This is a genomic window from Abyssibacter profundi (genome assembly GCF_003151135.1).
In the GTDB taxonomy this organism is placed as follows: Bacteria; Pseudomonadota; Gammaproteobacteria; order Nevskiales; family OUC007; genus Abyssibacter; species Abyssibacter profundi.
In genome coordinates this window covers 114,200-229,542 of the sequence record NZ_QEQK01000006.1, presented here as the reverse complement: position 1 = coordinate 229,542, position 115,343 = coordinate 114,200, and the positions used below count along the sequence as shown (strand labels likewise).

Annotated in this window: 99 protein-coding genes and 4 tRNA genes (2 of these 103 running past the window's edge); 45 read left to right on the top strand and 58 right to left on the bottom strand. The window is 63.6% G+C overall.

The window, feature by feature from the left end:
* The 5 genes from DEH80_RS08715 to DEH80_RS08695 form a co-directional block, all read left to right on the top strand.
* Positions 1 to 382 carry the final stretch of an outer membrane lipoprotein-sorting protein gene (locus DEH80_RS08715; protein ID WP_109720104.1) on the top strand. It extends 437 nt beyond the left edge of the window, so the window shows 382 of its 819 coding nt (coding positions 438-819); the start codon falls outside the window, past its left edge; its stop codon occupies positions 380 to 382.
* A 176-nt stretch (positions 383 to 558) separates the two neighbouring features.
* Positions 559 to 1,095: a heme NO-binding domain-containing protein gene (locus DEH80_RS08710; RefSeq protein ID WP_109720103.1), complete on the top strand. Its 537-nt coding sequence runs from the start codon at positions 559 to 561 to the stop codon at positions 1,093 to 1,095.
* The gene (locus tag DEH80_RS08705) at positions 1,083 to 2,432 is read left to right on the top strand and encodes a response regulator (protein ID WP_109720102.1); all 1,350 of its coding nucleotides are present in this window, start codon (positions 1,083 to 1,085) and stop codon (positions 2,430 to 2,432) included. Before DEH80_RS08710 ends, DEH80_RS08705 begins: the two co-directional genes overlap by 13 nt.
* Positions 2,429 to 2,770 carry an Hpt domain-containing protein gene (locus tag DEH80_RS08700; RefSeq protein ID WP_165831382.1) on the top strand — a complete coding sequence of 114 codons (342 nt, stop codon included), beginning with the start codon at positions 2,429 to 2,431 and terminating at the stop codon, positions 2,768 to 2,770. Before DEH80_RS08705 ends, DEH80_RS08700 begins: the two co-directional genes overlap by 4 nt.
* Positions 2,771 to 2,995: 225 nt before the next feature.
* Positions 2,996 to 3,406: a hypothetical protein gene (locus DEH80_RS08695; RefSeq protein WP_109720100.1), complete on the top strand. Its 411-nt coding sequence runs from the start codon at positions 2,996 to 2,998 to the stop codon at positions 3,404 to 3,406.
* Here DEH80_RS08695 and DEH80_RS08690 read toward each other — a convergent pair.
* Complete coding sequence (locus DEH80_RS08690; RefSeq protein ID WP_109720099.1) at positions 3,403 to 4,239, bottom strand: alpha/beta fold hydrolase; 837 nt, start codon at positions 4,237 to 4,239, stop codon at positions 3,403 to 3,405. The two genes, DEH80_RS08695 and DEH80_RS08690, sit on opposite strands and share 4 nt — an antisense overlap.
* Before the next feature lie 30 nt (positions 4,240 to 4,269).
* Positions 4,270 to 4,887, bottom strand: a complete 618-nt coding sequence (locus tag DEH80_RS08685) for a TetR/AcrR family transcriptional regulator (RefSeq protein ID WP_109720098.1) — start codon at positions 4,885 to 4,887, stop codon at positions 4,270 to 4,272.
* 102 nt (positions 4,888 to 4,989) lie between these two features.
* Between DEH80_RS08685 and DEH80_RS08680 the strand changes: the two genes are divergently transcribed.
* The 4 genes from DEH80_RS08680 to DEH80_RS08665 are packed head-to-tail and all read left to right on the top strand — an operon-like array spanning position 4,990 to position 10,906.
* Positions 4,990 to 6,078 carry an efflux RND transporter periplasmic adaptor subunit gene (locus tag DEH80_RS08680; protein ID WP_109720097.1) on the top strand — a complete coding sequence of 363 codons (1,089 nt, stop codon included), beginning with the start codon at positions 4,990 to 4,992 and terminating at the stop codon, positions 6,076 to 6,078.
* Between the two features lie 13 nt (positions 6,079 to 6,091).
* Positions 6,092 to 9,139, top strand: a complete 3,048-nt coding sequence (locus tag DEH80_RS08675; protein ID WP_109720096.1) for an efflux RND transporter permease subunit — start codon at positions 6,092 to 6,094, stop codon at positions 9,137 to 9,139.
* On the top strand, positions 9,132 to 10,421 hold the full coding sequence (locus tag DEH80_RS08670; RefSeq protein WP_109720095.1) for a TolC family protein: 1,290 nt from the start codon (positions 9,132 to 9,134) through the stop codon (positions 10,419 to 10,421). The genes DEH80_RS08675 and DEH80_RS08670 overlap by 8 nt, the downstream gene beginning before the upstream one ends.
* Positions 10,418 to 10,906 carry a GNAT family N-acetyltransferase gene (locus DEH80_RS08665; RefSeq protein WP_109720094.1) on the top strand — a complete coding sequence of 163 codons (489 nt, stop codon included), beginning with the start codon at positions 10,418 to 10,420 and terminating at the stop codon, positions 10,904 to 10,906. Before DEH80_RS08670 ends, DEH80_RS08665 begins: the two co-directional genes overlap by 4 nt.
* Here DEH80_RS08665 and DEH80_RS08660 read toward each other — a convergent pair.
* From DEH80_RS08660 to DEH80_RS08650, 3 genes are all read right to left on the bottom strand, one after another.
* The gene (locus DEH80_RS08660; protein ID WP_165831381.1) at positions 10,903 to 11,334 is read right to left on the bottom strand and encodes a nuclear transport factor 2 family protein; all 432 of its coding nucleotides are present in this window, start codon (positions 11,332 to 11,334) and stop codon (positions 10,903 to 10,905) included. The two genes, DEH80_RS08665 and DEH80_RS08660, sit on opposite strands and share 4 nt — an antisense overlap.
* A gap of 95 nt (positions 11,335 to 11,429) precedes the next feature.
* Complete coding sequence (locus DEH80_RS08655) at positions 11,430 to 12,929, bottom strand: serine hydrolase domain-containing protein (protein ID WP_109720092.1); 1,500 nt, start codon at positions 12,927 to 12,929, stop codon at positions 11,430 to 11,432.
* Between the two features lie 345 nt (positions 12,930 to 13,274).
* The gene (locus DEH80_RS08650) at positions 13,275 to 13,826 is read right to left on the bottom strand and encodes a DUF411 domain-containing protein (RefSeq protein WP_109720118.1); all 552 of its coding nucleotides are present in this window, start codon (positions 13,824 to 13,826) and stop codon (positions 13,275 to 13,277) included.
* Between the two features lie 316 nt (positions 13,827 to 14,142).
* Between DEH80_RS08650 and DEH80_RS08645 the strand changes: the two genes are divergently transcribed.
* On the top strand, positions 14,143 to 15,543 hold the full coding sequence (locus DEH80_RS08645) for an alpha/beta hydrolase (RefSeq protein WP_133249180.1): 1,401 nt from the start codon (positions 14,143 to 14,145) through the stop codon (positions 15,541 to 15,543).
* A gap of 44 nt (positions 15,544 to 15,587) precedes the next feature.
* Here the strand turns inward: DEH80_RS08645 and DEH80_RS08640 are convergent, their stop codons facing one another.
* Genes DEH80_RS08640 through DEH80_RS08630 form a run of 4 tightly spaced genes read right to left on the bottom strand, consistent with a single transcriptional unit; the run spans position 15,588 to position 21,777 of the window.
* Positions 15,588 to 16,508 (bottom strand): sulfotransferase family protein, encoded by a 921-nt coding sequence (locus tag DEH80_RS08640; protein WP_165831380.1) that lies wholly within the window; start codon positions 16,506 to 16,508, stop codon positions 15,588 to 15,590.
* On the bottom strand, positions 16,505 to 18,073 hold the full coding sequence (locus tag DEH80_RS17325) for a hypothetical protein (protein ID WP_165831379.1): 1,569 nt from the start codon (positions 18,071 to 18,073) through the stop codon (positions 16,505 to 16,507). Before DEH80_RS17325 ends, DEH80_RS08640 begins: the two co-directional genes overlap by 4 nt.
* A 4-nt stretch (positions 18,074 to 18,077) precedes the next feature.
* A complete protein-coding gene (locus DEH80_RS08635) occupies positions 18,078 to 20,423 on the bottom strand; it encodes an RND family efflux transporter (protein WP_109720089.1) in 2,346 nt (781 codons plus the stop codon).
* Position 20,424: 1 nt separating this feature from the next.
* Positions 20,425 to 21,777 carry a TolC family protein gene (locus DEH80_RS08630; protein WP_165831378.1) on the bottom strand — a complete coding sequence of 451 codons (1,353 nt, stop codon included), beginning with the start codon at positions 21,775 to 21,777 and terminating at the stop codon, positions 20,425 to 20,427.
* A 249-nt stretch (positions 21,778 to 22,026) separates the two neighbouring features.
* Here DEH80_RS08630 and DEH80_RS08625 point away from each other — a divergent pair, with 249 nt between their 5' ends.
* Genes DEH80_RS08625 through DEH80_RS08600 form a run of 6 tightly spaced genes read left to right on the top strand, consistent with a single transcriptional unit; the run spans position 22,027 to position 28,906 of the window.
* Positions 22,027 to 22,317, top strand: a complete 291-nt coding sequence (locus DEH80_RS08625; RefSeq protein WP_133249179.1) for an STAS domain-containing protein — start codon at positions 22,027 to 22,029, stop codon at positions 22,315 to 22,317.
* On the top strand, positions 22,314 to 24,359 hold the full coding sequence (locus DEH80_RS08620; RefSeq protein ID WP_109720086.1) for a chemotaxis protein CheA: 2,046 nt from the start codon (positions 22,314 to 22,316) through the stop codon (positions 24,357 to 24,359). The genes DEH80_RS08625 and DEH80_RS08620 overlap by 4 nt, the downstream gene beginning before the upstream one ends.
* A gap of 45 nt (positions 24,360 to 24,404) precedes the next feature.
* On the top strand, positions 24,405 to 26,342 hold the full coding sequence (locus DEH80_RS08615; protein WP_165831377.1) for a HAMP domain-containing methyl-accepting chemotaxis protein: 1,938 nt from the start codon (positions 24,405 to 24,407) through the stop codon (positions 26,340 to 26,342).
* 47 nt (positions 26,343 to 26,389) lie between these two features.
* Positions 26,390 to 26,920 (top strand): chemotaxis protein CheW, encoded by a 531-nt coding sequence (locus DEH80_RS08610; protein WP_109720085.1) that lies wholly within the window; start codon positions 26,390 to 26,392, stop codon positions 26,918 to 26,920.
* 4 nt (positions 26,921 to 26,924) lie between these two features.
* Entirely contained in the window at positions 26,925 to 27,800 is an 876-nt protein-coding gene (locus tag DEH80_RS08605) for a CheR family methyltransferase (protein WP_165831376.1), read from the top strand.
* Complete coding sequence (locus DEH80_RS08600) at positions 27,797 to 28,906, top strand: protein-glutamate methylesterase/protein-glutamine glutaminase (protein WP_109720083.1); 1,110 nt, start codon at positions 27,797 to 27,799, stop codon at positions 28,904 to 28,906. Before DEH80_RS08605 ends, DEH80_RS08600 begins: the two co-directional genes overlap by 4 nt.
* Before the next feature lie 74 nt (positions 28,907 to 28,980).
* On the opposite strand, the gene DEH80_RS08595 is transcribed toward DEH80_RS08600, so the two are convergent.
* A complete protein-coding gene (locus DEH80_RS08595) occupies positions 28,981 to 32,310 on the bottom strand; it encodes an InlB B-repeat-containing protein (protein WP_109720082.1) in 3,330 nt (1,109 codons plus the stop codon).
* Positions 32,311 to 32,420: 110 nt separating this feature from the next.
* Positions 32,421 to 33,092, bottom strand: coding sequence for a LuxR C-terminal-related transcriptional regulator (locus tag DEH80_RS08590; protein WP_165831375.1), 672 nt, complete (start codon positions 33,090 to 33,092; stop codon positions 32,421 to 32,423).
* Between the two features lie 261 nt (positions 33,093 to 33,353).
* Here DEH80_RS08590 and DEH80_RS08585 point away from each other — a divergent pair, with 261 nt between their 5' ends.
* Together DEH80_RS08585 and DEH80_RS08580 are read left to right on the top strand one after the other, a co-directional pair.
* On the top strand, positions 33,354 to 33,680 hold the full coding sequence (locus tag DEH80_RS08585) for a PilZ domain-containing protein (protein WP_109720080.1): 327 nt from the start codon (positions 33,354 to 33,356) through the stop codon (positions 33,678 to 33,680).
* Between the two features lie 22 nt (positions 33,681 to 33,702).
* Positions 33,703 to 34,173 (top strand): hypothetical protein, encoded by a 471-nt coding sequence (locus tag DEH80_RS08580; RefSeq protein WP_109720079.1) that lies wholly within the window; start codon positions 33,703 to 33,705, stop codon positions 34,171 to 34,173.
* 67 nt (positions 34,174 to 34,240) lie between these two features.
* Here DEH80_RS08580 and DEH80_RS08575 read toward each other — a convergent pair whose 3' ends face one another.
* Entirely contained in the window at positions 34,241 to 34,927 is a 687-nt protein-coding gene (locus DEH80_RS08575; protein WP_109720078.1) for a LuxR C-terminal-related transcriptional regulator, read from the bottom strand.
* A 384-nt stretch (positions 34,928 to 35,311) separates the two neighbouring features.
* Between DEH80_RS08575 and DEH80_RS08570 the strand changes: the two genes are divergently transcribed.
* A tRNA-Ala gene (locus DEH80_RS08570) sits at positions 35,312 to 35,387 on the top strand.
* A gap of 101 nt (positions 35,388 to 35,488) precedes the next feature.
* Here the strand turns inward: DEH80_RS08570 and DEH80_RS08565 are convergent.
* A complete protein-coding gene (locus tag DEH80_RS08565) occupies positions 35,489 to 38,506 on the bottom strand; it encodes an EAL domain-containing protein (RefSeq protein ID WP_109720077.1) in 3,018 nt (1,005 codons plus the stop codon).
* Between the two features lie 113 nt (positions 38,507 to 38,619).
* Complete coding sequence (locus tag DEH80_RS08560; protein ID WP_109720076.1) at positions 38,620 to 39,039, bottom strand: secondary thiamine-phosphate synthase enzyme YjbQ; 420 nt, start codon at positions 39,037 to 39,039, stop codon at positions 38,620 to 38,622.
* A gap of 144 nt (positions 39,040 to 39,183) precedes the next feature.
* On the opposite strand from DEH80_RS08560, the gene DEH80_RS08555 reads away from it, so the two are divergent.
* Together DEH80_RS08555 and DEH80_RS08550 are read left to right on the top strand one after the other, a co-directional pair.
* Positions 39,184 to 41,346, top strand: coding sequence for a Slp family lipoprotein (locus DEH80_RS08555; RefSeq protein WP_133249178.1), 2,163 nt, complete (start codon positions 39,184 to 39,186; stop codon positions 41,344 to 41,346).
* Positions 41,347 to 41,451: 105 nt separating this feature from the next.
* Complete coding sequence (locus DEH80_RS08550) at positions 41,452 to 43,440, top strand: acyltransferase family protein (RefSeq protein ID WP_207774540.1); 1,989 nt, start codon at positions 41,452 to 41,454, stop codon at positions 43,438 to 43,440.
* A 19-nt stretch (positions 43,441 to 43,459) separates the two neighbouring features.
* Here DEH80_RS08550 and DEH80_RS08545 read toward each other — a convergent pair whose 3' ends face one another.
* The 3 genes from DEH80_RS08545 to DEH80_RS08535 form a co-directional block, all read right to left on the bottom strand.
* A complete protein-coding gene (locus tag DEH80_RS08545; protein ID WP_109720074.1) occupies positions 43,460 to 44,368 on the bottom strand; it encodes a sulfotransferase domain-containing protein in 909 nt (302 codons plus the stop codon).
* Between the two features lie 156 nt (positions 44,369 to 44,524).
* The gene (locus tag DEH80_RS08540; RefSeq protein WP_165831374.1) at positions 44,525 to 45,577 is read right to left on the bottom strand and encodes a glycosyltransferase family 2 protein; all 1,053 of its coding nucleotides are present in this window, start codon (positions 45,575 to 45,577) and stop codon (positions 44,525 to 44,527) included.
* Entirely contained in the window at positions 45,574 to 47,118 is a 1,545-nt protein-coding gene (locus DEH80_RS08535; RefSeq protein WP_109720072.1) for an alkaline phosphatase family protein, read from the bottom strand. The genes DEH80_RS08540 and DEH80_RS08535 overlap by 4 nt, the downstream gene beginning before the upstream one ends.
* 243 nt (positions 47,119 to 47,361) lie before the next feature.
* Here DEH80_RS08535 and DEH80_RS08530 point away from each other — a divergent pair, with 243 nt between their 5' ends.
* Entirely contained in the window at positions 47,362 to 48,459 is a 1,098-nt protein-coding gene (locus tag DEH80_RS08530; protein WP_207774539.1) for a TRAP transporter substrate-binding protein, read from the top strand.
* On the opposite strand, the gene DEH80_RS08525 is transcribed toward DEH80_RS08530, so the two are convergent.
* The 5 genes from DEH80_RS08525 to DEH80_RS08505 all read right to left on the bottom strand — a co-directional run bounded on the left by DEH80_RS08525 (position 48,456) and on the right by DEH80_RS08505 (position 54,710).
* Entirely contained in the window at positions 48,456 to 49,814 is a 1,359-nt protein-coding gene (locus DEH80_RS08525; RefSeq protein ID WP_109720070.1) for a TRAP transporter large permease, read from the bottom strand. The genes DEH80_RS08530 and DEH80_RS08525 overlap by 4 nt on opposite strands.
* The gene (locus DEH80_RS08520) at positions 49,811 to 50,344 is read right to left on the bottom strand and encodes a TRAP transporter small permease subunit (protein ID WP_109720069.1); all 534 of its coding nucleotides are present in this window, start codon (positions 50,342 to 50,344) and stop codon (positions 49,811 to 49,813) included. Before DEH80_RS08520 ends, DEH80_RS08525 begins: the two co-directional genes overlap by 4 nt.
* Complete coding sequence (locus DEH80_RS08515; RefSeq protein ID WP_109720068.1) at positions 50,341 to 52,050, bottom strand: response regulator; 1,710 nt, start codon at positions 52,048 to 52,050, stop codon at positions 50,341 to 50,343. Before DEH80_RS08515 ends, DEH80_RS08520 begins: the two co-directional genes overlap by 4 nt.
* Before the next feature lie 96 nt (positions 52,051 to 52,146).
* Positions 52,147 to 53,331 (bottom strand): hypothetical protein, encoded by a 1,185-nt coding sequence (locus DEH80_RS08510; RefSeq protein ID WP_133249176.1) that lies wholly within the window; start codon positions 53,329 to 53,331, stop codon positions 52,147 to 52,149.
* Between the two features lie 2 nt (positions 53,332 to 53,333).
* Complete coding sequence (locus DEH80_RS08505) at positions 53,334 to 54,710, bottom strand: undecaprenyl-phosphate glucose phosphotransferase (RefSeq protein WP_109720066.1); 1,377 nt, start codon at positions 54,708 to 54,710, stop codon at positions 53,334 to 53,336.
* A gap of 195 nt (positions 54,711 to 54,905) precedes the next feature.
* On the opposite strand from DEH80_RS08505, the gene DEH80_RS08500 reads away from it, so the two are divergent.
* Entirely contained in the window at positions 54,906 to 56,327 is a 1,422-nt protein-coding gene (locus tag DEH80_RS08500; protein WP_109720065.1) for a GumC family protein, read from the top strand.
* 27 nt (positions 56,328 to 56,354) lie between these two features.
* Complete coding sequence (locus tag DEH80_RS08495) at positions 56,355 to 57,698, top strand: O-antigen ligase family protein (RefSeq protein WP_109720064.1); 1,344 nt, start codon at positions 56,355 to 56,357, stop codon at positions 57,696 to 57,698.
* Here the strand turns inward: DEH80_RS08495 and DEH80_RS08490 are convergent.
* The gene (locus DEH80_RS08490) at positions 57,695 to 58,744 is read right to left on the bottom strand and encodes a glycosyltransferase family protein (RefSeq protein ID WP_109720063.1); all 1,050 of its coding nucleotides are present in this window, start codon (positions 58,742 to 58,744) and stop codon (positions 57,695 to 57,697) included. The two genes, DEH80_RS08495 and DEH80_RS08490, sit on opposite strands and share 4 nt — an antisense overlap.
* A 160-nt stretch (positions 58,745 to 58,904) precedes the next feature.
* Here DEH80_RS08490 and DEH80_RS08485 point away from each other — a divergent pair, with 160 nt between their 5' ends.
* The gene (locus tag DEH80_RS08485; RefSeq protein WP_109720062.1) at positions 58,905 to 60,176 is read left to right on the top strand and encodes a lipopolysaccharide biosynthesis protein; all 1,272 of its coding nucleotides are present in this window, start codon (positions 58,905 to 58,907) and stop codon (positions 60,174 to 60,176) included.
* A 1-nt stretch (position 60,177) separates the two neighbouring features.
* Here DEH80_RS08485 and DEH80_RS08480 read toward each other — a convergent pair whose 3' ends face one another.
* From DEH80_RS08480 to DEH80_RS17570, 4 genes are read right to left on the bottom strand one after another with little or no spacing between them, the layout of a single operon-like run.
* Positions 60,178 to 60,993 carry a WecB/TagA/CpsF family glycosyltransferase gene (locus DEH80_RS08480; protein WP_133249175.1) on the bottom strand — a complete coding sequence of 272 codons (816 nt, stop codon included), beginning with the start codon at positions 60,991 to 60,993 and terminating at the stop codon, positions 60,178 to 60,180.
* Between the two features lies 1 nt (position 60,994).
* On the bottom strand, positions 60,995 to 61,960 hold the full coding sequence (locus DEH80_RS08475) for a glycosyltransferase family 2 protein (RefSeq protein WP_109720060.1): 966 nt from the start codon (positions 61,958 to 61,960) through the stop codon (positions 60,995 to 60,997).
* Positions 61,914 to 62,930, bottom strand: coding sequence for a P-loop NTPase family protein (locus DEH80_RS08470; RefSeq protein ID WP_109720059.1), 1,017 nt, complete (start codon positions 62,928 to 62,930; stop codon positions 61,914 to 61,916). Before DEH80_RS08470 ends, DEH80_RS08475 begins: the two co-directional genes overlap by 47 nt.
* Positions 62,931 to 62,979: 49 nt before the next feature.
* Positions 62,980 to 64,380, bottom strand: coding sequence for an SLBB domain-containing protein (locus DEH80_RS17570; RefSeq protein WP_243412777.1), 1,401 nt, complete (start codon positions 64,378 to 64,380; stop codon positions 62,980 to 62,982).
* A gap of 247 nt (positions 64,381 to 64,627) precedes the next feature.
* Here DEH80_RS17570 and DEH80_RS08460 point away from each other — a divergent pair, with 247 nt between their 5' ends.
* Together DEH80_RS08460 and clpB are read left to right on the top strand one after the other, a co-directional pair.
* A complete protein-coding gene (locus DEH80_RS08460) occupies positions 64,628 to 65,053 on the top strand; it encodes an Hsp20/alpha crystallin family protein (RefSeq protein ID WP_109720058.1) in 426 nt (141 codons plus the stop codon).
* 81 nt (positions 65,054 to 65,134) lie between these two features.
* A complete protein-coding gene (clpB, locus tag DEH80_RS08455; RefSeq protein WP_109720057.1) occupies positions 65,135 to 67,729 on the top strand; it encodes an ATP-dependent chaperone ClpB in 2,595 nt (864 codons plus the stop codon).
* 27 nt (positions 67,730 to 67,756) lie between these two features.
* Here the strand turns inward: clpB and DEH80_RS08450 are convergent, their stop codons facing one another.
* Both DEH80_RS08450 and DEH80_RS08445 read right to left on the bottom strand, forming a co-directional pair.
* Positions 67,757 to 68,437 (bottom strand): class I SAM-dependent methyltransferase, encoded by a 681-nt coding sequence (locus DEH80_RS08450; protein ID WP_109720056.1) that lies wholly within the window; start codon positions 68,435 to 68,437, stop codon positions 67,757 to 67,759.
* Between the two features lie 59 nt (positions 68,438 to 68,496).
* Entirely contained in the window at positions 68,497 to 69,480 is a 984-nt protein-coding gene (locus tag DEH80_RS08445; protein WP_109720055.1) for a response regulator transcription factor, read from the bottom strand.
* An 85-nt stretch (positions 69,481 to 69,565) separates the two neighbouring features.
* Here DEH80_RS08445 and DEH80_RS08440 point away from each other — a divergent pair, with 85 nt between their 5' ends.
* Entirely contained in the window at positions 69,566 to 69,979 is a 414-nt protein-coding gene (locus DEH80_RS08440) for a TlpA family protein disulfide reductase (protein WP_165831373.1), read from the top strand.
* Positions 69,980 to 70,078: 99 nt separating this feature from the next.
* Here the strand turns inward: DEH80_RS08440 and DEH80_RS08435 are convergent, their stop codons facing one another.
* From DEH80_RS08435 to DEH80_RS08425, 3 genes are read right to left on the bottom strand one after another with little or no spacing between them, the layout of a single operon-like run.
* A complete protein-coding gene (locus DEH80_RS08435) occupies positions 70,079 to 71,590 on the bottom strand; it encodes a ShlB/FhaC/HecB family hemolysin secretion/activation protein (RefSeq protein WP_109720053.1) in 1,512 nt (503 codons plus the stop codon).
* Positions 71,591 to 71,646: 56 nt separating this feature from the next.
* Positions 71,647 to 71,922, bottom strand: a complete 276-nt coding sequence (locus tag DEH80_RS08430; protein WP_133249174.1) for a hypothetical protein — start codon at positions 71,920 to 71,922, stop codon at positions 71,647 to 71,649.
* An 11-nt stretch (positions 71,923 to 71,933) separates the two neighbouring features.
* Positions 71,934 to 73,568 (bottom strand): beta strand repeat-containing protein, encoded by a 1,635-nt coding sequence (locus tag DEH80_RS08425; RefSeq protein ID WP_165831372.1) that lies wholly within the window; start codon positions 73,566 to 73,568, stop codon positions 71,934 to 71,936.
* 127 nt (positions 73,569 to 73,695) lie between these two features.
* Between DEH80_RS08425 and DEH80_RS17320 the strand changes: the two genes are divergently transcribed.
* Positions 73,696 to 74,580 (top strand): helix-turn-helix transcriptional regulator, encoded by an 885-nt coding sequence (locus tag DEH80_RS17320; protein WP_165831371.1) that lies wholly within the window; start codon positions 73,696 to 73,698, stop codon positions 74,578 to 74,580.
* A 15-nt stretch (positions 74,581 to 74,595) separates the two neighbouring features.
* On the opposite strand, the gene DEH80_RS17565 is transcribed toward DEH80_RS17320, so the two are convergent.
* The 3 genes from DEH80_RS17565 to DEH80_RS08405 are packed head-to-tail and all read right to left on the bottom strand — an operon-like array spanning position 74,596 to position 76,899.
* Entirely contained in the window at positions 74,596 to 75,054 is a 459-nt protein-coding gene (locus tag DEH80_RS17565; RefSeq protein ID WP_279323121.1) for a DUF4124 domain-containing protein, read from the bottom strand.
* A 10-nt stretch (positions 75,055 to 75,064) separates the two neighbouring features.
* Positions 75,065 to 75,493 (bottom strand): response regulator, encoded by a 429-nt coding sequence (locus DEH80_RS08410; RefSeq protein WP_109720048.1) that lies wholly within the window; start codon positions 75,491 to 75,493, stop codon positions 75,065 to 75,067.
* The gene (locus DEH80_RS08405; protein WP_109720047.1) at positions 75,490 to 76,899 is read right to left on the bottom strand and encodes an ATP-binding protein; all 1,410 of its coding nucleotides are present in this window, start codon (positions 76,897 to 76,899) and stop codon (positions 75,490 to 75,492) included. The genes DEH80_RS08410 and DEH80_RS08405 overlap by 4 nt, the downstream gene beginning before the upstream one ends.
* 117 nt (positions 76,900 to 77,016) lie before the next feature.
* Between DEH80_RS08405 and DEH80_RS08400 the strand changes: the two genes are divergently transcribed.
* Positions 77,017 to 77,685 carry an SDR family oxidoreductase gene (locus DEH80_RS08400; protein WP_109720046.1) on the top strand — a complete coding sequence of 223 codons (669 nt, stop codon included), beginning with the start codon at positions 77,017 to 77,019 and terminating at the stop codon, positions 77,683 to 77,685.
* Between the two features lie 25 nt (positions 77,686 to 77,710).
* Positions 77,711 to 78,109 carry a YbaN family protein gene (locus tag DEH80_RS08395; protein WP_109720045.1) on the top strand — a complete coding sequence of 133 codons (399 nt, stop codon included), beginning with the start codon at positions 77,711 to 77,713 and terminating at the stop codon, positions 78,107 to 78,109.
* A gap of 34 nt (positions 78,110 to 78,143) precedes the next feature.
* Here DEH80_RS08395 and DEH80_RS08390 read toward each other — a convergent pair whose 3' ends face one another.
* From DEH80_RS08390 to DEH80_RS08315, 16 genes are all read right to left on the bottom strand, one after another.
* Entirely contained in the window at positions 78,144 to 79,409 is a 1,266-nt protein-coding gene (locus DEH80_RS08390; RefSeq protein WP_207774538.1) for a YncE family protein, read from the bottom strand.
* A gap of 71 nt (positions 79,410 to 79,480) precedes the next feature.
* Entirely contained in the window at positions 79,481 to 80,935 is a 1,455-nt protein-coding gene (locus DEH80_RS08385; protein WP_109720044.1) for an oligosaccharide flippase family protein, read from the bottom strand.
* Positions 80,936 to 81,013: 78 nt separating this feature from the next.
* Positions 81,014 to 82,249 carry a hypothetical protein gene (locus DEH80_RS08380; protein ID WP_109720043.1) on the bottom strand — a complete coding sequence of 412 codons (1,236 nt, stop codon included), beginning with the start codon at positions 82,247 to 82,249 and terminating at the stop codon, positions 81,014 to 81,016.
* Positions 82,250 to 82,451: 202 nt separating this feature from the next.
* Positions 82,452 to 82,527 (bottom strand) — tRNA-Lys (locus tag DEH80_RS08375).
* Between the two features lie 6 nt (positions 82,528 to 82,533).
* Positions 82,534 to 82,609: transfer RNA gene (locus DEH80_RS08370), tRNA-His, on the bottom strand.
* A 47-nt stretch (positions 82,610 to 82,656) separates the two neighbouring features.
* Complete coding sequence (locus tag DEH80_RS08365; protein WP_109720042.1) at positions 82,657 to 84,582, bottom strand: acetoacetate--CoA ligase; 1,926 nt, start codon at positions 84,580 to 84,582, stop codon at positions 82,657 to 82,659.
* Complete coding sequence (maiA, locus tag DEH80_RS08360) at positions 84,579 to 85,217, bottom strand: maleylacetoacetate isomerase (RefSeq protein ID WP_109720041.1); 639 nt, start codon at positions 85,215 to 85,217, stop codon at positions 84,579 to 84,581. The genes DEH80_RS08365 and maiA overlap by 4 nt, the downstream gene beginning before the upstream one ends.
* A complete protein-coding gene (locus DEH80_RS08355; RefSeq protein WP_109720040.1) occupies positions 85,217 to 86,233 on the bottom strand; it encodes a fumarylacetoacetate hydrolase family protein in 1,017 nt (338 codons plus the stop codon). Before DEH80_RS08355 ends, maiA begins: the two co-directional genes overlap by 1 nt.
* A 33-nt stretch (positions 86,234 to 86,266) precedes the next feature.
* The gene (locus DEH80_RS08350) at positions 86,267 to 87,415 is read right to left on the bottom strand and encodes a homogentisate 1,2-dioxygenase (protein WP_109720039.1); all 1,149 of its coding nucleotides are present in this window, start codon (positions 87,413 to 87,415) and stop codon (positions 86,267 to 86,269) included.
* Positions 87,416 to 87,421: 6 nt separating this feature from the next.
* Positions 87,422 to 88,531 (bottom strand): 4-hydroxyphenylpyruvate dioxygenase, encoded by a 1,110-nt coding sequence (gene hppD / locus DEH80_RS08345; protein ID WP_369122172.1) that lies wholly within the window; start codon positions 88,529 to 88,531, stop codon positions 87,422 to 87,424.
* A 51-nt stretch (positions 88,532 to 88,582) separates the two neighbouring features.
* Positions 88,583 to 89,377, bottom strand: a complete 795-nt coding sequence (gene phhA / locus DEH80_RS08340) for a phenylalanine 4-monooxygenase (protein WP_109720037.1) — start codon at positions 89,375 to 89,377, stop codon at positions 88,583 to 88,585.
* Positions 89,378 to 89,535: 158 nt separating this feature from the next.
* Entirely contained in the window at positions 89,536 to 90,471 is a 936-nt protein-coding gene (gene lipP1 / locus DEH80_RS08335; protein WP_207774537.1) for a LipP1 family hormone-sensitive lipase, read from the bottom strand.
* Between the two features lie 81 nt (positions 90,472 to 90,552).
* Positions 90,553 to 90,960, bottom strand: coding sequence for a DUF6691 family protein (locus DEH80_RS08330; protein WP_109720036.1), 408 nt, complete (start codon positions 90,958 to 90,960; stop codon positions 90,553 to 90,555).
* The gene (locus DEH80_RS08325) at positions 90,957 to 91,346 is read right to left on the bottom strand and encodes a YeeE/YedE family protein (protein WP_243412775.1); all 390 of its coding nucleotides are present in this window, start codon (positions 91,344 to 91,346) and stop codon (positions 90,957 to 90,959) included. Before DEH80_RS08325 ends, DEH80_RS08330 begins: the two co-directional genes overlap by 4 nt.
* Positions 91,347 to 91,381: 35 nt before the next feature.
* Positions 91,382 to 92,086: an MBL fold metallo-hydrolase gene (locus DEH80_RS08320; RefSeq protein ID WP_109720034.1), complete on the bottom strand. Its 705-nt coding sequence runs from the start codon at positions 92,084 to 92,086 to the stop codon at positions 91,382 to 91,384.
* On the bottom strand, positions 92,083 to 92,922 hold the full coding sequence (locus DEH80_RS08315) for a sulfite exporter TauE/SafE family protein (protein ID WP_109720033.1): 840 nt from the start codon (positions 92,920 to 92,922) through the stop codon (positions 92,083 to 92,085). Before DEH80_RS08315 ends, DEH80_RS08320 begins: the two co-directional genes overlap by 4 nt.
* Before the next feature lie 66 nt (positions 92,923 to 92,988).
* Here DEH80_RS08315 and DEH80_RS08310 point away from each other — a divergent pair, with 66 nt between their 5' ends.
* Positions 92,989 to 93,264, top strand: coding sequence for a metal-sensing transcriptional repressor (locus DEH80_RS08310; RefSeq protein WP_109720112.1), 276 nt, complete (start codon positions 92,989 to 92,991; stop codon positions 93,262 to 93,264).
* A gap of 13 nt (positions 93,265 to 93,277) precedes the next feature.
* Here DEH80_RS08310 and prpR read toward each other — a convergent pair whose 3' ends face one another.
* Positions 93,278 to 94,885 carry a propionate catabolism operon regulatory protein PrpR gene (gene prpR, locus DEH80_RS08305; RefSeq protein ID WP_109720032.1) on the bottom strand — a complete coding sequence of 536 codons (1,608 nt, stop codon included), beginning with the start codon at positions 94,883 to 94,885 and terminating at the stop codon, positions 93,278 to 93,280.
* A 223-nt stretch (positions 94,886 to 95,108) separates the two neighbouring features.
* Between prpR and prpB the strand changes: the two genes are divergently transcribed.
* From prpB to DEH80_RS08280, 5 genes are all read left to right on the top strand, one after another.
* Entirely contained in the window at positions 95,109 to 95,999 is an 891-nt protein-coding gene (gene prpB / locus DEH80_RS08300; RefSeq protein ID WP_109720031.1) for a methylisocitrate lyase, read from the top strand.
* Between the two features lie 51 nt (positions 96,000 to 96,050).
* Complete coding sequence (prpC, locus tag DEH80_RS08295; RefSeq protein ID WP_109720030.1) at positions 96,051 to 97,211, top strand: bifunctional 2-methylcitrate synthase/citrate synthase; 1,161 nt, start codon at positions 96,051 to 96,053, stop codon at positions 97,209 to 97,211.
* Positions 97,212 to 97,321: 110 nt separating this feature from the next.
* Positions 97,322 to 99,925, top strand: coding sequence for a Fe/S-dependent 2-methylisocitrate dehydratase AcnD (acnD, locus tag DEH80_RS08290; RefSeq protein WP_109720029.1), 2,604 nt, complete (start codon positions 97,322 to 97,324; stop codon positions 99,923 to 99,925).
* Between the two features lie 3 nt (positions 99,926 to 99,928).
* The gene (gene prpF / locus DEH80_RS08285) at positions 99,929 to 101,113 is read left to right on the top strand and encodes a 2-methylaconitate cis-trans isomerase PrpF (protein ID WP_109720028.1); all 1,185 of its coding nucleotides are present in this window, start codon (positions 99,929 to 99,931) and stop codon (positions 101,111 to 101,113) included.
* A gap of 88 nt (positions 101,114 to 101,201) precedes the next feature.
* Positions 101,202 to 102,653: a bifunctional 2-methylcitrate dehydratase/aconitate hydratase gene (locus tag DEH80_RS08280; protein WP_109720027.1), complete on the top strand. Its 1,452-nt coding sequence runs from the start codon at positions 101,202 to 101,204 to the stop codon at positions 102,651 to 102,653.
* A gap of 21 nt (positions 102,654 to 102,674) precedes the next feature.
* Here DEH80_RS08280 and DEH80_RS08275 read toward each other — a convergent pair whose 3' ends face one another.
* Positions 102,675 to 102,890: a hypothetical protein gene (locus DEH80_RS08275; RefSeq protein WP_109720026.1), complete on the bottom strand. Its 216-nt coding sequence runs from the start codon at positions 102,888 to 102,890 to the stop codon at positions 102,675 to 102,677.
* Between the two features lie 188 nt (positions 102,891 to 103,078).
* Between DEH80_RS08275 and DEH80_RS08270 the strand changes: the two genes are divergently transcribed.
* The 6 genes from DEH80_RS08270 to DEH80_RS08245 all read left to right on the top strand — a co-directional run bounded on the left by DEH80_RS08270 (position 103,079) and on the right by DEH80_RS08245 (position 107,462).
* Positions 103,079 to 103,459, top strand: coding sequence for a hypothetical protein (locus tag DEH80_RS08270; RefSeq protein WP_109720025.1), 381 nt, complete (start codon positions 103,079 to 103,081; stop codon positions 103,457 to 103,459).
* A 155-nt stretch (positions 103,460 to 103,614) separates the two neighbouring features.
* The gene (locus DEH80_RS08265) at positions 103,615 to 104,547 is read left to right on the top strand and encodes a GGDEF domain-containing response regulator (RefSeq protein ID WP_109720024.1); all 933 of its coding nucleotides are present in this window, start codon (positions 103,615 to 103,617) and stop codon (positions 104,545 to 104,547) included.
* Complete coding sequence (locus DEH80_RS08260) at positions 104,540 to 106,498, top strand: sensor histidine kinase (RefSeq protein WP_165831370.1); 1,959 nt, start codon at positions 104,540 to 104,542, stop codon at positions 106,496 to 106,498. The genes DEH80_RS08265 and DEH80_RS08260 overlap by 8 nt, the downstream gene beginning before the upstream one ends.
* Positions 106,495 to 106,914, top strand: coding sequence for a response regulator (locus tag DEH80_RS08255; RefSeq protein ID WP_109720022.1), 420 nt, complete (start codon positions 106,495 to 106,497; stop codon positions 106,912 to 106,914). Before DEH80_RS08260 ends, DEH80_RS08255 begins: the two co-directional genes overlap by 4 nt.
* 50 nt (positions 106,915 to 106,964) lie before the next feature.
* Positions 106,965 to 107,041 (top strand) — tRNA-Arg (locus tag DEH80_RS08250).
* Positions 107,042 to 107,267: 226 nt separating this feature from the next.
* A complete protein-coding gene (locus DEH80_RS08245) occupies positions 107,268 to 107,462 on the top strand; it encodes a thiolase C-terminal domain-containing protein (RefSeq protein ID WP_207774536.1) in 195 nt (64 codons plus the stop codon).
* Between the two features lie 37 nt (positions 107,463 to 107,499).
* Here DEH80_RS08245 and DEH80_RS08240 read toward each other — a convergent pair whose 3' ends face one another.
* Entirely contained in the window at positions 107,500 to 108,039 is a 540-nt protein-coding gene (locus DEH80_RS08240) for a DUF4334 domain-containing protein (protein WP_165831369.1), read from the bottom strand.
* Between the two features lie 26 nt (positions 108,040 to 108,065).
* The gene (locus tag DEH80_RS08235) at positions 108,066 to 109,268 is read right to left on the bottom strand and encodes an FG-GAP repeat domain-containing protein (protein ID WP_165831368.1); all 1,203 of its coding nucleotides are present in this window, start codon (positions 109,266 to 109,268) and stop codon (positions 108,066 to 108,068) included.
* Positions 109,269 to 109,501: 233 nt separating this feature from the next.
* Between DEH80_RS08235 and DEH80_RS17435 the strand changes: the two genes are divergently transcribed.
* Positions 109,502 to 110,197, top strand: a complete 696-nt coding sequence (locus DEH80_RS17435) for a TetR/AcrR family transcriptional regulator (protein ID WP_207774535.1) — start codon at positions 109,502 to 109,504, stop codon at positions 110,195 to 110,197.
* Positions 110,198 to 110,307: 110 nt separating this feature from the next.
* The gene (locus tag DEH80_RS08225; protein WP_165831367.1) at positions 110,308 to 111,828 is read left to right on the top strand and encodes an alpha/beta hydrolase family protein; all 1,521 of its coding nucleotides are present in this window, start codon (positions 110,308 to 110,310) and stop codon (positions 111,826 to 111,828) included.
* Here the strand turns inward: DEH80_RS08225 and DEH80_RS08220 are convergent.
* The 3 genes from DEH80_RS08220 to DEH80_RS08210 all read right to left on the bottom strand — a co-directional run.
* Complete coding sequence (locus tag DEH80_RS08220; protein WP_109720019.1) at positions 111,818 to 112,936, bottom strand: DUF5938 domain-containing protein; 1,119 nt, start codon at positions 112,934 to 112,936, stop codon at positions 111,818 to 111,820. The two genes, DEH80_RS08225 and DEH80_RS08220, sit on opposite strands and share 11 nt — an antisense overlap.
* A gap of 166 nt (positions 112,937 to 113,102) precedes the next feature.
* Entirely contained in the window at positions 113,103 to 113,885 is a 783-nt protein-coding gene (locus DEH80_RS08215) for an alpha/beta hydrolase (RefSeq protein ID WP_109720018.1), read from the bottom strand.
* A protein-coding gene (locus tag DEH80_RS08210) for a flavin-containing monooxygenase (RefSeq protein ID WP_109720017.1) crosses the window boundary here: on the bottom strand, positions 113,875 to 115,343 show its 3' portion. It continues 25 nt past the right edge of the window; only the last 1,469 of its 1,494 coding nucleotides appear in the window; its start codon lies off the right edge, out of view; it ends in the stop codon at positions 113,875 to 113,877. The genes DEH80_RS08215 and DEH80_RS08210 overlap by 11 nt, the downstream gene beginning before the upstream one ends.

The window sequence follows — 115,343 nt, the reverse complement described above, 5'->3', positions numbered from 1 at the left end:
CGGATTAATTCCAAAGGCCGTGGTTGCTCGCGGTGAAGATGTGGTGGAAGCGGGTCGACGGCTCTACGTGCTGGAAATGCATCCGGCACATGGTCGTGCCAGCACCTACTCCCGTTTGGTGGGACGCATTGATGCCAACACCTGCCTGCCCGTGCAGCTTGACCTGTATGGGCCGGAAGGCCGACTGAGCAAACAGCTCAAAGCAGACCTCAACCACCGATCGGTGGAGGACGGTCGGCTGGTCGTCCATCAATGGACCATCCGCAATGTCGCGACGCCGAATCGCTACACGCGAGTCTATCTGGGCGATGTGCGCTTTGACGTCAATGCGCTCCGCCCGGCACGCCTGGACCTGCGAGGCCTGCGCCAATGGGGCTCCTAGATGTGGAGGTTTCACATTTCAATCGCACGTAAGACGATACAGTGACGCACTCGGTCGGGGCCGCCGCACCAGGACTTCACCTTCAGTTCCAGTAGCGTGACGAATCGGGACGGCTGCGGGTTGTCGGCACCTGTGGTCCGAGGGCATGCAATCGGCTGCTTCACCAAGGGATCCAGATGAAAGGTGTCGTCTTCACAGAATTGGTCGAAATGGTTGAGTCGGTGTTCTCTCCCGATATTGCCGACCAGATGATCGAAAACGCCAACTTGCCATCGGGCGGCGCATACACCGCCGTTGGCACCTATGATCACGCGGAAATCGTGTCACTGGTCGTCGCGCTGTCCGAATTGACGGGCATGAGCCCCGAAGAGTTACAGCAGGTCTACGGACGCCACCTCTTCAGTCGATTCGTTGTCCTCTATCCGCATCTGGTCAACCGCTTCGATAGCGGGCTGGACTTGCTCGAGGATGTCGAACGCGTGGTTCACGCGGAAGTGCTAAAGCTGTACCCCGACGCCCAGCTACCGCGCTTTCAGTCCAAGCGATTGGGGCCGGGCGAGCTTGAGATGGTCTACCGCTCCCCTCGCCAGATGTCGACGCTGGCCCACGGCCTCATCGAGGGCTGCCTGGAACACTTCGAACAAGTCGCGGACATTGAGCGCAGGCCTCAAGCGGATGATGCCGTGGCATTTCACATCCGATGCCAGAGCTAGCGGACCCATCACGCCTAGCCCGGCGCGCCGAACGTGAGCGGCAAGCCCGCAAACTTGCCGAGTCGCTGCTCGAGGACAAGAGCCACGAGCTTTACGCAGCCAACCAGGCGCTAAGAGCACAAACCGAGCGCCTGGACCAACTGGTCGAGGCTCGGACCCGAGAACTGCAGGCCGCATTGGAGCGGGCCGAGGCTGCTTCACGTGCGCAGCGGGAATTTCTTGCGACTGTCAGCCATGAGATTCGCACGCCGCTGCAGGCCTTGTTGGGCATCTCCGAACTGCTGCGGTCGAGCCCACTCGGTGAAGAGCAACGGGAATGGGCGCGACTGCTTCACAGTGGTGGGCTCAATCTGAAACAGCTGGTGGACGACATCCTGGACCTCGCCAAGGTCGAGGCCGGCCAGCTCACCCTGGAGCCCCGGCCGGCCAGCCTGCCCAAGGAACTCAATGCCACGCTTGCCTTGTTCCGGCAGCGGGCCACTGACAAGCATCTGGCGCTGGAAGCCGATATCGCTGATGACCTGGACCCGGTCCGTGTCGACATCGATACGCATCGCCTGCGTCAGATCATTTCCAACCTTCTGAGCAACGCGGTGAAATTCACCGACCGGGGGCACGTCAGGTTGTCGGCCTCGGTCACCCACCGCAGCCAGGACCACCTCCACGTGGCGTTCAAAGTCATCGACACCGGCATTGGCATGGATGCCGCAGCCCAGGCGAGGCTTTTTCAACCCTTTATCCAAGTCGACGGCTCGGCCACGCGTCGCGCAACCGGGACCGGCCTGGGCCTGTCAATCTCGGCGCAGCTCCTGCACCTGATGGGGAGTGAACTGAAGGTCACGTCTAGCCTGAACAACGGAAGTTGCTTTCACTTCGAGCTCACTCTGCCGTGGCGGCCCGTCAAGCGCACACCCGACACCGGCCCTGAGGCAGACGACCACGCCAATGCCTTTCAGACGCTCAGCCGGGTGCTTGTGGTCGAGGATCAGCCCGTCAACGTGCTGATCCTCAAGCGTGTGCTCGAACAGTTCGAACTGCAGGTCGAAGTCGCCGACAACGGGCTGATGGGCGTGAACATGGCATGCGCTCAACCATTCGACATCATCATGATGGACGTTCAACTTCCCGAGCTTGATGGCACCGAGGCCACCCGAATGATTCGTGAACGCTGCCCCTCACCCCAACCCTATATCGTGGCGCTCACCGCCAACGCCTTCGACACGGATCGCCAGCGCTGCACCGAGGCTGGCATGGACGATTTTGTGGCCAAGCCCTTTTCGCGCGCCGACATCCAGCAGGCTTTGAGCCGCGCCGCCGCCCAGCGAGCCAACCATTGAACCAACAACCCGCCTGCGATCTGGTCGCGCTGCAAGAGCTGCTAGGCGATGCCAGCGTGGTCCAGGAAATCTGCAGGCTGTTTCTGAGCTCATCGAGCGAGGCTCGAGCCGGCATGGAACACCACGCCCAAACGGGGGATGATCGAGCCTTCGCACGAGAGGCCCACAAGCTCAAAGGCATTTGCGGCAACGTGCAGGCCATCCGCCTGCGCGGCATCTGTGAAGAGTTGGAGCTGTCCAGCGAGTCACTGCCCTCGCGCTGGACCCGGTTGCAGCCGGCACTCGACCGGGAACTCACGCTGGTGCGGGGGTTGATCAAGTCCACCGTCGGCAACTAGGCGCTCAACGTCGCACCGGGCGATGGTCGACACCGTTCGCGACGTGGTGGCCTGCCCAGGCCTTCGCCACGCATTTGGGAATGCACGGATTGACTGGCGCCGCCAAGTTACAGCGTGAAAACAGGCTCCGTCTTGATGCTGCGAGTCAATCAGCGCCTCTTTCACGAGTCCTTTACATTGAGCGCGGTAGCTTTACCGCAACTTCACGGACGGCGGAAACAGGGCTTGGACAATCATGCCAAGGTAGGCGAATCCACCGAGCGGCGTGGCGAGCACGCCCCCGAATTCATCCTGGTGGCCGAAGCAGCCATCTTGCGCGCGTTTCGAGAGCGGCTGTTCTCCAAGCATGCGCCGCTGTCAGCCGTCGATCTATTACGCCGGGTTGCCCTGCGTGTGCCGCTACGGCAATCGGACCTGGAAACGGCACTGGATCATCTCATTGCGGCCCATGCAATCGAACCGGTGGGCGATACGGATGACGACCGCGTGCAACTCACCGATGCCGGCCGCGACCGCGTCTCCAAATTGGGATTCGGCATCCGACCCAACCGTAACGACTGGCGAGCGCTTGCCCAGTGCATGCGCCAGGTCGAGATGCGCCTAGGCGCAAACGTCGAGCAGATGGCTGCGCGCTAAGCCAGAAATTCCAGCACGGCCTTGCTAAGCCGAGCGGGCTGCTCCAACGGAATCCAGTGGCCACCCGGCCATTGTTCATACCGCCATTGACCACGGACCCAACGCGCTGAGCTGCGCATCTGCGACGCCACCAGAAACCGATCGCCCGTGCTGTAGATGCCCAGGGTGTCACAGGACACCGGCGGTTGCGTGCGAAACAACACATCGAACAACGACGCCCGGTAAATGCTGACCGCAGCCGTCAAACGCGCTGGCTCGGCACGCATTCGCTGCATGACGGTGTCCATATCAGGGTGGCTGGCAAACACCCGCCGCAGACTGAATCGGCCCTCCCCCAACAACAACCGTTCGGACAGGCCGGGCAGCTGGAAGAACAAGGTGTACCAGCCGATCTGCTTCTGGCGGAACTCGGCCCGTGCATAGGCTGTGGGATGACCCACCGATATCGGGACCAGCCGTCTCACCCGGTCCGGGTGATGGCCCGCGATCAGCCAGGCCAGCGCGGCGCCCCAGTCGTGGCCGACGACATCGGCCTGCCGAATGTTCAGTGCCGCGAGCAACGCCGCATGATCGTCTGCGATCAGCCGGGCGTGATAGTCGCGGGACCGTGTCCCCAGCTGCGAGGCGCCGCAACCCAGGGTGTCCGGCGCAAGACAGCGGTAGCCGGCGCTGTGTAGCCGCTCGATGACCGGAAGCCACATCGCAGCCTCATCGGGAAACCCATGCAACAGCAACACGACCGGGCGATCAGGCTGATCAGGCGCTGAGTCCAGATAGGACAGCTGAAAACCGCGATGTTCGAAACGCTGACGCTGCACCACGCCGTCTTCCATCACTGCCTCCCTGGCCACCGCCTAAACGGTTTACGGCGCTGGACGTAATCCGTCCAGCAAAATGTCCATTTGCGCCTGAAATCCAGACTGCCAGTCTTCACCGACCAGCCCATCCACCTTGCTGAACTTGCCAGCTGCCAGCAAGGCGCTGAAGCCATGACAAACCGACCAGACATGCGCGGCGATGGGATGGGCGGGCGCCGGCCGGATCTCCCCCACCCGCTGCAATACTTCAATGCTCTGCAAGAGCACTGAAAACGCTGCCTGAGCCGCTTCGTCCAGCGCCGGGTATGCCGATGGATCGGCAATACTGGTGCCGAACATCAGCTGGTAATAAGCCGGCTGCGCCTGTGCAAATTGCACGTAGCAAATGCCCATCTCGCAGAACGAGTCGAGGGTCATCAAATGCACGCCGCCGGGAGATGCTGAACGCAACGCCATCTCAAACTCGCGGAACCCTCTTGTGGCCAGCTCGGCCAGCATCGCCTCCTTGCTCTCGAAGTGGCGATAAGGGGCCGTGGCCGACAATCCCGCAGCGCGGGCGACCGCACGCAGGCTGAGCGATTCCACGCTGCCTTGCAGCAACAAGTTCAACGCCTGATCCAGGCAGCGCTGGCGGGTGGAATCCGTGCCCTGAGCATCTTTCATGCGGCGCAATGTAGCACAGAAGTTTACACCGCACCCTCACATGTTTGCAGTGCTTACTTAAAGGCGTATAGTGCTCACACCCTCCGCCGCCGGAAGTCCCTGATGGCCCGCCCCACCCTTGCAGTCTCCCATCCGTTGTTTCCCCGCCTGGTCGCCGTTCTCACGCTGAGCCTGGCCGGCTGTGGATCGCCGGCTCCGGTTGATTCCTCACCAGCAGCATCCGTGGAACGGGTCCGCATCGCGACTGTCACGGTTGCTCCCAACGCCAGCCAGCTTGCGTTTCCGGGCACCACACAGGCCAGCGACGGCGGTGATCTGGCCTTTCAGACCGCGGGCCGGCTCGCCAGCCGACTCGACATCGGACAAAGCTTTGCCCGCGGTGAGACCCTGGCCACGCTGGACAACCCTCGCCTGCAACCGACGGTCGATGCCGCCAGACAGCGCGTGGAACAGCTTCGCCAGCAACGCCTGCAGGCGGAACGCGATCTGACACGTGTCCAGGCACTGCGTGATCAAAATGCCGCCACCCTTGAGGAGATGGAGCAGGTCCGCTCTGCGCTGGCCGCGCTCAAGGCCGGCGAAGCCGCAGCGCGCGCGCAGCAACTCGAGGCCGAACAACTCCTTGCTGAAGCGCAGCTGACGGCCCCGTTCGCCGGCACCGTCACCCGCAGCTATGCAGACCCCGGTGAGTTCATCCCTGCCGGCACACCCGTGCTGGCGGCTGCGGGCACGGGGCCGCAGTTGGAAGTTGAAATCGTGTTACCGGAATCGCTGATCATGGCGCGGCAGCTGGGTGAATTGATTCCAGTCCACTTCCCTCTGCTGGATCAGACCGTCAATGGGCGCATCGTGGAGGTGGCCACAGCGGCCGCTGGCGCGGGGCGTCTGTTTCCGATGGTCGTCAGTGTGCCGGGCGCATCGCTACGCGCCGGATTAACGGCAGAGGTCATCATCCCGGTGGCCCGGGACCACGAACTCACGGTCCCGCTGCGTGCTGTGATCGATCCCGGCAGCCACGAACCGCACGTCTACCGACTCACCGACGGTCGCGCCGAGCGCGTCCGGGTTCGGGTGGGCGACCTGCTTGGAGAACGCATCGTGGTCAGCGGCGACCTGCAGGCCGGTGACTCGGTCATCACCGCCGGGCTGACACGACTGGTCGACGGTCAGACCGTCAACGTCCTGCGCTAGAGAGGCCGACGTCATGCATCGTTTTGCTGCCCTGGTGCTGGAACAACAACGCCTTATTCTTACCGTCGCCGTACTGCTTGCAGTCAGTGGCGCGCTGGCGTTTAGCACCATGAACCGCCAGGAAGATCCGTTTTTCCCAAACCGGGCCGGACTGATCACCGTGCCCTTCCCGGGTGCCGACCCCGAGCGCATCGAACGCCTGGTGGTCCGACACCTCGAGGAAGAGATTCAACAGGTCGAATCGGTGAATACGGTGAGATCGACCACGCGAACCAACGTGGCGCTAATCACCGTGGAACTCCGGGACGCCATCTACGACACGCAAAGCGCCTGGGAGCGAGTCCGACAGGCCATGGATCGCGCCGCCCTCAAATTTCCGCCGGAGGCCGCCGCCCCCACGCTGGATGACGAGCTGATCGCCACCTCCACCGTGGTGCTGGCCGTAACAGGCGACGATGATCCGATGGTGTTGGCCGACGCCGCCGAACTCATCCGCCACCGGCTGCTGGCCTTGCCCAATATCCAGTCCATTGACCTGATCGGCGACCCCGGCGAGCAGCTCACCATCGCAATTGACGAGGCGACGGCCTGGCGTATGGGTCTGTCTCCAGGCTCGCTCGCCAGCCAGATGGGCGCGAGCAACCAGATCATTCCGGGCGGTACGCTGCGGGTCGACGACACCACGGTCGTGCTCCGGCCGCAAAGCGAATTTCTGTCGCTGGAGGAGATCCGCAATACGCCTATTCGCCTGCCCGGTGGCGACCTGCTGCCGCTCGGCAGTTTTGCGCGCGTCTGGCGCGGTCCGGCCGAGCCAGCGCAAAGCCAGTTTTACTTCAACGGCCAGCGTGCCGTTGGCGTTGACATCGTCACCGTTCCAGACGCGACGAATCAGGTCCGTTTCGGCGAACAGCTCCGAACGCTGTTGGACGAACTCACGCCGCGGCTACAGGACGCCAACCCCGCCTTTGCCAACCTGCGAGTCGACGAGGTGTTCTTTCAGCCGGATCGTGTGCATCAGCGGCTTCGTGACCTGAGCACCGACCTTGCGCTGGCGATGGTCATCATTCTCGTGGTGCTGTTCAGCTTCATGGGTCTGCGACTGAGTCTGGTCGTTTCGGTGGTGCTACCGCTGGTCACGGCCGTCACCGTCGCCATCTACGCCATGAACGGCCAGGTGCTGCACCAAATCGCGGTCATCGGCTTGATCATTGCGCTGGGCATCCTGATCGACAATGCCATTGTCATCGTGGAGAACATCCAGTGGCGGCTGAATCAGGGGGCGACACGCCAGGAGGCCGCGGCCCAATCCGTGCGCGAGTTGATCGGCCCGTTGGGTGCCGCCACCGGCACCACGCTCGCCGCTTTTGTGCCCATGCTGCTGGCCAAGGGCGGCACCGGAGATTTCACCCGCGCCATTCCCGTGACCATCATGACCGCGCTGGCGATGAGCTACCTCGCCGCCATGACTGTCACGCCCATTATCGCCGCCCGATTTCTCCGGCCTCGCAGCACCGTTTTGACACGTGGGCAGTGGCCCGAAGCCATGGGGCGCCTGGCGGGTGGCCTGGCCACCCGCCGACCAGGCCGGGTGTTCCTGTTCGGTGCGCTACTCGTCGGTTTGTCGTTCTTCATGGCGCGCTGGGTCGATGCGCAGTTCTTTCCGAATGCCGATCGCAATCAGATCGTCGTGGATTTCACCCTGCCCGAGGGCACCGCACTGCCCCACACGCTCAGCATTGCCACGGTGCTGGAAGAGGCCTTGCGCGCCGACCCCGACGTGCAGGCAGTGCACGGCTTCGTCGGCGACAGCGGCCCGCGGTTTTATTACAACGTTCCCAATGCCTCTCGCGACCCGCGCCGGGGGCGGCTGGTGGTCGAGACCTCGGGTCTGGATGGCAATCTGCGCGTCATCGAACGCATCCGGGCATTCGCCCTGGCCAGGCTGCCGGAAGTCGAACTCATCGCCAAGCAGCTGGCCCAGGGACCGCCGATTAACGCACCCATCGAGGTCCGGGTGTTCCATCCCGACCCCAAGCCTCTGGCCGTCGCCACGCAGCAGGTCTACGCCGCGATCAAATCCATTCCTGGCGTGGTCGACGCCCGCCACGACCTGGGGCTCGGTGTTCCCAGCGTCAGCTTCGAGATTCTCAGCGCCGTCGCCTCGGACTACGGCCTGAGCCGCGCCGATGTTGCCCAGGCGCTGCTGGGCCGGTCGACCGGTCTAACCGTCGGCTCGTACCGTGCCGGTGATGAGCCGGTGCCGATCCGGCTACGGTCCGCCGACGGCGAGCGCTACCCCCTGGCGCAGCTGGCCGGAGTCAATGTCTACTCTCCGGCCGCCGGCCCGATTCCCCTCAGCGCGCTGGTGCAAAGCCATGTGCAGTGGCAGCCGGCCGCTATCCGGCATCGTGACGGACGCCGCCTGGCCACGGTGTCGTCCGAACTGGACCCGGCGTTCGTGTACACCGAGGTGCTCGATGCACTCCGCCCCAAGCTGGCTAAGCTGAACCTGCCCGCCGGCGTGGAAATCGCCTACGGCGGCGAAAGCGAAACCAGTGGGGAGGCCAATGCCGCGCTGCTAACAACTGCACCATTCGGCCTGATGCTGCTGCTGTTCTTCCTGCTGTTGCAGTTCAACAGCTTCAAGCGGGTGGCCATCGTCATGATGACGGTGCCGCTGGCCGCCGTGGGGGTTATCCCGGGGCTGGTTCTCACCGATTCGCCGTTCGGGTTTCAGCCCCTGCTGGGCATCATCGCCCTGGTCGGCATCGTGGTGAACAACGCCATCGTGCTCATCGATGTCATCGATCAGCAACTGGATCGTGGTGAACCGCTTGCAGCCGCCGTCCGAGCCGCGGTCGAGCGACGCACACGTCCGATTCTGCTGACCACCGCAACAACCATTGCTGGCCTGCTGCCGCTGGCATTCTCCGGCACCAGGCTGTGGCCACCCATGGCCTGGGCCATCATCTCGGGCCTGGCCGCCTCGGCGTTTCTGACGCTGTTCGTCGTCCCTGCCACCTGCTCGCTTTGGCTGAAATCGGAGGCCGCCCATGCGTAGTTCCGCTCTCCTGCTTGCCAGCCTGCTGGCAGGCGCATCCAGCCCCCTCGCCGTCGCCGCGCCGACGAGCCTGACCGCCACCATGCAGGCGGCGGCCGAAAACACGAGGGTCCAGGCTGCACGCTGGCGTGCCCAGGCCGCAGACGCCACGGCCAGGGCCGCCTGGCGAGGCAGCTGGGCCCCCAGCCTGGACTTACAGGCCCAGGCCGCGCACCGCGACCAACTCTCCACGATCGACACGCCGGCGGGCGCGTTCACACTGGGCGACCGCGACGTTTACGAGGCCACGCTCAGCCTGCGCCAGCCCCTGCTGGACCTGTCGAATCAGGCCTATGGCGCACCGGCGTCCCAGCGTGTGGCCCAGGCACAGCACCAGCAGGTCCTGCGCCAACAACGGGTGCAAGCTGCCGCGGCGGCCCGCCGCTACCTGGACTGGCTAGCACTGGAGGCCCAGCGGCAAGCCATCCTGGCGCTGCAGGACAGCCTGCAACTGCGCGCGGCGCGGGTCCGCAACCAGTCCGCCGCAGGCCGAGCGCTGCAGGCCGATGTCCTCGATATCGATGTCGCCGTCACGGAAGCTCGCCAGCAACTGGTTGAAATCGAAGCCAATCAAACCGTGCTGCAGCAGGACCTGATACGGCTAGCCGGCCGCCCGATCCAGCCGCAGGATGCCCGCCCGCCCGACCACGCCGCAGGGCCCATCCCGACGCCTGATTGGGCCAAGGTCTTCGCACAGCGCCGCGACCTGCAGGCCCTGCGCCTGCAACGCGAGGGCCAACACCTGCTGGCCAATGCCGAGCGCGCCAGTGCCTGGCCGACGCTGGGCGCGGCGGTCAGCGTCATTCGCAGCCAGGGCAACCCGTTCACCCCGGAGGAGGACGTTCGCGTCGGCCTCAACCTACAGTGGCAGCCCTTTACCAGCGGCCGGATCCAGGCACAGCGCCAGGCCGCCGAGTCACAACGCAGCGCCCTGGACGCAGACATCGGACAACTGCAGGCCGCGATCCGGGTTGAGGTGGCCGAGGCCCAGGCGTCGATCCGCACGGCCATCAGCCTGGCGGAACTGGCGCAATCGGGTGTCACCGCCAGCGAGGCCAGTCGCCAGGTCCGCGTCGCCCGTTACGAGGCCGGTCGGGCGACCGTCGATGAAGTCCTCGACGCCGAAGCCGCCTACGCCCGGCAGCGCGCACAGGCTGCTACCGCCGGGTACCGTTTGCTCACTGCCCTCATCGCCTATCGACTGGCCACGGGCGCATCGCTGTTCGAAGATCTCAGCTTATGAACCTAATCGTGAATCAAGCGGACTACCGCGACCCCATCCATGCCCAGGCCATTCGCGATCTGCTGGCGGCCTATGCCGCAGACCCCATGGGTGGCGGCAAGACGTTGGCAGCCGACGTGCTGGACCGTGTGGTTCCGGAGCTGGCCAAACGACAAGACGCGTTCACGCTGCTGGCCTGGGTCGATGGTGAGGCCGTTGGCTTTAGCAACTGCTTCGAGGGCTTTTCCACGTTCGCCGCCCGCCCGGTCGTGAATATCCATGACCTTGCCGTACGGCCAGACCATCGAGGCCGCGGCATCAGCCAGGCCCTGCTGGCCGCGATTGAGCAGGAAGCGCGAGCGCGCGGCGCCTGTAAGCTCACGCTGGAAGTGCTAAGCCACAACCACGTCGCCCAGGCCGCCTATACGCGCTGGGGATTCAAGGGTTACGCGCTCGACCCCAGCGCGGGGCATGCGCTGTTCTGGGAGAAACCGCTCACCGGCTAAGGAATTCGCGTCGCCTGCCAGGTCACGGCCTTCCAGCCGTCCTGCTGGAGGCGGAACACGCCGGTATTGAAGTACTCGCCGATCCGTTCCCCGCCCTGATCAGCCGTCAGGCGAAACGTGATAACAGCGGCGCCCTCGAGGAGCTGAATTTGCACCGACTCGGCGGCATACCGAACCGCCGCAGGTGGCGAATCGGCATTGTCCGCAGGCGGGTCAAAGCCGGCCAGAATCTCCGCCTTGCCAAAGCGCTGGCCCGAGGAGCTGGTGTAGACCAGACCCTCGGCCCAAAACGTTTCGTGCATGACGCGTTGGTCGGCCGCCGCAAGAATGCGGTCAAGCAAGTCCGCCAGCACCTCGCGCTCGCCGCCCAGCGCAGCAGGCGCGTGAAGGGCCCCGATCACCGCAACCGCCGCCAACCACTGCTTCACGACACGCTCTCCCATTAAACGCACAGCCTAACGCAGCGACAGGGCACCCACCCGACCGCGACAGATGCCGGATGGATGCCCACAGGCGTGCTCGGCTAGCGAACCTCGCCGAACTCCAGGTAACGCCCCACGGCGGTCAGCACGGCTTCCCACTCCTTGGGCGCGATGCTGTCCACGGGGTCGTTACCAAAGCGCACACCCACCATGTTGAGCGACGGACCCACGCTGACGCGCTGGTGGCCGTAGCCAGCGGCGGTGTAGTTGCCCGAATCGACACCGCCCCAATGCGGCCACATGTAGCCACGCGGGCCGCCGCCATTGGCCTTGTCGTAGTTGTGCGACGCCTCGACCCAGGCTTCGGGCACGATTTGCCGTCCGTCCAGGCTGCGCCCACCGTTGCGGAACAGCTCGCCGAATCGCAGCATGTCGCGCGGCGTGGCCATCAGGCCCATCGATGCAAAGGTGTTGCCCAGGCGGTCGACCATCACCAGTGCGTCATCCCGCATGCCGGCTGGCTGCCAGATCTTCTCAGACAGAATTTCGGCATAGGGGCGCGCATACACGCGCTCCAACAGCCAGGCCAGCATCTGGGCATCGCCGCTGTTGTAGCGATAAAAATCACCCGGCTCCGAGACCCGCGTCAGGCGCAGCAGGTACTCATCGCGTGTCATGCCGTACAGGCCATTGCTGTGAAAGTCAGCCCCCATCAGCACCAGCTGCTCGGGCTGATGGACGGGCACGTCCACCCAATACGTGCCCGATTCCATCTGCAGCAAATCCTCGATGCTCACGCCTTCCCAAACCGTATCCGCGGCCTCGGGGATGTAACGCTTGATGGGATCGTGGATCGAATCGACCAGCCCTTCGGCCACAGCAATCCCGACCAGCGCCGTAGTCACGGACTTGGTCACCGACCACATATGCGCCCGCGTCTTGGGGTTGTAACCGTTCTGGTAGTCCTCGTAGATGAACTGCCCGTTGTGCATGAAGGCAATGGCATTGGTCTGCCCGCTCTCCATGTACTGCTCCAGCGTGCGGGTGCGGCCATTGACCTCGTAGGTCAGCTGGCTCAGATCAACCTGCGCCTCGGGCAACGCTGCAGCCGCCGGGTTCGCACGAACCACCTGCGTCGGCAGAATCACGATCACCGTCGTGGCATCGACCGGCAGCAGCAAAATCGCGTACTCCCCATCCATGCTGTCCTCGATCACCCGCACCGGCTGACCACCGCTGAGCAGCAGGTCTGCGCGGGCCTGTAACAGGTCCACCAGCGGTCCAACGGCGGGCGCGAATTCGTTGGGCGTTGGGTAGTAACGCCCCACATGCATGGCCAGCACATCCCCCAGACCATCGGGCAGCGTGGCCAATGCAGTCAGCACTTGTTCGGGGTCGTTCGGCAGCGAGTACAGGCCGGCGCGTTCCACCATGTGCACCAGCTCTTCGAGCAGGATGACGCCCTCATCTGGCGCCTCGGCACTGGTGTCATCCGGAGCTTGTGATGCCGCGGCTGTATCTTCTTCGGTACCGCCGCAAGCGGCCAGCAGGACGACGGACAGCAATGCACCCAGCAGCGGGCGCCCAATGGACAGGCTCATGATGGTCTCCTCGGTTAACGGTCCGCTGTGTCCGCGGACTCCGATCGCGCTACCCCCCAGGTCGGCCGCGATGACAGCGGGCGGCCACTTGGAAGCCAGGACTGTTTAACCAAAAATTAACACGCAGGGCGGCGGGCAGCGCGTCGTAAATTCGCCCCAAGCGTGGTTTAAGGCGCGGGGCTCGCTTTGCAAATCAACGCTGGATACCGGGTCCACCCGGCGATCAAAGCCCGCAAATCGAACAAACGGCACAGCCGATCGCCGCGGGTGCCAGACTGCTATCCACAGGCAGTGTCGATCTCGAGACGCTGAGAATAAGCACCGGCCCGATGGCAATTGGTCGCTTCAGTGGCCGCCGTGATCCGAATGGCCGGCATGCGATTCGTCAGTGGCGCCGACCCGTTCCCTGTGCTGGGCGAAGACCTGCCGCTGCTCACCCTGGAATGCGATCACCTCATAGGGGTCCACCCGGTCGCCCATTTCCATACCGGGGGAGCCAATCGGCATGCCAGGAACGGCCAGACCCTGCACGGCAGGCCGCTCGGCCAGCAGGCGCTGGATGTCCTGCGCCGGAACATGGCCCTCAACCACGTAATCCCCGATCGTCGCCGTGTGGCACGACCGCAGATCACCCGGCACGCCCAGCGACCCCTTGAGCGGGTTCATCTGTGGCTCATCCACGACCTCGACCGTCAGGCCATTGGCCCGCAAGTGATCCACCCAGGCAACACAGCAGCCGCAGGTGGGCGACTTGTACACCGTCATCACCGGCAACGCCGCCTGCGCCTCGGCCGCACGGTCGTCGCCACCACCACAGCCCCCCAGCCCGGCCACCACGAGCAGTGCGGCCATCCAAGCCAGTTGCGGTCGCCGGCTGGCAATGCGTTGGATCAGCATCAGAAGCATCTACTAGAAGGGTCGGACCGATAGTGTATTCGAGGTCTTCGGGGCCGTGATACGCAACAGGGCGGCCGCGGAGCACTGTGAGCGCCGGGACTTCGAGGGGACTCATCCGCCTGTGTTCCCATCGCCGGTGCTCTAACGCAGCCTCAGCCCCCCTGCCCCAACCACCTGACGAAAGGCGTGACATCGTCTGTTGACTCCGTGGTGGAGCCGCTAATACATTCGTATCAAATGACAGAGCCAATGAGCTGGCGCGCTTTTCTGCGCAAACAAAGCCAGCCGCCCAACCGAAGACCCGAGGAGACACGACATGCGATTCATACGACGACTCTTGTTGCTGCTGGCCCCCAGCTTGTTCCTTTCCGGCTGTGGCGGCGGCTCGAGTGATGCCACGGCACCGGGGGTGGAGGCGGGTGCGCTATCTGACAGCCTGCCCATTGTTTTTGTGCATGGGGCGGCCGGTTCGGCAGCACAGATTCAAGCCCAATCCATGCGTTACGTCGCCAACGGTGTGCCACCGGAGAAGATCCACACCTTTGAATATGATGCGGGTGTCGAGGGCATCGCAATGGCAGCGGGCGGGCAGCTGTTGCTACCGCTCTATGAGTTCATCCAGGATGTCACCGCGCAACATGACGTCGATCAGGTGTACCTGATCGGCCATTCCCTGGGCACGATCGTGTCAACCGAGTATCTCTCATCGGGTTTCGCCACCACGCCGCTGCCCGTGCCCGCCCCGGCGAATCTGGTCGCCGGTTTTGTCAGCATTGATGGCGCAGTCAGTCCGGTTTGCCCGGGCCTGGTGCCCTGTATCGGCATTTTCGATGGCCAAAGCAACGTCGGCATGGGGCAGAACAACACCTATATCGAGAATCAGGCCCATGTTGAGGTCGCGACCTCGCCCGAATCCTTCGAAGCCCAGTACGCATTCTTTTACGGCGAGCGGCCAGCCATCGTAGACATCGAACTGCAGGGGCTCGAGGTTTCGGTCTCAGGCCGCACGGTGACATTCCCGCAGAACACAGGCCGCCCCGACGCCGAGCTGGCCATCTGGCCAATCGATTCGGCCACCGGTCATCGTATGGCCGACACGCCGACGGCAACCATGGTTCCCGACGCAGACGGGTTCTGGGGGCCGGTGACGCTGCGCACCGACACGCACTATGAGTTCCTGCTAACCGCCAGCGATTCGGTGCCACATCACTTCTACATGCCGCGGTTTGTTCGCGACACCGAGCATGTGCGTTTGCTGTCCGGCCCGAATGACAGCGACACCCGCAGCAACACCAATCTTGGCGACGCCCACGCAGCGGTCGTCATTTCGCGCATGCGCGAATGGTTTGGAGACCATGCCACCGCCGGTAATGACATCGTCGAGATCAGCACGCGCAGCCCATCTGTCGGCGACCAGCCCGTGGTCAATGCCATCACGCCTGAAGTTGGCAACGACACCATCGGTATTCACATCCATGATGACGCCGCGACCCCGCAACAAACCACGCTCGAGCCGTTGCCGTATTTCCCGGATCAAGCCTTCCAGACGGGCGTAGACGTCTACATGCCGGCGGCCGAGCCGCCCGACGGCACGATCACGATGCGACTCATTCCCCGTGGGCGCAGCGAGTTCTCACAGACGATCAACTTCCCCAACTGGGCCTCCAGCGGTCACCGCGTCAGCATCAACTTCAACGATTTCGACCGCATGGAATGAGCGCGGCGGGGTTCGGGTTGACGTGACCAGGCCAGCGGCCTGAGTCACCGATACCCGAACGCCCTCGCCTGCTCCAGCACCTCTGGCACGAAGCCCGTCAGGTCGTCCCGCCACGGCAGTGGGCCCTCCAGCGACTGGGGTTTGGACTGCTGCGGCCGGAAGACTGGGTTTTCCAGAAACTTGGGGTCTGAGCCGTAGGGGGCTGACGGCGGGCCGATGCAAGCGAAGATGGACCGCTCGGGGTGGAGCATGGCGTCCAGGGCCTCGGCATCGTCTCGCATGCCCGCCCAGCGGACGATCTCCGTCAGATGGCGCTCGGGATCGGCCAGCACGTCCTCGCCGCGCACACGCATGATCTGCTCGGCCGGCACATCGGATAACGCCCGCAGGATGTTCTGATGAATCTGCAGCCAAGCGATTTGCGGGTCGAAGGTCGGTGGATCGGTCGAGTGATCCTTGAGATCGGCTGCCACGCTGTCCTCGCGGTGACCGATCATGTTCACCAGCGAGCTGCACTGGCCGCGCGGGTGCCGTAGCAAATGCAAATACCGCGCGTGGGGAGCTGCCTGCTTCAAGCGGCGCAGGAAGCCTGGCCGCCAAACGGTGGCAATGCTTTTTTCCACCAGCACCTGCGGTGCGACCTTGCGGGCCAGCAACTGGAACATGGCGGCTGTAGATAGGTGGCGACGTTCAGCCAGCCAGCCCTTGGCTTGATCCACACTGGCATCGGTTTGCTCGCCAAAGTACAGCTGGGCCACGGAGCGCAGCAGTCCGTCCTGCAAATTCCCGGGCGACAAGGCGAAGAACTTGAGCAACTGGTCCATGTGGTCGGTCATGAACAGTTGTAGCTCGGGCAGCCCAGCCGACTGCGGATGGGCACCGAGCATGGCCGAGGTCAGCGACGAAAACGACCGGGGCGGCGACAACACCACCAGCGGGGGTGGAAAATCCAACGCCGTGCTCACGGCCCCGCCTCGCCCGGATCGGCACCACGCCACACCTCGCAGCCTCCGCGGGGATTGTGGACATACTCCCACTGGCCGTTGCGTTGGATGGCACGGTCCGGCGCCAGGACATTGGCCGTGGCGATGAACACGCCATAAGGCGTGGACAGAATCTGACGTACACCCCAGTTGCACTCGTTATCAAAGCCGTTGCGGGTCATGCAGTCCCAGTGGACACCGTCCTCGGACGACCACACATCGCAGCCCCCCATATTGCGGACGAACCAGTCCACACCCATGCGGGCAATTTTCTTCTGGGCGACCTCGCTCCATTGATGGATTGGGCAATACGGCAGCAACTGGGCCCAGCTGAATGTGCCCACATACAACCGGCCGGCATGCACGCCCATGCGCCAGACGTAGCCGTTGAAGAATTTGTTGAATCCGGGTCGGTAGCCCGAGATGGGATAGCGGGCACCCTGGGGAGTAATCCGCGACTCCCCCATCACCAACTCCCAGGAGTCATCCGGATGCAGCCGGATCAGCTCGGCTGCGGCCGGCCCGATGTTGAGCTTGCGGTGATAGCCCCCGTTAACGATGCCCGAGCCGACATAAAGCGCGCCCTTGAACTCACAGAGGCTGACAGCCACTTCGTTCAGCGGGCCGCGCCCCGCCCCGTGCGACAGCACGCGCCGCCAGTCGTAGGGCGGATCACCCTCGGCGCGGGTTTTCCAGATCTCGAAGCCATTGCGGGCGTTCACCGTGCCGGCATACAGATGGTTGTTGAATGCCGCCATCTCGAACACCGTGAGATTGGCCGGGTCACCAAAGCCCTGGCTGGAGACCGCACGCCACTGCCCGGTGCGCGGGTCTGAACTTTCGAAGATGGCCGGTCGGCCACCCACGCATTCCTGCGACTGCCGATCGCCCGTGGTGGAGCCGGTCGGGGATGTATAAAGCTTGCCGTTGAAGATTTGCATGGTGCGAAACGAGCGCACATTGTCGCCCCAGTTCGGGCCAGGCAGCTCTTCGAAATGCACGCCGTCGGCGGTGCGCATCACCGTTGGACGCGGTGCCTTGCGCGGGGCCCAGGTGGCGATATACAGCACGGGTTCATCGTCGCTATCGCCCTGGAATACCGCCATGCCGCGATACCCGATAAAGCGCGGCACGTCGCGACCGTCATCGGCGCGAACCCAGGGCGCGCGATAGGCCAGCGTCCAGCCGTCATCCGCTGCAGGGTCGTAGCACCAGATTTCGGCGCGCCGGTCCAGATCGTAGATATCCTCCGGCGGCGTGACCGGCCAGGGGTCCAGCGGTGGCAGCGGGTCGTTATGCGCCAGCATCTGGAACGTCGCCCGTGTGGTGCCGACGTACAGCTTGCCCTTGAACCAGGCCATGCTGTGTGGGTAGTTGTTGTAGCCGTCGCCGAAGCCATTCTCGCTGACCAGTTTGAAATGCTCTCCAGCCAGCGCATGGGGCTCAGGCTGGTCCAACGACAAGGGCTCGGCGCCTGGCGGCCAAACCGGCGTGGGCAGAATGAGGTCGGGATCCAGTGGTGGCGTCAGCATTTGATTTGCGCCCATGGCCCTAGGGAATCCAGCTCCAGACCTCAACCATGAAGAAACGGGCGAGCCCCCGGGTGAACGCCAGACCCGCGGGCTGGGTCTGACCCTGCACCCGAGCGTGGCCTGTCATCTCCGGACGCAGGCGGCCGTCGGCATTTTCGATGGCCATTTGCACACGCACCACCCGGCCGTAATCGCCGGTCTCGGCATTGGGTGCGATGCCGGCCACCGTGCCGGTGAAGCTCACCCCCGGATAGGCCCAGGCCTTGGCCGAAGCCTCGGCACCTAGCGTCACATCACCGATGTCGTTCTCCGGAATGCGGATCTCGGCCAATACCTGGCCGGTCTCCTCGATACTCAGCAGGCGATCGCCACGCGCCAGATAAGTGCCGCGTGCGAATCGCAGGTCCTCCGACACCACCCGACCCGCACGGGGCGCCCGCAGCTCGGTGTAGGCCAGTTGCTGGCGGGCATAATCCAGCTGTGCCTGCTCGGCCGCGATGGCCGCCTCCAGGGCCGCCAGTTCCTCGGAGGTGATGCCGGCGCGAACCACGGCCAGCGCATTCGTGGCCTCAGCCAGGCGCTCGCGGTCCAGGGCGGCCTGGGCTTCGGCCTGGCTGGCGGCCTGACCGGTGGCCGCACCGCGCTGGTAAGCCGCAGCCAGGCGGTCGGCCTCGCGTTGACTGGATTGGAAACGTCGCTCTGCCGTCGCCACCCGCTGTTCGGCCAGGGCGATCTCCTCGGGTTCGGCGCCCCGCTCCGCCAATGCTCGCTCCGCGTTCAGCCGGGCCAGCCTTGCCTCGCTGGTGGCGACCCTCGCCCGCTCTTCATCGGCGGACAGCCGGGCCAACAGCTGCCCCTGCTCCACCTGGTCGCCCTCGGCCACCAGCACTTCGCGCACTTCGCCGGCGATGAGAGCGCGCACATCGGAGCGATCATTGGGCAGCACCGTGAAATCTCCGGTGGGCTCGTATGTATAGGGAATCAGTGCCAGCACGAGCAGCACGGCGCCGCCGATCCCCCAGCGCATCCACGTCCCCCGACGCGTTCGCTTTCGACGGGCCGCCAGTTCCGGATTCCGGGCTTCCATTTCCTGTGCAAGCTGATTGCGCGCTTTCGATCGTTTCATTGGATTCCACATGACAACCCCGCAGGCAACGAGGAATAGAACAACACCCAGCCCGGCCCACTCCCGCGCCAGCCAGACCCCGATCAGGTGAAACAACACCCAGGCCACGATGGCCAGCCACAGCACCACCGCCAGGGCGTAAACCCGAATCGCCAGCGTCGACACGCCTTTGGGCTTAAGCCGCCGCCAGATCCGACCACGGCCGAAGATGGCCGCGATGGCGATGTCGCGTAGATCCGGCGTATCCAGCTGGGTGGCGAGCAACTGATAACCCTCATGCCGCGACATCGGGTTGAGACGTAGCAAGCAAACCCAGGCCGACAGCACGCCCACACCGGCGAAGAGCAGCGGCAGATCCGATGCCCCACCCCGGCTGACTAGCCAGCCCAGGCTGGCCAGTACGAACAGCGACGCCATCGCCACCAGCGATGACGCGAGAATGGCCAGCCGGTCCGGATGGTCATAACGCTGATCCTGGTTGCTCAGCACCGGTGACACATCGGCGTAGAAGCGCGGCAGCAGCCGGAACATAAAGGTGATGCCAAACGCCGGCAGACGCCCCATCCGCCGCTGGTACTCGGCCGCCCGCGCCAGCTGCCCCAATAAATTCACGGAGAAAAACCCCAACACCGCGACCTGCAACAGCGCCAGCGGCCCGACCAGACGCTGCAGATCCAGCCAGACATCGATGCGGTTGCGCATGAGCCCCAAGGCCAGCAACCCGAGCACCCCGGCCAGCAAGCCCATGCGCCACCGGGCGTGCATGGGCCAATTCAGCAGACGGCCCGCCCACAACAGCGAGCGCGTGGACAGATGCCAGTGAATATCCGGTGTACGCGCCTCCCGCAGTGCGTGTTGTCGCGCCAGCCGCGAACGCGCCAGAGGCTCGGCCTCGCGGTGGGCCCGTTCGGCATTCCATTCATCCGGCGCGGCCGGTCCGGCGTCGTTGGCCGCCGCCCCCCAGTGCCCATCACCTGACTCCAGCAGGCCGGCCCGGTCCAGTTCGGCGAGCAGACGCTGGGCTCTTGGGCGGTCGACCGTCAGACCCTGCTCGTGAGCGGCCTCGACCGCAGCCGCCAGGCTCCGGGTGCCATCGAACAGACTGACCAGCCGGTACTCCATTTCATCGAAGCGGAAGACGCGCCCATCGGCGGAGCTGGTCAGCAGGATGATCTCGGCGTAGCGCGTCGCGATACGCGACTGACTGCGATACACCAACTGTGGATGGGTCGCCGCCATGCTAGTCGCTAAGCAGCCGGTTAACCGCCATCAAATCGTCCACCCCCAAGGTGCCGGCCGCGGCCTGTAATCGGAGGCTGTTGAGCAGGTAGGCATGAATGGCCCGTGACAGCGCGCGCTCGGCATCAAAGCGTTCGCGCAGCGACTGCACCAGGTCCACGGCTGTTCGGGTGCCGGCAAAGACTCCACCCTCGGTGGCCTCGACCGCGTCGTAGGTTGCGCCCCGGGCCGCCTGCAGGGCCTCGATCTGAGCCTGCCCCAGTTCCAGCGCCGAGTAGGCTCGCAGGGCATCGAACTCGGCCTGGCGCAGCGCCCGTGCCTGACGGGCCAGGGCCTGTTGGTAGCGCGCCATCGCGGCCGAGGTCCGCGCCCGAGCTTCTCCGCCATCAAACAGCGACAGACGCAGCTCCAGCCCAATCAGGTCTTCGGAATCCTCCCGCGCGCCGGTGACACCGCCGGAGTTGTCGAGGTACTCACGCTGGGCAATCAAATCCACCGTCGGCCATCGTGCCGCCCGCTGCACATCCACCTGGCGGCCTGCCACTTCGGATTCCAGCCGGGCCGCAACCAGCATCGGATTGCTGCTGCGGGCCTGCTCCACCCAGTCCTGCTGGTTGGCCGGCTCGACCGGGGGCAGTGCTCGTGACAGTGGGACACGGGCCAGCCCCGTCGCCAGCTGGCCGGTGAGCAACGCCAGCTCGGCCCGAGATGTGTCCAAAGCCTGCCGGGCTCGCAGCAGCCTGGCCTGGGCCAGTTCCCGCTGGGCATCGGCCTCCGACTGACCGGCGCGGGTGGCCAGTTCCAGACGGGTCTGCTCACGTATCTGGTCGGCGCGCTCCGCGATGGCCTGTAACTCGGCGCGAAAAACCTCGAGATCCTGCTCGGCATCCAGCGCCGCGAAGTAGGCCTCGGCGACGCGCAACATCAAGTCACTTTCTGCTGCATGCAGACGCGCCAGCGCTGCGCCTGATCGCAGTGCCGCTACATCTCTGGCCCGCCAGCGATCCAGCCGCAGCAGCGGCTGACGCAGGGCGATGGCATAGCTCAAGGCCTCGAAATCGTCATCACGGTTCAGGTTGTCGAGACCGAAAAATTCACCATCGACTTCACGGTGGTTGGCCGTGGCCCGGCCTGCGAGCGTGAGAACCGGATGGTAGCCGGCCCGCGCCAACTCCTGATCGGCCAGCACTTCTGCATAGCGGGCCTGCGCTTCAACCCAGGTCGGGTCCTGATCCAACGCCAGGGCGTAAGCCCGGGCGAGATCATCCGCAGCAGCGGCCGTGGCACCGACGAGGCCGCCAATGATGGCAACCCACCTGCCGAGAACAGCCCACCCTTTTGTCTTCCCTGACACGAACGCCCCAGTGGCTGCCAAGCCATACGATCCAGACATGAGCTGCAGCTTAGCCAGCGCCTGTTCATGCGCTCTATGGAGAGGTCACGCGCGGCCCTGTAGGAAATTTCCGGTACCGGTCGCCGGGCCGATCAAGCCGTTCAGGCTCAAACAAACAACAAGCCTCAAGTTTCGCTGAGGGTCGCCGATCCCAAACCCAATCAGGAAGCCACGGCTTCCCAACCAGGCTGCGAACCGGAGGCTGCCATCGTGGCATCAACAGCGAACAACGCATCGCCCATGACCTTGGAAGGTGACCTGACCATCGAGCGGGTCACCGCCGTGCGGCAGGCGATTATCGACGCCGCCCCCACCCAGATCTCGCTAAACGGCGTGGAGCGGATCGATCTGGCGGGTGTGCAACTACTGGTCAGCGCGCACAAGAGCTTGTCGGACAAGAGCGATCAGCCGCTTTTCTGCGAGGTCCCCGAGACGGTGGCCGCGCAGGTGCAGCAACTGGGCCTGGATGTCGATTTGTTCCGCATGGATGGTCAGGCATGACGCCGTTCGAGGAAACATTCCGCCAGGAAACCGCAGACCTGCTGGAAGACCTGGAGGCCGCGCTGCTGGAGATGGAAGATGCGCCTGACGACATGTCGCTGGTGGATCGGGCCTTTCGTGCCATGCATACCATCAAGGGCAGCGGCGCCATGTTCGGTTTTGACGCGGTGTCCTCCTTCACCCATCACCTGGAAGACGCCTTCGACCAGGTGCGCCGTGGCGAACTCTCCATCAGCCAGGAACTGATCAGCATCGGGCTGGACTCGCGGGATCATATTCGCACGCTGATCGACACCAATGCCGAGCACCCGGACACCGCCGGGCTGCTCAACCGGCTGAGTGCCGTCACCCAGACCGGCGGTGCCGTGGCATCGGCCGCACCCAGCGAGCCCCCGCCCGCTGACGCGCCGCAGGCCGAACCGTCAAAGACCTGCTACCAGATCAAGATTCGTCCCAGTGCCGACACGTTCATGACCGGCACCAACCCGCTGAACCTGCTACGCGAACTGGGCGAGCTGGGTGACATGCGCCTGCAAACCAGCACGGCGCGGACACCGAACCTGGACGAACTGGATCCCGAGCAGCTCCTGGTCGACTGGGACATCGAACTGCTCAGCGAGCAGACCCGCAACGCCATTGATGACGTGTTCCTATTCGTCAGCTTCGACTGGGATATCAACATCGAGGTCCGGGCGGCGGCCAGCGAGTCCACACCCGGGCCGGCTGCCGAAGCGCCCGCAGCCACACCGACGGCAACCGCAGAACCAGCGGCAGCGCCGGCGCCGACCGCGGCCAAGCCTGACAACAGCCCGAAACCGGCTGACAAACCGGCTGCTGCGGCACCACCGCAAGAAACGGTCAAGGTGCCGGCCGAGCGCCTGGATCACCTGATCAATGTCGTCGGCGAACTGGTGATCTCTCAGGCCCGGCTGCTGGATCTGACGGCGCGCCGCAGCGATGAGGAATTGTTGGGCATTGCCGAGGAACTGGAACGCTTGACCAACGACTTGCGCGACACGGCAATCAACATCCGCATGTTGCCCATCGGTTCCACCTTCGCCCGGTTCCGACGCCTGGTCCGTGACCTGTCCACCGAACTCGGCAAGGACATCAAGCTGGTGACCGAGGGTGCGGAAACCGAACTCGACAAGACGGTCATCGACAAACTGGGCGATCCGCTGGTCCATCTCATCCGCAATAGCCTGGATCACGGCGTGGAATCGCCCGACGAACGCGAAGCCGTCGGCAAGCCACGTACCGGGCAGATCACCCTGACTGCGCAGCATCGCGGTTCACATGTGTTGATCGAGGTACGAGACGACGGCAAAGGGCTGGACGCCGAGAAATTACGTGCCAAGGGCATCGAACGCGGACTGATCAAGGCGGATGCCCAGCTCAGCGAACAGGAATGCTACGAGCTCATCTTCCAGGCGGGATTCTCCACCGCCCAGACCATCTCGAACATTTCGGGTCGCGGCGTGGGCATGGATGTGGTCAAGCGATCCATCGAGGCCCTGCGGGGAACCTTGAACATCAGCAGCGAGCTGGGCGTCGGGACCACCATCCACATCCAGTTGCCGCTGACATTGGCGATTATCGAAGGCCTGCTCGTTGAGCTCGGCCCCGACCGCTTTGTCATTCCGTTGTCCGCGGTCGAGGAGTGTCTGGAAATCAGCGATGCCGATGCCCAGGGGCTGTTCGGCCTGGTCGAGCTACGCGAACAGCTGCTGCCCCGGGTCGCGCTGCGTCACTGGTTCGAGATTGGCGGCGCCCGCCCCGAAACACACCAGGTGGTGATCGCCCGCAGCGGCGATGACCGAGTGGGTTTTGTCGTCGACGCCGTTATCGGCCAGCACCAGACAGTCATCAAATCGGTCGGCCACGTCTATGAAGACGTCGAAGGCCTAGCCGGCGCCACGATTCTCGGCGACGGCTCCGTGGCACTCATTCTCGATATCTCCCAGTTGGCCATCGTGATGGCCCAGCACCGACAGGCGAATGCCCAGGGCAATTCGCTGCAGTACACCTCCACCGTTCATTAATCCAGACCAGATCGGCGTCACCCGGCGCATCAAGAGGACACGTCCATGAAACATACCACTGTGATATCCAAGGTGATCGTCGGGTTCGGCATATTGATCACCGTCATCGGCGTCACCGCCTTCTACTCGCTCACGGCGCTCGAACAGCTCAATACCACCATGCAGGTCACGGTGGCTGGGCCATCTGAAAAGGTCAGCGAGTCCGCTCAGATCGATCGTGCACTCATGGCTGTTTCAAGGGCCGAGAAGAACATCCTGCTGGCCGAGACGGAAGACGAAATGGCTGTCTTCGCCAAGGAAATCGACGAACAGGTCGCCACCATGAAAGACGCTCTGGCGCATTTCGAAGAACTCGCCAGCGAGGAGGAAATGCAGCAGATCAACCAGTTCATGCGTGACTGGGAGCAGTATGAGGTCACCAAAAACAATGTGGTGCGCCTGGCCCGTCAGAACACGGATCTCAAATCGCGCCTGCTGTCCCAGAACGAAGGCCGCGATGCCTATGGCGTGATGGCAGAACGGCTCGACGGACTGACCGCCGAACTAGAGCAGCGGATGACCGACGAGCCAACCGCTGCCGTCGCCGCGCTTACCGCCCAACGTCTGATGCGTGCACTGGCCGAGCTGCAGCGCGACGAGAAGAACTTCCTGCTCTCGCGCTGGCTGGAGGACATGGACACCTTTGCAATGTCCATGGAAGACATCACCATGCGTGTCGAGGATCTGTCCACCGCACTGGCCGACCAGGTCCCCGCAGACCTTTCAACGCAGTACGTGGCGTTTACCACCGCCCTGGACCAGTGGCAGCAAATCCACCAGGAAGTGCTGGATATCAAGGACGAAAACGCCACCAACGTCGCGTTTGAACTGGCCACCTTCCAGGGCCGCGATCAGCTCAATCGCGCCCAGGCCACCATGGAGTCGCTCACCCGTCTTGGCTTCAAGACGATGAACGAAGGCGTGGCCACGGCGAGTGACACCTTCGAACGCACCCGCAACCTGCTGGTGGTGGTCACCGGCGCCGGCCTCTTGCTGGGCTTGATCCTGGCCTGGGTGGTCATCCGCGGCACGATGGTCACCGCCAAAGCCGTTCGTGGCAGCGTGGATGATGTCGCCTCGGGCAGCGAGCAAATCAACTCGACCAGCCAGCAAATCGCCCAGGGTGCAGCCCAGCAGGCCGCATCGCTGGAGGAGATTTCCTCATCCATGGAAGAGATGGCCGCGAACATCCGGCAAAGTTCGGACAACGCCAGCCAGACCGAACAAATCGCGCTGAAAGCCTCCGAAGGCGCGCGAGAAGGCGGCGAAGCGGTCGAGAAGGCGGTCATCGCCATGACGGAAATTGCCGAGAAGATCACCGTGATCGGGGAGATCTCCCGCCAGACGAACTTGCTGGCCCTGAACGCCGCCATCGAAGCCGCCCGTGCCGGCGAACACGGCCGAGGCTTCGCCGTGGTGGCCGCCGAGGTCCGCAAGCTCGCCGAACGCAGCCAGAAGGCCGCCGAAGAGATCAGCGAAACCGCGTCGGGCAGTGTGGAGATCTCGCAGCGAGCGGGCGAAGTACTGACCCGCCTGGTGCCGGATATCCGCAAGACCGCCGAACTCGTCAAGGAGATCAACGTCGCCTCCACCGAGCAGGATGCCGGCGCTGACGAGATCAACAAGGCGCTGAAGCAGCTGGATGAGGTCGTCCAGCAAAGCGCGGCGGCCGCCGAACAGATGGCTGCCACGGCCAGCGTGCTGGCGGATCAGTCGTCCTCCATGCAGGAGAACATGAACAAGCTGTCCCGGGGCAAGAACAAGCCCGAGGTGGGTATTGAGGACCAGCCCGAGGGAGCGGATGAGTTCGAGCCGGATCTCGATGATCTCGAACTGCCCGAAGCCGCCCGTATCGACGATTTCTCGCCGGCGAATGACGGCGATGGAGTCGACCTGGACCTGGGAGACGATCACGACCATCTCAAGGAATTCGTCCGGTACTAAATCGACGATCCGGCGGCCGCAAGGCCGCCCTTTCCCGGAGCAGGAACATGACTCATCCCTACGATCTCAGCGAACAGACCCAGGCCAAGCAAATCCTCAGTTTCAATCTGGGTAGCGAGGCCTACGGCATCTCCATCGACTCGGTCCGTGAGGTGCTGGAGTACACCAGCATCACCCGAATCCCCAAGACCCCGGAGTTCATGCGCGGCGTGATCAACATCCGCGGCAGCGTGGTCCCGGTGATTGACCTGCGGCTGGAATTCGGCATGCCGTCCGTCGAGCCCACGATTGCCACCTCGATCATCATCACCGAGGTCCGCTGCGAGGAACGCATCAGCTTGATCGGGGTACTGGTGGATTCTGTGCAACAGGTGCTGGACCTGCCTGTGGAGTCGCTCGCCGAGGCACCCCCCATGGGCAACCGCATTCGCACCGATTTCATTGCCCATGTGGCCCGTGTCGATGACAGCTTCCTGATCGTGCTCGACATGGACAGCGTGCTGTCCAAGGAGCAACTACAGGACGTCGCCCGCAATGCCGAGCCGGTCGAAACCGACCGGATTGCAGAGCCGGCCTGACGCCGTGGCTGCGATCAGCGTCGCGGTGGCCGGCATGCAGCAGCCGGCCCCTTTATCGGCCAGCGGCTTTGAAGCTATCGCGACATTTCTCCGTCGCCATGCGGGCATCGAGCTCAACCAGGACAAGCATTCGCTGGTGCAGTCGCGCCTGCGCAAGCATGTCGTTGCCGGCGGTTTCAGCAGCTATGACCGCTACGTCGAACACACACTGAAGGTACAGGGCTCCGCGTTGATCACGCTGATCGACGCGCTGACCACGAACAAAACAGCGTTCTTTCGCGAGGCCGATCATTTTCGCTTTCTCGAAAGCGACTGGCTGCCCGATGCCTGCGAGCGCCCCGGCCTAAGCCGGCCGCTGCGCATCTGGAGCGCGGGCTGCTCGGCGGGGCACGAGCCCTACACCCTGTCCATGGTGCTGAACGAAGCGGCCAGCCGCACGCCCGGGCTGCGCTTCGAAATCCTGGCCACAGACCTGTGCACCACGGTGCTCCGGACCGCGGCCGCCGGCATTTACTCGCAGGTGGATGTCGCCCCCGTACCAGACGACTTGCGCCGCAAGTATCTGCTTCGGGGTCGTGACGCCGAGGACACACGCGTGGCCATGGGGCCTGAGCTTCGGGCGGCCGTGACCTTCAAGCGCTTCAATCTGGTCAGCGACCCCTATGCATTCGAGGCGCCATTCGATCTGATCATGTGCCGCAACGTCATGATTTACTTCTCGAATGCCACGCGCGAGGCCGTGATCAGCCGCATGCACGATGTCATGGCGCCTGGCGCCCATCTCATCGTGGGTCACTCGGAGTCATTCAGCGGCATCCGCACGCCGCTGCGCTACGTCGCACCCACCATTTACCAGCGACCGTTGGAGAACCCGTCATGACAGCCATTCAGGTCATGATCGTCGATGATTCGGCTATCGTCCGACAAACCCTTAAGGCATTACTGGATGCCGAACCGGATATCGAGGTCAGCGATGTGGCCCAGGATCCGATTGTCGCCGCGCAAAAGCTGCGACGCCGCGTTCCCGATGTGATTCTGCTCGACATCGAAATGCCTCGGATGGATGGGCTGACCTTCCTCGAAAAGCTCATGAGTCAGCACCCCATCCCGGTGGTGATCTGTTCCTCGTTGACGACCAAGGGCTCGGATTCGGCTTTTGCCGCGCTGGAAATGGGCGCCATCGAGGTGATCGAAAAGCCCAAGGTCGGCACGCGTGAACATCTGACCGAAAGCCGCACGCGTATTGCGGACACCATCCGCGCAGCGGCACGGGCCAAGCCGCGCCAACGGACCGAGCGACGTGTGATCCAGAAAAAACTCACGGCCGATGCCGTCATCCAGCGCAAGGTCGGTGCCGGCGCGGCGCTGGTGGAATCCACCGAAAAAATCATCGTCATCGGTGCCTCCACCGGAGGCACCGAAGCGGTCCGCGAGGTGCTGGAGGCCATGCCCATTGATTGCCCCGGCATCCTCGTGGTCCAGCACATGCCCGAGCGCTTCACCGAAGCGTTTGCACAGCGCATGGACAAGAGCTGCCGCATCCGCGTGGCCGAAGCCCGGGACGGACAATCGATTCTGCGCGGCCACGCGCTGATCGCACCGGGAGGACGGCACACGCTGCTCAAACGCAGCGGGGCCCGCTACTACGCGCAGGTCAAGGACGGTCCGCTGGTGTCACGGCATCGGCCCTCGGTCAACGTGCTGTTCCGCTCCGCCGCCATGTACGGTGGCAGCAATGTGGTGGCTGCCATCCTGACCGGCATGGGCGACGACGGCGCCGACGGCATGAAAGAGCTGTTCGATGCCGGGGCAATCACCCTGGCGCAGGACGAGGCCAGTTGCGTGGTCTTCGGCATGCCCAAGGAAGCCATCAAGCGCGGCGGTGTCCAGCAGGTGCTTCCGCTGGACCAGATCGCCCAGGCACTGGTGACACGGGCGGCAACGACAGGCCGGCCGGCCGGCCCGGCCGCTGCGGTCGCACTTTAGCGGCGCAGCGGCCGATCTCGGCCATTCCAGTGGCGGCCTGCCGGCCGCAACAGGCATCCATGCACATCACCCCACTATTGGCGTCCAAACGCCGCGGTGGCGGTGGTATCGGCATCCATACGCAAACGGCAATCGGCCATCGGGTCGGCGGCGCAGCTTGCCGGCGCGGTCCAGCCGTCGAAGACATCGTCGGTACTCAGGGGCGTGGCCGATAACGTGACCTCGGTCCCCGGCGCGTACCGGGCCTGGCAGGACCCCGCCCCGGAGTCGCAAGCGAGCTGCAACTGGTTGTCGGAGACCTGACCCTGCCCCTGGCCGGCGAACGTCACCGTGAGCACCACCTCGTTGCTGGATACGGCCGGATCGTAGAATTCCAGCGTCACGTCAATCGGGTGATTGATGTTGCTCACGGTGCAATCCTGGCCCTCCGGTGTGCCCTGGCAGGCGCCACCCCAACGCACGGCGTGGGCGCTGTCATCCGGGAAGGCGAACAGCATGACGGTACTGCCGGCCGCGTAGGTCTGCGTGCAGGGCGAGCTGCTGTTGTTGCAGATCAGTCGCTCGTCATAGTCCCCTGCCGAACCCGACAATCCTGACACCGTCAATGTCAGCGGATGATTCTGAACGGTGGGCCGGAAGGTCGCCGTGACCCGGGTATCTCCGGATATCTGGAACTGGCAGGTGGGGCTTGCAGCGGCGAATGCACAGTCTCCACCCCATTCGACGAACTCGTTGCCCTCGAAGGCGCTGGCTTCCAGCGTCACCCGGTCTCCGTCGGTGTAGGTTTCCTGGCAAGGGTCGGTGCCGGCTTCGTCGGCCTCACAGTTGAAGATATTGCCCGTGCCATCGACAGCGCCGCCGTTGCCTACGACCTCGACCGACAAATCGAAGCGCTCACCGAACGCCACGCCAACCTCGGTGGGCTGATCCATGGTCACGCGACAGATGAAGCCGGTTTCGCCCGCACAGGCTCCAGTCCAGCCAACCAGGCCAAAGTCCGGTGCAGGCGTGGCCGCCAGTTCAACCTCGGTGCCCAAGGCGTAGGCTTCATCACAGTCGCCGCCGGCATCCGTACACGCGATACCGGCTGGCGTGCTGTCCAGCCGGCCCGCACCGGCCACAGATGCCGTGAGGTTGGCCGCGGCGCTGAAGTTCACGCCGACCTCGGTGTTCTCTGTGAGTGCCAGGGTGCAGCGGCTGCCCTGCGTGCCCAGACAGGCGCCACTCCAGGACTGAACGCCCTGCCCCTGGTCAGGCTGTGCGATGAGCGTGACCTGGGTGCCGGTGGGCTGTTGCAGGCTGCAATCAGCCGCCACCGGCTGATTCCCATCACAGTTGATGCCTGCCGGCTCGCTGACCACGCGACCGCCGCCGCCGGCTGCAACCGTCAGCGTCGGCTGCGGCGCGAAGATCACGCGACCGTAGGGCCGTTCATCAAACGCCATGGCCACCCGGCACACCGATGGCACGGCCCCCTCCAGGCAGTCCAGATTGACCCATCGCGACAACTCGTAGCCATCCGCCGGCTGCGCGGTCAGTGCGACCACATCGCCGTCTCCGTACTGCCCCTGACAGGCCTCGAAGCTGGGCGGCATGGCGGGGTCTCGGGCATCACAGTCGATCAGTCCCTGATCGTCGGTCACCTGCCCACGCCCCCCCACGGACAGCGTCACCACGGGACGCCGAGGAAACCGCGCCACGGCCAACCCGCCCCGCACGTCGATGCGGGCCGTCTCGGTCCGGGTGAAGCTGCAGGTCGTCCCATCGGGGCAGTTGGCCGACGGGCCATCGCGCTGCTCGCGCACCGACCAGCGAACAGCAACCGGCTGACCATCGATCATGGCCTGCATTTGCAGGGTCTCTTGAGCGCCCACGATCACCTCGCAGCTGGCCTCCGGCGTGCAGGTCTGCCCATCGGCCGTCACCTGCGATCCGAGGTCGCCATCCACGTTGATGCGCAGCCGGTAGCGACAGCTATCGAGATAGTCTTCGGTCTCACCCAGTTCGAAGGTCGAGCTGGCCAGCGCCTGGCGCTCGTCGATTGGCGCCGCCGTCAGCATGAGTCGCGTGTAGCCGCTGGTGTGCCCGGATGCGCCACTCGTGGTCGCCTGACCGCTGGGAAGATCGAGCCGGAGATAGGCGCTGGCCACAGCGCCCGGCCCCCAGTTATCGACTGGAATATTCCGCCCTGTCCACTGGCCCTGGGTGCCGAAGTCCACGCCCAGCCCCTCATCGCCTTCGATATCGGCGAGATTACCGAAGACCTGGACGACCTGCAGATAACCGCGTCGATCGAAGCTGCGATTGCGGTTACGCCGATAGCTCGCCTTGACCCAGGTCTGCGATCCACAAAACAGGATGCCGTCGTCTGCAGAATCGGAACGACGCGGTGCCTGCTCCCCCGACACGAAATCGCCCAGCCAGAGATCGTCGTAGGCCAGCGGACTGGCTGGTGTCACCGTGGGCCGTAGATGGCGCTGTTCCGGGGCGGCGGGCGCATCGTTGTAATCGGGTGGACCCAGGCGGTGAAAGCTGACGAAGCTCCAGCAGCTGAAGTGCGGCGCCTGAAACGCGACCGTCAGCGGACCAGCGTACGCGCCGGCCGTAATGTCAGCCAATGCGGATTCGGGCACCGGCTGGCCGTTCGCGTCCTCTAACCGGCCGGGGGATTCGCTGCGCCAGAGGCCGCGGCTCTCGTCAAACGACACCATCGCCACCTCGATGATGCCGGTGTCGGCTTCGGCATCCTCAAGCAGTCGCAAATCGGCCGTCGACACCGTGACGCGCACCTGCAGCGGTGGCGTGAACTGGGTGACCGGATCTTCGGACACATCGGTGGCGCTGAACCAGACATGGCCCAGCCGGGCAAAGCTTTCGTCGGCGGTCACCGGCTCGCCCGGAAAACTGTCTCCGTCGCTGCCTCCGTAGGCCCGGGCGCGCAGGGCGGTCACCTGCGAAGGCAGACCCTGGATCTCCAATCCATCGCCACGGGCCTGATCACCCACGATGCTCAGCGCCGATGCCGACAGATCAGGCAGCACGATCGTCTCCAGTGCGCCGCGCCCCGGCCCGGTCAGATCCGCGAGTCGGCCGCCGGTGGCCTCCGTGCCCTCGGCAAATCGCGCCTGAACCGAGACGTAATAGCTGCGCTGGCCATTGGTGTTCAAGCTGTAACGGCCCTGCTCGTCGGTGGTGCCAGTGGCAACCAGCGTGTCATCCGCCACCGAGCGCAGCATGACCGGTGCGTTCGGCACCGGTGCCCCGCTCTCCAGCTGCACCGTGCCCGTCACCCTGTCAGGCAAGGCGACCGGTGAATCGGTCTGTGCATCCTGCACGGTAATGGTGCTGGAATCGCAGCCCAACAGGGCGGCAGCCAGAACAGCGGTCAAAATCCATCGATACATCACATGCTCCCTGTGTCCCCGAAGCCAGGCCGCATCCTCAGCGGCAATGGGGGTCAGTGAGCTATGCGGAATCGGCCTGGAGAAGCGGACACGCCGGCCTCAAAACGGTGTCAGCAGTGGTCGGGGGCGCCCTGCCCCAGATCCAGACGCGCCAGCTCCAGCCGGCTATCGACGCCCGTTTTCTCGAAGATATGTGATAGGTGTGATTTGACGGTCGCCTCGCGGATGCCGCATCGCTGGGCGATTTCGCGATTGCGTAAGCCCTCGCCAACCAGCCGGACAATCTCACGTTCGCGTGGTGACAGGGTCTCGGCGGCTGCCTGACGGCTGCTTTGCTCGGCCAGCACGCTGTCGATGGCCTGACCGAAGGACTTCATCTCGATCCAGCGCTCACCTGATGCCACCTTGCGCAGACAGGCCTCGATGACTTCGGCCGGCATGGTCTTGAGCAGCACACCGCGAACACCGCGACGCATGGCGCTGACCACGGTGTCCGCCTCCAGGCGGTCGCCCATGAGCACACATTGCAGCGAGGCTTGGCGGTCTCTGACCTGCATCAATACGTCGAGGCCTCGACGCCCAGCAAGGTCCTGGTCGATGAGCAAGACATCCGCAGGCTGATCGGCGACCGCCTGGGCCAGGGTCGCGGGATCCCCTGCCTCGGCGACCAGTTGAATGTCCTCAGTCGCGTCCAGCATGAGACGCAAACCTCGCCGGAACAGTGGCTGGGCATCGGCCGCGATGACCCGAATGGTCTGACGTGAAACAGCTGAATCGCCCACCGCCAACGTGACGCCCTCCGGGTTCTTACCCCAGGTTGTTAGTTTCGCACCGTCAAGGCGCGCTCCGGCGGTCAAGCGTAGCGCAGATCAGCGTTTACGGAGCGCTGAACACGCTGCGCGACCGCCAGGCTCATCCAACTTCGGATAGAGCCAAGCCCACCCCCCAGCGGATCACAATTCCACCCCCCGAGGCATGGGCAAGCCGGTCAATGCGCGGACAATAAGGGACACTCACCCGATTGGAGTGCAGCATCAACCCCCATGGATCGTCGTCGCACCACCCGCCGGATGATGAACGTCACCGCACTGGCCAATGGGCGGACAGTTCGGCTGCTCGACATGAGCCGCGGCGGCGCGAGGTTCCGGCCGGACAGCGCGCCAGATCTGGCGGTGGGTGACTCCGTTGAGCTGGATGTCGCAACCCGTGACGCGCTGCATCCGACGATTTTGCATTGCATGGGTCAGGTGCTGCGAACAGAGCAGCACGCCGGACAGACGGTCTGTGCCATGAATTTGCGGTCGATTCATCTTGATGACCCGGCCGCTGCCTTGGCCGTGCTTAGTCGCTTCCAATCCAACCCAAATTGATCAGATACAGGGAGTACGATCTATGACGAAGCTCATTACAGTCATTGTTCTGCTTGCCGGCACAGCGCTGATGGTTCTTTCAGACAGCAAGCCGGCGGACGCACAGCGCGATGAACTCGAATTGCATGTCGCGCTGCCCGTTGCCGACGGAAGCACCCAGGCCTTGCAGTTCAATGTCCGGCCAGGCCAAGCGCTCACCGAAACCAATGTCGAAGCCGGCTCAGTGGATGGACAATTGCACAACAAGGCCTATCGAATCGAGGGCCGGTGGGTGAGTGAACGCGAGCTCATGCTCGAAATCCACGTCGCGACGACCACCACGTATGAAGACAATCCCGGCACGGTCAAATGGTCGCCTGAGGTCGAATTCGTGCGTCACGACCTGTCGGTCGCTCCGGTGAGAGCGAACGTCGTGGAAAGCCCGAGACACCACGCTCCCGGAGGGATTCCGAAGGCAGTCCTGATTCGTTACCCGAACAAAACGCGGACGTAGTGAACCAACGGGGTGGCGACGATACCCACGGCACGCATTCAAGCGGGCTGCGCCACCCCGACCTGAACTACGCGTCCAGCCCCTGCCGCTGCGCAAACCGCAGCAATTCCATTCGACTCTTCAATCCCAGCTTCTCGTAGATGTTGTGCAGGTGCGTCTTAACCGTTCCTTCGCTGACATGCGCCTGACGCGCGATTTCCTTGTTGCGCAATCCCTTGGCCACCCACGACACCATTTCGATCTCTCTGGGGGACAGCAATTCTGCGAGCGACTCCGAAACATCCTGCTGTTCGATGATCTGCTCCACAGCGTCGGCGAAGGACTGCATCTCGATCCAGCGGCCTCCGGCGATCACCTTCTTAATGCACGCCAGGAACAGCTCGGATGGCATCGTCTTCAATACCACCCCGTCTACATGACTGCGCACGGCATCAATTGCCGTCCTGGCATCGATCTCGGCGGTGAATAAGACGGTCTTCAACTCAGGGTGATCTCGTCGAAGCGACTGGATCAGGTCGAAGCAGCGACTCTGCCCGAGTCGCTGTTCGATGATGAGCAGATCCGGACGATGCAGGCGCATGGCGCGATGCAGTGCAGCCTCTGACAACGCCACATCGACCACCTCCAGACCAGCCTGATCTTCCAGCAGAGCCCGGGTACCATCGACCAGAATCGGTTGTGGGTCGGCGAGCAGAATACGTGCCCGCTCGGGCGCCGCGTCGCTGTCGAAGCTCAGATTGTCTGATTTGGTCACCGGGTTCGCTCCCCTGTTTCTTGTTGCCGCAGCTTAGCATGCTGCGATGCGGCAACCACCCGTGACCAGCCGGATGCTCATGCTCGCAGATTCCGTCGAAAGGGTATTCCTGCAGACCGCTGACAGCACAGCCAGACGAACCGTGTTCCCCCCTAACGGCAAGGTCGATCTGTAGCGGGAGCACGCGGGCACCGGGGCACGATCCACACCAGCACCTCGATGCCACCCATCAGTGATCGCCGTCGCCCACGCGACACGGCCACCGATCCGGGTGCCCGAGCCCCTGACGCTGATTCCGGTCGGCCCTGTAATCGCTGACCACGCAGACACAGCAGCGTAAGCATTGCCACCGCCCCGCGCATCATGGACAATTCACCGCAACAAGGGGCGGTAGCTCAGCTGGGAGAGCGTCGCGTTCGCAATGCGAAGGTCGGGAGTTCGATCCTCCTCCGCTCCACCATCTCATTCGGCTGGGTTCCCGGTCGCTCAGAACACGCCCGCTTGCCGCGGGCGTTTCTGTTTAGATGTCTTAGCGACCCACGGTCGTCCCCGCGGGAGCCGTCAACTGGCATCGCCCATCTGGACACGACCAAAGAGCTGCGTGGCCGAAAGCGGACCGCGCAGGGCCGTTTCCAGCGGCTGGGGTTTGTGTCGCAGAAAGCCCTGGATGTAATCGATACCCATCTCACGCAGCGTGTCGGCGATCTCCTCGGTTTCAACAAACTCGGCGACGGTCTTGACCCCGACCACCTTGGCGATGTCGGCAAAGCAGCGAACGGTCGCGGCATCCAGCGGATCGTCTAGCAGGTCACGAATGAACTGACCGTCGATCTTGATGACATCGACCGGAATGGCTTTCAGGTAGCCGAAGGTGGCGGCGCCTGCGCCGAAGTCGTCCAGGGCCACGCGGACACCCATGGCCCTGACCTCGCGCACGAACTCCGCCGCCTCATCGAGATTGCTCACCGCCACTGTTTCGGTGATCTCCAGGCACAGACGCTCACGCACGCTCGGATCAATCGAAGCAAACAGCGATAGCGCAAATACACGGAACGTGGGATCGCTGACAGAATTACCGGACAGGTTGACCGCCAGGGTGGCGACAGCCCACTCCTGGCTGTGGGCCGCCAGCCAGCCGACCGTGCGGTAGAGCACCTGCTGATCGATTCGCGTCGCCAGGTGAAACCGCTCTGCGGCGCCCATGAACAAGGCTGGGGAGACCATCCGGCCATCCGGTTCACGCAGTCGGATGAGCACCTCCGCGTAGGCTCCCTGCTCGTCTGATGGCGACAAGGCATCGATGCGCTGCGCCCACAACTCAAAGTGGTCGTACTCCATGGCCTGTTCGAGGCGGGTGGCCCAGCGGATGTCCGCCCGGCGTGCCTGCAGCAGGGCATCTTCCTGCTCCCAGAGATGCACGCGGCCACGTCCTGCCTCTTTTGCCGAATAGCAGGCAGCATCAGCGGCCTGTAAGACCTGCTCTGCAGACTCCCAGGCCACATCGATCATGACCGCACCGATGCTGGCGCCAACGCGAAAGCGCTGTTCTGACTCGACGAAGCGGAACTTACGCAGTTCGGAGACCATCTCGGAGGCGACTTCCATCAACCGTTTGGACGAGCACTGTTCCAGGATGACGACAAACTCATCGCCGCCCGTGCGGGCGATGAAATCGCCTGCGTCCAGACAACGCTTGAAGAGACGGGCCACCTGCTTGATCAGCCGGTCACCGGCGCTGTGACCGCAGCTGTCGTTGATGATCTTGAAGTCGTCGAGATCGATGTACAGCAGGCCATGCGAGGCCCGATCATCGCGGGCCATCGGTACCAGCTGATTCAGTCGCTGCTCGAACTCGCTGCGGTTATGTAGACCGGACAGTTCATCGAACGCCGACTTGCGATCCACCTCGCGCGCCAGCGCGCGCTGCTCCGTGACATCGCGGAACACGATCACGGCACCTTTGATCTCACGGTCGCGATCCAGAATCGGAGTCGTGGTTTCTTGAATGCCGCTCTCGGCGCCGCTGCGGGCCACGAGCACGGTCTTGTTCTGGGCGTGAACGGTCGTGCCGCTTTGCAGGCACAGCGTCACGGGGTTAGTCGCCGGGGCGGCGCTGTCGCCATCAAAAATGCGGAAAACGCTCCCCACGTCCACACCCCGCGCATTTTCGGTTGTCCACCCCGTCATGCGTTCTGCCACGGGATTGAGGCTGGTGACCTGACCCCGGGCGTCACAGGTGATGACACCGTCATCCAGCGCCGCCAGGGTGGCGCGCAGCCGCGCCTGGTCTTCGTCCAGGCGCGCATGCAAGCGGTGCGATTCGGTGATGTCCTGAAAGATACCGACCAACCGCTGTCCACCCTTGGCTGACGGTTCCCGCTGGCCGATGGCCCGAATCCATGCAGGCTGACCATTGGCTCGGACGAATGGGAGTTCCAGATCGTAGGGCTCGCCCTGCGCCTGGCAGTGTTCGATGGCCTGTTCCAAGGTCCTGCGCGCCGGCCCCGGATAGAAATTCAGCGCCGTGTCCACGCTCGGTAGCATGCCGACTTCCAGACCATGGATACGGAACACCTCATCCGACCAGTGCAGGTCACCGCTCTCCAGTTCCAGCTCCCAGCAACCGATCGAGGCAATATCTCCGACGCGATTCAGGCGTTGTTCGCTGTCCCGGCTCCGTGCTTCCTGATGGATGAAACCGGACATGTCGATGCGCACGCCCGTCAGAACCCTGGGCCGACCGCTGTCGTACCACTCGCTCACATGGGCGCGATCCAGCACCCAAACCCAGTCGCCCGAAGCGTGACGGACTCGGGTCAGACGCTCGTACTCCGCGCTGTCTCCGCCCGCCACACGGCTCAGCAAATCTGCCGTCTGGCCAAGCTCGGACGGGTGATGCAGATCCAGCCAGCTGTGCACGTAAAGCGCGCCGTTGTGCGGCAATCCAAGCATGGACTCCCAATGCGAGTTGACCCGCATGCGCTCGGCATGGACATCCCACTCCCAGGTGCCGATGCCGGTGTCGTCGACAGCACGCAGCAGCCGGCGCTGGCTGATGCCCTCCGGGGTCTGCGGCTCGGCTGAAAGCGGTGTATCGGCCGTTTCGATCCGGCGCGTTGCCGCCTGGGCCAGAAGCGTCAGCGTTTCCATCTGCGCATCGCTTAGCGAGCCAGGCTCGCGGTCGATGACACAAAGCGTCCCCAGCGCAACCCCGCTCTCAAGAATCAGCGGCACGCCGGTGTAGGCACGGATTCCGGGCTCACCCAGCACGAGGTCGTTGTGCTCGAAGCGTGGGTCGTCGAGCGCATCTGGAACGTCCAGCGGCTGCTCGTGGAAAACAGCATGCGCACAGAATGAAACTTCGCGCCGGGTCTGCGACGTGTTTTGCAGACCGACATTGGCGATGAAACGCTGCCGTCGCCCTTCAACAATCGAGATCAAGGCGATGGCGCGGCCGGTAATCAGTGCGGCGGTGCGCACCAACGCATCAAGCTCGGCGTCGTTGCCCCGCTGCAGAATATCGAGTTCGGCAATGACACGTCGCCGCTCGGCTTCGTTGAACGGAATGGGAGCACTCATGATGGGCCACACAGGTCGAGTTGAGATGATTCAGTTGATACTCAACACCTGATCAACGCAGTGTGAAAGCCGGCGGCACAGTCGACGAACGGTTGCCCGCTCCTCCTCGGTGGTTAGACGCCCAGTAGCGAGACCGCGAGTGTTCGGCGATGTGACTGCGCCCGAAACTCCCAGACGAAAACCCCCTGCCAGGTCCCCAGTTGCAACTGGCCTGCGATAATGGGGATGCTTAGCTGACACCCCGTCAGCACGCTGCGGACGTGCGCCGGCATGTCGTCCGGCCCCTCCGCGGTGTGAACAAAGCGTGTATCACCGTCTGGGACCAAGTCCCACAGATAGCGGCGCAAATCCCTCTGCACGTCCGGGTCGGCATTTTCGCAAACGATCAGCCCCGCACTGGTGTGACGCAGCCAGACCGAGCAAAGCCCCTCGGTGATAGGCTGCTGTGCAACCCAGCGCTCCAGTTCGGTCGTGAATTCCACCAGTTGGCCGCCGCGGGTTTGCAAGGACAAAACGGTACTCGCGCTATGCATGGTCGACTCGGACAATCAGATCAGGCTCCGACTGTCAGGCGTCTGTCGGTGTGGACGCAAGCCGCCGACCGCCATGACATACCCGTCGATGCGCAGGACGGACACCGCAGACAGGCACGTCTCAGGTCTCTGCTGCACGCCCTGATGCTCGCCGCGACTGCCGCATGCACCGCCGCCGAAGGCTGGCAAAGCCAGCTGCTCACAGGCAGCGACCGGCATGGCTGGACGCCACACGCCGTTGACCTGGGCGGCCGCAGCTGGTCGCTGCCGGACTTCTCATACGCCGGCTACCGACAGGGAACCGTGGCACTGGGCAACGCCGTGGCCTGCCGCGTGATGCGATTGGACGGCGAAGACGGCGAGGACATCAGCGCTGCATTGACCGCGGGCATTCGCGAGTTGGCAAGAAACGGCGGGGGTATCCTGCGCCTGCCGGCCGGGCAGTTTCGCCTATCTCGGTCCATCGGGATCGACGCGTCGAACATCGCCATTGAGGGGGCCGGCAGCCAGCGCACACACCTCACCGTTGCGGCGCGGTATCAACCTCGGGACCCCTGGGACGAGGGGGTGTTCTCCTTCGGACGCAATGCCCCCGACGGATGGCGTCAGGGCTGGTGGAGCCAGGCCCCTGAAGTCACGAGGCTTGCGGAAGCCGTGGAGGCCGGTGACGAGATCATCCGGGTGACGTCCGGACGAAGCCTGCGACCGGGCCAGTGGGTCGCCCTGACCCAGGCTCTCTGGCCTGCCGCCTCTCGACGCTGGTCAGGTGGGGACTGGCCCGCCTTCGACCCCGATCAGCGCCCGACCGGACACGACCGCCTGTTCACATTGGTCTACTTGCGGATGGTGACCGATGTTGACGGCGACCGCATTCAACTCGATGCGCCACTGCCCTGGCCCATGGACCCGGCGAACAATCCGATTCGGTTGGTCGCGCCGGATCAGGGCCAGGCGCGCATGCTTGAAGACGTCGGATTGTCCGGACTCAGTGTCAGCTTCGAAGCGGCTGACGGGCCCGAGCGTCCACGGGGCAGCGCCGTTGTATTCGAGGGCGTCCGCAACGGTTGGCTGCATGACGTTTCGATCCACAACATTCGACGCACCGGGGTGCGCATCACCCACAGCGCCCGTGTCACCGTCCGGAACACACTGATCCGGGGCATGCAGGATGGCGGCGGTGGCGGCTGGGGCTACGGTTTCGATGTCTTCGCCGCGCAGGACATCCTGTTGCACGAAACGGTGACCGAATGGCTGCGCCACGGCGTGACGTTGTCGCGCCTGCCCACCTCGAATGTCGTGGTGTCGGGGCATCGCTCCATCGGCAGCACGATGGACGGGGACGATTCGCATCACAGCCCGGTTCAGCAAGTGTTGTTCGACCGGCATGAGGGCGTACGCGGGGCAGGATTGCGCATGGCGTATCGGGGCGACAAGAGCAATGGCGCCCACGAAACGCTGGCCAGCGGTGTCGTCTGGAATGCACGCGGAGATGACTCGCCCGGCCGGTGGTACGGCCACGGCGTGGTTGTCGACCCCCTGGACGTGGGATGGGCGCTGGTGGTGGGGGTGGCGCCGCAGCGCCGCGTATTTCAGGATGGCCGGCCACTCGGGCGCCCCCCGATGCGCCGCGTGCCCGAGACCAAGGACCCGCTACGCTTGCCTGCCCTGCCCGGCCGGAATCCTGGGCAGGCGAGCGGCAACGTGTACTACGAGGGAATCGGCCGGCCCGGACTGCAACCACAGTCGCTTTATACCGCTCAGCTTCAGACTCGAACGGGGCGGCAGGCGGCGCGTTACCGGGATGATTGTGGCCAGGGTGCGGCGCCCAGCCCCGCGGTCGAACGCACCGAACCGCCGCCTCGGACGCGCCTGTATGACAACGGTTCGGGCAGCGCCGTGGTTCGCCTCAACAACGCCCATGCGGGGGTGCAGGAACAACCGACCGATCAGCCCAACACGCCGCGGGCTGCGTGGATTCGCATCGAAGACCGTGCCGATGCATGGACGCCACTGGTGACGCTGCGTCACCCACGCCATGCATCCGGCCGGGTCGACTCCGTACGGTTGCTGCTTCGAACCAGCCGGCCAGCTCGGTTCCGGCTGCAACTGGCCGAACCCTCGCTGCCGCACGAAACCCGCATGGTCGGCAAGACCGCAACATTCGACGTCGCTGCCAAGCAGTGGACTTCCGTGAGCGTGCCGCTGCCCTCGCTGGACCATGGTGCAGTCTTCGACACCCTCGTGCTTAAGGCCTCCGGACAGAAGACTGGCGCAATCGTCGAGATTCGACGCATCGAACTCGAGTAATCGCCTCTATCGTTGGTCGGTACCCGGATCAGCGCAGGCCGCCTACACTTTCTACCGTCGCGCTGGCCGTTCATTCACCCCAGCGGCCGCACGAGCAACACGATTATGGGACCACACAAGAATCCATCCATCGGGTATCGACCGGAGATCGACGGCCTTCGCGCCATCGCCGTGCTGCCCGTCATCCTGTTTCACGGTGGGTTCGAAATCTTCGCCGGAGGCTTTGTCGGTGTCGACATTTTCTTTGTCATCTCCGGCTTTCTGATCACGTCCATCATCCTGTCTGATCTCGAGCACCAGCGGTTCTCGGTCAAGCGGTTTTACGAACGCAGAGCCCGGCGAATCCTGCCCGCCTTGCTGTTTGTTGTGCTGGCCTGCCTGCCGTTCGCCTACGCCTGGATGTTGCCGTCAGAGCTTGAGCAATTCGGCCAGAGCCTGCTGGCGGTCGCAACGTTTTCAGCCAATCTGTTCTTCTGGTCGACGCAGGCCTACTTCGGTCCGGCTGCCGAGTTGCAGCCCATGCTGCATACCTGGAGCCTGGCCGTAGAAGAGCAGTATTACCTGTTCATTCCACTGGCCCTGCTCTGGTTCTGGTCACTGGGCAAACGCCGGCTTTTCGGTCTGATCCTGCTGGCCGCAATCCTGTCGCTCCTGATCGCTGAATGGGGCTGGCGCCATGAACCCAAGGCAAACTTCTACCTGCTACCCACCCGTGCCTGGGAATTGCTGGTCGGCTCGCTGATTGCCTTCGCCCCACGCCCCACCGCGCTGGCTGGCTTCGGTGCTCGGACATTGCAGCAGTGGGGCCCGGTCGCCGGTCTTGGCCTCGTTGTCTACAGCCTGTTCTGGTTTGACGAGTCCACGCCGATCCCCAGCGTTTACGCATTGGCTCCGGTGGGCGGGACCGCGCTGATCATCGCAACCACCACCCCGGGGCACCCGGTCTCCCGCCTGCTGACCGCCCGACCGCTTGTCGCCATCGGGCTGATTTCCTATAGCGCCTATCTCTGGCACCAGCCACTGTTCGCGTTTGCGCGCATCCGGATGCTGGAGGAACCTGGCTTACTCCTGGCCACCGTGTTGTCACTGCTCAGCCTGGTTCTGGCTTACCTGTCGTGGCGATTTGTGGAAGCTCCGTTCAGACGTCGAAACTCGCCGCTGACCCGTGCACCGCTGATACCCGCCGCCATCACGCTGTCTGTTCTGGGCCTCGTGGGGGCGGGCTTCAGCCAGTTAGAGGGATTACCGAACCGGCTACCAACCGAGGCGCGCGTCTTCATCGACCGCTATGACAATTACCAGGACATTGCGAATGGTCGCTTCGGCCAGTGCTTTTTCGGTGAAGATCACGAAGGTCTGACGACACTGCGCTTCGAGCCCCAGTGCTACGGCACGCCGAACCTGCGTCGTTTCGTGTTGCTCGGTGACTCTTTCTCGGCACACTACTTGGCGGGACTTCAAGCACTGGTCAAGCCCGGTGGCACGGTCGCGCAGTTCAACATCTCCGGCTGCCTGCCCCTGCTGGAACTGCCTCGGGTATCCCCCCAGCGCTGCCGTCAGCTGAATCCCGAGCGTTTCGCCGCCTTGCGAAGCGATGATGTGGTGATTATCAGCGCACAGTGGCCGGCCACAGTGAAGCGGGCGGGCTCTTTCGAGCATCAGGCGCTGGACCAGACGCTGGAGAGACTCACGGCGCGCATTCCACCGGAGCAGATCGCACTCGTCGGTGCCAGCCCCCAGTGGCCCGGAGAACTCCCGGTGCGATTGATACGCGCCGACCTGCATCAGTCTTTGCAGCCGGGGGATAGACTGCATAACCCCACGGTGGAGCAGATGTCCGAGATCAATCGCGCCCTGGGGGCACTGGCCGACGCGCATGGCATCCGGCTGATCAATCCGCTCCAACGCCTCTGCAAAGACGATAACTGTCTGATCGCATTACCGTTCGAGGGTACGGTTGAATTGACCGCCTCAGATTATGGGCATCTCACGCCACCGGCGGCCCGGCATGTGCTTGCGCCCTTCATGAGCAGGTTCACACCGGCCCAGTCACTCAGCACGGTGACAACCGGGTCGGCTCAGGCCAGCATGTAGGAAAGCGCTGGTTGATTCGTTAGATAGGTTCTTCGACGCTGGGTCTCGGGACGGGCGTCGTGATCGACAAGCGACCGTCGTGATTTTTCCAGACGGACAAGTCCATGCCGAGCATGGTTTCCAGACGCTCGACATGGGGCTGGAAGCGCCTGGACAACTCATAGCGCGAGGCATCCGGAACCTGTACCCGCCAATGCGGATGCTCGGTTATCAAGCGCGGCAGGCGCCGCGCAATGCGCTCTTTCCCCAAAAACTTGAACGGCCCCTTGGAAAAATGAAGGCGAAAGTGGCTGCCCGCTGCATTCTGTCGCGCGTACAGCCCTTTCCAGTCTTCATAGCGGCGTACGCCCAGGTGGTCACACACCTGATCAAGTGTTTGCCGTTTTCGGTCATCGCGAAGTGAATCTTCGTAGATCAGGACCAGAATCTGATCGCGATGGACCTGACTGAGCCAGGCCTCCAGATGTTGGTCGTAGCGGCCCATCGACTCGATGCCCCACCGATCCGCGACATCCAGAATCGAGGTCCCTACCGACACTCGACCTTGGCGAATATGGTGGTAGTACGCCGACACCGCACGATCAACCGGATTACGCAATAGACAAATAAGCTTCAGGTTCTGGGCACCCAAATGCTCCACAATATTATGCGGAATAGGCAGCCCACCATGCCCAACTTCCCGACTGCATCCAAAAGTCCAAAGATAGTTCGGCGTGAACTCGCCGACGAGGCGGTTTTCAACTCTGGGAAATTGTTTGGAATACCACTCGATTCCACGGCGGAAGTTCTCAGGATGATCAAAGAAATGAACTTCTTTGTTCAGCGCGACGCCGATGTCCGGGTGCTGGGTCAACATGGCTGACAGCCATGTGGTACCGGCTTTCTGCGCACCGATGACCAGGAAATTAGGCAGACTAAGATCGGTCATAGCGCAGCCGGCTTAAACAAATTATCCTCACTCCCGCACACTACCTGTGCAGATTGTTTGATCTATTTTAAATATAGAAGATTGCTTCTGAAACTGCACTTCGATGAAGTTGAATGAATATATCACGTTCCAGCAAGCACGCTGCCGCCCACGCGTTCAGTCCCGATCAGACGCTCGCCGATTCTGCTGCAGCGTTGGCCCTTTGCGATGCATGCTCGGAAGACCGACCGGATTGTCCGGCCGTCCTGCGGTCAGTCGGGCGATCACGAACTTCGTGATCCACGGTGCATGACGCAGCCCGTCCGGCATCCAGCGAAACACCTCAAGTGCGCTGTTTCGCCTCAAGGCGCGCTTTAGCAGATCGATCTGGTATACCGCATCGATCTCGCGGCCATGGCGTCGCAGCCGGGCCGCAAGATCCTGCTGCCCTGTCTGCAGGGCGCGACGGAGCAGATCGTAGTTGCTCGCAGACGCGAAAGCTGCGTTGCGTAAGTGGTTGTCCGCGTCACGCGTAATCGACCCCTCGGAGCGGCGGTAGTAATACCCCGCCCATCCACCGCAGTGAATCGGCGTTCCAGACATCAGGATACGGGCATACAGATTGGAATCCTCACAGACCAGCAATGATTGGTTGTAGCGAAAGCCGTGTCGATGAAGGAATTCGCGACGCATGATCGGTTTGATATACCCAAAACTGGACACCCCATTGCGGGGGCGATCACTTTCAAGAAACCGGTCGAGATCCAGCTTGCCGAGCCGTTCAAGCATGTCCGCGTCGAATGCCAACGGGCCCGCCATCTCCTGGTGGGGGCCGCCATCGAGATACAGATTGTCTGCATAGGCGTCCGCATCCAGCGCTTCGGCGGCACTGACCATGCGTTCGAGTCGCTCGGGGTGATAGCGATCATCCGCATCGAGCACGGCCACCCAGCGCCCTTGTGCCGCCGCCAGAGCCACATTGCGCGCCGCCCCCGGCCCGCTTTGCACGGCCATGTTGAGCAACTGGATCCTCGGATCGGACTCGGCAGCGTGTCGGACTACCCTCGCCGTTCCATCCGTTGAATGGTCATCGACGACAATCAGCTCCCAATCGGCGAGCGTCTGGCTGCGCACCGACTCCAGTGCTTCAGCGACCGTTTGATCGGCGTTGCGCGCTGCCATGATGACCGACACCGTCGGCACCGCCGGATATGTCTTGGACCCGCTCACGATGGACCGACACGCCTCAGCAGGGGTTGGGCAGCACCGTCTGTCGCGGACAACTGACAACCGAAGAACGCTGCCAGCGTCGGTGCGAAATCCTGCGCCCTGATCACATCGCCCTGACCGTGGCCCGAGACCGCCGGACCGCTGAGTAGGTAAATTCCTTTGGGCGTGTGATCTCCCGTGCGGCCATCGACCGTCTCCTGCACGATGGTGCCGGTGGCCTCAGAATGCACGGCACGAATCGGCTGATTGCGGTTCCAGACCACCAGTAGATCCGGCAACGCTTCGAGATACTCGCCGTCGTAGTGGTCACGCGTCACGATGACATCGTCGACCAGCGGCTCGCCGGAATCCACGTTGATCAGTGCGCGAAGCTGTCGCTGCAGCCGCTCGGTGAGCGCCGGGTAGTCGGCTGGTTCCACACGACCTTTCGCCTCACGCCCTTTGAGGTTGATCCGGACGCCACCGCTAGCGTTATTGGCGTAGACCTCAAAGAATCTCCGTTCAGCATGATTGCCGAGGAACCGAGGTGGATGCAATTTGCCTTCGAAAGGCTTGCGCAAATGCTTCATGCGAGCACGCCACTCAACCGGCAAGGTCTGCCAGACCGCTCTGGCACTGGCCTTCCAGGATCGGCTGCGCGCAGCGGGCCGCCCCTGATCGAGGGTGAGCAGCACGCGATCTAGCAGGCCGGTCCCCGAGTACTGAGGGCCCATGCCGTGACTGCCGAACAGCATGACATTGGTCTGTTCACCCACCTCGGCCAGAATCTGCCCCAGCGCCCGATCGAATAGCCGATAGCAGTCGCGCAACGGCTCGCCCAGGGCGGCCTCCACCCTGGGGTCGTACTGGGGATGGCTACGGTCGTTGATGTGCCAAACGTGATGGCCGGTACAGTGCAGGTCGGTAAACACCGACATGGCCAGGTCCCACTGGCGTGTGCGCATCAGATGCACGGTCAGCTCGGCTTTCTTCTGCAACCGTGTCTGGTACCGCTCGATAAAGGCCCGGAGATCCTCGATCGACTCGGGCGCCTGCCGGTCACAGGACACGCCCCCCGTGGGGTCTGGACCAATGGCCGCAAGAATGTCATCAGCCACGGCTTCGGGCACCGTGGACAACCTGAACTGACGCCCGTCCGCCGGCACGTGACCGCCCCAGTCAACCACCATGGTGCCCCGCATCTCGGGGTCCAGTCGCAGATAAGGCGGATCGATCAGCAAACAGTCGACGCCCTGGTCCGACAGCTGGCGCCACACCGGAGGTGGCGTCTCATCGAGTTCGTACCAATGATCCCGATAATCGTGGCGGCCGAAGTACCGGCGGCCATCGTACTGCGGCTGTCGCCCGGGCAGGCGTCCGCTGTGGAACACCGGCCAGACGGCCCCCGCCTCCAGCGCATAGGGACTTTGTACCTCCCCCCAGCAGCTGCGGTCTCGCAGTGCAGCCAGATTCGGCAGATCGCCGGACTCCATCCATTGGCTGAATAGCTCGGGACTTCCGGCGTCGACGCCTATGATCAGCAACTGTTGTGTATTTGGCATGCTTTTCCAGCGTTATAGGTTCAGTCCTTGCGCCCCGGCCATCATGATGGCCGGGCGCGAGGCCACCGCGTGCGCCGGGCGTTGGCTTCTTCCTGATCGATACCCGCCCGGCGCGGTCTTGGACTCAATCGTTGACATCCCCTAGTCGGATGCATCGCAAGCTTAGGTCAGTCGGACCTGACCTGTCCTGCGTCCCCGCCTCGACTGGTATTCTGCCGCCCGTCAACAAGAGGAGACCCGTGCGTGAAACGACGTGAAATCGTATTGGGCGCCATGGGTGCGAGCGCCCTGGCCGCCTGCACCCAGCAGCGTGATTCCGCAGCCGAACAACCCGCCAGCTTTAAGCCGCTGGTGTGGAAAATGGTCACGACCTGGCCGCCGAACTTTCCAGCCCTGGGCACCGGCGCCAATGACCTGGCGAAGCTGATCACCACACTCTCGGCGGGGCGGCTGACGGTCAAGGTCTACGGCGCCGGTGAGCTGGTTCCACCCTTTGAAGTCTTTGACGCGGTCTCCAGCGGAACAGCCCAGATGGGACATGGTTCTGCCTATTATTGGAAAGGCAAGATTCCGGAAGCCCAGTATTTTTCGTCTGTGCCCTTCGGACTGACCGCGCAGGAGATGTCCGGCTGGCTTTATTTCGGCGGCGGCATGGCGCTGTGGCGCGAAGTCTATGCGCCCTATGGGCTGATTCCCTTTGACGCCGGCAACACCACAGTCCAGACCGCCGGGTGGTTCAATCGCGAGATCAAGACGGTGGACGACCTCAAGGGACTCAAGATGCGCATTCCTGGACTGGGCGGCGAGGTGCTCCGCCGGTTGGGTGTCACCGTGCAGAACATCCCCGGCGGTGAGCTGTTTCAGGCACTGAACCAGGGCACGATTGATGCCACGGAATGGGTAGGCCCGTACAACGACCTCGCCTTCGGGCTGCACAAGGCGGCCAAGTACTGCTACTACCCCGGCTGGCATGAGCCGGGTACGGTCCTGGAGTGCATGGTCAATAAGGCCGCCTATGAAGCGCTGCCGGCCGACCTGCAGGCGATCGTTGAAGCCGCCTGCCGCGTTACCAGCCAGAATATGGTGGCCGAGTTCACGGCGCGCAACGGCCGTGCCGTGCAGACACTGGCCACCGAACATGGCGCGGACATTCGGCCGCTACCAGCCACCGTGCTATCGCATATCCGACGGGTCGCAGACGAAGTGGCCCGAGAACTCGCGGCAGAGAATGCCGCGGCCGCCGCCATCTACGAATCGCTGACCCGCTATGGTGAGCAGACGGCACGTTGGACACAAATGGCAGAGGGCGCCTATTTGGCGGCGCGAGCGAACACGGCTTAATTCAACAGGTCCGGCAACCAGGTTGCCAATCCCGGCCATGCGGCCAACAGGCCCATCAGCACCAATTGGATCAGGATAAAGGGCAGCACACCTCGGTAGATCGCCGGCGTCGGCACCGATGCCGGAGCGACTCCGCGCAAGTAGAACAGCGCAAACCCGAACGGAGGCGTCAAAAACGAGGTCTGCAGGTTCAGCGCCATCATCACTCCGAGCCAGACCGGATCGACGCCCATTGCCAGCAGAATGGGACCGACAATCGGGACGACAACGAAGGTGATTTCGATGAAGTCGAGGATGAAGCCCAGCAGGAACATCAGCAGCATGACGGCCACGACAGCGGTCACCGTCCCGCCTGGCAGGCCCTGCAACATCTCCGCCACCAATTCATCGCCACCGTAGCCACGGAACACGAGCGAGAAGATCGAGGCGCCGATCAGGATCAGGAAGACCATCGCGGTGATCTGAGCGGTGGACTCGGCGCAGGCCTGCAGGTCTCGCCATCCCAGACGACGGCGCAGTACCGCAATCAGCATCGCACCCACCGCCCCAACGGAGGCGGCTTCGGTGGGCGTGGCAATGCCCAGCATGATCGAGCCCAACACGGCACCGATCAGCAGCACCGGCGGCAAAATGCTGCCCAGCACACGCCAAAGGGCCACGCGTTCAACCTCGGCCGCCGGCATCAGGTCAGCCCGGCGATAGGCCAGTATCAACAGCCAGAGAATATAAGCGGCCACAAGCAGCAACCCCGGCAACAAGGCGCCCATGAACAAATCGCCGACCGAGACCGTCTCTGGCGAGAATACGCCCATGCGAATCTGCGCCTGCTGGTAGGCGGAGGACATCACGTCGCCTAGCAGCACCAGCACGATGGAAGGCGGGATCAGCTGACCCAACGTGCCCGAGGCGCAAATCGTCCCAGTGGCGACGGTGGGGGCATACCCGGCGCGCAGCATGACCGGCAACGACAACAGCCCCATGGTGACCACCGTGGCGCCGATGATGCCGGTGGAGGCCGCCAGCAGCGCGCCGACGAGCACCACGCTAACCGCCAGTCCGCCCCGCACCGCGCCAAACAGGCTGGCCATGCCGGTGAGCAGTTGTTCGGCAACCCGGGAACGCTCGAGCACCACACCCATCAGCACGAACAGCGGAACGGCGACCAGCGTCTCGTTCATCATGATGCCGAAAATGCGATTGGGAACCGCCTGCAGAAAGGCCGGATCGAACACTCCCGCCACCGCACCGATGCCGGCAAATGCCAGGGCCACACCGGCCAGGGTCAGCGCCACGGGGTAGCCGGCCAGCAAGACGGCGCAGACCACAACAAACATGAGCACGGCAATCCAGCTCATGATGGCCGCCTCAACGCTGCCCAGGCCCGGAACGCAATCGCCAGCCCCTGGAGCATGAGCAGGCTGGCCGCGACGGGAATCAGGGTCTTGATCAAATAGACGCCGGGCAGCCCGCCCGGCTCGCGCGACCCTTCACGCACACGCCAGGCAGCGGCCACATAGTCCAGGCTTTCGATCATGACGTAGCCGCAGACCGGCCACAGCAGCAACACCGTGCCGATTAAATCGATCCAGCACTTTCGCCGCGGCGAGAACCGGCTGTAGAACACATCGACACGCACATGACCATCGGTGCCCAGCACCCAGGCCAGTGCCAGCATGAATAGCGTGGCATTCGCGGCCGTCAGCCCCTCCTGCATCGCCACCCAGCCCAGGCTCCAGCCGTAGCGCAGTGCCACGATGGCGAAGCACAGCAACGCCATGACCACCGCCATCCAGGCCGCGGTGCGCCCAATCCATGTGGGTAGAGCAGCCGCGTAGCCAGCGGCCCGTTCCAGCGCCGACTCCCTGGCGCGCGATTGATCGATCATGCGAGCTGGCGCTGCCCTCCGCCGTGAAGCAGTTCATTGGTGGCACTGGTACTCAGCTCGCCCGAACGCACCTGGCCAGGCCCTGCCGTCTTGAGCAGCGCCTCCAGCTGGCTGAGTGCCTGTTGCAGCACCGAATGCGATGAATCATGCCGGGTGAGCTGGCACTCAATCACGGCCGTGCTGATGGTGATATCGAATCGCTTATCGCCGAGTTCGATCGGCGTTTCGGAAACACGACTGGTCAGTTCCTGCATGACCGCATCGCCACTGCAGAGCCGGGTCGATGGCATGATGATCATGATTTCATCGCCGCCATACCGCCCGATCACATCGACCTGGCGCAGGCGTGAGCGCACGCCCTCGGTGATTTCACGCAGCACCTGATCACCCGCGGTGCGGCCGTGCGTCTCGTTGAACTGCCGGAAACCATCGATATCGAAGACCGCCATGCAAAACGCCTGCCCCTCACGCTGGGCGCGCTGCAGCTCGAAGCTGACACGCTCCATCAGCGCGGGCCGGTTGTAGAGGCGGGTCAACGGATCGCGCGTTAGCGTGTACGTGACGCGACGGAAGCGTTGGATGCGCCGCTGTACCACGGACAGGATCAACTCGGGGTCGTCGCCTTTCGAAAGCAAGGCATCGGCCCCCGCACGCAACGCGCCACGCAGCAGCCCCGGGTCGGTCACGCTGGTCAGGAATAGCACCGGGATGTCGAACAGGCTTTCGTGATGGCGCAGGATCTGCGTGAGCTCGATACCGTCGAGATCCGGCATTTGCATGTCCATCAGGACGAGATCCGGGCGGAAGTCCAGCAGGCGCTCCAACGCCGTCACCGGCTCGCTGATCAACGCCGTCCGGAATCCCGACCCCTCTAGCAGGGTCGCGTAGTACTGACCGATTTGCTGATCATCCTCGACAATGGCCACGCGGCCGTTCTCGACATAGGCCTGCTCGCCGCGGCCGGAGAACTGCTCCAGCAGCTGCGCCAGGGCCGTGACGTTAACCGGCTTGGTGAAGAAGGCGTCGGCCCCCGAGTCCACCGCCCATTGCCGAGCCCGGACATCGGTTCGCTGGGAGAGGTACACAAGCCCTGGCTTGTAGCGCAGCCGTGCCACCATGGCCTCGGCGATCTGGAAACCGTAATCCTCGCCCTCTGTAAACATCAGGTCCATGAGAATGACGGCGGGCCGGATCTTGGTCACGGCCTCCATTGACGCAAAGGGATCGGTGAATCCGGACACGTCGAACCCCACGGCCATGAGTTGCCGGCTGAGGATGTCGACCATTGCCGGATCATCATCGACCAGCACTACGCGCGGCATTTCGGTCAGGCGGTGTTCGTCTTCGTGACGCCCCTGCTCGGCATGCGGGTCGCCCGGCGGTGGCCGGCGGATGCAGCCATCGAGATCACGCAGCAGGCGATCAAAGTAGTCACCGACGTGATCCGGTGCCGTGCCGTGCTCGCGGAATTGCAACACCTGATCGAGCATGCGGGCGGCGTCGCCCAGTTCGGTGAATCCATAAGAGGCAGCGGAGCCGGCCATGCGGTGAACCAGCAGCTTGAACGCCGCCGTGCCCTCCTCGCTCCAATCGTCTTCAACCGCAGCCTGGTGCGCAGCCACCAGGTCCGCACGCTTTTTGGTGAGCGAAGCGTGGTAGCGCTGGACGAGCTGGGTGAGCGCTGCGCGGGCGTCTGCGTTCAACATGAGTTTGTTACTCGCATGAAATTGACGCGAGTATTTCAGCCTTGGGGTAAATCATCGGTGAAGCATGGCGGCATCAGGTCTACCAGCTTAACGCGATCAAAACCCGAGTCGAACTTCAAAACGGCCGACTAGCGCCTCGTAGTCACGACTCGAGTCGGAGGATGTGCGCGACGCGTGCTCGACAGCCAGCAGCAGACCGAGCCGCTCCAATGCCTGCCAGTCTAGGGTGACTGAGGCCGACTGGATGTCGTCATCCAACTGACTGGCGGCGCCGGCGAACGCCCCCCCAGCTTCGAACTCCACCTCACGGCGTTCCAGCGCCACGCCGACCTGGGTCTTGTAAGACCAGGCCCAGTCCACACCGAGACGCAGCCCATCATCAATCGTCAGGTTGGCGTCTTGGAGTTCCGCCGAGTAGATCCTGCGGTACCCGCGCAGTGACACGCGGGTCTTGGCCGAGATCCGGCGTCGATACTCCAACCGCCCGGTGAGCCCTGAGTAGTCGCGAGTCGCGGTGGGTTGCTGCCTGCGCCGTGTGTACCCAAGCGTCCAGTCCAGGTCGGATAGCGCGGAGGGGGACCAGACAAGTTGCCCTTCCACACTCGTCTGCTCGTAGTCGGTTGCCAGATCCGTACCGGCAGGACGATTGGGGAACCGCCCGTCGGTCACCGACACGGATCCACCCAGACGGGATAGTCGATTGCCCTGGTAATAAATGCCGGCAACAGCGATTGACTCACGCAAGTCAAAGCCCGGGCTCGCCGCACCCGAGCCGTCGCGGCGATCATGTCGCCCCTCTAGCTCCACTCTCAACCGCGGGCTGAGGTTGTAGCCGCCAAGTGCGCGCACGCCCTGGCGACGCACGAATCCCGCTTCGGGGGTGCTGCGGTTGGCGAAATCATCGATTGCGCGCTCGGCCGTCAGCCCCAGCTGACCGTCAAACCGTCGCCCGGCACGCCAGGTCCAGCGCGCATCGAGATCATAGGCCTCATGGTTGAACCGACTGAAATGCCGGTACCGGACCGGCTCATAGACCGCCGTCAGGCGGGCAGCCTGGAGACCCGGATTGAACTCGGCTGTCAGGCCCAATGAAATCCGGGTCAAGGTGTCGCTACGCCGCTCAAACACGCCGTCGACGCCACGTTGTGTCCGCAACAGATTGGAGTCATGGGCGATGGAGGCCACGGCAAACGGCGACACATCCACCAACTGCGCATGAAGCGACCCGCTGACCCCGAGCAGCAGGCCACCCACAGCCGCGATTGCAAGACGACGCCGCACCGTCAGAACGCGTTCTCGTCCCTGGAGATCATCAGCGCGGTCATCAGGATGATTCGTACATCCAGCAGCGGCGACCACTCGCGGATGTACTCCAGGTCGTACTCGATTCGCTTTTCCATCCGATCCAGCGTCTGCGTCTCGCCCCGATACCCATTCACCTGCGCCCACCCAGTCACGCCCGGCTTGACCTTGTGCCGGGTCATGTAGCCCTGGATGGCACGACGGTAAAACTCGTTATGCGCCACCGCGTGGGGCCGGGGACCGACAATGGACATGTCGCCCTTCAACACCGTCCAGAACTGCGGCCACTCATCCAGCGACGTGCGACGCAAAAATCGGCCGACGCGAGTCACGCGCGGGTCGGCACGACTCACCTGCTCCACCTGCTCGCCCTCTTCCATGACCGTCATGCTGCGGAATTTGTGCACATAGAACCGCTCGCCATTGAGGCCGTAGCGGAACTGCTTGAAAATGATCGGACCGCGGGAGTCGAGCTTGACCGCGACGGCAATTGCGATCATCAGCGGGATGCTCAATACGAGCACGACGGACGCAAATACGATGTCGAACAGACGCTTGAGCATGCCGTCGACGCCGTAGAACGGCGTTTCAATCACCTCCAAGACCGGCACGCCCTGAATGTCATAAAACTGCGCCGACATCATGTTGAAGATGTACCAGTCCGGGACGTAGAACACCGAAGCCGTGGTGTCACCGAGCTCGTTGATCAGCGCAATCCCTCGTTCGAACGCACCTTCCGGCAGGCAGATGAACACGACCTCGACGCCTTGCTCGCGGACATAGTTTGCCGCACTGCTCACCGAACCCAGGTGCTGGAGGTCTGCCAACGGCCCGCCCGTTCGCGAGGGTTCACGATCCTCGAAATAGCCAATTAGGTTATAGCCGGCGGCCGGCGCTTTTGACAGGAGATTCCTGGCGGCATCGTTGACGAACAGAATGACCGCAGACCGGTTCCGTGCAATTCCCGGGAACAGACGCAACAGGCCGTAGCGGATCACCACGTGCACGGCAATGAACGCAATCGGCACACCTATAATCCAGGCAGCCAAGACCCGGCGCGACAGGTCAGAACCCAGCTCGGCGAAGAAACCGACCAGAATCAACGCCATGACGACGGCCAACCAGAGCCATAGCAGCCGCGTTCCTACCGATCCCGGTCGCCCCAGCTGCCAAGGAATGGTCAGCGAGATGCCCCGCATCAGGAACGTGGAGGTCATCCCCGAGAACAGAGCAGCCGCCTGATAAAGTCCGCCAAAACGGATCTGAAACGCGTTGCAGGCCAGCATCATCACGCCGTAAATAATCAGCGCGTAAGACAGCCCGTTGAGCACACCGGCGCGAGTACTGCGCTGTGCCATTCAAACTCCCATTTGTTTTTTTGTGCCGGCCAAGTGCTAGTGGTTCCAGCCCCAAAGCCCCGCCGAAGCCGGGGTGGGCCGCGGTTCGACAACGCTGCGTCTGCCGTCGCTGGCCCCTGCAGTGACAACCTCGCAATCATCGCAGACTCCGGCGGATTGCGTCACTATTAAGCCATCATCCTCGCAGTCCAGACTATGAATGCGCCTTTGAATCCGATTCCCGCCTCCGTTCCCCAGGGCGTCCAGCTCCCGGGCATCAGCCTGATGCAGATCCAGGCCATGCTGCTCGCACGCTGGAAACTGATCGTCGCATTCGGATTCGGGTGCGCGCTGCTCGCCGCAGTGCTGAGTAAACTGGTACTCCCCAAAACCTACGTCGCCACGGCCACTGTTCTGGTCGACTTCGAGGTGAACGACCCCTTGTCCGGTCGCGATTTCCCGGCACATCTGGCCGCCAGTTACATGGCCACGCAGATCGAGTTCATGCGCAGCCCCGAAGTGCTTATCCCGGCGCTCGAACGGCTTGGCTGGGCATCCGACCCCGAGCGACTCGACGGCATCCCCGATGCTGACAATCCGAACCTACGGATGAACTGGCTGCGCAATCAACTGGCCCAGCAATTGACCATCCGTCAGGGCGACGACAGTCGGTTCATCTACGTCAGCTTCACCGCTGAAAGCCCGGGCGAGGCCGCGGATGGCGCGAACATCGTCGCCAGAACCTTCGTGCAAGAACAGCAGGCACGCCAGCAAGGCCCCGCCCGTCAGCGTGTCGACCAGGCCGAATCCAAGCTGGCCAGCTTGCGTGAGCGCGTCAGCGCAGCCGAGGCCCAGGTTGCCCGGTTCCGGGAGCAATCGGGACTGATTGCATTGGATGGCGACCTGCGCGACGAGCAGTCGCGGCTGCTGGAACTCGAGCGACGCCTGTCCGAAGCCCGTGCACGCCGCCGCGAAGCGCAACAGCGTCTCAATTCTGCACGCAATGCCGACGCCACCGTGCTCGGTTCGAACCTGATCCAGAGCATGAAGCGGGAGGTTGCCGCGCTGGAAACCCGCCTGGCGGACCTATCGACCACCCTGGGGCCGCGGCATCCCGAGTACATCGCGGTGAGTCGTGAGCTGCTGTCGGCCCGTGCGCGCCTGGATACGGAAATCGATCACTACGTCGACAGCGCGCGCGCCGAGCTGGCCGCCGCCCGCCGCCAGGAAAACGGCTTGGCGGCCGAGCATGCCGCCGTCAAGGCGGCCATGCGCTCCGAGCAGTCCACCAAAGACGACGCGGCGCAGTACCTTCGTGAGCTGGCCACGGCCAAGCAGCTCTACCAGCAAGCCCTGCGGGAATATGACAAAACCCTGCTGGGTGCCGGCACCGAGTATTCCAACGCCAGTGTCTCCAGCCCGGCACAGCCCCCCCTGGAGCCCGACAGCCCCAAGGCCAAACTGAACACGATCATCGGCGGTATGCTCGGTGGCATGTTGGGCGTGGCCCTGGCGCTACTGCTCGAGCTACTAAACCGGCGGATTCGTTGCCGCACCGATCTTGAGCGTGACCTGGGGCTGAGCATTATCGGCGACCTGACATTGCCGCGTCGGCGGCATGTTCGCCTCCCGGGCTAGCCCGCCCGTTCGCATCAACGTTCGCTGATGAGCAACGCCGATAACGGGGCCACGGGCTGGCGGCCGGATACCAGCTTCTGGCAACTCTCCGGCGGCCTCGTGCTGGTTACGGTCGTATTCGCTGCCATCCCTGCGGGTTTCAACTGGCAGCCCGTGGGACTATCCGATGGCGAATCCACCAACCAGTTGCTCCGTCGCGTGCAATGGCTGCCGGTCTGGGCGCTAGCCGGTTGGATGATGCTGCGTCGGCGCGCGTTGCTTGTTCCTCTGCTGATTAAGGTCAACCCGTTTCTGGTCGGATTCTGTCTCTGGGCGGCCGCCTCGCTGAGCTGGGCCGAGGTCCCCAGTGGAACGGTCAACCGCCTCGCGCAGCTCGTTGGCTCCATCATGATCTGCGTAGCATTCTGCGTCGCCAGCTGGGGCCGATACCGGCTGGAGAGACTGACCCTGACCGCATTGACCGGCCTGCTGGTCGTCTCGCTGATCATGGTCTTCGCCCTTCCCCGCTACGCCGTCCACAACGACCCCACCTTGCGCGGGCTGTGGGCGGGCGTCATGTCCAGCAAGAATGAACTGGGCATCGTCTTCTCGCTGGGCCTGATGTTCGGCACCTTCGCCTGGCTGACGGGCTTGATCAGCCAGCGCTACTTCGGCGGTTTGCTGGCACTGGTCGCGGTCATCTCGGTCGGCGCCAGTTCGACAACGGCCACGATTACCGGCGTCATGGCGGCAACCATTGTCTGGCTCTCCATCCGCCCGCCCGTGGACCCCGCAGGCAACGCCCTGGCGCTGGTCCTTTTCGCGGTTCTGCTGATCGGCCTGCCCTATCTGGCGGCAACGCTGCTGTCCGGGCCGCCGACGGTGGTCGACATTCTGGGACCGGTCACCGAGGCGCTCGGCAAGGATATCTCGCTGACAGGACGGGACGATATCTGGTCGCGCGTGCTGATCGAAGCGCGGGAGCACCCGGTTATCGGCGGGGGTTACGGTGCATTCTGGCTAGGCCCCGGCGGACCCTCCGACTGGATTCACCAAGAGCTTTACTGGATTCCGTATCAGGCCCACAACGGCTACATCGACATTTTCAACGAACTTGGCTTTGTCGGCCTGGGCCTGGTGGTGGGATTCGTGTTGTGGCATCTCAAGCAGATCGGCCAGCTCTGGTGGATCGACCGTCCAACGGCTGCGGTACACCTGGCGCTGCTCATCTATACCCTGGTATCAAACATCACCGAATCCACGCTGTTCCGGCCGCTCACACTGCCCTGCACGCTGATTCTGTTCTCTTCGCTGACGCTCTCCCGAACGCAGTTGCAGCAGCACTTCGACCGCGCGCGGCCAGTCAGCGCTCCGCAAGCTGTCGCATCCTAGTCCAGCGCCGCGCGCAAGGCCTGCTCCAGGCGCCTCTGTCCAAAGGCAGCCGTGGCCTCGGCCCGTACGGCCTCTACGTCGAGACGCGCAACCTCGTCCGCCGCGACCCGGCGCACGAGCGCCGGCAAATCTTCGAAACTGTGGAACTGATTGAATTCGGAGCGGATATGCTGATACCAGGGCCGGTCACGAACCAGAACGGTGGCCCCATAGGAAATGGCATGGAAGAAAGAGCCGGAGGCAATCATCTCTGCGCTGTCGTGCAGCAGCAGGGTCGCCTTGCAGCGCTGGAGTAGAAGCGCCGCCTCTGACTCGGAAACAAAGCCGGGCATGACGCGAACCGCTGGACTCAGCCGGCGGCGGGCAATGATGGCATTGAGACGGTCGACGTAGCCGGCATCCTGCGCCTTGCCGACCAGCAGCAGCGGTTGCTCGGCGGGCCAGCAGTCCAGCAACTCATGTAGCCGCTTGTACTCGGCAATGACGCCGAAGACCAAGTAGCAATGCTCCAGCGCACCAAGCGATGCCGTAAATGCCGTCCCGTTCTCGGGCGCTGCCGTGGGGTACAGCGGATGCGGCACATACCGATGTCGCGCATCCCACCCTTCGAGTCGGGGCGCATGCACAACCACCCGGTCCGCAAGGCCACGCGTCCGCTCGACCAGCGCTCGTGTGGCCCGCTGAGCCGCGCCGGTCGTGTCATGGGCGTAGTGGTTATGCAGCACGAACACCAGTTGTCGGCAACGGCTTCGCACCCAGCGCAGCCAAAGGTTCACATACACCCAGCGTGGTAGCGACACCCCCCCACGGGCATTGAGCACCCGTATCTCCGGCCAGTTGATCACCACGCGGTCGTAGTGCTTCAGCGGCGTCTGGAGCATCGACTCCATGGTCATGGGGACAACCTGCAGGCCGAGCTGAGCATAGGCCGCGGCCATTGAGCGTTGGTAGACATTCACGGCATCCGGCTGCGGTGGATACACGTGGATGGCCCGGCCGGGGATGGACGAATGCGTCGGCGGATCTGCCGAATCGAAATGGCTCACTGGAATTGCCTGGGAAGCTGCGCTGTTACTCTATGCCATCTGCTGGCAGCGCGTCCCGCAAACGCGAGCCAGTTCATCTGCCTGCGCCCCACCCCAGCCATGCCCCACGGTAGGGCGCGATTGCGACCGGGATCGTCATTTGAGTCAGGGAAAACGGGTCATGCGTCATCAAGGCGGCGGTCGCGCGCTGCTGTCGGGGGCCATCATCAGCCTGGTCGACCAGGCAATGCTGTCGGCGACCAATTTCGCCATCGGGCTGTTATTCATCCGTCTTGCATCCAAGAGCGACTACGGCCTGTACGCCCAGTTCTTCGGCATTCTGATGCTGTCCCAGGCATTGCAGAATGCGGTCTCCAATGCACCGCTGATCTCGCTCGGTCCCAAGCTGCGTCAGCGGCGGCGGCGCAGCCTATCCGCCCATCTGCTTAAACTTCAAAGCCTGATCTCCGCGTTGGCGGCGGTGATCGCCGTCGTTGCCGTCAGCCTGCTGTCCGGCATGCTGAGCATCCCGGAGCTAACCGCCACGGTGGGCTATGGCTTCGGGGTGGCGCTGCTGGGCCAGTGGTTGCGCGAGTACGTCCGAAATTACCATTTCTGCCTGTTCCGCCCGGGGCTGGCACTGATCACGGACATGATCTATTCAGTCTGCGTCGCCACCGGGCTGCTGGCGGCTGCGCTAGGCGGCGTGTTCGGCACAGAAACGGTGCTTCTGACGCTGGGCGTTGCCGGACTCATCAGCGGCCTCGCGGGCCTTGTGCTGCTCGGGCCAAAACCATTCACCCGATCGCATGGCCGCGCCCGGCCGGCCTTGGGTCGTGCCTGGGACGTCAGCCGCTGGACGCTGCCGAGCGTGTTCCTGTCCTGGGTTTCGAATAACACCTTCGCATTCGTTGTGGCGGCGATTATCGGACTTGCCGCAGCAGCGGACATCAGCGCCGCCCGCCTCTTACTCATGCCAGCGGGGCTATGCCTGACGGCCTGGACCAAGGTGTTCGCCCCCCGGATGTCCAAGTGGTGGGGCCAGGGTGAACGCGACAAGATCCGCCAGCTGGCGCAGTACTCTGGTGTCGGGCTGATCACACTGATCGTGGGCTACACCGCCGTGCTGCTCATCGCGTTTCCGTTGCTGGAAGGCCTCCTGCTGGGGGACCGCTACAGCACTGCGTCCGGTCTCATTCCCCTCTGGGCGCTGTTTTTCTGCGTGAATGCTGCGCGGGGCATCGGCACCAGCGTGCTGGTCGGAGCCGAGCGGTTCAGGGATTTATTCCTGTTTGGCATTGCAGGGACCGTCGTCTCTTTGCTCGCCTCGATTGCAGGCACCTGGGCGCTGGGAACCGGCGGGGCGGTGATCGGACTGACCCTGGGCGAACTAAGCCTGTTGCTGCTGATCGCTACGGTGGGGCGCCAGCGCATGCAGGCATCAGCCCGCTAGACTAGCGTCGCCCACCACGGACTCGCTGCCAGGCCGAGCTGACAAGCAGCCGGATCACAACAGGCAGGTTGTCCAACAGATAGCGACGAACCAGGCGACGGGGGTCCTGCAGCATGCGATGCGCCCATTCCAGCCCCAGGCGCTGGACCAGCTCGGGCGCGCGTGCCAAATCACCGGTGGCAAAGGCGAAACTGGCACCGACCCCGACGATCAATGCTCGGGGGTGACGGCGACGCAGCATGTGTGCGACGTATTCCTGCTTGGGCGAACCCATCGCCACGAGGATGACATCCGCCGAACCCGCCCGGGCCAGCGCGGTGTCGATATCTGCCATCTCGTCGGCGCTGGGCGGAGTGCCGATCCACGGTGAGTAATGGCCCGCGATGACCAGCCCCGGATACATCCGGCTGAGCGCTTCTGAGGCACGGACCTCGTTGCCATTGACTCCACCGAGGAGATACATCGAGCGCCCTTGCTCGGCGCAGAGCGCCGCCAGATCGAACATCAGGCTGGACCCCGCGATCCGCTCGGGAATCGGCCTGCCGGCCAATCGCGATGCCCAGACCAGTGGCATGCCGTCCGCAATCATCACATCCGACTGGCGATAAAGCGTCGCAATCTGCGCATCGCGCCGTGCGCGGCTGAGGAAGTCCATGTTGGCAGTGACCAGCCAGGCACCCTGCCCCTGCGCCAGATCGGCCGACACCGCGTCAAGCAATGCCCGTCGGCTGCAGCGCAGGACATCCAAGCCCATCAGCCTCAGTGTCGATTCATTCAGCGCTGACAGCGCGCCGGTCGAGCAGGATTGAGCAGACACGCTAACCCGCTATCCGCTGCTTGCCCCGCCCCGTCAGGCGACGCAGCAGGCGGCCACCGACGGCGCGCAGACGCTGCCGCTGCCAGGCCTGTAATCCCTCACGGAAACCCGGTTCTTCAAACCGCGGTTCGCTCCGCAGCGCCGCATAGAAGTAGGCGCCAACAATCAGAAGCCCGCCGATGACATAAGGCTTCTCTGCCATGCGGAACAGGCCCGATGCCGTGGCATAGGCCGGGTGATACCCCATGAACCAGATGCCGCGCCCCAGACGGATGCGGCCCTTGTACACGTTCTTGTCGGAAGAGCCCATGAGCCTGTGGTGGAACAGCCTCGCACCCGGGTCCCGGATGGAACGGGTGGTCCAGCCATTGAGCCGGCATTTATGAATATCGATGCCATCCCAGAGGATCGTCTGGCTGAACCCGCCGATGGCTTCAAACGCCTCGCGTTTGTAAAACTTGAACTGGCCGGCAACCATCTCATCGATGATGTACTCCTCGACCAGGCTGTCGCCCTCGGGCCGGTACACCTTGCCAGACACCGCGGCCAGGCGATCATCCGCCTCCAGCGCTGCCAGCATTGTCTCGATATAGGTCGGGTCAAAGGACATATCGCCATCCAGCTTGCAGATGTAGCGATAGTCCGACTGCAGCTGGTCCCGGCCGAAGTTAAAGGCTTCGATCACCCCTGAACCCAGGACTCGCTGACCGCGGTCTGTCCGCCTGACCAGTCGGATGAAAGGGTACCGGGCCTGATAGTGCTCCACGATCTCCGGCGTATCGTCCCGGGATCCGTCGTCGACAATCAGCCATTCTTCAGGCCAGACGGTTTGCGCGGCCATGGCATCGAGCGTCCGCCGGATGTATTTGGATTCGTCCCGCACCGGCGAGACGATGGCGATGGCCGCAGTGGCGTGTTGATCAGGCAATGGTGTCTTCCAGGTAAACGGATCCGACAATGTCGACATTCTGCGCTCGCAATTCGTCAACCAGGGTGTGCGCATCGGCCAGGCGATCGTCATCCTTGCAGAGCACGATCACGGCATGGCCGACCACGGACGCGATGGCCTGGGCATCCGCACTCCCATCCACCTGGGTTGCGTCCAGCAGGATCAGCCCAGGTTGCTTGAGACCGCTGGTCAGCCAGTCACGAAAACGCGGATGCATGAGCCGCTCATTATTCGCTGCGCCCGTGCGCCCGCCAGGAATCAGCGTGAACTGGTCTAGATCGTCAAACCGGTAGGCCGTAAGTCGCTGATCGCCGGCCAACCATTCTGCCAATCCGACTGCATTGCTCAGGCCGTACAAACCGGCAGCCAGGCCACCCTGCAAGCCGACATCGACCAGACAAGTCGCGCGACCGGCGCGCGCGAGCAGCACCGCCAGATTGGCTGGCACGGCGCTGCGCCGCGTCGAGCGTCCAACGCTGACCACGGCCAATGTGGCGTGGTCACCCATGCGATCAAGCCGGGGCGTGAGCCGCGCCAGCAGGCTTCGGTAGCGTCGCGCCTCCTCGGAATCCGGCGCGGTGACGACCGTCAACGCATCCGCAGGATGCATCTCTGCCTGACGGATGATCGCGACCTGATCGACCGTGGCCGGTGGCCGGTGCCCATCGGCGCTGGGCGGCGCGCGTCGGGGAGCGACGGAAGCCTGCGCCCGCCCATCCGACGCGCCAGACCTGGGCGCCTCGGGCGCGGGCGACGAACGCGTCGGTGATGCCGGCCTGGCTCGCGATGGCTTGCGCGGGGTCGCCTCGGGAGGCGCGGTGTTTGAGGCACGGGCTGCCGCGGGTCCGGACGACTTGGCCTGTCGGTGCAGTCGGGCTTTCAGGCGTTGGGAATCCTGCTCGCTCGCCTCGGCATCAATCACACGGGCTGCGCCATAGCGAGCAGCCAACACGCCTCGGCGAATCCCCTTCGATTCGTCTTTGCTCATACCGCGGCCACCCAACCTGCACCGTGCTCACGGCACATCGAGACAAGAATCAGAACAAGCGCTCCTTCACAAAAATCACGTCATCCGGCTGCACGAAATCGGTCAGATCCACCGAGCGAGTCCGGGTCCTGCCCTGTTCATCGGACCGGCGCAGTTGCACGCGCGTCTCGCTCCCACGCTCGGTCAGACCTCCGCCGACCGAGATGGCTTGCATGACGGTGATGGGCTCATGCAGCGGATACGCATCGGGTCGCCGCACCTCACCATAGATGTAAAACTTCTGCGCCTCGGGCACGTAGATGGTATCGCCTCCAGCCACGTTGAAACCAATCGCGCCAGTGCCCGATAACAATTCATCCAGCCGCAGGTTGTAGCGCTGCTGCGCACCGCCGGCCTGACGCCGGACCAACGTGACCGTTCGCGCGCCCTGCTCGGTGATCCCACCGGCCATCGCCAGCGCATCGAGTACCGAAGTTTCTGATTCCAGCGGGAACCGACCCGGCGAGGCCACAGCCCCCAGCACCGAAATCTGTCGACTGCGAATCGCCTCGACTGTGAGGTTGACCTGCGGATTCTTGAGGTACTCGCCCTCTGCGTAGGCATCGGCAATCCGGTTACCCGCCGCCTGAGGTGACAGGCCGCCCACCACCACCCGGTCCACCAGCGGTAGGGTGATGCTGCCGTCGTCACCGACCACCGTTTGCGTCTCCAGATCGGGCTGACCGAACACGGTCACCCGCACGGCATCTCCTGGACCCAGTCCCTGGTTACCTCCGCCCAGGGCCGCACCCGGCAAGGTGGACAGCGGCTGGCGATCCGGCACGCTGGGGGGGGCGGGGTCCGGCATGACCCGGCTGGCAACAGCGGGACGCTGCACCTGGGCAGGCTGCGGCGCTGACGACCGTTGCGCGTGGGGCGGAGTGATCGGCGCGGTCAGGGGGAGCGTTGCCCGCTCGGGTGCCCGCGTCTCGTATGACGGCGGCCGATTGGTCCGCTCCTCGATACCCAGGCCGCTGCGCCGCGCGCGCGGACCGCCGATCACCCTGGACTCAGGCAACGCCAGCGGAGCCGGCGCGATATGCGCCCGACCGGCCGACGTCACAGGTCCGGCTGCCGGACTTGCGCCCCAACGCCCGGTCGGGTCCACATCCGGTGGTGGCACGCCATCCTGTCGGTTGCGTGGTGGTTGCGGTGGGGCTTGGACAGTGGCTGACCGCACCGGCAACGAGCCATCTGGGATGACGATGGTGGTTGGTGGTCGCGTCGCCCGTCGGTCGCCCGTGGGCGTGCGCGGGGTTGCAACCGCCTGCCCCGGCAGACTCGACCAATCTTCGTCGCTATATATTTCGACGCCCTGCGCGACGACCGGTGGTGCCGCAGCGCAGGTGGCCGCGGTCAGCACAAGTATTCCCAGCTTACGCGCGAGCGTCGGCACTAAGCCGCGTTGCATGCCCTGATCCATCATCCCTGCGTTGTTCGTCCAGCAGTACGACCACCCGGTGGCCAGAGACACCATCCTATCGGGAAATCCGGCTGTCCACCCGCAAGCCCCTGATTCTAACCCCCATTCGGCTTGCCATGGGGACAAACGGGCTGGCTCTCAAGACCTTGAACCCATTTTGTCAACCCCCAAATCGCTGTCATCCCCGGCACCCACCGGCGGAACCCAACCCCAGAGTCTTTGTTGGAGGACCATCATGAACATCAAGCACTATGAACCCGCTGGCGTTTTCAACGTATTGAGCCAGGAACTGGATCGTTGGATGGACGCCACCAGCGCCCAGGCTGCGGCACGCGCCTGGAGCCCGGCCGCCGATGTCGAGGAAACCGATGCGAACTACTTCGTACGCCTGGATGTCCCGGGGGTCGACCCGTCAGCCATAGACGTTAGCGTCGAGAAAAGCGTGTTGACCATCCAGGGTGAGCGCAGCGCACCCGCCGACGAATCCGGCCGGTTCACGCGTGTCGAGCGCCTCCAGGGCAAGTTCGCCCGGCAGTTTCGCCTGCCCGAGGTGGCCGATGACGAGGCCATCGAAGCCGACTATGCCCAGGGCGTGCTCACCGTACGCATCGCCAAGAAGCAGGCCAGCCAGCCGCGACAGATCGCCGTCCGCGTCAGCTAGCCTGCCCCCCATGCACGGCACGCCGGCGCCACCGGCTCCGGCGTGTCGTGCAGCCCCCCGTCACCAGATTGAGGTCACACCGTGAGAACCGACAAACTGACCACCCACTTTCAGCAGGCGCTGGCCGACGCCCAGTCGATGGCCGTCGGTCGCGATCATCCGCAAATCGATCCGGCGCATGTGCTGCTCACGCTGCTTGACCAGGACGGTGGCAGTGCCCGGCAGCTGCTGGCGCAGGCCGGCACCCGCATCGACGCCCTGCGCACGGGCCTCGATGGCCTCATCGAACAACTGCCGACCGTTGGCCAGGCCACCGGCGAGGTGCAGGTCAGTGGCGATCTCGGTCGCGTCCTGAATCTCACCGATCGACTGGCCCAGCAGCGCAAGGACGAATTCATTAGCTCCGACCTGTTTCTGCTGGCCCTGGTTGATGACAAATGTGCCGCAGGCAAGCAGTTGCGTGAGGCCGGTTGCACGGCCGATGCGCTCAAGCGAGCCATTGACGCGGTCCGTGGCGGCGAGCGCGTGGACAGCGCCGAAGCCGAGGGCCAACGTCAGGCGCTGGAGAAATACACCATCGATCTAACGGCGCGCGCCGAGGCCGGCAAGCTCGACCCGGTGATCGGACGCGACGAGGAAATCCGGCGCGTCATCCAGGTGCTATCGCGCCGGACCAAGAACAACCCCGCGCTCATCGGCCGCCCCGGCGTCGGCAAGACCGCCATCGCGGAGGGGCTGGCGCAGCGCATCATCGACGGTGAGGTGCCCGAAGGCCTGCGCGACAAGCGCCTGCTGTCCCTGGACCTGGGTGCCCTGATCGCGGGCGCCAAGTACCGCGGCGAGTTCGAGGAACGGCTCAAGGCCGTACTCAAGGATTTGTCCAAGCAGGAAGGCCGGATCATCCTGTTCATCGACGAAATCCACACCCTGGTCGGCGCCGGCAAGGCGGAAGGCGCCATGGATGCCGGCAACATGCTCAAACCGGCCCTGGCCCGCGGCGAGCTGCACTGCATCGGCGCCACCACCCTGGACGAGTACCGCGAGAACATCGAGAAGGATGCCGCGCTGGAGCGCCGTTTCCAGAAGGTTCAGGTCGACGAGCCCTCGGTGGAGGACACCATTGCGATTCTGCGTGGCCTCAAGGAACGCTATGAGGTCCACCACGGCGTCGAGATCACCGATCCAGCGATCATCGCCGCGGCGCGCCTGTCGCACCGCTACATCTCGGATCGGCAGCTCCCCGACAAGGCCATCGACCTGATCGACGAAGCCGCCAGCCGGATTCGCATCGAGATCGACTCCAAGCCAGAAGCAATGGATCGGCTGGAGCGGCGGATCGTCCAGCTCAAGATCGAACAGGAAGCGTTGAAGAAGGAGTCGGACGAGGCCTCGCGCAAGCGGCTGGATCTGCTTAAGACCGAGATCGCCAAGCTGGAACGCGAGTACTCCGACCTGGAAGAAATCTGGAAGTCGGAAAAGGCCAGCGTGCAGGGGGCTTCCTCCGCCAAGGAGGAGCTCGAGCGCGCTCGTATCGACCTGGAGCACGCCCGTCGCGCTGGAGACCTGACTCGTATGTCCGAACTGCAGTACGGGCGTATTCCCGAGCTGGAGCGGCAGGTCGCCCAGGCACAGGCTGCTGACGACGGCGGACAGCGCAAGTTCCAGTTGCTCAAGAGCCGGGTCACCGACGAAGAGGTCGGCGAAATCGTCTCCAAATGGACCGGTATCCCCGTGGCCAAGCTCATGGAGGGCGAGCGCGAAAAACTGCTGCAAATGGAAACGGTGCTCCACGAGCGTGTGGTGGGCCAGAACGAGGCGATTGCTGCGGTGGCCAACGCCATCCGGCGCTCGCGGGCCGGGTTATCCGACCCGTCCAAGCCGGTCGGCAGCTTCCTGTTCCTCGGGCCGACAGGCGTCGGCAAGACCGAGCTTTGCAAGACGCTGGCCGGCTTTCTGTTCGACTCCACCGACAACCTGATCCGCGTCGACATGAGCGAATTCATGGAGAAGCATTCGGTGAGCCGGTTGATCGGCGCCCCGCCCGGCTACGTCGGCTACGACCAGGGCGGCTATCTGACCGAAGCCGTACGCCGCAAGCCTTACTCGGTGTTACTGCTCGATGAGGTCGAGAAGGCGCATCCGGATGTCTTCAACATCTTGCTGCAGGTGCTGGACGACGGTCGGCTCACCGACGGACAGGGCCGGACCGTGGACTTCCGCAATACAGTGGTCGTCATGACCTCCAATCTCGGTAGCAACCTGATCCAGGATTTGTCGTCGGGTGATGAGGCCAATGATTACGCAGCCATTCGTGCCGCGGTCATGGAGGTCGTCCGCCAGCAGTTCCGGCCGGAGTTCGTCAACCGCATTGACGAGACCGTGGTCTTCCACCCGTTGGCCAAGGCGCAGATTCGCAACATCGCGCTGATTCAGGCCGAAGGGCTCATGGCACGGCTGGCCGAGCGTGATCTGACGCTGGCCTTTAGCGACGCTGCGCTGGATCGACTGGCCGATGCCGGTTTCGACCCAGTGTACGGCGCACGACCGCTGAAGCGGGCCCTCACCCAGTTGGTCGAAAACCCCTTGGCCAATCGCATCTTAAGCGGCGATTTCCCGCCCGGCTCGACCATCCACGTCGACGTGTCGGAGAGCGGCCTGGGTTTCTCGGCGGCCTGAGCATCGGGGKGGGGGTGGGGGTCGAGCCTATTTGCGGGCCCCCACCAACGCCCGGTCGTGTCGGAACTTCCTCATCAAGACGCCGAATTCCCCGCGCAGCAAATGTGACAGAGCATTCGCCAGCTTGCGGCGCCGTTGCGAGCCCATCGATTGCTGAAACACAAAGGGTTGCTCGGTCCATTCCAGGTGCTCGAATGGCTGGGTCAACTGAAAAATTGCTGTGCGCCCGCGGATCATCTCGACGAGCGTCCACCCAGGTTCCCGTCGCAGAAAATCCACCAGAATGCGCCCGGTCCAGACGTCGATATCGTCGATCATCATGTAGCCGCCCACGCGCAGGCGCGGTGCGGTATAGGCCCAATCAATCTGCGGAATGGGAAACCCGTGCCCGCCATCGATCAGGACCAAATCCAACGGCCCGTCGTGAGCAAGCTGCGGAAGCACGTCCTGACTGTAGCCTTGGTGAAACGCCAACTGAGACATGTCGAGCTGCTCGTCTCGCAACGCCTGCGTTACGGCATCCACCTCCGGGGCGGCAGGCGTGATGGCTGTGTGGACCGCACCGCGGCGGATCAGCTCCACGGTGGATCGGCCCGCCCCCGTCTCCAAAGTCCGGTCTCCGGGCTTTACCAGCCTGTCAAAGCATTCCACGACGGCCTCATCCAACGACCAATCGGCGCTACCACCATGGTGGAAGTTCTGGTGCATATGCTCATCCTATAAACGGTGATCTGTGGCTTGTCGTGGTTCGAGAGCGGGCGTCACCTCTAGGTCACACCGCCGGCAGCACTTTCACTTTGATGTAACTCAGCCGTCAGCTCTCTTCGATTCTTCACGCCGAGCTTGCGGTAGATTCGATGGGCATGGTTCGCGACCGTCGATGTGGACAAACCGAGGTCGCGGGCCATCTGCTTATAGGTCGTTCCCGCCGCCAGCTGTTCCGCGATTTCGCGCTCGCGCGCCGTGAGTCCGTCCAGGCGCTCAGGCTCCCAAATGCGGAGCAGTGTCAACTCGTTGAGATGCTCAGCATACACACGCAACCCATCGACGGAGATGGACGCCTTGTTCAGGTCATCCGGCAACTCGAACGGAAGGCGCCGCCCTGTCCACTTGGGATAGTGACGCTGCAACAATCTGCGGAATCCCCATTGTGCTTCCAACACGCCCCCTGCCGGGTCAACCACCGCGGATGGTCGATCCGCTAGGGCTGCACTGGGACGGGCCAGGCTCAGAAAATAGGCCTGTGATGCAGCGGCGACCATCGCGGGAGCCACCTGCTCGAGCCGTTCAGCGTCTTCGGAGGCAAAAGTGTGACGCGAGGACCGTGACAAGATGATCTCGGTCTCCAGTGCCAGCACCGGGTCAACCACACGAATACCGATGGCGTCACGCACGCCGTGCTGCCGCAACACCCGGCGGTAAACCCGCGTTTGTTCCAGGGCATCAGGTTGAGTGCTGAGCGCCAGTCCGCTGGCCGAATCGGGATGGGCCTGCATATGCAACTTCAACGGGTTGATGTCCGTACTGGACTCCCATGCCCGGGCGAACTGCGGCGTCAGATTCCAAACCGTCAGCGCATGCGCAGGCGCGCCAAGCTGACCGCGGCGCCAGATGGCCCCATCCGCTGCGAATGCGGCCGACACCATCTCCAACATCCAGGAACGATAGCGATCCGCCGGTTGCGCCAGGGCACCTTCGAACATCTCGGTCGCAAGACGCAAAAATTGCCCAGTATTTTTTAATCCTTTCATTGGGCATTTTTTATCCTATAGGTCTACTGGTGATTAGGCCATCGTATGGAGCATGAATCAAGCTGCTACTTGGATAGTCGCCACCGTGACCGCGCTCTTCGCCAGTGCGGCCTGGGCCGATGAAGCACCGATGCAGCCCGACGCTGCCACCAGCCCGTATCAGGTTCTGGTCTTCTGGGCGAGCTGGTGCGGTCGCTGCGACACGGTGCTGAAGGACATGGAGACGCTGCAGTCCGACGATGCGCTCTCAGGAGCAGCTATCAAAGCCGTGAACCTGGGCGATGGCGCGAGCGCTCGCGAGGCCCTGGCACGCAAGGGAGGGGACCGCCTGCAGCTCGTCGTGGACGGTCAAGCTTTGGCCGATCGGCTGCAGGTTAAAGCTCTGCCGTGGGTTGTCGTGGTCAATCAGTCTGGTGAGCCCGTATACGAGCCCAGCCGCCAAGCGCCGCCCAGCCAGGTCGCTCGATACGTTCAAATGGATCTGTCGCTGCGTTTGTAGGGATTACGCGACTGACAGAAGCAAAAAAGGCCGGTCTTGAGACCGGCCTTTTTTGTGACGCCAACGAAGCGGCGCTGCAACTTGCAATCGTGGTCGTCGTTACTGGAAGGTCTGGCGCACGCGGAAGTAATAATTGGCGTCGGCGTCTGTCTCGGCGTCCTCGCTCACGCCCGAGGTGGACAGCTCAACCGCCGTCCCGATTGCAGCCTCCAGCCCCCACGGCAGCGTTCCGGTCAATTCGGCGCCGATGTCACTCTGGCTGCGCGTACCGGTATCACGGCCGCCCACGTTCTGTTCGAACCGGCTCATCCCGTATTCCACGAAACTCCGCAGGCCGAGCTCCAGCAGATCAGCCACTGGATACACGGGCGGTTCCCACTGCAGACGCGCAACCGCGCCGCTGTCACCCACCGCCAGCCCGGGCAGTGATGCGTAGACGCTGCCAACACCGCCCAGCACCCATTGCTGCTGCTCGGGCAACGCGTCTTCCGTCCACTGACCGAACAACTCCAGCGTATAGCTGTGCCCATCCAGCTTGTAGTGACCACGCAGCGTGGGCCGTGCCAGCAGGTAGCCCAGGTCCGCAAAGGTCAGGGGTTCATCGTCGTCCCCGAAGCCCTTTTTGGCGGCCAGGTTGGCCTCCAGTTCGAACTGGCCCGCCTCCAGCAACCACGTGCGGGTATATCCCAGCGACAATTCGGCCGAGGTGTAGAGCTCTCGCTGGACCGGCTGGCCTGTGGCTTCGATATCCGTGGTTTTGTGGGTGCGCTCGGCCTTCACAAACGTCGTCACGCGTGACGCGAAGTCTGCATAAACCGGGTAGAGCCAGGAGACCTCCCCTTCAAGCAACTCAGCCTGCAATGGGGTGGACAACACGGTCTGGTCATAGGCCACGCGATGCCCGGCAATGGCAAAAACACCAAGGGGCGTGACATGCGAGTACGACAGCAGATGCTCGGCAAAGTCTTCTGACTGGTCGGCCTCATTCAGCCCGGTCAGGGCCGTGCGGCCGAAACCGGTGAACTCACCACCAGCAGCCGTCCCCCCCTGCACCATCACATCCAGAAAATGGCGCCCCACAAAGCGATTGCCGGGGTTGCCAAGCTCCAGATACACCGTGCCAGTTGGCCGCTCTGTCTCACGTTCACCCACCGTGAACTGCTGATCCTCAAAGCTGCTGCTGAAGTCGCGCCCCATGCGGTTGGCATGCAGGCTGGCCAGCGCGCGACGCGGCTCAAGATCCGTATCGCGGGGCACGGAATCCTTCAGCCCTGCGAAATACGGCATCAAGGCCTCGGGCGCCTCGACCGATTCGACTCGGCCGGGTGAGAGATGCACGAAGACGGTATCGCCCTGCCGGGCGTAGGTGAGCTGGCTGGCGGGATAGCCCGCCAGGTAAGCCGCACGCCCCAGCGCGCGCACGGCATCCGACAGGCTATCCGCACCCTCGACTGCGGCTGCAGCACGCTCCTGATTGAGTACGGTGCCATCGACCACGCGAATCGTGACGCCCTCGAACTGCAACGAATAGGCCGTCCCGCTGGCGGCAGACTGGATACTCTGCGTCGTGCCCTGCTCGGGTGGCAATGACGGTGGCACATCAATGGCCATGTTTCTCTCCTTCCTTGGAATTCGGCCCGCCGCGATTCCCGCGAGGAGCCCTCTAGTCAGTTGCGACTGACGAGTGGGGTTTGGCGTTCGATCTCTGGATCAAGCCGAGGTTGTCGCTCGAGCAGTCGGTGGCTGAGTGCTTCGGTCAGCTCCAGGATCTGGTCCAGCTCGGCGCGCAGCACGCCCAGCCGGCCGTCACCGGTCGCCCCGGATGCCTCACAGTCGATGTCATCACGCAATGTATCGGCAAAACAGCGGAGGTTTTCCAGCCGCGCACTAATCCCATCGACCAGATCGATTTCCTCGACTTCCATCGGGTTTTCAGACGCCATACCCACCCGCCTTAAATGGCAGCCGAATCGCTGCAATTGAGGTCTGCGCGCTCGCCAATGTCTTCGGTGAGGCCGCACAGCAGATCGGTGCCCGATTCACGCACGGCACTCTCGGCACCGGTCGAACCCTCGTCGGGATTGTTTGCAAGATCGATGGGAGGCTCACCGTCTGAGCCATTGCCACCGTCACCACCACCGTTGCCACCATCGCCACCGCCATTGCCGCCGTCGCCGCCTGCGTTGGTGTCGGTGTCATTAATCAGTCCCAGCCCCAGCGAATCCCCCTGACCGGAGCCATCGCCATTACCAACACCGATGCCCAGGTCACCGCCATTGCCGCTACCGTCGCCGTTCAGCACGCCTGCGCCGATGGTCCCACCGTTGCCGCTGCCATCACCGTTCAGGACACCCGCACCAATGGCACCACCATTGCCGGAACCGTCGCCATTGAGCACCCCGGCACCTAGCTGACCACCGTTTCCGCTGCTATCACCGTTGAGCACGCCGGCGCCGATCACCGAGCCGTTGCCAGAGTTGTCGCCGTTGAGGACACCAACACCCAGGCTACCGACGCCGCTGTTGTCACCAGAAAAGGCCGCCACACCAATGCCGTCGCTGGTACCGCTGTTGTCGCCGTTCAGCACACCCAGGCCAATCAGCGAACCCTGCGCTGCATCGTCACCGGACAGCACAGCCACGCCGATCAAGCCACCGGAGCCAGCATTGTCACCGGCCAACACGCCGACATTGATCAGGTCGTTCGCGCTGGTGACATCCTCGCCCGTCCCGATCCAGATGCCGTCATAAACCTCTCCGATGGGCAGCAGCGCCGCCAGTTCGGCGCCAACGGCATCCAATGACAGCAGCACGTCGCCGCCATACATGATGTGCAGCGCATCACCGTCATTCAGCAGCCCGATGCCCAGACCTTCGGCTGACTGGCCTGAGTTCTGGCCCGACAACACGCCCAGTGCCAACGCGTCGCCGTGACCACTGTTATCGCCATTGAGGACGCCAACGCCCAGCGCACCACCCTGGCCGGCATCCTGGCCACTCAGGGCAGCAAGGCCGAGCAGCTCGCCCGTGCCCGTGTTGTTGTCATTGAGAATGCCAATGCCCAGCAGACCACCGTTCGCGGCGTCAGAACCCGACAGCACGGCGGCACCGAGTAACCCATCATCACCGGTGTTACCGACCTGATTTCCACCCAGCAAAGCCACGTCGATGGTGTTGTTCTCGCCGCCCAGGCCCAGCATCTGTCCGAGCACCAGGTCAGCCAGCGGCTGGTCCACCGTGGAGTCACCCAACTGCAGCAGGACCGGATACCCGGAACCGTCCGGCCCGACCTCAAAAACGGAGAGACCCAGCAGCCCGTCAGAAGGCCCGTCGGCTCGCATCAGCCCCGGCAGGGGCGCGGTGGTGGATTCCGAACCCGAGGCGTGCAGGCCGCCCAGCAACGCCGCATTGGTACCCCGTAACGACGCGACGGTCGCTCCCAACAAGGGCACCGCACCGGCGGAGGATTGCTGTGTGGTCGAGACAGAGGAGCCGCCGCCTGACAGCGCACCGAGTAAATTGCCTACAGGCCCTGCCTGGGCCGCGGTGCTGGCCAAACAGGCTGAGATTGCAAAGGATAGGATGCGCATGGGGTCGCTCCGGTTTGGGATAGTCGACGCCATAGCACCACTTATGGTCGATCATCGGTATCGTAAGGCCTATGATCGTAAGAACTACGGTCGTAGAAACTACGACTCTGCAGTTGGAGCAACGTGCATGACCCAAGCAGCTGAGCCGATCACCTGGAATCAGTTTTTTGCGATTCAGCGATCCGCGATACAGCAGGGCATCGCCCCGGTCGACCCGGCGTCTCCAACTGATCTCGACACTTTTTCGCAGCTTGCCCAGCAAATGTGCCCTGCCCTGGGCATTGCGCAGATCAGCTGGGTGATCCAGGCCGAAGTGGATGAATGGGCTCGCGTAGCAACTTGGCCGGCTGAGTCACCGGGCGACACCGTCTCGCCGCAACACGTCGACATCGATGAGGATGGACGCATTCATCGGTTCACATTGCGGGCGCAGACAGCGGCCTGCCTGCCTGACCCGGACATCATGCTGGCGCTTTGTTCCACGCTGAAACTCGCGGTGGAACTGCATGGGCAGGTCGATATGCGGCTGGCCGACGCACGCAGCGGCGGTGAGGATCTCGGCCATGCATCGGTCGACCAAGACGGGCATGTCCTGTTCGCCAACCTGCGATTCCGCCAACTGATCCGGCGCGTCGAATCCGACTGGGATGGACGCCGTCTGCCCATGCCCTTGGATACCTCGCCGAATGTGCTGCGTCATGGCATGACCTGGAAGGGCTTGTTCTTCTACGTTCAGCCCAATTCGGCCCACATCCAGCTGCGCGTGCGGCCCGATCGTCGCCTGCCGGATTTGTCGCCCAGAGAGCTGGAAGTCGCACGGCTCATCGCGTCCGGCATGACCTTCAAGGAAGTGGCCCGCGAACTGGACATGGCGCCATCCACGGCCTCCACGCACCTGTACAAGGTCTACGACAAACTCGGCATTAGCCGACGCTCAGCGCTGGTGGAGTGGCTGAACGAAAACGCAGAGGCCCTGAACCGGCCACGGCAGGCCAGCAGCCGCGCCAGCTAGCGACAGCTGCCCTGCTCAGGGCCGAGCGCTGGCATTGCCTTGCACCCAGAACTGCTGAGGCACGCTGCGGCAGCGCTCGTCGATCATGCGATTGATCTTGTCTAACCCGGCCCGCAGTCGCTCGCCTTCCTTGGCGCTGTAGCCCGCCCGCATACGCGACTGCAGCTGAAACTTGCCCTGCTGGTACTGCCTGCAGCGCGATGCGTCACGGGCGGTCCAGCGGCGTTGTACCGTCTGCGATGGCCGCCGAGCGGAGCGATCACCCGGCAGACTGGAGCGGCTGGGTGTGACGGGGGCACTGTCGGGGCGCGATTCGATTTCCACCGTGCGTCCGTCCTGGCTGCCCGCGCAGGGTCGATCCTGGATCGACTGATGGCCGGCTGCGTCCCGACAGATATACGCCGTCGATGCCTCTAAGCTACTCGCCCAACCACCAACTAGCAGCAATGCGGCGAGTAGCCGCCCCCCTCTCATCGGCCCCTGCCTATTCGGTCGCATCCATCGCCCCCGCCAGCAGCTGGTTAAGGGTCGCGATATCGATGGGCTTGACCAGATAGCCCTGGACACAGTCGTAGCGGCTGGCTCGATCACGGTCAGCAACACCCTCCGAACTGGTGAGCATCAGAATAATCGGCCGCTGCTTCAGGCGACCGTGGGCCACCGCATCGGTAAAGGCATCCAGGAACTCAAAACCGTTCATCCGCGGCATGTTGATGTCCAGCAAAATGACATCAGGTGCGGGCACGGCGCCCACCGGAGCCAGATCACTGGCGCGCATCAATGCGTCCAGCGCTTGCCGTCCGTCCGCGGCGACCTCCACCGTGGCCTTGGGCTGATCATTCCGAATCAGGACTTCCGTGTAAAACTGGTCCGGTGCCTGATCCTCGACCAACAAGTAGCGGATGGGTTTCATTCGATAGCGAGTCCGTTGCGCGGCAGCCGCACTACAAATCGGCTGCCGGGATGGCAGGCATGGTAGCCAACTTCTCCCCCGCAACGCTCAACCAGCTTTCGGACCAGATACAGCCCCAGCCCGGAGCCACTGGCCAGATCGGGACGGAATCGCTCGAACAGGCCGAAAAGCCGGCCGACCTGTGCAGGTTCAACACCCACACCATTGTCCTCGACCGTCAATAGCAGCACATCGTCGACCTGCTCCAGGTGCACCTCGGCGAACGACTCCACGGCCGTGTCGGGATCGGCATAGACGATGGCATTGTGGATCAGATTATGTGCGATCTGACGCAGTGCCAGCGCAGACACCGGCCAGCCCCCGACCGGTTGCAGCTCGGCGATGAGTTGCACGCCGCGCTGCCGGGCCTCGTCCGCCAGTTCCTCGCAGACGGTGTCCAGCACGGCGCAAACATCCTGGGCCGGCTCTTCATGCGAACCGGCGCCCACCCCCGACAACGCTTCGATATCTCGCACCAGGTGTTTGGCCCGCTGGGCAGTCTGGTCAATTAATGCCAAGCCTTCACGCGCACGGCGGCCATCTCCCCGCTCCAGCAACAACTCAACAGCCTGAACGGTTCCCTGAATCGAGGTCATCGGGCTGACGAGATCATGGGATGTGCGATAGGCAAATTCACGCAGTTCGTGACTGGCCTCGGCCAGCCGCGCGCTTTCCACCTCCCGGGCAGCGAGACTCGCACGACTCCGCCGCACGATGGGCCTGAAAATGAACAGGCCTTCGAGCAGCAGCGTGAGCAGCGTCAACGCCCAGAACCAGATTTGAAGGCGATCAATCCTCGCCACGGCTGCATGTGCGTTGGCCTCGTTCAGCGCCACCACTTCGTTCAGCAGATGGAGCAGTTGTGTGGGCGCTTCGGAGAAAATCGGCAACGAGGCTTCGTTCAGGACCCGGTCATCCGCGACCTGCCGTGCCTGAGCCACATACTGGCGAATTTGCTCATCTAGAGACGGCTGGCCGCTGAAATAGGCCGCAAGCACATTGTCTGCCACGGGCACCGGAATACCCCGGTCTGCATTGCCGCGGGAGAGATCCAGGTGGCTTTGCAAAAACTCATCGGCCGCTGACCGCAGTGCTTGCTGCGTCGAGGCCTGCACGCGCCCCAAAATGCGCTCCTGGCGCAGACGCGTCGCCATGAGCGCCACTCGCTGGCTCAGCATGCGCTGCCGACCACTGATATTGATGACCGTAGCGCTGGCCGCCGCTGCCTCAACGGACCAGCGTTTGACGACCAGATGGGCAGTTGCCAGCAGCGCCAATAGACTGAGCGCCACAACGTAGCCGCGCGTGTAGGTTGTCAGCGCACGCCGCCCGGAGTCCGCCTGTCGATGAAATATCCCCTCGTTCATCCCGCGTAATCTAGCCCGGTTCGACTGAGCGCAGTGTAAAGCTCCACCGGGGTGGCGTTGCACCCTGGCCGACAACCCCCTAGCGTGCGCCTGTCCCCACTGTGAGGAAACGCCCCGATGAGTCTAACTGTCGTCATTACCGGCGCGAACCGCGGCATCGGCCTGGAACTCGCGCGGCAATATGCTGCAGATGGCGCACAGGTCATCGCCGTGGTCCGGTGCCCCAGCGAGCCCCTGCAGGCACTCGGCGTATCCATCGTCGATGGGATCGACGTGGGTCAGGATGTCGCGGTGGAACAGCTGGGTCAGCAGGCAGCGACGCTGCCGCCAATCGATGTGCTGATCAACAATGCCGGCATTCTGAACAGTGAATCGCTACCCGCGCCTGACTTTGACCGCATGCGCCAGCAGTTTGAAGTCAATGCACTCGGCCCCCTGCGCGTCACCACCGCGCTGCGCCCGCAGCTTGCCGCCGGCAGCAAGGTGGTACTGATCACTTCAAGAATGGGCTCGATCACCGACAACAGTTCCGGCGGCATGTACGGGTATCGCTCCAGCAAGGCGGCGCTCAATGCGATCGGCGCATCGCTGGCTCAGGACCTGCGCGGCGACGGGATCGCCGTGGGTTTGCTGCACCCAGGCTACGTTCGAACCGACATGACCGGGCACCAGGGGCAGGTGTCTCCTGCGCAAGCTGCCCAAGGGCTTAGAGCCCGCATCGAGGCGCTGGACATCGACACCACCGGCCAGTTTCTCCACGCCAACGGGGAGTCGCTGCCCTGGTAGCACATCAACCTGCCCGGATCTGCCGATGACCGGCCCCCGGCTGAGCCGCCTGCTGTGGTGGCTACTGGCCTACACCTGCCTGCTGCTCGGTTTGATCGGCATCGTATTGCCGGGCTTGCCCACCACGGTCTTCATCCTCCTGGCCGCTTGGGCGGCCACACGGGGATCACCGCGGCTGCAGGCCTGGCTCGAGCGACACCCCCGATTCGGACCGGCGATTCGCAACTGGCGCGACCACGGCACGGTACCGCGATCGGCCAAGCGGCTGGCTACATGGATGATGGTGTTGAGCTGGTTGACCACAACCGCGACGACCCGGGACTGGCGCATTAGCACCGGCCTGTTAGTGATTTTGGTCGGCGTCGGCACCTGGCTCTGGCGTCGCCCCGAACCCGCCCCAGCGAGCGACGGGCCATCGAACTAGCCGACGATGACCGGACAGGCGCTCGGCTGAAGAACTAGTTCAACACCATCTGTCCATTGCGCACCCGCTGCGGGTGATCACCCACCGGCACGCTGGCAATCTCTTCGGCGGTCTCGAAATCGATGACGGACACCCGATCCTGTTCGCTCACCGACACGTAGCAATGCCGACCGTCCGCGCTCTCCGTCGACCAGTACGGCTTTGCGCCCAGCGGGTCTTCTGACAGGGTCACAATCTCGTAGTCGAATGTCTCGCGATCGACGATCGCTGCATAGCCTGACATCGTCCCCGCCACGCAGAGCTTGGTGCCGGCATGATTCATCGCCAATCCGTGATGCGCGGAATTCAGCTGGTAATCACGATACGGCAGCTCGGCAATCTTGGGCGGGATGGGCAACTCCAGCTTGCGCGTGATCTGCTCGCTGTTGAGGTCGTACTCGAAGAACCCGTGGAAGAAAGAAACCTGCAGATAGGCATAGGCCTCATCCGGGCTGATGGCCATGGGACGAACCGCCGAATCGATCCAGTCCAGGCCGAATGCTTCCAGCTTTTCGCCCATGTCCACTCGGGACAGAATCTCGTAGCTGTTTGCGTCGACCACCTGGAACACACGCTCCCCCTTGATCCAATCCAGCCAGGACCAGGTGAACGGCAGATACACCTTGCCGATGCTGGCGTGATAAATCCGCTGACCGTCGCGCGAGTAGGTGTTCTCATGCGGCTGGTCGCCGGATGCGAAGCCACCGACGATGTCCCCGGTCTCGGTGTCGATGGCATGCACCACATTGCCCAGCGAGGCAGAGACCAGCAATGTCTTTCCATCCGGTGAGATGGCGGCATGATCGGCCCGGGCGCCGGCCACCGGAGTCCGCCAGACGATCTCGCCGCTGCGCACGTCGATGGCCACCACATCCGCAAAACTGGGCCGGGACACGAACAGTCGCGTGCCGTCGTTGGAGGTGAACAAGTCGTCCACCATCTGCAGGTGCCCCTCGCCGATCACCTCGCGGATAAACCAGAACAGCACCCGCCGCTTGATACCAGCCTCTTCGATCTCGGCCAGTCGCTCGGCCTTGTCAGGCACGACATTAATGCGCTTGAGCACCTCAAAACTGACGGGATCAAAGACATCGGCCGTGCCATCCCAGTTGTTGCCGACCAACACAACAGGCTGCCCCTGCGCGTTCTGCGCGGGCGCTGCAGCGTGTCCGGTCCCGGGCCCGGTCAGGCCCAGCCCGGTGATCACCAGCATGATGACCCAGCCGGTCCAAGCCCGGCACTTCATCTTGTCGTTCAGCATGCCCCCTCCTCAGTCCCTCGTCGCCCCATGATCCCGAATCACCGGATCGATCACCAGCCCGGTGACGGGAGTCAATCCATGCTGCCCGAATCTCGATTGACCAGCATGGTCATCGCAGTCCGTAGCTGAGGCCGCGCCACCAGCCACACCAGGCCGGTGAACAAAGCGATTCCCAAAGGCACCTGCAACGCAAGCACGCCCGCCGCCGGCCAGCCTGGAGGGAGCCCCGCCGGCAATGCTGCGATGACCAGCGCCATGGCTGTGCCGCAGCCCACCGCCGGTGCCAGCCCCCGCAGCAGCCTGACCGGCCGGGCGCGGAACAGGCCACGCGCAATGACCAGGGCACAGGCCGTATCGGCAAGGTAGTACCCCAGTCGAGCCAGTCCGATCGCGATGACGCCCAGCCCGTTCAGCCACCAGAACGCCAGGACCAGAATGAGCAGGTTGAACATACTGGTGTAGAAACCCAGGTCGGCTCGCCCCCGGGCGGCGGTGGCCGTGTGGACAAACTCGAAAGGAGCCTGGAACGCTGTTGCCACCCCGAAGAGCACCGCGATGGACACCGCCGGTGCCCAGTCGGGCCCCGCCAAGAGCCGGATCAGGCTGTCCGACGTCGCGGCCAGGCCAAGAAAGACGGGCACCAGTATCAGTGAGGTCAGTGTCACTGCCTGCGCCATCGCCGCCCTGAGTTCGGTCTGTGATTCCTGCAGCCGGGAAAACTGCGTCATCGCGATATTGTGACTGGCTGAGCCGGTCATGCCGCGGATCGGTTCGATAATCCTGGTCGCCATGTTGAGATAGCCATTGGCGGCGGCTCCGAGCCAGGCGGTGACCAACGACTGGAACACGGCATCCGACAGCACGGTCAGCCCGCGATCAGCGGTGTGCCACCCGGCAAAGTGCCTCAGCTCGCCCAGCCGAGCCCATGACCAGCGAGGCATGAAACGGAGACGGATTCGCCACCCCAGCCAGCCTGCCAGCACGAACCGGGCAACCAGCCGCACTGCCAGCAGACTCCAGAGTCCAGCCCCCTGCACGGCCAGCATTAGCCCGATGCCCGTGCCCAGCGTCAGACCGAGGAAATTGCCGCTGGCGATCAATTGGAATCGCCGCGACCGGCGGGCAGCGGCCGTGAGAATGGCCACGGGCCCCTCAGCCAGCAGGATCGCCGAGAATACCAACATCGGAACAGCAACGTCGGCCCAGTCGCCCGACCCGCGCGGCGCCATGCTCACCACGGCACCCAACACGGTGATGAACGTGCCGGCCAACACCAACGCGGCGGCCAGACACGCGTTGAAATGCGCCTTGCGGACCACGCGCCGCTGCACAAGGCCCTCCTCGAACGGTGCGCAAACCAGGATGGCCAGCACCTGAATCCAGGCAATCGTCAGCGCGGAGCGCCCGAATGCCTCCTCGGCCAGCAGGCGTGCGAACACCACCGTGGAACCGACCTGCAGCACGAAGCGGCCCAGTGCATCGCTGCCTAGATACAGCAGCCAGCGGGACAGCCGCGTCAACTGCATGGACAATCCGGAAAAGCCTTCCCGCGCGGCACGGACTGTCGATGCATGACCCTCCGCGGGTTGCGCGCAATGACGATGTTAGCGTCCCCGCTGAGCCGGCGCGGACAGGTACCCGACATGTCCATAGCGGCGACGTAGCCAACCGCCAAGCAGCCTGCGGTCCAGCCGCTTGAGTAATCCGCGAAAATCCAGTTCGCGCTGTCGGCGGTGCAGGATCTCAATGGGGCGCTGCAAGTCCTCGCGACCCTGTTCCAGCAACAGCGGCAATGTCTCCAGATAATCCTCAAACTCCAGATCCATGTTGCCGTAACGCAACAGGGTCGAGGGCTCCAGCCGGTCGACCGGGAACAGGCCCGAGCCACGTAGCGCGCCCAGCCCCTCGAGCATCATCATCGTGCGCACACATTTTTCGCAGGCCCCGCAGTTGAAAAAGCCGGGTGGCGGTTGCACATCGCAGACCCGCAGGTGCGCCAGCGCCAAAGGGGACCCAGCGATCTCCCGGGTTTTCTGTAGCCGGGACATGTCGATGCTATCGTGCTCGACCTGCAGGTCATGGCTGCTGAAACAGGGATCGAGCAGCGGATGGGTTCCCCAGGGTTCCATCGAGCGCATGTGGTCCGAGGATGCGATCAATACCCGATTCAGCTGGCTTGGCACCCCCTGGGCAACAGCCGCCAACGCGGCGCCATTATAGGTCCTGGTCCAATAGAAAAACCCGGGATCTCGGTCCATCCAGTGCCGGTAGATATTGGTCTCCGCCGTCAGCAACTCGACTCCAAGCTGGGCAACGACCTCCTGTAACACTGCCGTGGCGGCATCGAAGTTCTCCCGGGTAATGCCACGTTGCAGCCCGTAGACGCTCATGCATCGACGGATCCGCCCCGGGTGACCGGACGCATACTGCCGATGATTACGGAGCAGCGTTGCCCAGGAGTCGACACCACCCGAGAAGTAACTGGCGGTGACCGCTGCGGCCTGCAGTTCGGCCGCCTCCACCGTCTCCACCTCCAATTCCAGTGGCTGGTCTCTTAACGCGAACCAGTGGTTCAACCAGTTCAGTGCCGTCCCGATGTTACGTCGCAGCGTTGGGCAGACCGGCTGGTCCAGGGTCAAACGTGCCTCCCCGAACACCATGGCGGGAATGGCCGCAGCGATGAAAAACGCATTCGCTGCACCGAGCGCCGAAGCTTCAAGGGCGCCGTGATAACGAACGAACAAATCCTCGCCGGAATACGCATTGTCTTCCCAGTCCAGCCGGGCGTGTAGCACCAGCTCTTCCTGCTCGTATTCAAACCGAATCTGCGTTATGCGCATCCGCTCGACAGCACTCGTTCTACGAAGGAAACGTCCCGACCCATGACGGGCCGGAGGGCTCGTCATGACCTCTACACCGCCTGTGCATGCTAACCAATTCGATCCGGAAACGCCCGCGTTGGGCCGCAACCACCGAAATGCATCGGGCAATAAAAAACCCGCCAGCGGCGGGTTTTTCCCAGTGCGTGCACCGGGTTGGGCTTGGTGGGCCGTCAGGGACTCGAACCCCGAACCAAAAGATTAAGAGTCTTCTGCTCTACCAATTGAGCTAACGGCCCATTAGATGGGGTGGACGATGGGACTTGAACCCACGACCACCGGGATCACAACCCGGGGCTCTACCAACTGAGCTACGCCCACCATCGCCAGCCGGAACGGCGTGGGGCGCGAAGTATAGTGAGATTGCGCTAAGGTGACAATGCTGGCGGTTGGGTATTGAACAACTCGGCCCCGACCAGTGCATTGCGGTTACGAACCACCCCGCCCTCGATCCAGGTTTTCAGCGCCAGTTCGGCCGTCTTTCCGGTCCGGGTCTTGGGGATCGCATCGACGGCGAAGATATCCCGCGGCACGTGGCGCGGTGATGCTTCACTGCGCAGGCGGGTACGAATCGCTCTTGCCAGTTCATCATCCAGCGTCCCATCTCGGGTGACGACGAACAAGACGATGCGAACATCGCCATCGACCGCAGCGCCGATGGCTGCGGCCTCATTGATCTGGCCCATGCGCTCCAGCACCCGGTAGAGCTCGGCGGTCCCAATGCGCACCCCGCCGGGATTCAGCGTGGCGTCAGAACGGCCGTGGATGATGAAACCGCCTTGCTCCGTCTTTTCCGCAAAGTCGCCGTGGTGCCAGACCCCTGGGAAGTGCTCGAAATACGCCGCGCGATAACGCTCGCCATCGGGGTCATTCCAAAACCCCACGGGCATGGATGGAAACGGCGAGCGGCAAACCAGTTCCCCTTTTTCACCCGGCGGCAGCGAGCGCCCCTGCTCGTCGGCGACATCCACATCCATCCCCAACCCGGCACATTGAATCTGCCCCTCGAACACCGGCGCGGTCGGGTTGCCGAGCACGAAGCAGGAGACAATGTCGGTGCCCCCCGAAATCGACGCCAGCTGCACATCCGGCTTGATCGCTTCGTAAACGTACGCAAACCCTTCGGGGGAGAGTGGCGATCCCGTGGAGCAAATCGTCTTGAGCGGGGACAAGTCGTGGCTGTCGACCGGACGCAGACCGCTTTGCCGCACCGCATTGATCCAGCCGGCTGAAACACCCAGCAAACCGACCCGGTGCCGCTCGGCCACATCGAACAACACACCGGTCTCCGGAAAGGCCGGGCTACCCTCGTACAACACCGCCGTGGCTTCGCTGGCCAGCACCGACACCAGCCAGTTCCACATCATCCAGCCACAGGTCGTGAAGTACAGCACCCGATCACCCGGGGCGATGTCGGAATGCAGCTGGTGCTCCTTGAGATGCTGCAGCAAGGTACCGCCTGCCCCATGCACGATGCACTTGGGCTGGCCTGTGGTGCCGCTGGAAAACAGGATGTAAAGCGGGTGATCAAATGGCAGTGGCTGGTAATCACAACCCTCCGATTCCAGCTCTGCCCAGTCCAGCCAGCCAGGCGGCGGCGTCTCCCCGAGATACGCCACCATGACCACGCGCTTCAGCGTGGTCAGGGCAGCCCGCACGGCTTCCAACTTTTCGCGCACGTCGAAGACCTTACCGCCGTAGCGATACCCATCCACCGCGATGAGCACCGTGGGCCGAATCTGCTCGAAGCGATCGAGAATGCCCTGCATGCCAAAATCCGGTGAACAGGATGACCACACGGCGCCGATTTTTGCCGCGGCCAGTGCGGCGACCAGCGTTTCGGGCAGGTTGGGCATCACGGCCACCACCCGGTCGCCGGCGACCACGCCCTGGTCCTGCAACCAACCCGCGACACGATCCACCCACATGCGGAGTTCGGCCCGGGTCATTTCACGGTCGGGGACGCCCTCCCCGGTCGCGATGATCGCGAGGTCGCTGTCCCGCCCACGCTCAATCAGGTTCTCGGCGAAATTCAGCCGCGCGTCGGGAAAGAATCGCGTGTCCGGCAGCTTGTCCTCAGGCACGGTCACGTCGCGCTCGCCTGGCTCGCCGATCACATCGGCAAAGCGCCAGATGCTGCGCCAGAACGCGCCCCGGTGCCGGGTCGACCAGCGATGCAGCGCCTCGTAGTCCGCTTGCACAGGCTGCCCGTCGGCACGGAGCCAGTCACCAAATCGTGTCAGGCCGCTGTTGGCGATTCGCTCGGCAGAAGGTGTCCAGAGAGGTTGAATCATTCGGCATCCGGTTGGGCATCGGGATGGGCGCGTTGAAACGCCGGCAGGTCACGACAATGGCGGGTCACCCGGGCCAGCCTGGGGTAGTCCTCTATGCTGAGTCCGAAGCGCTCCGCGTTGTACATTTGCGGAATCAACACCACATCGGCCAGCGTGGGGGTATCACCAAAGCAGTAGTCACCGGACTGGTGGCTAAGCATCTGCTCCAGCACCGACAATCCCTTGCCAATCCAGTAGGCCGACCACTGCGCACGCATCTCGGCCGGATGACCCAGGGCTGTCGTCAGATGCTGTAGCACGCTCAGGTTTTGTAAGGGCTGGATGTCACTGGCAACGGTCTGGGCAAATGCGAGGACGCGACCCCGCTGCGGCTGGCTCGGTGGGACCAGCAGTGGATCGGGCTGGACCGAATCCAGGTAATCGATAATGGCCAGCGACTGCGTGAGTTGCAGTTCACCGTCCACCAGCAGAGGCACGTAGCCCTGCGGATTCATCGCCGTGTAGGCCTGCTGGCGCTGTTCGCCCCCGTCACGAACCAGATGCACCGGCCGCAAGCGATACGCGATGCCCTTGAGTTCCAGGGCGATACGCACCCGGTAACTGGATGAGGACCGCCAGTAACTGTAGAGCTGCATCAGCGGCGTTCCACCTCGGCCACGGTCTGCTCAATGGCGCCGAAGATGCTCTGCCCCGCATCGTCCAGCATCTCGATCCGCACGGTATCGCCATCCTTGAGAAACGGTGTCTTGAAATCGCCGGTTTCGATCTTGTCGAGCATGCGCCGCTCGGCGATGCAGCTGTAACCCCGCCCGCCCTCGCTCACCGGCTTGCCAGGCCCGCCATCCTCACCCCGATTGGAGATGGTGCCGCTACCGATGATGGTTCCGCTGCAAAGACTGCGTGTACGAGCCGCATGGGCAACGAGCTGGGGGAAGTCGAAGGTCATGTCCTGGCCGGTCTGCGGGCAACCGAACAGCGCCCCGTTCAGCGAAGAGCGCAACTCGCCGAACAGCTTGCGACCGTCCCAGGCACCGCCCAGCTCATCCGGCGTGACCGCCACCGGCGAGAACGCGCTGGCCGGTTTGCTCTGGAAGAAGCCAAACCCCTTGGCCAGCTCGCCGGGGATCAGGTTCCGCAGTGAAACATCGTTGACCAGCATGATTAACCGGATGCGCTCGGCGGCGAGTTCCGGCGAGGCGCCCATAGGCACATCATCGGTGACCACCGCGACCTCGGCTTCGAAGTCGGTGCCCCAGTTACGGTCGAAAATGTCGATGCTGTCCCGCGGCCCGAGAAAGCCATCGGAACCCCCCTGATACATCAGCGGATCGGTCCAGAAGCTCTCCGGCAGCTCCGCGCCCCGGGCGCGACGGACCAGTTCCACATGGTTGACGTAAGCACTGCCATCAGCCCATTGATAAGCGCGTGGCAATGGCGATTCGCAGGCGGCAGCGTCAAACGGAAACGCATCATCCATGCGCCCGGTTGCCAGCGCCTCGGCCGCCATCTCCAGCTGCGGCCGCGCCTCCTCCCAATTATCCAGCGCTGCCTGCAGCGTCACATACGGTGCGAGCGCTGCCTCGGACAAGTCGGCGCTGACCACCAGCAAGCGGCCATCGCGGGTGCCATCTCGGAGACTGGCTAGTTTCATGCAATCTTCCTTTGCGTGCTGCGATGAGTTGGATCAGCGGTCTGAGGGCACCGTGCCGGTGCGCCAGCTATCCGCATAGGCCCTGAGTTCCACGGCATCCAGAGCCGGGCCGGCCTGTAGGGGATCCCGTGTATCCAGCATCACCGCGACTTCTTCGGTAAATGTTTTGGCACTGGCCTGACCGGCCGCTAATGCCTTGGGATGCGGGCCATGCGTGAACCCACTGGGGTGCCAGGTGATCGTCCCCGGCTCGATATTGTCACGCGAGAAGAAGTCGCCCGCGTGATAGAAGATGACCTCGTCAAAATCATCGTTGTTGTGAAAGAACGGCACCTTTAACGCGCCCGGGTCCGATTCGATCGGGCGCGGCACAAAGGTGCAGATGACGAACCGACCGGCCACAAACGTCGTATGCGCCGAGGGCGGCAGGTGGTAGCGATGACTCATCAGCGGCCTGATATGCCGCCAGTTAATGCGCGATACCGCGAGATCGCCATGCCAGCCGATGGCGTCCAGCGGGTTGTAGTCGTAATGCACCCGCGACACCCGCCCCAGGCGCTTGATCTCCACCGTCCAGGCGTCGTCGGTTTGCTGCGCCAGAAACGCCTCGTCAATGGCCGGGACATCCAGCATGGCCGGGTCGAAGATGGCCTGCGGCCCGACCAGCCCTTTTTCCGGCAGCTGATAGCTGTCGTTGGTCGCCTCGATCATCAGCAGCGTCATGGGGCTGGATGGCTCCAATCGCCACATGGTGCCGCGCGGGATGACGACGTAGTCCCCCTGCTCCAGCTCCAGATGACCATAGTCGCAATGCATGGCGCCGCCCCCCGCATGCACGAACAGCAGCTCGTCACCGTCGGCATTACGGGCCAGCGCCGGCATCGGCGCATCCAGCCGCCACAAGCGATATTGCACGGCGGCATTATGCAGCAGCGCTGGCGCCGACCAGGGGCTTTGATCGCCCACGGGCAAGGCGGTCAGGTCGTAGGCCCGGGGCCTGAGCTCGCCCTCCCAGCGCGTCCAGCTCGTTGGCGGCCGACGATGGTGGAAGTGCGCCGTCGGGCCGAAGAAGCCCGAGCGTCCAGCCTCGCGTTCATAGGGTGCCTCGTCCGGAAAGTCGGCATGCGCCTGGCGCGAGACCGTGCCTTCGCGGTGCGGGTACTGCATCCAGCGGCGTGACATGACGGCCTAACTCTCGGTCTGGATGACGCCGCGGCGAACCTGGTCTTCCTCAATCGATTCGAACAAGGCCTTGAAATTCCCCTCGCCAAAGCCTTCGTTGCCCTTGCGCTGGATGATTTCGAAGAAGATCGGACCGATCACCGTCTGGGTGAAAATCTGCAGCAAGATGCCGTCGTTTTCGGTCGGCGCGCCGTCAATCAAAATCTTCAGTCGCTGCAGGCGGCTCACATCTTCGCCATGGCCCGCCACACGCTCATCAACCTTCTCATAGTAGGTATCCGGCGTATCCATGAATTCGGTGCCGGCAGCCTTAAGCGCCTCCACCGTGGCGTAGATGTCATCGGTGGCCAGGGCAATGTGCTGGATGCCCTCACCATTGTATTCACGCAGGAATTCCTCGATCTGGGACTTGTCGTCCGATGACTCGTTGATCGGAATCCGGATCTTGCCGCAGGGTGAGGTCATTGCACGTGAGAACAAGCCGGTGAGCTTGCCTTCGATGTCGAAGTAGCGAATCTCACGAAAATTGCCGATGCGCTCGTAAAAACCCGACCACACATCCATGTTGCCGCGATTCACGTTATGCGTCAGATGATCCAGTAATTTGAGGCCGACTCCGCTGGGGTGCTGGTCCTCAACACCGGGCAGCGGCTCGAAATCGACATCGTAAATCGTGTGACTGCCGTAGCGGTCGACGAAATACAGAATCGAATCGCCGATGCCATAAACCGCAGGAATCTTCAGCTCCATGAAGCCTGTCGGCGCCTCGAATGGCACGGCCCCTTGGGCCACGGCATGCTCGAAGGCAGCCTTGGCGTCCTTGACCCGGAAGGCCATGGCACAGGCGCAAGGCCCATGTGCACGCGCGAATGCTGCGAAATGAGTATACGGCGTCGCATTGACCAGGAAATTAATGTCGCCCTGGCGGTACAGCGTCACATCCTTGCTGCGATGTTTGGCAATCGCCTTAAACCCGAGCGAGCGGAACAGTGCGTGCAGCTGTTCGATGCCTTCAGGGGTTGGCGCGGTGTACTCAACAAACTCGAAACCATCGGTGCCCAGCGGGTTGATGGAATCGGCGGTCTTGCTCATCTGCTGTTGTGCAGTTGCATTCATCTGTGTGGTCTCCACGTGCGGCAGCGCCGTTTGCGCGGCTGCCGAGTCAGGTCAGGCCGTCGCGGCCTTGGGCGGAAAAAGAGGTTCGAACAACCCCATGCGCTGCGCGTCATGGACGCAGGCCATCAGGTCCATACGCGTCAGCTCGGACAAGCGCGACAGCGAGTCGATGACGTAATAAAGCGGCTGCATGATGTCGATGCGATACGGCGTGCGCAGCGCATTCATCACATCAAACGGCTGCCGCTGCGGCACATCCGACAAGGCATGCTCGGTCTCCCCAATGGAGGACAGGATACCGCCCCCGTAGATGCGCATGCCCTGGGGGGTGTCGATCAGGCCGAATTCGACGGTGAACCAGTACAGGCGCGCCAGAAACACGCGCTCTTCCTTGCTGGCCGCAAGCCCCAGCCGGCCGTAGGTCTCGGTGAAATCCGCGAAGTGCTGATTGGTCAGCAACGGCGTGTGGCCGAACAGCTCGTGAAAGATGTCCGGCTCTTTCAGGTAATCCAGCTCCGACCGCTTGCGAATGAAGGTCGCCGCGGGAAACTGTCGATTCGCCAGCAACTGGAAGAACTCGCTGAATGGAATCAGCGCAGGAACCCTGGCCACAGACCACCCCGTGCAGCCTTGCAGCACACGTGATACGTCGTCGAGCTGGGGGATGCGGTCCGCAGGAAACTGCAGCCGTTCCAGCCCATCCATGTACGCGTCGCAGGCCTTGCCCTCGATCGCTGCCATCTGCCGCTTCAGCAAAATGGCCCAGGTTTCGTCTTCTTCCTCGGTGTAGCGCACCACACCGAATGCGTCGGGCTGGCGAGCGGTGTAATCCGTACTCTTGCCCATGTTGTCTCCACCAGCGCGTGACCCTGTCACGAGTCATCACGCTCGATTCAATGATGATGGGTGGGAGTATACGAGATTGCAGAGAACCGCTGGCCGGATGACCCAGGCCCCGCGTCCTACGCACCACAGGGTACGCAGGACGCAATCGCCGACATGCCCTAGGCGGTGAATCGGCTCTTCAACCACTCCACGGCTTCATCCATCATCACGCCGCCGAGGGCCAGCACGGTAAAGAAGCTCCAGGACCCGTGAATGGACCCGTCGATACGACGCGCCGAGACCGGCACACCAGCCGCCTCCAGCGCTTGCGCGTAGGCCTCCCCTTCGTCGCGTAACGGATCGAACTCGCAGGTTCGCACCCAGGCCGGAGGCAGCCCGCCCAGATTGTCTGATCGAAGCGGAGCCAGATCGGGGTTGTTCAGGTCGGTTTCCTGGCCCGCGTAATGGTTGAAGAAGTACTCCATGTCGGCGCGCGTCAACAGGTAGCCTTCAGCGTTCTCTTCGATGGAGGGCGTCACCTCGCCTGCCTGCACCGTCGGGTAGATCAGCAACTGGCCGACCAGTGCCGGACCGCCGGCCTCGCGCGCCCGCAGCGCAACAACCGCTGCGAGATTACCGCCGGCACTGTCGCCACCGACGGCGATGCGTGTGGGGTCCGCGTTCAATTCCACGCAATGACCGGCCACCCATTGCGTTGCGGCAAAGGCGTCGTCCGGTGCCGCAGGAAACGGATGTTCAGGTGCCAGTCGGTAGTCCACCGAGACCACCACACACCCCACGCGGCTGCAAAGCTCCTGGCACACCGGCTCGTAGTCATCCAGCGAGCCGATGACGAACCCGCCACCGTGGATATAGACCAGCACGGGAAAGGGACCGTCGCCCTCGGGGGTGTACACCCGCACCGGAATCTCACCGGCAGGACCGGGTACGCTGCGGTTGTCGATGCTCGCGACCGGCGCGGAAGAGCCCGGCAGCATGGCATTCAGCTTGCTGAAGGCCTCGCGCGCCTCGACGGGCGGCAAGGCATGGAACGGTTGCGCGCCGGCCGCCTCCAGTTGCTGCAGAAAGCCGGCAATTTGTGCATCCAATGGCATGGTGTCTCCCCTATTGTGATTGTGGAGACGCAAGCCAACCGCAGCTTTGCCCGGGCTGCAACCCCCACGGCGGGTAGGCGCCTAGCTGCGACGCTCCAGCGGCACAGCCAGGCCGATCAACATGGCCGCAACAAACAACAGCACATCGCCTCTCAGACTGGTCACCGCCACCACCGCGGGCCCGGGGCATAGCCCGGCCACTCCCCAGCCCATGCCGAATAGCGCAGCGCCGGCGATGAGACGGGTGTCGATATCGGTGGTCGCTGGCCAGTGAAATTCGCCTGCCAGCAGCGGTTGGTGCTGCCGCTGGGCCCACCAGAACCCCGGCACGGTGCAGGCCAGCGCGCCACCCATGACGAACATCAAGGTTGGATCCCAGTTGCCGGCGACATCTAAAAAACCCAGAACCCGCGCCGGGTCGACCATCTCTGAGACCAGCAGGCCGGCGCCAAACAGCGCGCCCGCCAAAGCCGCAAGCAAGCTGTTCATAGCCACTCCAGCAGGTGGCGGGTCACAAACACGGTGACCATGCCCACCGCGATAAACACAACCGTCGCCGCAACGGAGCGCGGCGACCGCCGTCCCAGCCCGCACACCCCGTGCCCGGAGGTGCAGCCCGAGCCCATCCGCGTGCCCAGGCCGACCAGCAGTCCGGCGACCACCAACCAACCGCCGCCGGCCTGCATGTTCAAATCGACGCCCTGCATCGCCTGGAAGCCGACGGCACCGGCCGCCAAAAGCCCGGCCACGAAAGCCAGCCGCCAGCCCCGGTCAGGCCCACGCAATGCACCACCGACGATTCCGCTAATTCCCGCGATGCGCCCGGTGGTGATCAGCAGTAGCAGACTGGCCACACCAATGAGCAAGCCGCCCATGAGACCACCTGCAATGTTTGGATGCTCCACCATTTTCAGTCGCGCCCCTCTGGTTGACCGCAGGCCAAATTAGCGGGCACGGCCACGTCCATCATCTTGGGATCCGGGAGATTCAGATTGGCCATGATGTCGATGTATTCGGCACGTGTTCGGCCAGCCAGGCGCGGATTGAAGCGGCGCTCTTCCTCAATGGTCGAGCACGTCCAGCCTTTGTAATCGTGGCCTGGATAGACCAGCGTCTCGTCGCCCAACGGGAACAGTCGCTGGGTAATGGAATCCCAGCTCGCGCCAGCATCGCCCCCCTGAAAGTCGGTGCGTCCGGTCCCTCGGATCAGCAGCACGTCGCCGGTCAGCACCGCGGGCTGCGGACCACCGATCCAGTAGCTAAAGGATTCGTTGGTATGCCCGGGTGTGTAGATTGCTCGCAGCCGAATACCGTCGACATCCAAGGTCTCGTCATCCGACAGATAGTGGTCGACGCAATCGGCCCGGCTGAACTCACCCATGACAGTGCGGCATTGCGTGACATCGCGCAGCGCTCCCAAGGCGGTCACGTGATCGGCATGCGTATGCGTATCCAGCGCATGCACCAGACGGACATCCAGCTCTGTCAACAGCTGCAGATAGGCCGGCATCTGCTCACGAACCGGGTCCACGAACAAGGCTTCGCCGCCACGTCGGCTTGCCAGCAAATAGCTGTAGGTTCCTGAAGTCGAGTCGAACAACTGCCGAAAAATCATGCGAAACCTCCACTTACGCGTTTCCAGATCATGTAGAAACCGACGATGACAATGGCAACAGCAAAACCGCGCTGGAGTAAGCCACCCGGCAGCCGTGGGGCAATGGCCCTGCCCGCGGCCATGCCCATTAGTCCTCCGGCGAGAAAACCGCTGACCCCGGGCGCCATGACAAGCTGCCCTGAGACGGCCGCCGACACCGCGCCGCCCAAGGCGATGACGGTGATGATCAGCAGCGAACTCGCCACCGCCCGGTGAATCCCCAGCTGCGTCACCGCCACCAGCATGGGCACGATGACAAAGCCGCCTCCGACACCCAGAACACCCGTCAACAGGCCTGTGGCAGCCCCCGCCAGCGCCAACACCGCCGCACAGGGGGCCGAAAACCGGAGCTGACCGTCATCACGTAGCGCGCACACCGCCGCCGTCTCATCGCGCCCGGCACCTGCTCGAGGTGGCACCGCCTGGGGTGTTCCGGCCTGCCGCCACATCAGCCCGCCAACCAGCAGCGACACCGCACCAAACGCCCCCACGAACAACGACGATGGCAACCATGCCCCAAGCTTGAGCCCCAGCGGGGCGGTCATCAGGCCGAACATGGCGAACACCAACACCGGACGCAGTTCAACCTGCCCCGCCCGGAGCACCCATACCGACCCCAGGGCGCTGGACGACGCAACGACCAGCAGTGAAAGCGGCACGGCCTGCTCCGGCGCGAACCCCATGAACGCTATCAGCAGCGGCACGGCCAACAAGGACCCACCACCGCCGGTCAGCCCCAGCGCGAGCCCGACCGGCAAGCCCACCAGAACGGCGGTGATTGCGACTTCATATACCATAGGGGGTATGATACATAAGCTATAGACACCGCACAATCAGCCCCGAACTGCGGAGTGGATGACGAAATGAGCACGGAGCATGAGGCGCGAAAACAGGCGCTGATCAAACGGCTGCGACGGGTGGAGGGCCAGATTCGCGGCATCCAGGGGATGATGGAGCGCGACGCTGACTGCGAAGCCACAGTGCAGCAACTCACCGCTGCGCGGCGCGCCCTGGACAAGGTGTTCTACGAAACGCTGGCCTGCGCTCTGCAACAAGAATTGGACGGCAGCTCCAGCGACGATGCCAACACCCAACTCAAGCTGGACAAGATCAGCACCCTGCTCACCAAGTACGGCTGACCACGCTGCCCTGTCAGGACAATCCAGCTTGTTGCATCCACCGCCAAAGCGTCGAACGAGACACGCCCAAGGCTGCGGCCGTGCGACCACGGTGGCCTTGGCAGCGTTGCAACATCGCCAGCAAAGCATCGCGTGATGGCGGCCCCTGGCGTGCAGCTTCCGGTGCATGGGCTGCTGTCTCGCCGCCCACCGCCGGTGCCGTCAGTTCAGGGGCGCAGACTTGCAAACAGGCCACATCGAGCGGGCGGCCGGATGCCGCAGACAGCAGAAACCCGCGCTCCAGCACGTTGCGCAACTCACGGACATTGCCCGGCCAGCTGTACTGCTGCAGCGTCACCAGTGCCTCCGGTGCCAGTTGGGGGGGCTGGTCGCCCGCAAGCTCCGACAGCAGGTGAGCCGCCAGTTCGCTGATGTCGGCAGGACGATCCCGTAGCGCCGGCAGCGCGATTCGCAGCACATTGAGCCGGAAGTACAAGTCCTGCCGAAACTCGCCGGCCGCCACCATGGCCGCCAGGTCACGATGCGTGGCAGCGACCACACGAATATCGACCTCCACCGGGCGACTGGCACCGACACGCAGCACCTCCCGGCCTTCCAGCACGCGCAGCAGCCGTGACTGCATGGCCAGTGGCAAGTCCCCGATCTCGTCCAGAAACAGCGTGCCGCCATTGGCAGATTCGATCAGCCCGACCCGACCGCCGCGCCGGGCGCCGGTAAACGCACCTTCTTCGTAGCCGAACAGCTCGGCTTCGAAAAGCGACTCGGCCAGCGCGCCACAATTCACGGCCACGAGCGGCCGTCGCGCCCTGGGACTGGCCATGTGGAGGCTGCGGGCGACCAGCTCCTTGCCGGTTCCGGTCTCCCCCGTCACCAGCACCGAGGCCTCTGTTGCGGCGAAATGTCCGATCTGCGCCCGGACGCCCTGCATGGCAGCACTGTCGCCGACCAGCAGTGGACGTGCCGCCGGTGACGGCCGCTTGCCGGAGGCCGCCGGCGACCGACGCGCCAGTTGATGCCCCAGCGCGCGACCGGCAGACGTGATGTCGAGGGCGGTTTCGAATGCGGTCCGCGCGCTGGCTGCCGAATACAACAACACACCGCGCAAACCCGCGGTATCGGCGAAATCGGCCACCATACCGGTCCCGACAATGGCGCCAACCCCTGCAGCCGCCAGCTCGGAGACGGCGTCGCGGGCATCTTCACTGGTCACGAAGCTGCGCTGCTCAATTTCCAAGCCGAAGCTGCGTGCAAAGGCGGTGAACTCGCTGTACTCGTGCTGGTAGGTCACCACGGCCACGCGGTTGGCCATGCGCTTGGCCCGCGCCAGCGCGGCCATCAGTTCGAAGCCCGTGGGCCGGACCAGTACCACCGGCACCGGCAGCCGACTCTTCAGATAGGCCCCGTTCGAGCCCGCCGCAATCACGGCGTCACAGCGTTCGTGGCGCAGCTTGCGCTGTATGGCCTCCACCGCTTGCTCAAAACCCAGGTTGATGGACTGGATGGAGGCCTGTGCGTCGAACTCGGGGCTGACCTCACTAAAGAGTCGTGCCAGCCGCGTCACCGACACCGTCCAGATGGCAGGGCGTGAATGGCTGACATCGACGGCAGTTCGCTCGGGCATGGGCGGTGGAACACTGGCTCATGGATGTTTCATTGAAACACCATGAAACATTCCATGCGACACATGGCATCGAATGATCCCGCAGCGACGACCGCGTGTCTCTCGTTGTTTTATTAATTAATTCATAGATCTAGAGCGTTCTCTTAAGGCTCTTAGCATGGTCTTTCCAGCTGGCACGCCGCTTGATTAGTCGTACCACCTTTTCCAACTGGAGCGCAGACAGGTGACAACCAGTTCCAAGGGTCAGCTGTTCAAACAGGCACTGGCCGACGAGAAACCCCTACAGGTCATCGGGGCCATTAACGCCAACCACGCCCTGCTCGCCCAGCGCGCAGGCTTCAAGGCCATTTACCTGTCCGGCGGCGGGGTGGCCGCCGGCTCCCTAGGCCTGCCCGATCTGGGCATTAGCGGCCTGGAGGACGTGCTCATCGACGTGCGCCGCATCACCGATGTCTGCGACCTGCCGCTGCTGGTCGATGTCGACACCGGTTTCGGTCCCAGCGCCTTTAATGTCGCCCGCACGACCAAGAGCCTGATCAAGGCCGGCGCGGCGGCCATGCACATCGAGGATCAGGTAGGCGCCAAGCGCTGCGGCCATCGCCCGAATAAGGAGATCGTGACCCAGCAGGAAATGGTGGACCGCATCAAGGCCGCCGTCGACGCTCGGACCGATGATGATTTCGTCATCATGGCTCGCACCGATGCGCTGGCCGTCGAAGGCCTGCAGTCGGCCATCGACCGTGCCTGCGCCTGCGTGGAAGCCGGCGCCGACATGATCTTCCCGGAGGCGATGACCGAGCTGGCCATGTACAAGCAGTTCGCCGATGCCGTCGGCGTGCCGATTCTGGCCAATATCACCGAGTTCGGCTCCACGCCTTTGTTCACGGTCGATGAGCTGGCCTCGGCGAATGTCGGGTTGGTGCTCTACCCTCTGTCCGCCTTCCGCGCAGCCAACAAGGCCGCCGAGGCGGTCTACACTGCCGTCCGCGAACAAGGCACGCAGGCCAACGTGCTCGACACCATGCAAACGCGAATGGAACTCTACGATTCGATTGGCTACCACGACTACGAGCAAAAGCTCGACGCACTGTTCGCACAGGGAAAAAAAGGCTGAGCAGTCGACGTCACCTACATCTCAGACTATGGAAGACACGGGAGAACACCGATGAGTGAGACGAACAAGAGCGCCGGCGGCTTCAAGCCGAAGAAATCCGTTGCGCTGTCCGGCACGGCTGCCGGCAACACCGCGCTTTGCACCGTGGGCCGCAGCGGAAACGACCTGCACTACCGCGGCTACGACATCCTGGATATCGCCGAAACCTGCGAGTTCGAGGAAATCGCCCACCTGCTGATTCATGGCAAGCTGCCGACCGAAGCAGAGCTGCGCGCCTACAAGACCAAGCTCAAGGCCTACCGGGGCCTGCCCGCCGCCGTCAAAGGTGCGCTGGAAGAGTTGCCGGCCAATTCGCATCCCATGGATGTGATGCGCACCGGCGTCTCGGTGCTGGGCTGCGTATTGCCGGAGAAGGAAGACCACAACCACGCCGACGCCCGCGACATCGCCGACCGGCTGATCGCCAGCCTGGGTTCGATGCTGATGTACTGGTATCAGTACGCCGTCAACGGCAAGGTCATCGACGTGGAAACCGACGATGACTCCATCGGCGGGCATTTCCTGCACCTGCTGCACGGCGAGGCGCCCAGCGAGTCTTGGGTTCGCGCCATGCACACATCCTTGGTGCTGTACGCCGAACACGAATTCAACGCCTCGACCTTCACCTCTCGTGTTGTCGCGGGCACGGGTTCGGACTTCTACTCCTGCATCGCCGGCGGCATCGGTGCCCTGCGCGGGCCCAAGCATGGGGGTGCCAACGAAGTCGCCTTCGAGATCCAGAAGCGCTACGACAACCCGGACGAAGCCGAGGCCGACATCCGCGAACGCGTCGGTCGCAAGGAAGTCATCATCGGCTTTGGCCACCCGGTCTACACCATCTCCGATCCGCGCAACGTCGTGATCAAAAAGGTGGCCAAGGAGCTGTCGCAGGAACAGGGTTCGATGAAGATGTTCGATATCGCTGAGCGACTGGAATCCGTGATGTGGGACATCAAAAAAATGTTCCCCAATCTCGACTGGTTCAGTGCGGTCAGCTATCACATGATGGGCGTGCCGACGAACATGTTCACACCGCTGTTCGTCATCGCCCGTACCGCTGGCTGGAGCGCCCACGTGATCGAGCAACGCATTGACGGCAAGATCATCCGCCCCAGCGCCAACTACACCGGGCCGGAGAATCTGGAGTTTGTGCCCATCGAAAAGCGCAGCTGAGCTGTTCGATGCGTGAGGCGGCAGGGGTGAGGTGTCAGGCGATTCGCCCACACTCCTCCTGCCTCTTCACGTGCTGTCCCCTCGCCCCTCACACCTAAGCCCTCGCCGCCATGACCAACACCGCCCATCGCAAGCCGCTTGCCGGCACCCAACTGGATTACTACGACACCCGCGAGGCCGTGGAGGCCATTCAGCCGGGTGCCTATGACACCCTGCCCTATACCTCACGCGTACTGGCCGAAAACCTGGTGCGCCGCTGCAGCCCGGCCACGCTCACCGACTCGCTTAAGCAGATCATCGAGCGCAAGCGGGATCTGGACTTCCCCTGGTTTCCGGCGCGCGTCGTCTGTCACGACATCCTGGGTCAGACCGCGTTGGTTGACCTGGCCGGCCTGCGCGATGCCATTGCGGCCAAAGGCGGTGACCCGTCGCTGGTCAACCCCGTGGTGCCCACACAGCTTATCGTTGACCACTCGCTGGCCGTGGAACACGCGGGCTTCGAGAAGGACGCATTCGACAAGAACCGCGCCATCGAAGACCGCCGCAATGAAGACCGGTTCCACTTTATCAACTGGACCAAAAAAGCCTTTGAAAACATTGATGTTGTTCCGCCTGGCAACGGCATCATGCACCAGATCAATCTCGAGCGGATGTCGCCGGTCATCCATGCCCGCGACGGCATCGCCTTCCCCGACACGCTGGTCGGCACCGACAGCCACACGCCCCATGTGGATGCCCTGGGCGTCATCGCCATCGGTGTCGGCGGGCTGGAAGCCGAGTCGGTCATGCTGGGCCGCGCCAGCTACATGCGCCTGCCCGATATCGTCGGTGTCGAGCTGACCGGCAAGCCGCAGCCTGGTATCACCGGCACCGACATCGTACTGGCCATTACCGAGTTCCTGCGCCGCGAAAAAGTCGTCGGCGCCTACCTGGAGTTCTACGGCGAGGGGGCCCGCGCACTGACGCTGGGTGACCGCGCCACCATCTCCAACATGACGCCGGAGTACGGCGCCACGGCAGCGATGTTCTACATCGATGAGCAGACTATCGACTACCTCAAGCTCACCGGTCGCACGCCCGAGCAGGTCGAACTGGTCGAGCACTACGCCAAGACCACCGGCCTATGGGCCGATGCACTGGAATCTGCCGAATACGAGCGTGTGCTGACGTTTGATCTATCCAGCGTCACCCGCAACCTCGCGGGCCCCTCCAATCCGCACCGGCGACTGCCGACCTCGGATCTGGCCGCCCGTGAGATCGCCGCGCCCTGGGACATGCCGACCGACGGCTCGATGCCCGATGGTGCGGTCATCATCGCGGCCATCACCAGCTGTACCAACACCTCTAACCCGCGCAACGTGGTTGCCGCGGGGCTGCTGGCCAAGAAGGCCAACGAGGCGGGACTGACCCGCAAACCCTGGGTCAAATCCTCGTTTGCGCCCGGCTCCAAGGCCGTGCAGTTATACATGGAGGAAGCCGGCCTGCAATCCGAGCTGGATCAGCTGGGCTTTGGCATCGTCGCATTTGCCTGCACGACCTGTAATGGCATGAGCGGCGCGCTCGACCCCGACATCCAGCAGGAAATCATCGACCGGGATCTGTATTCCGTGGCCGTGCTGTCCGGCAACCGCAACTTCGATGGCCGCATCCACCCCTACGCCAAGCAAGCCTTCCTGGCCTCACCGCCTCTGGTCGTCGCCTACGCCATCGCGGGCACGATTCGCTTCGACATCGAAAAAGATGTGCTGGGCGTGGATAAGCAGGGCAACGAAGTCACCCTGAAGGACCTTTGGCCCAGCGACGAGGAAATCGACGCCATCATCGCCAAGAGCGTGAAGCCCGAACACTTCACGAAGGTCTACGAGCCGATGTTCAACTTCAAAGTCATCAAAGACGAGAACATCAGCCCGCTCTACGACTGGCGACCACAAAGCACCTATATCCGCCGCCCGCCCTACTGGGAAGGCGCCCTGGCCGCCGAACGCACGCTCACCGGCATGCGGCCGCTGGCGATTTGCGGGGACAACATCACCACCGATCATCTGTCGCCGTCGAACGCCATTCTGCCCACCAGCGCCGCCGGTGAGTATCTGGCGAAGATGGGCCTGCCGGAGGAAGACTTCAACTCCTACGCCACGCACCGGGGTGATCACCTGACCGCCCAGCGCGCCACGTTTGCCAACCCCAAGCTGTTCAACGAAATGGTCCGGGATGATGACGGCGAGGTCGTCCAGGGATCCCTCGCCCGGCTGGAGCCGGAGGGCCAGGTCATGCGCATGTGGGAAGTCATCGAGACGTACATGACCCGCAAGCAGCCGCTCATCATCGTCGCCGGCGCGGACTACGGTCAGGGCTCCTCCCGCGACTGGGCCGCCAAGGGCGTGCGCCTGGCGGGTGTGGAGGTCATCGTCGCCGAAGGTTTCGAACGCATCCACCGCACCAACCTCGTTGGCATGGGCGTGCTGCCACTGCAGTTCCAGGACGGCACCACGCGCAAGACGCTCGGGCTGGACGGCAGCGAAACCTACGATGTGGTCGGCGACCGGGCCCCCGGCGCCACGTTGACTCTGGTCGTCCATCGCAAGAACGGCGAAACCCTTGAGGTGCCGGTCACCTGCCGTCTGGACACTGGCGAGGAGGCCTCCATCTACGAAGCCGGTGGTGTCTTGCAGCGTTTTGCGCAGGACTTCCTCGAATCGACGCAGGCCGCCTGAATCATGGTCCACGCACCGCAAATCAAGATCCCCGCCACCTATCTGCGCGGCGGCACCTCCAAGGGCGTGTTCTTCAAGCTGGACGACTTGCCGGCTGCCGCCCAGCACCCTGGGGAGGCACGGGACCGCCTGCTGCTCCGGGTGATCGGCAGCCCCGACCCCTATGGCAAGCACACCGACGGCATGGGCGGAGCGACATCGAGCACCAGCAAGACCGTGATCCTGTCGAAAAGCACCCAGCCGGGGCACGATGTCGACTACCTCTTCGGGCAGGTGTCCATCGACAAGCCCTTTGTCGATTGGAGCGGCAACTGCGGCAATTTGTCGGCAGCGGTGGGGCCCTTTGCGATTAGCCACGGCCTCGTCGACCCGACTCGCATCCCGCAGGACGGCATTGCCACCGTGCGCATCTGGCAGGCGAACATCGGCAAGACCATCATCGCCCAGGTACCGATCACCCAGGGCGAAGTCCAGGAAACCGGCGATTTCGAGCTGGATGGGGTGACCTTCCCCGCAGCAGAAGTCGAAATCGAGTTCATGGACCCGGCCGATGGCGAGGGCTCGATCTTCCCCACCGGCCAACTGGTCGATGATCTGGAGGTGCCGGGCGTCGGCACGCTCCAGGCCACCCTGATCAACTCGGGCATCCCAACCATCTTCGTCAACGCCGATGCCATCGGTTACACCGGCGCCGAATTACAAGGCGACATCAACGAGGACACCGCAGCGCTGGAACGCTTCGAGACGATCCGGGCCCATGGCGCTCTCAAGATGGGCCTGATCAATGACATCAGCGAAGCCGCCAGCCGGCAACACACGCCCAAGGTGGCCTTTGTCGCGCCCCCCCGAGACTATGTGGCCTCCAGCGGCAAGACCGTCGCGGCGGGCGATATTGACCTGCTCGTGCGCGCCCTGTCCATGGGCAAGCTGCATCACGCCATGATGGGGACGGCAGCTGTGGCAATCGGCACGGCAGCGGCCATTCCCGGCACCCTGGTCAACCTGGCGGCCGGCGGCGGCGACCGCACGGCCGTTCGCTTCGGACATCCGTCCGGCACGCTGCGTGTTGGCGCGGAAGCCACGCTGATCGACGGCCAATGGCAGGTCACCAAGGCGATCATGAGTCGCAGCGCACGGGTGCTGATGGAAGGCACGGTTCGGGTACCGGGCGACACCCTTCCCGCCTGAATGCTTGCCGGACGCTGACGCGGCCCTCAAGCGGCGTCAGCGTCGATCTCATGCGGAACATGCTGCCTGCGCGGCAGTCGCATAAGACATGGACAAGCACACGACACAGCCGCCCTGGGATCAAGAGCTAGTCGATATTGTCGACTATGTGAATGCCGAGCCCGACTTCTCCGAGCTAAGCTACACCACCGCCCGGCACTGTCTAATGGACACCCTGGGCTGTGGCCTGGAAGCGCTGGAATACCCCGCCTGCCGCAAGCTGCTCGGGCCGCTCGTGCCCGGGGCGTCACTGCCGGAAGGTGCGAAGGTGCCCGGTACCGCGTACCAGCTCGATCCGGTCAAGGCCGCCTTCGACATCGGCGCCATGGTCCGCTGGCTGGATTTCAACGACACCTGGCTGGCCGCGGAATGGGGGCACCCTTCCGACAATCTCGGCGGCATTCTCGCCGTGGCCGACTGGCTTAGCCGGACGGCAGTCGCCGAGGGGCGCGACCCGCTGACCATGCGCGATGTGCTCACCGCGATGATCCGGGCCCATGAAATCCAGGGCTGCCTTGCACTGGAAAACAGCTTCAACCGGGTCGGTTTGGATCACGTCGTGCTGGTCAAGGTCGCCACCACAGCGGTGGTCGCCCACATGCTGGGGCTCAGCCGCGAGCAGCAGCTCGCCGCCGTGTCCCACGCGTGGATCGATGGGCAAAGCCTGCGCACGTATCGACACGCGCCCAACACCGGCAGCCGAAAAAGCTGGGCGGCCGGTGATGCCACCAGCCGGGCCGTTCGTTTGGCACTGATGGCCCAGACCGGCGAGATGGGCTACCCGACGGCCCTGACGGCCGATACCTGGGGCTTTTATGACGTCAGCTTCGGAGGGCAACGCTTCGCGTTTCAGCGACCCTACGGCGACTACGTGATGCAGAACATCCTGTTCAAAATCAGCTTTCCAGCCGAGTTTCATGGGCAAACCGCCGCCGAGGCCGCGATCATCCTGCTTGAGCAACTCCGGGCCGCGGGGCGCAGCACCGAAGAGATTGCCCAGATCCGGATTCGCACCCACGAGTCGTGCATTCGCATCATCGACAAGCAGGGGCCGCTGCACAACCCGGCCGACCGCGACCACTGCGTGCAGTACATGGTGGCGATCGCGCTGCTCTTCGGCCGCCTGACCTCGGAGGACTACGAAGACGATGTCGCCGCCGATCCTCGCATCGACACGCTACGCGACAAGATGCGCTGCGTAGAAGACCCAGCGTTTACCCACGACTATCTGGACCCGGACAAGCGCAGCATCGCCAATGCGCTGACGGTGGAGTTCAGCGACGGCACGTCGCTGGATGAGGTCGTCGTGGAATACCCCATCGGTCACAAGCGACGCCGTGATGAGGGTATCCCGCTGCTAGAAGCCAAATTCCAGCGCAACCTAGCGCGTATGCTCAAGCCCCAGGCCTGCGAAGAAATCTGGTCCGTGTCGCGGGATCACGCCCGATTGACGGCCATGCCCGTGCATGCGTACGTGGACCTCTATCAGCCGACCCGCTGAGCGCGTCGGTCAGCCCACCGATCAGCGGCCCGCTAACGGCGCCGGGTCGAGATCCGCATGTAGCTGCTCACCAATGCGCCACTCCAGATCGGTCGACGGGAGTCTCACGGCGAAAAGCTCCCGCCTCGCCCGAGCGCGCCAGTCCAGAACAGCCGGCACACCGGCGGCCAGCACCACGGTCATGAGCACCAGGGCAATCGTGCTCCATGCAAAAACGAACAGTGACTCTGCAATCATTGAACTTACCTACTAGTAAGACAGCACAAGGTCATAGTGGGGATCAGGATGTCGCGGCGCAATCGTGCACAGGCCCCGTTCGTCGGCCCGCGCCGATTGAGGTGAAATCTGCGTAAAATTGCGAATCACGCTGATGACCCGGTTCCTGGACCGGATCACAACATTCGCCGCATCCCGAGGCTCCCGACGTGCGCGCTCCCAAGCTCTTTGACCGACGCCAAACCCCGCGCGACCAGCAGGATCGACGCGCTCACAATGCGCGTGTACCCGATGAGTTTTGCAGCGCGCTGGCCCAGGCGCTGCTCGTTCAGCTACGCGATGCCGGCCAGGACCTGAACCAGCCATTTCAGCTGGACCCGCTGAGGCATGCGCTGCAGACAAAGCTGCCCGTTCGCGAGATCGACGCCATCGCCGCCAGCGGTGCGCTGCTGGGCGAGGGTCTCGCTGAGCAGACGGGTCAGGGCATGTTTGAAATGATGCTGACCGAGCGCGGTCGACGCGCCGTGCACAACGCATCGAGTCGCCCCCTGCACCGCTTGCTCAGCCAGCGCCGAGCCACGCCCGCCTGACCCGTTAACGCCCGGCAAGCGACCGTTTGTCGGCAAACCCGTCGTCCACCACAAGTACAGCGCGGCCCTGCCGATTTCACAGGTGCGAGCGAAGCGGCCCACGGTGAGGCGTGGCGGTTTGGCTCGAACTGCGATTTCGATGCGCGAGCGCTGCGATGAAGATTCTTTTAATTGACGACGATGAGCTGGACCGGGCGCTCTTCGAACAGACGTTTCAGGACGCGTTCCCTGCCGGGGAACTGGTGCAATGCGAAGACACGGAAGACCTGCACAGCCTGGCTGAGGCACATCGGCCGGACTGCATCCTGCTCGACTACCGCCTACGCGGCAATGATGGCTTAAGCCTGCTTCGGAACTTCTCCTTCAGCTCAGACGCGGACGCACGACCACCGGTCATCATGTTGACCGGCGAAGGCAACGAGGCGGTTGCCGTGCGCGCGCTCAAGCTCGGTAGCGCCGACTACCTCAGCAAGAACGACATGACCGCCGCCGCCCTGCAGACCGCGATTTCCGACGCCATCTCAGACATGCAACAGCGCCAGGCCAGTCTGGCCGAACAACGCAGGCTGCGAGAGCTGGCAACAACCGATAGCCTGACCCAAGCGGGCAATCGCCTCGCCTTCACCCAGGCACTGGAACGCAAACTGTCGCTGGCCAGCCGGCATGGCGCAGCATTCGCCGTGCTATTGATCGACCTGGATCAATTCAAGCCCATTAATGACGAGTACGGCCATCACGCCGGTGACGTCGTGTTGATCGAAACCGTCAGACGCCTGCGCGACACCGTACGCACCGAAGACGGCGTTTTCCGCCTCGGCGGCGACGAGTTCACGGTCATCCTGGATCTGTGCCCGTCAGCCGGAGACGCCGCCGAGGTTCGCGAGCGCATCCTGCAAGCGCTGACCGAACCCCACTGTCTGCCCAGCGGCGTGTCGCTGATGTGTGGGGCCAGCGTCGGCATGGCCGTCTACCCCCGTGACGGCGACGACGCCCACGCCCTGACCCACGCTGCTGATGCGGCCATGTACCGATGCAAGCGCACACAGCAACAAGATCGCGTTGCGGGTCCTGGGCCGCAGGATGACTGACACCACGGCCACCGGATATATTGCCCAGCCATCTCATCACAGCCCCGCTGGCCTCCCCGCCGTTCGAGCCCCGCGCTGGGGGCTGCGCGCGCTGATCGCGGTGACGCTGGTCTTCGTCGGCGTGATCAGCGTGCTGGCCATGGCCACGGTCAGCGTCACTGCCGCACAAGACGCCCTGGCCGCCAACCTGCAAGATCGTCTGGCCGTCCAGTCCCAACGCCGGGCCGAGCGTTTCATCTCGCTGCTCGACGAGTTGCAGGGCGATGTGCGATTGCTTGCCGAAGTCCCGCCCATTCAAGGCCTGATTCGGAGCACTCGGAACCAGGACATCGACCCGGTCGACGGGTCGTCAACTGCGCTCTGGACCACGCGCCTGCAATCGATCTTCCGGGGCATCCTGCTGGCCAAACCTCACTATCTCCAGGTTCGCTACATTGGCCTGGCTGACGGTGGTTTGGAGCTGGTGCGAGTCGAGCGTGATCATCGCGACGGCGACATCCGCGTGGCCACCCGGTTGCAACGCACAGGCGACCGGCACTATGTCGCCAGAGCCGCTGCGCTACCGCCTGGCCAGATCTATCTCAGCGCCATCGAACTCAATCGCGAGTTCGGTGCCATCCAGACGCCCTACACCCCTGTATTGCGTGCGGCACTGCCGATCCATGACTCGCACTCGGGGCGTCCGTTCGCTGTGCTGGTCGTGAACCTGCGGGCCGACTATTTCTTCGACGCGCTCAGGGCGATGAAGTCGGATGCCCTCCAGCTTGCGCTGACGAATAGCGACGGGGAATACCTGCTCCACCCGCAGGGTGAAGACACATTCGCCTTCGAACACGGACGCTCGCATAACGCGGTGTCCGACCACCCGGCGCTCGCCACAGTACTGGCCACGGGCGAGGCAACGTCACAACTCGACAAAAACACCCGACAGTTCGTAGACATGCAGCGCATCAGCTACGGAGACCACCAGGCGCTCGGTTTGGTCTTGAGCATGTCCACGGACGCACTCACGGAATTCAGTGCTCGCATCTCCAAGCAGCTGACGCTCGCATTGCTGGCCATTTGCTTGGGCTGCGTAGGATTTGCCGTGCTGGTCGCTCACCTGATCGCGGCGCCGATCAAGCAACTATCATCGGCGTTGGACAGCTGGAAGCCTGGTGACGAGGTGCCGCCCTTGCCGGTACACAGCTACGGTGAGGCGCGCTCGCTAGCCGGTGTAATGGACCGGGTATTCACATCGCTGGCGCATCGCAACCGCGAGCTTGAGGCAACCAACCGAGAACTGGACCAGTTCGCGTACATCGCATCGCATGATTTGCAGGAACCTGTGCGCACGGTGACCAGCTTTGCCGAGATGTTACGCAACGACACCGGTAACACGCTGACCCCACGCAGTGAAAAAGGCCTCTTCTACATGCTGCGTGCCTGCGATCGCATGCGCGCGCTGATCCAGGGATTGTTGGAATACAGCCGCATTGGCCATCATGCGGATGCGACGCCCGTGCACCTGCAATCGGTGGTCGATGGTGTGCTGCTCGACATGTCGGCCACGATCCTGGCACGTAAGGCTGAGATCAGCGTCATCTCACCACTGCCCACCATGCGCTTATACGAGGCGGAGACCCGCCTGTTGCTCACGCATCTGATCGCAAACGCCATCAAGTTCTGCCCCGAAGATCGGACTCCCCAGGTCCGCCTGTCCGCAACGGCAAGAACCGACACCAGCTGCCGCCTGCTCATCCAGGACAACGGAATGGGCGTACCGGAAAACCAGCAAGACCGCATCTTCACGATCTTCCAGCGGGCGGTCGGCCGCGAAGATTTTGAGGGCACGGGCATCGGCCTGGCGCACTGTCGGAAGATCGTGGACCTGCATCACGGAAGAATCTGGATTGACGCCTCGTCCCCTGAAGGGACAACCTTTGCAGTCGAACTGGAGGATGTCCGATGAGTGCAAGGCTGCGCGAGATTCTGGTGGTGGACGACAATGTCGCGGACACTTTTCTCCACCGAGAGACATTGCAGACCATGTGCGTGGCGGACTGCATTGTGGAAGCACCCCACGGCCAGGCCGCGCTCGAGCTACTGACCGAACGACGTGCGCACGCCGCCGCCCTGCCCGAGCTCATTCTTCTCGATGTGAATATGCCCGTCATGGACGGCTGGGAATTTCTGAACCAAGCCGGTGCGGACAAGCTGCTGGACCAAAGCGCCATCGTGATGTTGCGGGCAACCAGCATCCTGTCCCCCCAGTCCATACAAGCCGACACGCCACGACAACCCGATGCCTGGCTGGACAAGCCTCTGGAAGCGGCCGCCGTGACCCGGGTCATCGACGCGCTCCTGCCCCCGCCCGCCGCCGCCTAGCGCAGCCTGCGCCCAGCTTTGGCGTTACACTATGCGCCGTCTGATTCTCAGCGCCTGTAGCTCAGCTGGATAGAGCATCGGCCTTCTAAGCCGGCGGTCGCAGGTTCGAATCCTGCCGGGCGCGCCACTTTCGTAGAAACCGCCCCGCATTCCAAGCGACAGCGGTCGCAGGTTGCCCGACGCATCCATGCGTCGGGTCCTTAGGCGTACGCGCGAACACCCCGACGCTCGCGCGGGAATGCCACGAATTCCAACCACCCGTTCGTATCCATCCCCATGCGTATCATCTGGTCGTCAACCTGACGACCGAGAGCGGTAATTTGATCCTGCGGATCCTGCAAGAGAGCATCGACGTGGACGCGCAACTGGAGAATAGCCAGCAGCCGAGTTCTGCGGGTGCGACGGGCCTGGCACAGTGCACCGAGCTGGTTCGCCAGCTTCGGGGCCAGGCCGGTGATCGCCAGGTCGAGGGTGCCCGGATCGGCCTGCAGCATAACCTGGGGCTGGGCGGCGCCTGCGTGGTCAGCCTCTACGAACGTCAGCACTAACCCAGGCCGCAGGCCCGCCGCCCACGAGGCTGGGTGGCTACCGCTCGCCGCCCGGCGTCTCGCGCTGCAGGTAGAAGAACATGTAGCCGGGCTTGCCCTTGACCTCGCCGGCACCGATCACGGTGTCGTCATCGACCTTGCGGAAGTAATCCATGATGGGCTGCTTGTCGTAGATCAGGCTGGCCGTCACCGCCCCGCGAAATTCGATCATCCGCATGCGCGCGGCGCCTAGCTTGTCGAAGGCGTAAATGCTGCCGTCTGGCGCGTGTGCCAGCAGTGGCTCGACATGGTCGCGTGAGTCGAAGCGCTTGCCGTACCAGTTGATCGGGTCGGGTTCGGCACCGCCGTCGAATTTTCCGCCCGACCACTGGCCCAGCATGAAATCCAGATCAACCGGCTCCAATTCGTCGTACAGCGACATCAGCCGGTCTTCAGCGACAGCCTCGCCGCTCTTGATCAGGGTCTTAAACGTCATGGGCGCCTCGCTGGTTGAGGTGGTCTCCGGAGAGTGATTGCTGTTGCAGCCAACCAGCGCCAGGCTGGCGCTGAGTAGCGTGCACAAGATGGTGGTCCGCATGGGTTGCATCCTCCGATGGTGCAGGTTCAGGAATCGTCATCGCTTGGGCCGCTGAGCAGCACCGCGATTTGTGGCTGGTACCAAGTGCCAACCACCAGATCGGGAAAGCCGTCGAGATTGAGATCGGGTGACACCATGGCCTCGGAGGTCTCGACGGTGTCGTGCTCGACGAAGGTGGTGAAGTCCTGGCTGCACACGTCGTAGAACAACCCGGCGTAGCCATTGAAGTAAGACACCGCCAGATCCAGTCGCCCGTCACGATCAAAGTCGCTGAACAGCACCGCGTTGCTGCCGGAATCGGTTTCGAACTCGACGGGCTCGGCCAGGCGACCATCCGCCTGCCCGTAGGCCACGGCGAGGCTGCCTCCAGCAATGGGGATCATCAGATCTTGGCGCCCGTCACAGTTGATGTCAGCGGTACGCATCGCCTCGGTGGCCCCGGAAATCTCGAAGGGGCCGGCACCCGAAACGAAACTGGCGTCGCCCGCTCCATAGAAGATCTCCACGCGGGAGCGCACCGGCCCCCGAGGCCAATCGGTAATCGCAACATCCACCGCGCCATCGTCATCAAAGTCCGCGACCTCCATGCCGATGGCAATCGCGCCCAGCGCCTCGCCAGTCAGCAGCGGAGCCCCCGGCGTGAACTGCCCTTGCCCATTGTTGAGCAGAATCGTCACATCCCCCCAGTAGCTCAGTAGGTCCAGATCGCCATCGCCATCGACGTCAGCGGCTGCAAGGTCCGTCGGCCCCAAGCCAGCCGCATGGGATTCGGTGAGGGTGATCGTGCCGTCGCCCAGCCCGTGATACACCTGCACATCGTCCGAGCGGGCGTTGGTAACAGCCACATCCAGTACGCCATCACCGCTTAAATCTTCGACGACCACCGCCACCGGTTGCACGCCTGCCAGATAGCGCTCGGCCGCCAGCAAACTGCCGTCGCCGGCATTCAGCAGCACGGCGACCGCATTGCCGATCGAATCGGTAACCACGACATCCGGGTAGCCATCGCCGTTCATGTCCCCGGCAGCCACACCGCCATGGGCCGGCCCATTGCCGCCCACCGACGCGATGTAGCGCTCAGCGGTCGTCAACCCGATGGCGGGCGCCACTGCGACGCCAGCTCCGGGTGCACTGGATCCGCCACCGCAGGCGGACAGGCTGCCCAGCGTGATCAGGCCACTGGTCATGATGGCCCCGCGCAGCCGCGCTGGCTGGAATGAATTGTCCATTGGCTCTCCTCCAATTGATGCCCTGTCAGACGGGCGATGGCGATTCATCGGATCGCTCTTGGACTATAAAGTACGCACAAGTACTTTTATAATCAAGCGCGTGGATCCGAAATCTTTCCAGGCCGCCAGAACCCCGTAACTGTTGCCTATCGTCGGGCAGCGCGAATAAGGTACGATCTAGTACTTTGTTATTCGTGGCACCTTTTCTGCCGCTTCCCGGGAGACGCCTATTCATGGAAGACGACGCACCCTCAGAGCGTTCTACTGACGGACTGGCCCGCTACGGCGCGCCTTCCGATGCCGTGATCGATGCCTGGCGCCTGCCACGGGGACGCCAGGCCAATGACCGTTCCAGCGAGATCGCGGCTTCGCAGCGTGCGCGTCTGCTGTTCGCGATGAATGAATCGGTGGCGCAAAAGGGTTATGTCGCCACGACGGTGGCCGACATCACCCGGATTGCCCGCGTTTCCCGTAGCGCCTTCTACGCCAATTTCAAGGACAAGGAAGCCTGCTTTCTCGCGGCGTACGAGGCGGCACATGTGGATGTGGTCGAGCGTATCCGCCGCGCACAGACGCCAGAGATGTCCTGGCGCGAACGCCTGCGGACCACGCTGCGCGTTTATCTGGCATTCAAGCGTGACCACCCCGCCCTGTCACGCACGCTGCTGGTCGAAATTCATGCGGCCGGCCCCCAGGCCCGCGCCAAGCGCGACTGGGGCCACCAGCACTTCGCCGAGATGCAGCGCCGGTTGTATGCGCTGCGCCAGGCGGAGGAACCCGGTCTGCCCGACCTGCCAACACCGATCTTCCGCGGGGTGGTCGCCGCCATTGAAGAGATGGCCGCCAGCTACGTCTGTGAGGGGCGCACGGACGCGATTCTCGAGCTGGAACCCGCGGCCATGCTGCTGCTGGAAAAGGTCTACGGCTAACGCAGGACCCTGCTCGCCCGGCCCCCGGCCGGCCCCCGGACCGCAGCCGACAGATGCTGCGGCCAGATCACTGCAACACCACGGCCAACACGGCCTGGAGGAGACCCTGGATGCGTCGTACCGACACGCCCAAGCACACCGTCACGTGCCACCCGCTGCACGTTTGCCTCGCAACCCTGGCGCTCGCGCTTTGCGCGCCACCCGCCTCGGCCCAGTCCGGCCCGGATCCGGACACCGACCCCTGCGTACTGCCGGCACCCGCGGCCGAGCCCATGACCGCAGCCTGGACCGAGCGCGACCTGCAGAATCAGGCCTGCGCCGAAGCCCGGACGCAGGAAGTGCCGCTGAGCTGGACCCTGGGACTGGGTCCCGACGAACTGCCCAGCCCCGTCCGCGACCCGTACCGCGCCCCCGCCAAACATGATGGGCAACGATTCCGTTTCTCGACCGCCACCGTCACAAACCGCGATGGCGAGGCCCTGGCCGCCGAGATTTATCGCCCCTGCAGTGCAGAGACCTGCAGCGAGGTACCGGAGGGGATCGCCGTCGCGGCGCCACCCTACCCCGCCATCTTGATCGTCCACGGCGGCGGTAGCCAGAAGGAACTGCATCGCTGGGCGGCCCAGCCGCTGGCGGAAACGGGCTACATCGCGGTGAGCTTCGACGTGGCCTCCGGCAATCACGGCAGCGATGCGCAGGACATGGTCGACTGGCTGTTCTCCGTGGACTTTCCCTTTGCCGACGAACTGGACCGTGACCGCGTGGGGATTACCGGGCATTCGCAAGGTGGGAGCACCGCCAGCCTCGTCGGCCAGCTCGACGAGCGGCTACGCGCCATTGTCGCCTGGGACAACCTGACCGCTGTCGACCCCATGCTGTGGGCGGATGACATCGGCGTTGAACCGCCGCCCGGCTTGCCGATCACCACGCCGGCACTGGGCATTGGCGCGGATTACTATTTCACACCCGAGCCCTACACCGATCACCCCGAGCCCCCACCGTCGAATGGCGAGGGTGGACGCGGGCGGGGCGTCTCGGCCCATCCCAAGGATCTGGGCTACCAAGAGCTTCGCGCTGCCGGCGTCGACACGGCGTTGGTCATACTGCGCGCGGGCACGCATCTGGACTTCACACCATTGATGGCCGGGACCGGCAGCCGCTATGGAGAGCCCTATGCGCTATACCTGACATTGGCCTGGTTTGATCGCTACCTGAAGGGGCTGGCCGAACCCGACACCGCCGCTGACGGCTACCGCCGCCTCCTGGCCACCCGGTTTGACGACTCGGCCGACCGGCACAACCTGGGCGCTGGCTACTACGACCCAGTCGACGGCAACCAACCGTATCGGATCGCAGGCCTGTCGGTCTGTGACCGCATGTCGTTCTACTTCAAGTCACGCCTGGCCATCACCGCCCCTGGCAACGACCAGCTCATCGCCACTGAAGACTGGAAAACCGCCTGCAAGGACGATGCGCTGCCCCAACCGGGCACGCCGGACACGCCACCGCTGAACCCGGCCACGCCGGATGACCGAGCACCGGATGGGTCGGGTGGAGCCCTGGGCAGCGCGGCCCTGGCGCTGCTCGGGCTGGTCGCGCTGCGGCGCAGGCAATGGGGCGCTAGCGGCTGACCTCCAGCCGCGGCGCCTGCACCAGGCCAAAGCTTTGCAGCACCCCCAGCAGCTGGCGATGACCGAAGGCCTGACAGGCCGAGGCGAAACCCACCCGCGCTGGGGGTTGCTGCAGCAGGTGATACGCGGTGTACGCCTGGAGCAGCCCGGTCTGTTTGTAGTTGCAGTTGCCGTGAATGATGCACTGGGCACGTCCAAGGGGTCCGCTGGCATGCACTGAATCCAAGGAGGTGTTCACCCGGGGGTTCTCACGCGGCGGCATGCCCGCCTGCACCGATGCCGCCATATCCGACAAGGCCTTTCGCTGGGCCTCGGGCGGCAAGGGCTTGATCTCCTCCTCCACCTGGGCGGTCATTGCAGCCACACCCTCCATCACACTGCGATCAAACACCCCGCCCATGGCTTTAACGTTGGCCACGCGAGGGTCGTTTCGGAACCACACAGGATGCGCCGTACCGCCCCAGGGCAACGCCAGTGCCGTGGCGTGCTGGCCGGGGACGCAAACCTCGGCGGAGCTATTCGCCGGCCAGGGGGTGTACTGGTTGTTTTCCAGATAGAAGAAGTCGGAGGTCAGAATGCTAAAAATGGTCTGGGTGGAGGCATAGGTCGGCATCCCCTTCCACAACACGAGGATATCCAGGGTATCCAGCCCCGGAGTCTCCAGGCAGATGTTCGCGGCAATCTCGCCGGTGGTGTACATCTGTGCAGTTCCCGGCGATAGCAGCAGCCCCTTGTCAGCAAAGGCATCACCCCAGCGCTGCTCGCAGTCCATCATCCAGTTCTGTTCGCCGTTGGTATCGGTGTAGTGCACACCGGCTGCGAGGCAGGCCTCGACCGCCTCGGCGCCCAGCTGCATGAACGGACCCACCATGTTGCACAGCACCTGGGTGCCGGTTAGCAGTTCGGTCAGTGCCTCGGTGCTGTGCTCGACCTCAACCACCTCGTAGTCAGCGGTCTCGATGCCGGGCACCTGATCCATCACCGCCTGGATGCGTGTGGCGTCACGCCCGGCGGCGATGAATGGCACGCCATACTCGCGTAAGTACTCGGCCACCAGGCGTCCGGTGTAGCCGGTTACGCCATAGATCACCACTGGCTTCTTGCTCATGCCCCTGTCTCCCTCGGAAAAGTTTGCCGCGTCAGGCCGTGCAATAAAGCCTAGAGGGAGTGCATGGATAGGCCGACCACCCGAGGGGGTAGCCCTCACGGGGAGGCATGACAGTCGCGTTGTTGGTGACCGGCCCTGAATGCCCGCGCCCCCGTTCGCGCCATGATTAGGCGGCGCGGGCGTCTCTTTGCAAACGGCCCACCCAACGTGACAAATCCTCCGCCACGCGGGCCCAGCCATGATCCAGCATCAGGTTGTGGGCCATATCCGGATAGATGCGGGCCTTGCAACGATAGGCGGCGGCCGTGCGTTGAACCACCTGCGGCGGGAAGATCTGGTCCTGCCCGCCACCCACGACCCAGCGTGGCAAGGCGGCGGCGACCTTACGAGGCTTGGGCAGGTCCAGCACCAGCATATCCAGGAAGGCCCGGAAGGATTCGTTCTGCAGGCGCGCCCAGTAGTCGGCCGCTTCCTCGTCGGTCATGGTGTGGCTGTAGAACAGTGCCCGCGCCATGTCCGGCTCGCGCACCAGGTGGTACAGATCGGCAGTCAAGGTCGCACGCAGCAGGTCCAGCGGGCGGCTGGCCAGCAGATGGCGAACCACACCGTTGACCCCAAAGGGCGGTGCCGCAGCCACCAGGCCGGCACCGGCCAGGTTGGCTGGGCGGCGCTCCATCAGCTTCTGAACCACAAAACCGCCCATGGAATGGCCGATGACCACGCAGGGACCGCCTAGCCGTGTCATCTCGGCTTGAACGGCATCCACATAGTCACGGATTGAGAACCAGGGGATCCGGGCGCCACCAGACCCACCATGTCCAGGCAGGTCCATGGTGGCGACCGTGTGCCCCAGTTCGCGAAGCCGCGGTGCAAACTTCTCCTCCCAGCACCAAGCGCCATGCCAGGCACCGTGAACCAGCAGCAGCGTCGGCGCTTGCTCAGGCTGCATGGGACAGCCGATCCACAGCCGGAGCCTTGCGCGCCGGCTTGGTCTCAAGACGGGCGTCGGCTATTGGGGTTTGCAGCATCATGCGACGGTCTTCTTTGTAGTCATGGCGTACGACCCAGGGAATCTTCCGACCCTGCCGCGGGAGTAACTGCTTGGCCCGTTGCACATACCCGGCGGTGAGTTGGTCGAGCACGCTGTCTTCCATCATCACGCCGTCGTGGTCGCGAGGAATCACCTCCGCGATGCCCTGCTCGTCCATGTAAGACAGCAGCTTGCAAATGTACTGTGCGGACATGTCGGCCTTCATGGTCCAGGACAGGTTGATGTAGCCGAACACCCAGGCAAAGTTGGGCACATCCTGGAGCAGCACGCTCTTGTAAATCATCTTCTCCGCAACCTGATACGGCTGGTCGTCTACCGAGATCTCCATGCCGCCGAACATCTGCACCTGCAGGCCCGTAGCAGTCACGATGATGTCGGCGTCCAGATGCCGCCCGGACTTCAGCTGGATGCCGTCGGCGGTGATCCGTTCGATGTGGTCGGTCACCACTTCGGCCTTGTCATCGCGGATGGAGTTGTACAAGTCGGCATCCGGCACCGCGCAGAGGCGTTGGTCCCAAGGATCGTATTTGGGGTTGAAGTCTTCGAGCCGGAAACGCTCCCCGACATGCCGGCGCGCCTGGCCGACGAAGAACTTGCGCATCAGCTTCGGGAACCGCTGGCAGATCTTGTAGGTGCCCTGCCAGATAAACAGGTTGCGACGGCGCGCGATGGCGTAGCTCCAGCGCTGCGGCAGCACCTTGTCCAGCAATTCGGTCATGCGATCCCAGCCCGGCAACGCAAAGATGTAGGTCGGGGAGCGCTGCAGCATGGTGACCTTCTTCGCCTTCTCGGCCATGGCGGGGACCACCGTAACGGCCGTGGCTCCGCTGCCGATCACGACCACATTCTTGTCGGCGTAGTCCAGATCCTTAGGCCATTGCTGCGGGTGAATCATCTGCCCCTTGAATGTGTCTTCACCCTCGAAATGGGGCCGGTAGCCGGCGTCATGGTTGTAGTAGCCCTGGCAGCTAACCAGGAAACGCGCCTGCCACTGCCGGCTCTGGCCGCTGGGCTCGTGCACGGCCGTGACCGTCCAGCACTGGCTGGACGAATCCCATCGAGCGGACTGGCAGTGCATGCCGAATTCGATGTGGTCAGTGACATCGAAGTCTTTGGCCGTGCGATCCAGGTACTCACGAATGCTCGTGCCGTCGGCCAGTGTCTGGTATTCGCGCCAGGGCTTGAACGAAAAGCCATAGGTGAACATGTCCGAATCGGAACGCACGCCCGGGTAGCGGAACAAGTCCCAGGTGCCGCCGATGCGCTCGCGACGTTCCAGCAACACGAATTGCTTGTCCGGGTGCTCGGCACGCAAGCGGCTGGCGGCACCAATGCCGGAGACACCGGCACCTATGA

Coding starts and splice junctions, on each gene's coding strand:
- DEH80_RS08620 (WP_109720086.1), top strand. CDS start 22,314: ATGACGCCGTTCGAGGAAACATTCCGCCAGGAAACCGCAGACCTGCTG.
- DEH80_RS08690 (WP_109720099.1), bottom strand. CDS start 4,239: ATGGAAGACGGCGTGGTGCAGCGTCAGCGTTTCGAACATCGCGGTTTT.
- DEH80_RS08310 (WP_109720112.1), top strand. CDS start 92,989: ATGAGCACGGAGCATGAGGCGCGAAAACAGGCGCTGATCAAACGGCTG.
- DEH80_RS17320 (WP_165831371.1), top strand. CDS start 73,696: ATGACCCAAGCAGCTGAGCCGATCACCTGGAATCAGTTTTTTGCGATT.
- DEH80_RS08215 (WP_109720018.1), bottom strand. CDS start 113,885: ATGCAGCCTGAGCAAGCGCCGACGCTGCTGCTGGTTCACGGTGCCTGG.
- DEH80_RS08520 (WP_109720069.1), bottom strand. CDS start 50,344: ATGATCGATCAATCGCGCGCCAGGGAGTCGGCGCTGGAACGGGCCGCT.
- DEH80_RS08565 (WP_109720077.1), bottom strand. CDS start 38,506: ATGAGTGCTCCCATTCCGTTCAACGAAGCCGAGCGGCGACGTGTCATT.
- DEH80_RS08635 (WP_109720089.1), bottom strand. CDS start 20,423: ATGGCGGCGACCCATCCACAGTTGGTGTATCGCAGTCAGTCGCGTATC.
- prpF (WP_109720028.1), top strand. CDS start 99,929: ATGGTCCACGCACCGCAAATCAAGATCCCCGCCACCTATCTGCGCGGC.
- DEH80_RS08615 (WP_165831377.1), top strand. CDS start 24,405: ATGAAACATACCACTGTGATATCCAAGGTGATCGTCGGGTTCGGCATA.
- DEH80_RS08325 (WP_243412775.1), bottom strand. CDS start 91,346: ATGGGCGGCTTGCTCATTGGTGTGGCCAGTCTGCTACTGCTGATCACC.
- DEH80_RS08225 (WP_165831367.1), top strand. CDS start 110,308: ATGCGTCGTACCGACACGCCCAAGCACACCGTCACGTGCCACCCGCTG.
- DEH80_RS08555 (WP_133249178.1), top strand. CDS start 39,184: ATGCTCGCCGCGACTGCCGCATGCACCGCCGCCGAAGGCTGGCAAAGC.
- DEH80_RS08265 (WP_109720024.1), top strand. CDS start 103,615: ATGAAGATTCTTTTAATTGACGACGATGAGCTGGACCGGGCGCTCTTC.
- hppD (WP_369122172.1), bottom strand. CDS start 88,531: ATGAATGCAACTGCACAACAGCAGATGAGCAAGACCGCCGATTCCATC.
- DEH80_RS08220 (WP_109720019.1), bottom strand. CDS start 112,936: ATGAGCAAGAAGCCAGTGGTGATCTATGGCGTAACCGGCTACACCGGA.
- DEH80_RS08430 (WP_133249174.1), bottom strand. CDS start 71,922: ATGGCGTCTGAAAACCCGATGGAAGTCGAGGAAATCGATCTGGTCGAT.
- DEH80_RS08535 (WP_109720072.1), bottom strand. CDS start 47,118: ATGCCAAATACACAACAGTTGCTGATCATAGGCGTCGACGCCGGAAGT.
- DEH80_RS17325 (WP_165831379.1), bottom strand. CDS start 18,073: ATGGGCGCAAATCAAATGCTGACGCCACCACTGGATCCCGACCTCATT.
- DEH80_RS08655 (WP_109720092.1), bottom strand. CDS start 12,929: ATGAGCCTGTCCATTGGGCGCCCGCTGCTGGGTGCATTGCTGTCCGTC.
- acnD (WP_109720029.1), top strand. CDS start 97,322: ATGACCAACACCGCCCATCGCAAGCCGCTTGCCGGCACCCAACTGGAT.
- DEH80_RS08645 (WP_133249180.1), top strand. CDS start 14,143: ATGCGATTCATACGACGACTCTTGTTGCTGCTGGCCCCCAGCTTGTTC.
- DEH80_RS08685 (WP_109720098.1), bottom strand. CDS start 4,887: ATGAAAGATGCTCAGGGCACGGATTCCACCCGCCAGCGCTGCCTGGAT.
- DEH80_RS08470 (WP_109720059.1), bottom strand. CDS start 62,930: ATGAGCAAAGACGAATCGAAGGGGATTCGCCGAGGCGTGTTGGCTGCT.
- prpC (WP_109720030.1), top strand. CDS start 96,051: ATGAGTGAGACGAACAAGAGCGCCGGCGGCTTCAAGCCGAAGAAATCC.
- DEH80_RS08235 (WP_165831368.1), bottom strand. CDS start 109,268: ATGGACAATTCATTCCAGCCAGCGCGGCTGCGCGGGGCCATCATGACC.
- DEH80_RS08390 (WP_207774538.1), bottom strand. CDS start 79,409: ATGCTGAACGACAAGATGAAGTGCCGGGCTTGGACCGGCTGGGTCATC.
- DEH80_RS08595 (WP_109720082.1), bottom strand. CDS start 32,310: ATGTATCGATGGATTTTGACCGCTGTTCTGGCTGCCGCCCTGTTGGGC.
- DEH80_RS08505 (WP_109720066.1), bottom strand. CDS start 54,710: ATGGCACAGCGCAGTACTCGCGCCGGTGTGCTCAACGGGCTGTCTTAC.
- DEH80_RS08600 (WP_109720083.1), top strand. CDS start 27,797: ATGACAGCCATTCAGGTCATGATCGTCGATGATTCGGCTATCGTCCGA.
- DEH80_RS08435 (WP_109720053.1), bottom strand. CDS start 71,590: ATGGCCATTGATGTGCCACCGTCATTGCCACCCGAGCAGGGCACGACG.
- DEH80_RS08410 (WP_109720048.1), bottom strand. CDS start 75,493: ATGAAACCCATCCGCTACTTGTTGGTCGAGGATCAGGCACCGGACCAG.
- DEH80_RS17570 (WP_243412777.1), bottom strand. CDS start 64,380: ATGCAACGCGGCTTAGTGCCGACGCTCGCGCGTAAGCTGGGAATACTT.
- DEH80_RS08355 (WP_109720040.1), bottom strand. CDS start 86,233: ATGAAACTAGCCAGTCTCCGAGATGGCACCCGCGATGGCCGCTTGCTG.
- DEH80_RS08610 (WP_109720085.1), top strand. CDS start 26,390: ATGACTCATCCCTACGATCTCAGCGAACAGACCCAGGCCAAGCAAATC.
- DEH80_RS08445 (WP_109720055.1), bottom strand. CDS start 69,480: ATGAAAGGATTAAAAAATACTGGGCAATTTTTGCGTCTTGCGACCGAG.
- DEH80_RS08240 (WP_165831369.1), bottom strand. CDS start 108,039: ATGCGGACCACCATCTTGTGCACGCTACTCAGCGCCAGCCTGGCGCTG.
- DEH80_RS08320 (WP_109720034.1), bottom strand. CDS start 92,086: ATGATTTTTCGGCAGTTGTTCGACTCGACTTCAGGAACCTACAGCTAT.
- DEH80_RS08580 (WP_109720079.1), top strand. CDS start 33,703: ATGACGAAGCTCATTACAGTCATTGTTCTGCTTGCCGGCACAGCGCTG.
- DEH80_RS08395 (WP_109720045.1), top strand. CDS start 77,711: ATGACCGGCCCCCGGCTGAGCCGCCTGCTGTGGTGGCTACTGGCCTAC.
- DEH80_RS08475 (WP_109720060.1), bottom strand. CDS start 61,960: ATGTCGACATTGTCGGATCCGTTTACCTGGAAGACACCATTGCCTGAT.
- DEH80_RS08710 (WP_109720103.1), top strand. CDS start 559: ATGAAAGGTGTCGTCTTCACAGAATTGGTCGAAATGGTTGAGTCGGTG.
- DEH80_RS08275 (WP_109720026.1), bottom strand. CDS start 102,890: ATGATTGCAGAGTCACTGTTCGTTTTTGCATGGAGCACGATTGCCCTG.
- DEH80_RS08560 (WP_109720076.1), bottom strand. CDS start 39,039: ATGCATAGCGCGAGTACCGTTTTGTCCTTGCAAACCCGCGGCGGCCAA.
- DEH80_RS08515 (WP_109720068.1), bottom strand. CDS start 52,050: ATGTTGAACGCAGACGCCCGCGCAGCGCTCACCCAGCTCGTCCAGCGC.
- lipP1 (WP_207774537.1), bottom strand. CDS start 90,471: ATGCCATTGGATGCACAAATTGCCGGCTTTCTGCAGCAACTGGAGGCG.
- DEH80_RS08450 (WP_109720056.1), bottom strand. CDS start 68,437: ATGCACCAGAACTTCCACCATGGTGGTAGCGCCGATTGGTCGTTGGAT.
- DEH80_RS17565 (WP_279323121.1), bottom strand. CDS start 75,054: ATGAGAGGGGGGCGGCTACTCGCCGCATTGCTGCTAGTTGGTGGTTGG.
- DEH80_RS08280 (WP_109720027.1), top strand. CDS start 101,202: ATGGACAAGCACACGACACAGCCGCCCTGGGATCAAGAGCTAGTCGAT.
- DEH80_RS08525 (WP_109720070.1), bottom strand. CDS start 49,814: ATGAGCTGGATTGCCGTGCTCATGTTTGTTGTGGTCTGCGCCGTCTTG.
- DEH80_RS08425 (WP_165831372.1), bottom strand. CDS start 73,568: ATGCGCATCCTATCCTTTGCAATCTCAGCCTGTTTGGCCAGCACCGCG.
- DEH80_RS08670 (WP_109720095.1), top strand. CDS start 9,132: ATGCGTAGTTCCGCTCTCCTGCTTGCCAGCCTGCTGGCAGGCGCATCC.
- DEH80_RS08545 (WP_109720074.1), bottom strand. CDS start 44,368: ATGACCGATCTTAGTCTGCCTAATTTCCTGGTCATCGGTGCGCAGAAA.
- DEH80_RS08500 (WP_109720065.1), top strand. CDS start 54,906: ATGAATGCGCCTTTGAATCCGATTCCCGCCTCCGTTCCCCAGGGCGTC.
- phhA (WP_109720037.1), bottom strand. CDS start 89,377: ATGGGCAAGAGTACGGATTACACCGCTCGCCAGCCCGACGCATTCGGT.
- DEH80_RS08385 (WP_109720044.1), bottom strand. CDS start 80,935: ATGCAGTTGACGCGGCTGTCCCGCTGGCTGCTGTATCTAGGCAGCGAT.
- DEH80_RS08675 (WP_109720096.1), top strand. CDS start 6,092: ATGCATCGTTTTGCTGCCCTGGTGCTGGAACAACAACGCCTTATTCTT.
- DEH80_RS08405 (WP_109720047.1), bottom strand. CDS start 76,899: ATGAACGAGGGGATATTTCATCGACAGGCGGACTCCGGGCGGCGTGCG.
- DEH80_RS08485 (WP_109720062.1), top strand. CDS start 58,905: ATGCGTCATCAAGGCGGCGGTCGCGCGCTGCTGTCGGGGGCCATCATC.
- DEH80_RS08650 (WP_109720118.1), bottom strand. CDS start 13,826: ATGCTGATCCAACGCATTGCCAGCCGGCGACCGCAACTGGCTTGGATG.
- DEH80_RS08680 (WP_109720097.1), top strand. CDS start 4,990: ATGGCCCGCCCCACCCTTGCAGTCTCCCATCCGTTGTTTCCCCGCCTG.
- DEH80_RS08380 (WP_109720043.1), bottom strand. CDS start 82,249: ATGCGCATAACGCAGATTCGGTTTGAATACGAGCAGGAAGAGCTGGTG.
- DEH80_RS08350 (WP_109720039.1), bottom strand. CDS start 87,415: ATGTCACGCCGCTGGATGCAGTACCCGCACCGCGAAGGCACGGTCTCG.
- prpR (WP_109720032.1), bottom strand. CDS start 94,885: ATGCCCGAGCGAACTGCCGTCGATGTCAGCCATTCACGCCCTGCCATC.
- DEH80_RS08665 (WP_109720094.1), top strand. CDS start 10,418: ATGAACCTAATCGTGAATCAAGCGGACTACCGCGACCCCATCCATGCC.
- DEH80_RS17435 (WP_207774535.1), top strand. CDS start 109,502: ATGGAAGACGACGCACCCTCAGAGCGTTCTACTGACGGACTGGCCCGC.
- DEH80_RS08705 (WP_109720102.1), top strand. CDS start 1,083: ATGCCAGAGCTAGCGGACCCATCACGCCTAGCCCGGCGCGCCGAACGT.
- DEH80_RS08550 (WP_207774540.1), top strand. CDS start 41,452: ATGGGACCACACAAGAATCCATCCATCGGGTATCGACCGGAGATCGAC.
- DEH80_RS08315 (WP_109720033.1), bottom strand. CDS start 92,922: ATGGTATATGAAGTCGCAATCACCGCCGTTCTGGTGGGCTTGCCGGTC.
- maiA (WP_109720041.1), bottom strand. CDS start 85,217: ATGCAGCTCTACAGTTACTGGCGGTCCTCATCCAGTTACCGGGTGCGT.
- DEH80_RS08260 (WP_165831370.1), top strand. CDS start 104,540: ATGACTGACACCACGGCCACCGGATATATTGCCCAGCCATCTCATCAC.
- DEH80_RS08495 (WP_109720064.1), top strand. CDS start 56,355: ATGAGCAACGCCGATAACGGGGCCACGGGCTGGCGGCCGGATACCAGC.
- DEH80_RS08365 (WP_109720042.1), bottom strand. CDS start 84,582: ATGATTCAACCTCTCTGGACACCTTCTGCCGAGCGAATCGCCAACAGC.
- DEH80_RS08255 (WP_109720022.1), top strand. CDS start 106,495: ATGAGTGCAAGGCTGCGCGAGATTCTGGTGGTGGACGACAATGTCGCG.
- DEH80_RS08585 (WP_109720080.1), top strand. CDS start 33,354: ATGGATCGTCGTCGCACCACCCGCCGGATGATGAACGTCACCGCACTG.
- DEH80_RS08460 (WP_109720058.1), top strand. CDS start 64,628: ATGAACATCAAGCACTATGAACCCGCTGGCGTTTTCAACGTATTGAGC.
- DEH80_RS08400 (WP_109720046.1), top strand. CDS start 77,017: ATGAGTCTAACTGTCGTCATTACCGGCGCGAACCGCGGCATCGGCCTG.
- DEH80_RS08330 (WP_109720036.1), bottom strand. CDS start 90,960: ATGAACAGCTTGCTTGCGGCTTTGGCGGGCGCGCTGTTTGGCGCCGGC.